The sequence below is a fragment of the Rhizobium sp. AAP116 genome (assembly GCF_001295785.1).
Lineage (GTDB): Bacteria > Pseudomonadota > Alphaproteobacteria > Rhizobiales > Rhizobiaceae > Allorhizobium.
Genome location: NZ_LJIB01000002.1, coordinates 342,652 through 436,692 on the forward strand (window position 1 = coordinate 342,652; position 94,041 = coordinate 436,692).

The window sequence follows — 94,041 nt, forward strand, 5'->3', positions numbered from 1 at the left end:
GCTGTTGATCTCGACATGGCGACGGTGCGCGCCTTTGCCGCCCGGCATAATATTCCTAATACCTTCACCTCGCTCGACGAGGCGATTGCCTGGGGTGAGTTCGATGCCGTCACGAATGTCACGCCGGACAAGGTCCATTACCCGACGACGTTGAAGCTTCTCGCTGCCGGCAAACATGTCATGTGCGAAAAGCCCCTGGCGGAAAACTATGCCAAGGCCGACGAGATGGCGACGGCTGCGGAAATGTCCGGCCTCGTCAACATGGTCAACCTCACCTACCGGAATGTCGCCCAGGTGCAGAAGGCACGACAGATGGTCATCGGTGGCGAGATCGGCAAGGTCCGCCATATCGAGGCCTCCTACCTGCAGAGCTGGCTCGTCTCCAAGGCCTGGGGCGACTGGTCGACAGAGAGCCAGTGGCTGTGGCGGCTTTCCACCAAGCACGGCTCGAATGGCGTGCTCGGAGATGTCGGCATCCATATCCTGGACTTTGCCGGCTATGGTGCGGCGACCGATATCGATCATGTCTTCGCGCGTCTGAAGACCTTCGAGAAGGCGCCCGGCAACAGGATCGGCGAATACGATCTCGACGCCAATGACAGCTTCACCATGACCGCCGAGTTTACGAACGGCGCGATGGGCGTGGTTCACGCCAGTCGCTGGGCGACAGGTCATCTCAACGAGTTGCGCCTTCGTGTCCATGGCGACAAGGGCGCGCTCGAAGTCATCCACCGCCTCGACGGGTCTAGTCTGAGGGCCTGCCTGCAGGAGGATGTCGAAAAGGCCGTCTGGCGGGAGATCGAGGTCGATCCGGTCGAGACAAACTATCAGAAGTTCATCACGGCGATCCGCTCAGGTTATGGGCAGGAGCCGAGCTTCCGGCATGCCGCAAACCTGCAGAAGATCCTCGATCTGGCGATGTTGACCGAGATCGAGCGGCGCGAGCTGGCGGTCTGAGCCGGTTTTGCTGAACCCATGTCAAAACGGAAAACGCCGCCCGAGGAGGTTCGGGCGGCGTTTCCATTCTGCGCGACCTTTCGGTCCCGCGGGAGCTCTTGATTGTCAGTAGGTAACGGTAACCGCCGACTTGTCCTTGGCGGACTTGACGGCAGCGTCGGCCAGCGCCAGAGCGATCAGGCCGTCTTCGGCCGAGGGCGCCATCGGCGTGCCGTTGTCGAGCGCGTCGATGAAGGCGGAGATTTCGGCTGCATAGGCTGCCGTATAGCGGGTCATGAAGAAGTCGTGCAGCGGCGGGCGGGTATAACCGTCCTTGTTGGCGACTTCGATCGAGACCGGGCGCTGGTTTTCAGCCGAAACCGAGCCGAGCGAGCCGTGCACTTCGATGCGCTGGTCGTAGCCGTAGGACGCGCGGCGCGAGTTGGAGATGATCGCCTGGCGGCCGCTCTTGGTCGTCAGGATCAGCGAGGCGCTGTCGTAATCGCCGAGTTCGCCGATGACAGGATCAACCAAAACCGAAGCCGAGGCCTGGACCGTTTCGATCTCTTCGCCGAGCAGGAAGCGCGCCATGTCGAAGTCATGGATGGTCATGTCGCGGAAGATGCCACCGGAGACCTTGATATATTCGGCCGGCGGCGCGCCCGGATCGCGGCTGGTGATCGTCACCATCTCGACCTTGCCGATCGAGCCCTTGTCGATCTCCTTGCGGACTGCCTGGAAATGCGGGTCGAAGCGGCGGTTGAAGCCGAGCATGACCTTGCCGCCGACGGCGCGCACGGTCTCGAGGCAGGCCTTGGCTCTCGCAACATCCAGATCGATCGGCTTTTCGCAGAAGATCGCCTTGCCGGCCTTGGCGAAGCGCTCGATCAGGTCTGCATGGGTGTTGGTCGGCGTGCAGATGATGACGGCGTCGATATCCTTGTCGGCCTCGATCTCCTCGATCGTCTTGACCGCGCAGCCGGTCTGGGCCGCGATGGCGTTTGCGGCGTCCGCGAAGGCGTCCGCAACGGCGACCAGTTTCGCGCGCTTGTCTTCGGCGATTGCCTTGGCATGCACCTTGCCGATGCGGCCGGCGCCCAGAAGTGCTAGTCTCGTGACCATGTTCGTTTCCTCCCTATGCGCCTTGGTCCCTCGTCAAAGGGCGGCGATTGTGATGTGCTTTTGGGTGCTCCTGACGGAGGCGCCTGATTGATGTTCCATTTCACGCTGGCCAAGGCCATGTTTTGGAATATATGTTCTATTTTGCTAGATCTTGATACGGTTTCTGTCAAGCGGGACAGTGTCACGGGGTAAGGGTAGGAAAACGAATGAACGAAATCGGCGGACCGCAGACGATCAAGGACTTTGAAGATCGGCTGCTGGAAGTTTCCGGCAGCCTGCCCAAGCGGCTCAAGCAATGCGCCGACTATGTCGCCGCCAACAAGGATCGCATTGCGGTCTCTACCGTCGCCGAGATGGCGGAAGGGGCGGGCGTGCAGCCTTCGGCCTTCATGCGCTTCTGCCAGATCATGGGCTTCACAGGCTTTTCGGAGATGCAGAAGCTGTTTCGCGAAAGCTTCGTCGGCGGCTGGCCGGATTATTCGACGCGCCTGCAGCACTTAAGGGAAAAGGCCGAGGGATCGCCCTCCGCCCTTCTCGCCGAATTTGTCGAGGCGGGGCGGCTTTCTCTCGAAAATCTCGTCAAAACCGTTGATCCGCAGGCAATGGAGGTGGCGGTCAGGCAGCTTTCCGAAGCGCGCATGATCCACATCATCGGTCTGCGCCGCTCCTTTCCGGTGGCAAGTTACATGGCCTATGCCTTCGAGAAGATGGGTGTACCGGCGATGCTGCACAGTGTGGTCGGTCGGCTCGACAACCATCATGCGATCCAGGCGGGTGATGCGCTGCTCGCCGTCACCTTTTCTCCCTATTCCGCCGAAACGCTTGAGCTGGTCGAGCAGGTGCGCGCGCGCGGCGTTCCGGTCATTGCGGTCACCGATACGGTGGTCAGTCCACTGCGCCGCATGGGGGCTACTCTGCTCTCCGTTTCGGAAGTCGACTTTGGTGCGTTCCGGTCGCTGTCGGCCACGCTCTGTCTGGCGATCACGCTTTCCGTCGCCGTCGGGACTGCGCGACAGGAAGCCTGAATGTCCGTATTGAAATTCTGAAAAATAGAATTTATAGTCCATTTTTAGACATGGCCGTTCCAAATCGTGGAGTGGTTTCGAGGCGGGGCGCTAGATCCCGCATCACAGGGAGGACATCGCTTGGCTTCGCTCGATCTGATCACGATCGGCCGCTCTTCCGTGGACCTTTATGGGGCCCAGGTCGGCGGTCGGCTGGAGGACATGGCCTCCTTCAACAAGTATATCGGCGGATCGCCGACCAATATTGCAGCCGGTACGGCCCGTCTTGGCCTCAAGTCGGCGCTGATCACGCGCGTCGGCGACGAGCATATGGGCCGCTTCATCCGCGAACAGCTGGTGCGCGAGGGCGTCGATGTCCGGGGCGTCAAGACGGACAAGGAGCGGCTGACCGCGCTTGTCTTGCTCGGTATTCGCGACGAACACCAGTTCCCGCTGATCTTCTACCGCGAGAACTGTGCCGACATGGCGCTGTCGGAAGAGGATATCGATCCGGATTTCATCGCCGAGGCGCGCTGCGTCTGTGCGACCGGCACGCATCTGTCGCATCCGCGCACGGAAGCTGCCGTGCTCAAGGCGCTGAAGATCGCCCGCGAAAAGGGCGGTCTGACGGCGCTTGACATCGACTACCGCCCGAACCTCTGGGGTCTTGCCGGCCATGGCGATGGCGAAAGCCGCTTTGTCGAGTCCGCTCAGGTCACCGCGAAGCTGCAGTCGACGCTGCATCTCTTCAACCTGATCGTCGGCACCGAAGAGGAATTCCACATTGCCGGCGGCTCGACCGATACGATCGAGGCGCTGAAGGCTGTCCGCAAGGTCTCCTCGGCAACGCTCGTCTGCAAACGTGGCCCGATGGGCGCCGTGGTCTTTGACGGTGCGATCCCTGATAGTCTCGATGCCGGCCAGACCGGCCAGGGTTTTCCGATCGAGGTTTTCAATGTGCTGGGCGCCGGCGATGGCTTCATGTCGGGGCTGCTGAAGGGCTGGCTCACCGGCCAGGACTGGCCGACCAGCCTGAAGTTCGCCAATGCCTGCGGCGCCTTTGCCGTCTCGCGCCACGGCTGCACGCCGGCCTATCCGAGCTGGGATGAGCTGCAGTATTTCTTCCGCACTGGCATCCAGAACAAGGCGCTGCGCAAGGACGAGGCCCTGGAGCAGGTGCACTGGTCGACCAACCGCAAGAATGACTGGTCGACGATGCGGGTCTTTGCCTTCGATCATCGCATGCAGCTCGAAGCCATGGCGAAGGAAACAGGCGTCTCGGACGAGAAGATCGGCGCCTTCAAGAACCTTTGCCTCGATGCGGCGCTGAAGGTCTCCGACGGCAATTCCGGTTACGGCCTGCTCTGCGACAGCCGTCTCGGTCGCGATGCGCTCTACCGCGCTGCCGGCACGGGGTTGTGGATCGGTCGTCCCGTCGAATGGCCGGGTTCGCGTCCGCTGACGCTGGAGCCGGAAATCGGTCCGGATTTCGGTGGTCTGGTCGAATGGCCTGTCGATCATGTGGTGAAGGTGCTCGCCTTCTATCACCCCGATGATACGCCCGAAATGAAGGCGGAGCAGGAGCAGACGGTGCTCAGGCTCTTCCATGCCGCCCGCCGCAATCGGCTCGAATTTCTGCTCGAGGTCATCCCCTCCAAGGTCGGCGCCTGCGATGACGAGACGGTGGCCAAGATCATCGAGCGTTTCTACGAAATCGGCGTCTATCCCGACTGGTGGAAGCTGGAGCCGATGAAGACCACGGCGTCCTGGGCCAATGCCTGCGACGCCATCGAACGCAATGACCCGAACACGCGCGGCATCGTGGTGCTCGGCCTTGATGCGCCGCAGGCGGAGCTTGAGGAGAGCTTCCAGCTTGCTGCCGGCTTCGATCTGGTCAAAGGTTTCGCCGTCGGCCGCACCATCTTCGGTGACGCCGCCCGCAAGTGGCTCGCCGGCAGCATCAATGACGCCCAGGCCGTGGAGGACATGGCGGCCCGTTACCAGAGCCTCTGCGCGATCTGGGATGCGGCACGCCAAAAGGCGGTTTCCGCCAAGGGAGGAAAAGCATGAAGACGATCCGGCTGACCGCCGCCCAGGCGATGGTGCGCTACCTCGCCAACCAGATGAACGAGGATGGTGTCCCTTACATTGCCGGCATGTGGGCGATCTTCGGTCATGGCAATGTCGCCGGTCTCGGCGAAGCGCTCTATGGCATCCGCGAGGAACTGCCGACCTATCGCGGCCAGAACGAGCAGTCGATGGCGCATGCGGCGATCGCCTATGCCAAGCAGCTCGGCCGTCGCCGCGCCATGGCGGTGACCTCCTCCATCGGCCCTGGCGCGCTCAACATGGTGACGGCTGCGGCACTCGCGCATGTCAACCGCCTGCCGGTGCTCTTCATCCCCGGCGATGTCTTTGCCAATCGCGGCCCGGATCCGGTTCTGCAGCAGATCGAGGATTTCGGCGACGGCACGATGTCGGCGAATGACTGCTTCCGCCCTGTCAGCCGCTATTTCGACCGGATCATGCGGCCGGAACAACTCCTGACCGCGCTGCCGCGCGCCATGCGCACGCTGACTGATCCCGCCGATTGCGGTCCTGTGACGCTTGCCTTCTGCCAGGATGTCCAGGCCGAGGCCTATGACTATCCGGAGAGCTTCTTTGCAAGCAAGACCTGGCGCTTCCGTCGTCCGGAGCCGGATGTCGTGGAATTCGAAGCGGCGGTTGCAGCACTCAAGGCTGCGAAAAACCCTGTCATCGTCGCGGGTGGCGGCGTGCATTTTGCAGGCGCCACCGACACGCTGAAGGCCTTTGTCGAAAAGCACCAGATCCCAGTGGTCGAGACGCAGGCCGGCAAGTCGGCGCTTGCCTGGGATCATGGTCTGAACTTCGGCCCTGTCGGTGTCACCGGTGCCGAAAGCGCCAATGTCGTTTCCGAAAAGGCCGACCTCGTCATCGGTGTCGGCACCCGCTTCCAGGATTTCACCACGGGCTCCTGGGCGCTGTTCAAGAACCCTGACCGTAAGATCCTGGCGCTCAACGTGCAGGCTTACGACAGCGCCAAGCATGATGCGATCCCGCTGGTGGCGGATGCCAAGATCGGCCTCGAAAAGCTCTCGGCGGCGCTCGGCGATCACACGTATGCCGCACCCGATGCCGGTCTCAAGGCCTCCTGGTTCGCCAAGGCGGATGCCGTGACGGCAGCACCCACGGACAGCAATTCGCTGCCGACCGACATGCAGGTGATCGGTGCCGTGCAGCGTGCCTCGCGCGACAATACGGTCGTCATGTGCGCCGCCGGCACAATGCCGGGCGAATTGCATCAGCTGTGGAAGTCGAAGCTGCCGCTCTCCTATCACATGGAATACGGCTTCTCCTGCATGGGCTACGAGATCGCTGGCGGCCTCGGCATCAAGATGGCCGAACCCGATCGCGACGTCATCGTCATGGTCGGCGACGGCTCCTACATGATGATGAATTCGGAACTGGCAACCGCTGTCGGCATGGGCGTGAAGATCACGCTCGTGATCACCGACAACAGGGGCTACGGCTGCATCAACCGGCTGCAGATGGGCACCGGCGGCGCGCAGTTCAACAATCTCTACGCTCATACGAATGTCAGCCCGATCGGCATCGATTTTGCTGCCCACGCCGCGTCGATGGGCGCGCGCTCCCAGAAGGTGTCGTCGATCTCAGAGCTGGAAACAGCCCTCGATGCCGCCCGCGAGGCGACCGAGACGACGGTCATCGTCATCGATACCGATCCTTATCCGACCACCGGGGCCGGCGGCTACTGGTGGGATGTCGCGGTGCCGGAAGTCTCGGCCCGCGCCGAAGTCAATCAAGCCCGCGTTGCCTATGAAGCGGCTCTGAAGGAAAGAACCTGATCATGATCCTTTTCGGAACCAACCCGATCGCCTGGTCGAACGACGACGACCGCCGCCTCGGCGCCCATATCAGCCTCGAACAGTGCCTGGACGAAACCGCCAAGATCGGCTTCGACGGCATCGAGAAGGGCCACAAGCTGCCGACCGATCCGGCCGGACTGAAGTCGGTTCTCGAGCCGCGCGGCCTGAAATTCGTGTCCGGCTGGCATTCGCTGAACCTGCTCACCAACACGATCGAGGAAGAAAAGGCCGCCATGCAGCCCTTCCTCGATGTGCTGAAGGCCATGGGCTGCAAGGTCATCATCGTCTGCGAAACCTCGAACGCCATCCATGGCGCCGACGACACGGCCCTTGCCGACCGTCCGGTTCTGTCCGATGCCGAATGGCCCAAGTTCGGCGCCGGCGTCGAGGCGCTGGCCGAATTCTCGGCGAGCCAAGGCATCTCGCTCGTCTACCACCACCACATGGGCACGGTGGTCGAGACCGAAGCCGAGATCGACAAGCTCATGGAGCATACGGGCCCGCATGCCAAGCTGCTGCTCGACACCGGCCATTGCTATTTCGGCGGCGGCAATCCGGAAGCGATTGCGAAAAAATACATGCAACGCGTCGGGCATATCCACGCGAAGAATGTCCGCCCCGTCATCGCCGATCAGGTGCGTAACGAAAAACTCTCCTTCCTCGAAGGCGTGCGTCGCGGCGTGTTCACCGTTCCCGGCGATAGCGAAGGCGGCGTGAACTTCCCGCCGGTGCTGAAGATCGCGGCCGAGCATGGTTATGAGGGCTGGATCGTCATCGAGGCCGAGCAGGATCCGGATGTGCGCAATCCCCTAGAGTATCAGAGCCTCGGCCTGAAATCGCTCAAGGGCTTCGCCAAGGATGCCGGCCTGATCTGAATTGAACACGGGGCGGGGGCTTAATCTTCGCCCCGTGTTTTGACAGCAGGCGGATTTGGGCTCTATTGCATGCGACCCACTCACAAGACTGCCGGGAGCAAAGCCTTGAAGTTCCAGATCCTCGATCCGACTCATCCCTTCTTCAAGCCGCTTTATCGCCGCATCCTCTGCGTCGTGCTGCCGCTGGCCTGGTCCGGGGTGGAGTATTCGAACGGTGCGACCGGCTGGGCGATGGTCTTTATCGTGGCCGGGCTTTATGCCGGCTACGAACTGCTGTTCATGTATGATCACACGATGAAAAAGGCCGAAGCCAAGGCAGAGGCCGAACGGGCGCGGATTGCAGCCGAAGCCGAACGGGCTGACGCCGACTGAGCATAAAATCACGGGAGACGAGGAATGGCCGATCTGTTGCGCAAGCCTTCGGGCACATCCGGCAAAGTGCATGACATTACCCCCGCCAGTGCCGGCTGGGGCTATGTCGGCTTCGGGCTCTACCATCTAAAGGCGGGCGAAAGCGCTGGCGAGCAGACGGGTGAGACGGAGGTCATTCTCGTGCTCGTCGAAGGCAAGGCTGAGATCTCTGGTGGAGGCAAGGCGTTCGGTGAACTCGGCCAGCGCATGTCGGTGTTCGAGAAGACCCCGCCGCATTGTGCCTACGTGCCTGCCGGCAGCGATTGGTCGGCCAAGGCCACCACTGACTGCGTGCTCGCCATCTGCACGGCACCTGCCATGCCCGGCCGCGAGGCACAGCAGATCGGGCCTGAGGGCATTTCGCTGGTCGATCGCGGCAAGGGCGCCAACACGCGCCATATCTACCCGATCGCCATGGAAGATCGCGATGTGGCCGACAGCTTGCTGGTGACCGAAGTCTTCACGCCGTCCGGCAACTGGTCGTCCTATCCGCCGCACCGGCATGACGAGGACAATTTCCCGGAGATGACCTATCTCGAGGAGACCTATTACCACCGCCTCAACCCGGCTCAAGGCTTCGGTTTCCAGCGTGTCTTCACAGAGGACGGCTCGCTGGACGAAACCATGGCGGTGTCTGATGGGGATGTGGTGCTGGTGCCTAGGGGGCATCACCCCTGCGGCGTGCCGCATGGCTACGAGATGTATTATCTCAACGTCATGGCCGGCCCCTTGCGCAAATGGCGTTTCCAGAATCATCCTGACCACGACTGGATCTATCAGCGCGATAACGGCTGAATTCGTTTGAGGCGGTGCCTGGGCTGCCTTCACGAATATGTTTGCCGTGCCGGGCAAAATCCGGCCGTCCATCCGGTGCGTAGTGGTTTGCACAACGCCAATGATGGAGACGCCAATCATGCCGAAGCTCACTTTCGCCCTTGTCGGGCTCGCCATGAGCCTGCTGCCCACCGCTGGTCAGGCGGCGGACAAGTTCACGTTCGAGGACTACTTCGTCGGTCGCACGGAAGCGGTCGGTTCCTTCCGCGCGATCAATGGCGTCAAACGGACTTTTACGGTGGATCTGACCGGAAACTGGGACGGCAAGACGCTGACGTTGCGCGAAGACTTCGTCTTCGACGACGGCACCAAGGACCGCAAGACCTGGCGCTTCACCAAGACCAGCCCCAACACCTATAGCGGCACCCGCGAGGACGTGATCGGCGAGACCAAAGTGACGCTCAACGGGGCAGTCGCTCGGTTCAACTATCTCGTCTATCTGAGCCCGGAAACCCAGGGCAACAAGGTCCGCTTCTGGGACAAGATGGTGCTGCGCGAGGATGGAACGGTGCTGAACACGGCGCTGGTCACAAAATTCGGCATCCCGGTCGCCAAGACCACTGTCGAGTTCAGGAAGCCGGGTTCCTCGCACAAGACGGCAAGCCGCTGAGGGTCAGTCGTTTGGTGTCTCCAGCCAGCGGTTGATGCCATCTGCCGCAGCAATCCCTGTCGCGAAACAGGCGGTTAGCAGGTAGCCGCCCGTCGGCGCCTCCCAGTCGAGCATTTCGCCGGCAACGAAAGTGCCGGGGCGTGATGTCAGCATGAAGTGCGCGTCGATTGCGTTAAATGAGACGCCCCCTGCCGTCGAGATTGCCTCGGCAATCGGACGCGGGCGCTTGACGGCGAGCGGCAGGGCCTTGATGCGTTTTGCCAGTTCGGTGAGGTCGAGCCGGTTGGCCTCAGGGGTGACCTCTCTGATCAGCGCGATCTTCACGCCGTCGAGATTGGCGGCCTTCTTCAGGCGGGTAGAGAAACTTGCCTTGCGGTCCTGACGCGCGAAGTCCGTCGCCAGCTTCTCGGTCGTGCGCCCCGGCGTGAGATCGAGGATAAGCTCGGCATGGCCATCCCGGTCGAGCGCGTCCCTCAGCGCTGCCGAATGGGCATAGATCAGGCTGCCTTCGATGCCGCCCTTGCTGATGACGAATTCACCCTGGGTGGTGCCCGTTGCCGAGGTGGCCTTCACCGATTTCACCGGTTGGCCAGAGAAGCGCGTGTTGAAGCTTTCCGAGAAATCGCAATCAAAACCGCAATTGGCCGGGCGGAGCTGTGTGATATCGACACCTTCTGCTTCCAGCAGTGGTACCCAGGCCGCATCTGAACCGAGCTTCGGCCAGCTCGCGCCACCAAGGGCGAGGAGTGTGGCGTCGGCGATCACGTGCTTCTGACCCTCTGGTGTTTCGAAAAGCAGGGCATCTCCGTCGAAACCCGTCCAGCGGTGACGGGTGAGGATGGTCACGCCCGTCGCTTCCAGTCGCTTCAGCCAGGCGCGCAACAGGGGCGAGGCCTTCATCACTTTCGGGAAGACGCGGCCGGAAGAGCCGACGAAGGTTTCCGTGCCGAGATCGTCTGCCCAGACCCGGATGGCTTCCGGCGTCATCAGGTCGAGCACGGAGCGTAAGCGGTCATTCGCCGCACCATAGCGGGTGACGAAGCGCGCATAGTCTTCGGCATGGGTGATGTTCAGTCCTGATTTTCCGGCAAGCAGGAACTTGCGGCCGACCGTCGGCATGGCGTCGTAGACGGTGACGACATGGCCGTTGCCGGCGAGATGTTCCGCCGCCATCAGGCCCGCCGGGCCACCGCCGATGATCGCCACACTCTTCTTCATCCGTGATCAGTCCAGCTTGAAGGTCGAAAGACGGGAGACCAGACCTTCGATCGTTGCGCTGTCGGCATTGGCGAAGGCGAAGCGCAGGTAGTCCTGGCAATCGTCGCCGAAATAGGCTCCGGGAATGCAGAGCACGCCGGCCTTCTTCGCCAGCCTTTCCGCCACATAAGCAGAGTCCTGGCCCGCAAAGGGATGGCGGATGAAGGCGAAATAGGCGCCGAGCGAGTCCATCTTCCAGACGGGAAGTTTGGCCATCACGCCCTTCAGCGTTTCGGCGCGGTGCAAGATCTCGATGCGGTTGTCGTCACGCCAGGCCTTCAGCGCCGGGATCGCCTTTGCGACGGCCGCCTGCGGTGCACGAGGCGCGCAGATCTGCAGGTTGTCCATGACCTTGGCGATTTCCGAGACGGCACGCGCGCCGGCGGTGATCGCGCCAAGCCGATGGCCGGGAATGCAGAAGGATTTGGAGAAGGAGTAAAGGAGAATGAGGTTTTCTTCCCAGCCTTCGACCGAGAACAGATCATGCGGGCGGCCTTCGCCGGGGAGGAAGTCGCGATAGGTCTCGTCGAGAATGAGGAAAGCACCGGCCTTGCGGCAGGCCTCGAAGGCCTGGCGCAGCAGGTCCGCCGGATAGATGGCGCCCGTCGGGTTGTTCGGTGACACCAGTGCCACGGCTTTGACGCCCTTCGCCAGGACCGCTTCGATGCCTTCGATGGTGGGCACGAAGCCGGTGGCCGGATCGAGCGGAATGAGCTCGCGGCGAATGCCCATCATCGCCAGCGTGGTTTCCTGGTTGAAGTAGAAGGGATCCGTCAGCGCCACCGCATCGCCGCTTCCCGCAATCGCTGAGACTGTTGCCATGAAGGCCTGGTTGCAGCCTGCCGTGATGTGGATGTTCTCGGCCGTAACCGGCGCACCATAAACGGCCGAAACCTCTGCCGCATAGGCCTCGCGCAGCGGCCCTTCGCCTTCGATCGGGCCGTAGCCGGCGTTCGCCCGGGCGGAAGCGGCCTCGGCCAGCCAGGCGAAGAGATCGGGATGCGGCGGATAGCCGGGCACGGCCTGGCTCAAGTCGATCATCGGGCCGCTCGCGCCGTCATAGGCGCGCGCCCAGGCAAAGACCGAGGGAACGGGCGGGGCCGAGAGATCTGCAACGAGCGGATTGAAGGGGGCGGCGGGCATGTCTCTGTCCTCGGTGTTATCAGCTCTCTTCCGAGAGCACGGCAGTGGTGTTGGTGTTGCGCTTACGGGTCGAGGGCAGACCTCGTCCCGAAGGGCGGCTTGCCGGGCGCGGCTGGGCGGCGCGCTCGGTCTCGATCATGTCGAAGATCCAGTCGATGAAGACCTTGGCGATGGGGGCCGCGCGCACATCATTGCGAGCCGCGACATAGAAGGCATCCGGTGCTGGCACTGCGAGATCGAAGGGGATCACGAGTTCGCCGGCTGCAATCAGGCTGGACGCCGTGATGCTGTCACCGAGCGCCACGCCTTGGCCGAAACGGGCAGCCTCGGTCGAGAGCCGCGCATCGCCCATGAAGTGTTCTCTAGCCTTTGGCATATCGAGTTCGTCGGCGGCTGCAAGCCAGCTTCGCCATTCGCGGCCGTCATCGCCATGCAGCAGCACGTGGTCGCGCAGATCGCGGGTCGAGCGCAGCGGCCGCGTGTTGAGCAGGGTTGGGCTGACGACGGGGAAGAGCTCGAAGGTGCTCCAGAGCCTTGTCCAGCAATCCTTCCAGCCGCCCGCGCCATAAAGGATCGCGATGTCGATGTCTGGCGAATAGATCAGGCTGGAATCATTGCTGGAGGTCAGCGTCAGGCTGATTTCCGGATAGCGATCGACGAAGGAGCCGAGGCGGGGCACCAGCCAGAGCGAGAGTAGCGCTGGCACGCAGGAGATGCGCAGGCTGCCGCTGGTCGAGGGGCGGTTCATCAAGGCGGTGGCCGCGGCAATGCCGTCGAAGGCCTGGGTGACGGCCGGCAGCAACAGGGCGCCCTGGGGCGTCAGTTTCAGCCGCTTGCCGCCGCGCTCGAAAAGAGCCGTTTTGAGCGTTTCTTCCAGGCTACGGATCTGATGCGATATCGCGCCATGTGTCACACTCAGCTCCCGCGCAGCAGCCGAGATAGAGCCGCGGCGAGCGGCGGCCTCGAAGGCGCGAAGGGGGTTAAGCGGGGGCAGGCGGCTTGCCATGACGGGTTCAGCATCCGTGAATTTTTCTCACATCGATTGCTATAACATCGTGAATTGATTTTCCAAGTCTGTTGCGGGCTAATGCTCACAATAAAGGCATGCCAAGATCGTGCCGCAAAAATGGACGATGAACTGCTCATCGTTCACTAACAGGGAACGCCAGATGACTTTCGATGAAAAGCGCCTTGCGGCGCTGCGCGAGAAATACGGAAACGACAAAGCCGGCGAGATCTTCGATCCGAAGTTTGCCAAGGTAGGCGAGAAGATCTTCTCGAACGGTACGCGTGCTGCCCCTTATGCCGGCGTGCCGACTTTCGTGTCCGCACCCTATCGCCAGGTTGACCAGCGCAATCCGGATGTCAGCGATCTCGATGTCGCGATCGTCGGCGTGCCCATGGATCTTGGCGTCACCAACCGTCCGGGATCGCGCTTCGGGCCCCGAGCTCTGCGGGCGATCGACCGTATAGGCCCCTACAACCATGTTCTCGAATGCGCCCCGGTCTTCGATCTCAAGGTCGCCGATATCGGTGACGTGCCCTTTTCCAGCCGCTATCGCCTGGAGATGAGCCATGACGATATCGAGGCCTATCATACCAAGCTGGTCAGCCAAGGCGTGCTGCCGCTTTCCGTCGGCGGTGACCATTCGATTACCCATCCAATCATGAAGGCGATTGCCAAGAAGCATGGCCCCGTCGGCATGATCCACATCGATGCCCATTGCGACACGGGTGGCGCTTTCGACCAGACGAAATTCCACCATGGTGGCCCGTTCCGCAACGCGGTGCTGGACGGCGTGCTCGATCCTGTCAGAACGATCCAGATCGGCATTCGAGGACCTGCGGAATATCTCTGGGAGTTCTCCTACGAGTCCGGCATGACCGTTATTCATGCTGAGGAGATCAATGGTCTGGGCATTCCCGCGATCATCGAAAAGGCCAAGGCCGTTATCGGCGATGGCCCAACCTACCTCTCTTTCGATATCGATAGCCTCGATCCGAGCGTGGCACCCGGCACCGGTACGCCGGAAGTGGGCGGCCTGACATCGCGCGAAGCGCTGGAGCTGATCCGCGGCTTCAAGGGTGTGAACCTTGTTGGCGGCGATGTGGTGGAAGTCGCGCCGCAATATGACGCAAACCACAATACCGCGCATGTCGGCGCACAAATCCTCTTCGAAATCCTCAGCCTGATGGTCTACAGTCCGGCCATCAAGGGGCACTGAGGGTCGATATCCCGGACGGCTCCTGCCGTCCGGCAACGGATGCAGACGAACGGGCGAACACGCCTCAACCACAACAAGGGAACAGGACCATGAAAGACATTCTCTCCACTTCCGTCAGCCGCCGCGGCGTGCTCGCCGGCTCGGCCGCCGTTGCCGGCGCTCTCGCCATGCCGTCGATCCTGCGCGCCCAGGACAAGTCGATCAAGATCGGCGTCTATGGCGGCTACTTCAAGGATTCGTTCGACAAGAACATCTTCCCTGAATTCACCAAGGCGACCGGCATTGCCGTCGAATCCATCGCGGAGCCGACGGGTGAAGCCTGGCTCGTGCAGCTGGAACAGGCCGCCAAGGCTGGCCAGGCACCGGCTGACCTTTCGATGATGTCGCAGGTTGCCATGCTCAAGGGCCAGGCGACCGAGCTCTGGGCGCCGATCGACATGGCGAAGATCAGCAATGCCTCGGGCCTGATCGACCGCTTCGTCAACAAGTATCCGGATGGACGCGTGGCCGGCGTCGGCGCTGTCGCCTGGTACATCACGCTCGTCACCAACACCGATGTCTATAAGGACGCTCCGACCTCCTGGGAAGCGCTGTGGGATCCGGCAAATGCCGACAAGCTCGGTCTGCTCGCGCTCGTCTCCAACTCCTTCCTGCTGGAAGTGACCGCCAAGACCTATCTCGGCGGCACCAATGCCCTCGACACCGAGGAAGGCATCCTGAAGGCGTTGGAGAAGCTTGCGGAAGTGAAGCCGAACGTGCGCCTCTGGTACCGTGACGAAGCCCAGTTCGAGCAGTCGCTGAAGTCGGGCGAAATCCCGATGGGTCAGTATTACCACGATGTCACGGGCCTTGCCGCTGCCGACGGCCAGCCGGTTCGCTCGACCTTCCCGAAGGAAGGTGGCATTCAGGACTCAGGCTGCTGGGCCCTGTCGCGCGCTTCGGCCAAGACCGAGGAAGCACATGTCTTCATCGATTACATGTGCCAGCCGTCCATCCAGGCGACCCTGTCGCGCAAGGTCGGCACGGCCCCGACGGTCAAGCGCGAACTGCTCGACCTGACCGATGCCGAATTCGCCTCGGTCTCCTCGGATATCGAGCCGATCACGCCGCGCTACGACCTCTACCAGACCAAGTCGGACTGGCTGAACCAGAAGTGGACAGAACTGATCGTCGGTTGATTTTGCAGGGCGGTTGCCCCTCACGCGCCCTGAGCCTGTCGAAGGGCCGTCTCCTTCTCCCCGCAGGCGGGGAGAAGGAGACGGCGGCTCGCTCAGCGCCAACATTTCCTCTCCCCCGCTTGCGGGGAGAGGGTAAGGTGAGGTGCGTTTGCGTTAGGATTTTGATGCATCTCCACGCCCGTGATAGGAATACGGTATGCATCTTAGCGGAGACAACCTCATGGCAACGGTCAGCGTGCGCGATGTGAATACCGATCTTTCCGAACTGGTGGATGAGGTGATCAAGGGCGGCAGCGTGACGATCACGCGCGACGGCAAGCCGGTGGCGACGCTGGTGGCGGTGGAGAGTGCTGCTGAACAGGAACCAAAGCACAACTTCCTGGAGCACCTGATGGCCTTTCCAGAGCCGGGTATGGTTTTTGAACGCAATCCCTCCCGTGGACGAGACGTCGATCTTTGACCGGGTATCTCATCGACACCAACGCGTTGTCGCTGCTTTCCAACAGCAAGGCATCGCCGCAATTCATTGACTGGCTTCAGGCGCAACAGCGAAAGAACGCTTTGTATGCCTCGACGATCACGCTTCAGGAGATCGAAAAGGGTATCGTGAAGCTTGAGCGTGTGAAGGGTGGCAGCCTTGATAAAGCACGGCGTCTCCGCGATTGGATCGACATCGTGATGGCAGATTTCCAGGATCGGTTTCTGCCTGTTGATGTTGAGGTCGCGCTCGTGGCTGGAAAGCTTGAAGGCGCAATGCTAGCGCGAGGGCTGAATATCGAACTCGCCGACATTCTCATCGCCGCAACGGCGCAAACCCACGGCCTCACAGTCGTAACCGCCAATATCCGAGACTTCGAGCCCCTGGGCGTCGACTGTCTCGCACCGTTTTGAACAACATTCGTCTGATTGGAAGTCCATGTCCGGCCTCGCTCTCAATTCCATCACCAAGCAGTTCGGTCCCTTCACGGCGGTCGATCAGGTCCAGCTCTCGGTCCCGCACGGCACCTTCGTTTGCCTGCTCGGTCCCTCCGGCTGCGGCAAGACCACGCTGCTCCGGATGATCGCCGGTCTCGACAGCCCGACCGATGGTGCGATTGTTCTCGATGGCCAGGACATTACCCAGGTGCCGACGCATAAGCGGGATCTCGGCATGGTCTTTCAGTCGCTGGCGCTTTTCCCGCATCTGACTGTCGGCGAGAACATCGCCTATCCCTTGCGCATCCGTGGCATCGGTCGTGAGGAGCAGGTGAAGCGCGTCGAGGAGTTGCTCGCGATGATTCACCTCACCGGTTATGCCGACCGCCCGGTGCACAAACTCTCCGGTGGCCAGCGGCAGCGCGTGGCGATTGCCCGGGCGCTCGCCATCTCGCCGAAACTCTTTTTGCTCGACGAGCCGCTGTCGGCGCTCGATGCCAAGCTGCGCGAAGCGATGCAGGTGGAGCTGCGCAAGCTGCAGCAGCAGCTGGGCATCACCACCATTGTGGTCACACATGACCAGCGCGAGGCGATGACCATGGCGGATACCGTCGTCGTCATGAATGGCGGCAAGATCCGTCAGGCGGCGAGCCCGATCGAGATCTATCGCAAGCCGGCCGATCGCTTCGTCGCCGATTTCATTGGGTCCACCAATCTCCTGCCGCTGGCGGCGCAGGGCGGTTCCACGCTGGTGCTCGGCCAGAGCGTCGCCGGAATTTCTGCACCGTCGGGACATGGGCAGGCCAGCCTCTCGGTTCGCCCCGAGGACGTGAAGCTCGCGGCCCCCGGCGAGGGTCGCATCACCGGCAAGGTCACCTTCATCCGCGATCTCGGGGGTACGATCGAGACCTTCCTCGATGTCGCAGGGACCGAAGTCGTCGCCGTCTCGACCCCGCGCGAACGGCCGGTCGTGACCGTCGGTCAGGATGTCGGCATCGTCATCGATCCCGAAACCGCCGTGGTGCTCTCAGCATGAGACGCGAGCCCCCGAAAACCGCGCTCGATTATGCGCCGCTGGCATTTCCCGCGGGCATGCTGATCCTGTTCTTCGTCGTGCCCTTCGCGACGATGATCGCCGTATCCTTCTTCAAGCGGGATCCGACCGGCTTCTATTCGCCCGATTTTGTCTTCGACAACTACGCCCGCTTTCTGTCGTTCTTCTTCGGGGGCGTGCTGAGCTTCTCGCTGATGCTGGCGATTGCCGTTGCCGTCGTCTGCGTGACGCTGGCGCTACCCTTCACCTATCTGCTCGCCCGCATGTCGCGCAAAGCACAGGTGCTGTGGCTCGTGGCGCTCCTCTCCATCCTGTCGCTTTCGGAGGTGATCATCGGTTTTGCGTGGTCGACACTGCTTTCGCGCACGGCCGGCATCACCAATCTGCTTGTGATGATCGGCTTGATGGAAAGCCCCGTGGCATTGATGCCGAATTTCGGCGCGGTGCTGACGGGCATGACCTATCAGGCGCTGCCCTATACGGTCCTCGTGCTCTATCCCGCTCTCGTCAGGCTGGACCCCACACTGACGGAAGCGGCGCGCACGCTTGGTGCCTCGCCGCTCCGCGCCTTCTTCACGGTGGTCGTGCCGGCATTGCGCAACACGCTGATTGCAACGCTGATCATGGTCTTCATCTTCGCGCTCGGCTCCTATCTCCTGCCGCAGATCCTCGGCCGGCCCTCGCATTGGACGCTGTCGGTGCTGATTACCGATCAGGCGATCTACCAGTCCAACATGCCGTTTGCGGCGGCGATGGCGGTGTTCCTCGTGCTGGTCACGCTTGGGATGGTCGCGCTGACGCTGCTCATCGGTCGAAAGGGAGAGGCGGCATGAACAAGGCACTGACCCGTCTCTACTTCACGCTCATCGGCATCTTCCTTGCTGCGCCCATCGTCGTGGTTGCTGGCGTTTCGGTGAATGCCAAGCAGAGCCTCAACTTCCCGCCGCAGGGATTTTCGCTCTCGTGGTATGGCGCGATCTTTACCGATCCCGGCTGGCGTGCGGCCCTCTTCGCCTCGGTCATCCTGGCGCTTTGCGCGGCTGCTCTCGCCGTCGCCATCGCGCTGCCGCTCGCCTGGTTCCTATGGCGGCGCCTCGCCCCTTGGGCGCAGGTGTTCCAGTTGCTCGGCATTGCCCCCTTCACGCTGCCGCCCGTCATCACGGCGCTGGGGCTTCTCACCTTCTGGGCGGCAACCGGTTTCTATGGCCAGCCCTGGACGGCCGTCATCAGCCACGCGATCTTTTTCGTGACGCTGCCCCTGGTGACGCTGTCGCTCGGGTTCTCGGCGATCGATCGCTCACTGGTCGAGGCAGCCGCCACCATGGGCGCCGACGACCGGACCATCTTCCGCACCGTCGTGCTGCCGCTGATCGCGCCCTATCTCGTCTCCGGCTATGCCTTTGCCTTCGTGCTCTCGCTCAACGAATACATCGTCGCCTATATGACGGTCGGTTTCGTGATGGAGACGCTGCCGATCAAGATTTTTAACGCGCTGCGCTACGGCTACACGCCGGTCATGGCTTCGGTAACGATCCTGTTCGTGGCGGTCGCGGCCATCATCTTCGGCCTCGTCGCCCGCTTCGGCGACCTGCCGAAACTGCTCGGGGCGAATGCGGACGATCGCAGCTGATGGACTGGTGTCAGCGGTGATCCTCCAGGATCATCGCAGCCGCCTTTTCGGCGATCATTAGGGTCGGAGAACTGGTATTGCCCGAGGTGATCGTCGGCATGACCGAGGCGTCGGCAATGCGCAGGCCCTTCAGTGCGCGTAGCCTCAGGCGCGGGTCCACCACGCTGTCAGGGTCCGCACCCATGCGGCAGGTGCCTACAGGGTGGAAGATCGTCGTGCCGATATCGCCCGCAGCCTTTTCCAGATCTGCATCACTTTCGAGCGCCGGTCCTGGGCGGTACTCCTCGGGACGATAGCGGGCGAAGGCTGGTTGAGCGGCGATCTGACGGGTAAGCCGGATCGAGCGGACTGCGACATCCCGGTCACCTGCCGTGGACAGATAGTTCGGCGCGATCTTCGGCTGGGCGGCGAAGTCGGGACCAGCAATATGAACCGAGCCGCGGCTTTCGGGTCTGAGATTGCAGACACTCGCCGTCATCGCCGGGAAGGGGTGGACGGGATCGCCGAACTTGTCGAGCGACACCGGCTGGACATGGTATTCTAAGTCCGCGGTCTCCTTGTCCGGGCCGGAACGGGTGAAGATGCCGAGCTGGCTCGGGGCCATCGACATCGGCCCTGAACGGCGCAGCGCATATTCCAGGCCGATCATCGCCTTGCCGTAGAGGCTGGAGGCGCGTTCGTTGAGGGTCGGCACGCCGGTTACCTTGAAGACGAGGCGGAGCTGCAGATGGTCTTGCAAATTTTCGCCGACCGTGGGCACCTCGCGAACAGTTTCGATCCCGGCATTCTGCAAGACCTCACCGCGGCCGATGCCGGAGAGTTCCAGGATCTGCGGAGAGCCGATGGCGCCGGCGGACAGTACCACCTCGCGGCGGGCGGCAAAGCGCTTCAACTCGCCGTCGTGATGCACCTCGGCGCCGGTCACGCGGTCGCCCTCGATCGTCAGCCGCTTCACATGAGCGCGGGTGAGGATCGTCAGGTTCTTGCGGTGCCGGATCGGTTTCAGAAAAGCCTTTGCCGTGTTCCAGCGAATGCCGGAGCGCTGGTTCACCTCGAAGAAGCCGGAGCCTTCGTTGTCGCCACGGTTGAAATCGTCGGTTTCCGGAATGCCCGCCTGCTTGGCTGCCTCGCGAAACGCTTCCAGTACGTCCCAGCGGAGACGGGCCTTCTCCACGCGCCATTCGCCGCCGGCGCCATGTTTGTCGTCGGCACCCTTGTGAAAGTCCTCGGTCTTTTTAAACAGGGGCAGGACGTCATCCCAGCCCCAGCCTTCACAGCCCATCTGGCGCCACTGGTCGTAGTCGCGGGCCTGGCCGCGCATATAGATCATACCGTTGATCGAGGAGCAGCCGCCCAGCACCTTACCACGAGGATAGCCGATCGCGCGACCGTTCAGCCCTGGCTCGGCTTGCGTCTTGAAGCACCAGTCGGTGCGCGGATTGTTGATGCAGTAGAGATAACCGACCGGGATGTGGATCCAGTGATAGTTGTCGCTGCCGCCGGCTTCGAGCAACAATACGCGCCTGGACGGATCGGCGGAGAGCCGGTTGGCCAGCAGGCAGCCGGCAGTACCGGCCCCGATGATGATGTAATCGTAGCTTTCCATGTTCCTCCCCGAGCGCTGCCTGCGTCTCAACTGTTTCGCAGGCGACCCTCCAGCAGGTCAAGCACGGAGCGGGCGGCATCCATGACATTCGTGCCCGGACCGAAGACGGCGGAGACACCATGCTCCAGCAGGAAGTCGTAGTCCTGGCGCGGAATGACTCCGCCGACGACCACGATCACGTCGTTCGCCCCCTTGGCCTTCAATGCCTCGACCAGCTGCGGCGCGAGCGTCTTGTGGCCGGCGGCTAGCGAGGACAGTCCAACCACGTGCACCCTGTTGGCGACGGCCAAGTCTGCTGCCTCGTCCGGCGTCTGGAAGAGTGGTCCTGCCACGACATCGAAGCCGATATCGCCAAAGGCGGATGCAATCACCTTGGCTCCTCGGTCATGGCCATCCTGGCCGAGCTTGGCGATCAAGATACGCGGCTTGGAGGCGGCCTTGCCGTAATCCTTGAGGCGGCTCGACAGCGTCTCCATTTCCGGATCGCCTTCGTAGGCCTTGCCGTAGATGTCATGCACGACTTCGGGAACGGCGACGTGATCGCCGAAAACGGCGCGCATGGCATCCGAAATTTCGCCGACCGTGGCGCGGGCGCGGGCGGCGTCGACGGCGGCTTCGAGGATATTGCCGTTCCCGCTCTTGGCGACGTCCGTCAGCCTCGCGAGCGTTTCGCTGACCCGCTTCGGATCGCGCTGCCGGCGTGTCTGCTCGATACGCTTGATCTGCGACAGGCGGACAGCCGAGTTGTCGATCTGCAGAATGTCGATCGGTTCCTCATTTTCGAGGCGGTATTTGTTGACGCCGACGATGACCTCCTCGGCACGGTCCACGGCGGCCTGGCGACGAGTCGCCGCCTCCTCGATCAGGCGCTTCGGCAAGCCGTCATCGACGGCCTTGGTCATGCCGCCCAGCCGCTCGATCTCCTCGATCAGGGCCCAGGCTTTTTCCGCCATGTCGTTGGTCAGGCTCTCGACATAATAGGAGCCGGCGAGGGGATCGACGACCTTGGTCACGCCCGTCTCGTGCTGCAGGATCAGCTGCGTGTTGCGGGCTATGCGGGCGGAAAATTCCGTCGGCAGTGCAATCGCCTCATCAAACGAGTTGGTGTGCAGCGATTGCGTACCGCCGAGCACGGCAGACATGGCCTCAAACGCTGTGCGGACGATGTTGTTATAGGGGTCCTGTTCGGCCAGCGACACGCCCGAGGTCTGGCAATGGGTGCGCAGCATCAGGCTGGATGCTTTCTTCGGCTCGAATTCCTGCATGATGCGGGTCCAGAGCAGGCGGGCGGCGCGGAGTTTCGCGGCCTCCATGAAGAAGTTCATGCCGATGGCAAAGAAGAAGGAGAGGCGGCCGGCGAATTCGTCGACATTCAGGCCCTTGGCGATGGCGGCGCGGACATATTCGCGACCATCGGCCAGCGTGAAGGCGAGCTCCTGCACCAGCGTCGCGCCCGCCTCCTGCATGTGGTAGCCGGAAATCGAGATCGAGTTGAACTTCGGCATCTCCTTCGCCGTGTATTCGATGATGTCGGCGATGATCCGCATCGAGGGTTCGGGCGGATAGATATAGGTGTTGCGGACCATGAACTCCTTGAGGATGTCGTTCTGGATGGTGCCCGAGAGCTTGTCGCGCGAGACACCCTGTTCCTCGCCGGTGACAATGAAATTGGCGAGGATCGGGATGACGGCGCCATTCATGGTCATCGAGACGGAGATGGCTTCGAGCGGGATGCCGTCGAACAGGATCTTCATGTCCTCGACGCTGTCGATCGCCACACCCGCCTTGCCGACATCGCCCTCGACGCGGGGATGATCCGAATCGTAACCGCGATGGGTGGCAAGATCGAAGGCGACGGAGACGCCCTGCTGACCGGCGAGAAGCGCCTTGCGGTAGAAGGCATTGCTCTCCTCCGCTGTCGAAAAACCGGCATATTGCCGGATCGTCCATGGACGGCCGGCATACATGGTCGCGCGCGGACCACGAGTGAAGGGGGCAAAGCCCGGCAGGCTGTCGAGATGGTCGATGCCGGCGATATCGTCTGCCGTGTAGAGCGGCTTGACATCGATACCCTCGGGCGTGTGCCAGGTGAGCGCGTCCGCCGGACGCTTCAATTCCTTCTCGGCAAGCGTCTGCCAGTCGGCGATGGTTTTCTTGGTCATCCGGTCTTCTCCCTGCTCCGCTTGGACTGCGGGCCGACGACTAGTATTCCTGTTTGCCCCTCACCCTGCCCTCTCCCCGCAAGCGGGGAGAGTTAGGTGCCAAGGGGTGCCATCTCGGCCTTCTCCCCGTTCACGGGGAGAAGGTGCCGGCAGGCGGATGAGGGGGCTTTCCCTTCGAAGGAAAACGTTACCCCTCGAACTCCATGATCAGCTCATCGACCGCCAGGCTTTGGCCCGGCTTGACGACGATCTTTTTGACCGTACCCCGGCGTTCGGCCTTGAGGATGTTCTCCATCTTCATCGCCTCGACGGTGGCGAGCGCCTGACCGGCCTCGACGGTCTCGCCTTCCTTGACAGCGACACCGGTGATGACACCCGGCATGGGGCAGAGCAGCATCTTGGACGTATCCGGCGGCAGCTTTTCCGGCATCAGCTTGGCGAGGGCTGCCACACGTGGCGAGCGGACGCGGGCGGTGACATCCATGCCGCGCCAGCGCAGCCGAATGGCGGGGCCTTTGAGGTCGACCTTCACCGCGAGCGTTTCGCCGCCGATGTCGACATGGGCGAGTGTCTGACCTGGCTGCCAGTCGGTGGCTACAACAAGCTCGTTGCCGGCTTCGAATGCGACGCGCGTGTTGCCGGTGCCTTCGGTGACGGCAAGGGCATGGTCGCCACCCGCCAGATTGACGACCCAGTCCTTGCCGAGCTTGCGGGTATGGTTGCCGATGGTGCCGGAGATCTGGATCGCGCGCGCCTGTAGGCGGTGGTTGATGACGGCGGCTATGGCGGCTAGCTTTTCCGCCGAGGTGGCATCCGGGGTCACGCCGGTGAAGCCGTCCTTGAACTCCTCGGCGATATAGGCCGTGGTGATCTTGCCGGAGCGGAAGCGATCCTGGTTCATCACTGCCGAGAGGAAGGGCAGGTTGTGGCCGATGCCTTCGACCTCGAAGCTGTCGAGCGCCTCACTCATGGCGTCAATCGCGGTCAGGCGATCAGGAGCCCAGGTGCAGAGCTTGGCGATCATCGGGTCGTAATACATCGAGATCTCGCCGCCCTCGAACACGCCGGTGTCGTTGCGAACAACCGTGCCTTCAGCGCTCGTTCCCTCTGCCGGCGGGCGGTAGCGGGAGAGGCGACCGATCGAGGGCAGGAAGTTGCGATAGGGGTCTTCGGCGTAAAGCCGGCTTTCGATCGCCCAGCCGTTCAGCTTCACGTCGTCCTGGCCGAAGCTGAGTTTCTCGCCCGCCGCGACACGGATCATCTGCTCGACGAGATCAAGGCCGGTCACCAGTTCAGTGACGGGATGCTCGACCTGGAGGCGGGTGTTCATCTCGAGGAAGTAGAACTTGTTCTGCTTGCCATCAACGATGAATTCGACAGTGCCGGCGGAGTGATAGCCAACAGCCTTGGCGAGCGCGACTGCCTGTTCGCCCATGGCCTTGCGGGTGGCGGCATCAAGGAAGGGCGAGGGGGCCTCTTCAATGACCTTCTGGTTTCGCCGCTGGATCGAGCATTCCCGTTCGCCAAGATAAAGCACGGTGCCGTGTTTGTCGCCGAGCACCTGGATCTCGATATGGCGCGGTTCGGTGACGAACTTCTCGATGAAGATGCGGTCGTCGCCGAACGAGTTCTTCGCCTCGTTCTTCGATGACTGGAAACCTTCGCGGGCTTCCTCGGCATTCCAGGCGATGCGCATACCCTTGCCGCCGCCGCCGGCAGAGGCCTTGATCATGACGGGATAACCGATCTGATCGGAGATCTTCACTGCCTCGTCGGCATCGGCAATCAGGCCCATATGGCCCGGCACCGTCGAGACGCCGGCTTCGGCGGCCAGCTTCTTCGAGGTGATCTTGTCGCCCATCGCCTGGATCGCGCCGACCGGCGGCCCGATGAAGGTCACGCCTGCCTTTTCCAGCGCCTCGGCAAAACCGGCGTTTTCCGAGAGGAATCCGTAGCCCGGATGCACCGCGTCGGCACCGGTCTGCCTGATCGCATCGAGGATCTTGTCGAGGACGATATAGGACTGGTTCGACGGTGCCGGACCGATATGCACCGCCTCATCGGCCATCTCGACATGCAGCGCATTGCGGTCGGCATCGGAATAGACGGCGACCGTCTTGATGCCGAGCTTCTTCGCGGTCTTGATGACCCGGCAGGCAATTTCGCCACGGTTGGCGATGAGGATTTTCTGGATCATTTATGTTCTCTCCCTGCCGTTTATCATCCGGACACAGCCGCCAGACGCTCAAGCGCCATATCTGCCGACTATTCCTGCACCTTCTTCTTCAAGCCCTTGGCCACGCTCTGCTCGTTCTTCACCTCGCCGAAGGCTTCCGGAAAATTCTTCCGGGCTAGCGCTTCGTTGATCTTCAGTTTGGCGAAATAGGATTGTGGATCAAAGCCGCGTTCGGCGGCGATGACTTCGCGGCCGAAGAGGCGGCAGAGGCGTTCGCCGTCGAGATTACCGCGCTCGAAGGGTTCGGTGCCGAAAAACTGCCAGAGCGCCTGCATGAAGCCGAGGTCGGCGAGTGCCACCGTCTGGTCCATGGTGCGGTGGCGCGGCCAGTTGGTGACGGGCGTCACCTTCGGGTTTGGCCGGCGGATCGTGTATTGCCATTGCGTTCCGGGCAATCCCAAGGGAAAGCCCTGGTGTTTCGGCATGAGCGGATCTTTTGCCATTGTCTTAAACCTCGAACACTTCTTCGAAGGATTCCGGGAAGCTCTTGCGCGCCACCCTCTCGTTTATGACAAGCATTTCGTCATAGGAATGAGGGTCGAAGTCCCTGTTGACGGCCACGACCTCGCGACCAAACAACAGGCTGAGGCGGGCTGCATCGAGATTGCCGCGGACGAATGGTTCTGCCCCGAACTGGTGCCAGAGCGCATGCAGAAAGGCAGCGTCGATCCGGTGCTCCTTCGTCCCTGGCCGCGCCTTGCGCGGCAGGGTCTTGATCGGGGTGACACCCTTGTCATTGGCGCGGCGAATGGTGAACTGCACACCGGTCCCCGGCATGCCGGATGGAAAACCCCGATGTTTGATCATGTCGGGCGCTTTGCTCATGGTTTTCTCCTCACGCCTGACCGGCCAGTTTGTCCTGCGTCTTCGTGTCGAAGTCGGAGGCGTCGTGGCGTTCATGCAGCTGTTCGGAGAGCGGGCCGGAGGTCTTGTTGACGATCGCGCCACGCTTCACACCCGGGCGGGCTGCGAGCTGTTTCGTCCAGCGCTGGACATGTTCGTATTCGTCGACCGACAGAAAAGTGCCGGCATCGTCATAGGCGCCGTGCAGGGCCAGACGTCCATACCAGGGCCAGATGGCCATATCGGCGATCGTGTAATCCTTGCCGGCCATGAACTCGTTGTTGGCGAGGTGGCGGTTCAGCACATCCATCTGGCGCTTGACCTCCATGGCGTAGCGGTCGATGGCATATTGGATCTTCATCGGCGCATAGGTGTAGAAATGGCCAAAGCCGCCGCCGAGGAAGGGGGCGGAGCCCATCTGCCAGAAGAGCCAGTTCAGCGATTCTGCGCGCGCGCGGGTTTCGGTCGGCAGGAAGGCGCCGAATTTCTCCGCGAGGTAGGTCATGATCGAGGCTGACTCGAACAGTCGGATCGGCTCTCCGCCGTCTTTCGGGGCGTGATCCATCAGCGCCGGGATCTTGGAATTCGGGTTGACCTCGACAAAGCCCGAACCGAACTGGTCGCCCTTGCCGATATTGATCAGCCAGGCATCGTATTCAGCACCTTCATGGCCTGATGCCAGCAGCTCCTCGAGCAGAATCGTCACCTTCTGGCCGTTCGGCGTGCCGAGCGAATAGAGCTGCAGCGGATGCTTGCCGACCGGGCGTTCCTTGTCATGCGTCGCGCCTGAAATCGGGCGGTTGATGCTGGCAAAGGCGCCGCCATTGCCGGGCTCCCAGGTCCAGACCTTCGGCGGCACATAGCCGGCGGGCAGGTTCTTCTCGGGCGGGAATTTTTCGTCGGTCATGAAATCGGATCCTTTCTCGGTCAAGCGCCTCGGGCGCGCCGAGAGGTATATAGGCCTTCGGTGTCGTCCTTGCCCACTCTCAATCGGTCGTCACAACGGGATCGTGTCGTGCTTTTTCCAATGCGTGCCGACCTGCTTGTTGCGGAGGCTAGCAAAAGCCTTGGCAATGCGGCGGCGCGACGAATGCGGCATGATCACCTCGTCGATGAAGCCGCGCTCCGCCGCCTTGAAGGGGTTGGCGAAGTTGACTTCGTACTCCCTAGTCCGCGCCGCTATCTTCTCGGCGTCGCCGAGTTCCGAGCGGTAGAGGATCTCGGTTGCCCCCTTGGCGCCCATCACGGCGATTTCGGCGGTCGGCCAGGCATAGTTGATATCGGCGCCGATATGTTTGGAGGCCATGACGTCATAGGCGCCGCCATAGGCCTTGCGGGTGATGAGGGTCACCATCGGCACGGTCGCCTGGCTATAGGCGAAGAGGAGCTTGGCGCCGTGCTTGATGACGCCGCCATATTCCTGGGCGGTGCCGGGCAGGAAGCCGGGCACGTCGACCAGCGTCAGGATCGGGATCGAGAAGGCATCGCAGAAGCGGACGAAGCGGGCGGCCTTGCGCGATGAATCGATGTCGAGGCAGCCGGCGAGCACCATTGGCTGGTTGGCGACGACGCCGACCGTCTGGCCTTCCATGCGGATAAAGCCGGTGATGATGTTCTTCGCAAAGGCTTCCTGGATCTCGAAGAAATCGCCCTCGTCGGCCAGCGCGTAGATCAGCTCCTTCATGTCATAGGGCTTGTTGGAACTGTCGGGGATCAGCGTGTCCAGCCGCATCTCGATGCGGGCGGGGTCGTCATGGAAGGGGCGGACCGGCGGCTTTTCGCGGTTGTTCAAGGGCAGGAAGTCGAAGAGCAGGCGGACCTGTTCCAATGCCTCCACGTCGTTCTCATAGGCGCCATCGGCGACGGAGGATTTTTTCGTGTGCGTCGAGGCGCCGCCCAGTTCTTCCGCCGTGACGATCTCGTTGGTGACGGTCTTCACCACGTCGGGGCCGGTGACGAACATGTAGGAACTGTCGCGCACCATGAAGATGAAATCGGTCATAGCAGGCGAATAGACCGCACCGCCGGCGCAGGGGCCCATGATCACGGAGATCTGCGGGATGACGCCTGACGCATCGACATTGCGCTTGAAGACGTCGGCATAGCCGGCGAGCGAAGCGACACCTTCCTGGATGCGGGCGCCGCCGGAATCGTTCAGGCCGATCACGGGCGCGCCCACCTTCATCGCCATATCCATGATCTTGCAGATCTTCTGGGCATGGGTTTCCGACAGCGAGCCGCCGAGCACGGTGAAATCCTGGGAGAAGACATAGACCTGGCGACCGTTGATCGTGCCCCAGCCGGTCACCACGCCATCGCCCGGCACCTTCTGTTCGGCCATGCCGAAATCCACGCAGCGGTGGGTGACATACATGTCGTATTCTTCGAAGGAGCCTTCGTCGAGCAGGACCTCGATGCGCTCGCGGGCGGTCAGCTTGCCCTTGCCGTGCTGGGCGGCGATGCGCTTTTCGCCGCCGCCGAGGCGGGCCTCGTCACGACGGGCTTCGAGCTGGTCCAGGATCGTCAGCATATGTCCTCCCGAATGATCTGTTTGGCTTTAAAGCCTTGTGTGACACCTATTCCACTGTGCCGCAGAAGAAAACGGTTGAACAGGTGCATCTGTGGATTTATGAATTTGCAAAGTGAAAATTGCGAATTTGCGAAATGGCCATCGGGAAACTCTTCATCGGCCGCAAGGTCCGCGACATCCGCCAGGCAAACGGGGCCACCCAGGCGCAGTTTGCCGATATGGTCGGCATTTCCACCAGCTATCTCAACCAGATCGAAAACAACCAGCGCCCGGTTTCGGCCTCGGTGCTGCTGTCGTTGGCAGAAAAGTTCGGCATCGATATCACCGAGCTCTCCTCCGGTCAGAACGACCGGCTCCTTTCGGCGCTGACGGAGGCGCTCTCCGACCCGCTGTTCGAGACCTATTCGCCAAGCCTGCAGGAACTGAAGCTCGTTACCCAGAATGCGCCTGGCTTCGCCCATGCGCTGATTGCCGCGCACCAGGCCTACCGGCGCGGCAATGAGCAGCTGGCCAGCCTCGACGACCGGCTGGGTGCGGCCCCCAGCCAGGAAGTGACGCCTTACGACGAGGTGCGCGACTTCTTCCATTTCGTCGACAATTACATCCACGATCTCGACCTCGCCGCCGAGCAGCTGGCGACAGAGCTGAAGCTCGGGGAGGGGGAGAATTACGCGGCCCTTTCAGGCCATCTCGAAGCGAAACACGGCGTGCGCGTGGTGCGCGGCGAGGCGGGCGACGAGGCGATCCGCCGCTTCGATCCGGTGGGGCGCATCCTGACCGTCAGCCGTTATGCCTCGGCGCCAACCCGCGATTTCCAGATCGCCATCCAGATTGCCCAGCTGGCGGCTGCCACCAAGATCGACCAGGTGCTGAAACAGGCGAATTTCCGCAGCGAAGAGGCGGTCGAGATCTGTCGCATGGGGCTCTACAACTATTTCGCCGGCGCCCTGATCCTGCCCTATCGCAGCTTCCTCACCGCGGCGCGGGATCTCCGCCACGACATCGAACTGCTCGCCGCCCGTTTCGAGGCCTCGCTCGAACAGGTCTGCCATCGGCTTTCGACCCTGCAGCGGCCGGGCCTCAAGGGCGTGCCGATCTTCTTTGCCCGCATCGACCGGGCCGGTAACATCACCAAGCGGCACAGTGCTGCCCGCCTGCAATTCGCCCGTTTCGGGGCGGCCTGTCCGCTGTGGAATGCGCATCAGGCCTTCGAGACGCCGGGCCGGATCATCCGTCAGACAGCGGAGACGCCCGATGGCGTGCGCTATCTCTGCATCGCGACGCAAGTGTCAAAAGGCTCCGCCGGCTTCCGCGCCGCCAATCCGCGCTACGCGCTCGCGCTCGGCTGCGAGATCTCCTATGCCGGCGCCTTCGTCTATGCCGACGACCTCGACCTCTCCAACCGCGGCGCCTTCGACCCGATCGGCATTTCCTGCCGCATCTGCGAGCGCGTCAAATGCACCAGCCGCGCCGTGCCGCCGCTGAAAAGGAAGCTGGTGGTGGATCATCGGGTGCGGAACCCGATGCCGTATGAGATTGAGTAGGGTGATTTCGCCAACTGGAACGATTTGGCCTTTGGGTTGGGCGAATCGTCGCCTGCAATCGATCCTAAGCTGCCATTTGGTGCAGCTGTGCGTGGATTTTCAGAAGGCCCAACTGGTGAAATCGCAAAGCTCGTCATCAGGGTAGGCGCCCTGATTTATTCATCGGCCTATTTTGTGATGTCGTAAGTGTTGTGCACGCTGTGGATAAGCCGTTTCCGTGTTCATGTGATAGGGTGCGTAACCTAAATTACCTTCATCAAGCAGCTATCGCTTCAGATGGAGAAAGATGCAACATGGGTGAATACATAAATCAGATCGTAGTCGACGCGTCACCGTATGTGGCGTTGATCAGCCTTTACATTCAACTGCACGTTATTTTCTATTTTCACGATCGGCGCTAGGATTGATTCAATGAGTCGAGGGCTAGGGAATGTGGAAAGGCTTGTTCAAGATTATTTGCTGTCAAACTCGTTTATGGCGAGGACGGACAGGATAGCATATTCCATATTTTATGCTGAAAAAAATAATAACCGTTATTTTGACTATGATGATTATTACTATCACGGCGAAAGTTTTTTGACGCGGCTGAGTGCCAGTCAAATTTCAAGTGTACGCCGAGCTCTATCTAGTCTTCACAGGAAGGGGCTAGCTTTTAAGACACTCAAGGACAGTCGATGCTATGTCTTGTGGGGGTCCAAAGCAACATTCATGTATTATCTGAATGAATATGGATGGATGTACAAATGCCATACTGCCGACAAGCATCCTCTAATCCGAATAAATTATCACATCCGTCAAGAAGCGTTGGGTGAATAAATGCGACATGTTCCATGCTACAAAGTTGCCTGATTGGTGTGACCGTAAATGACGTAGAGCGATTGCCGCTCAGGTCCCTTGCGGCACACGGTCGCCGTTATCGGTTGCGTTCTTGATGCAGCGGCCATTTTCAAGACTGCGAGCTCGAGTTGCCGCAAATGGAGAGTGTCGTGTCGTTCAAGAGAAAGATCCGCAGACAAGGCAACTCCGCTATTCTCTGCATTCCGACCGCACTCCTGCGGCGCTTGAATGTGGAGCAACACGACCTTCTTACGCTCGATGTCGAGGATGGTGTCTTGGTCGGTCGGCCGGTTGCCCGCCCAATCCGACGTTATACCCTGGCCGAACTCTTGGTCGGCGCGGATCAATTGGCCCAGCTCAACGCTTCTGTCCGCGAGCATATGGACTCACCGCTCGTCGGTCGCGAACTCTAGCCATCCCCAACCCTACCCAAACAACCGCTCATCCCTCGCAACAAAAAACGCCTCGACGCTCTCCGGCGCCACATTTTCAAGCGTCGCCGGGGACCATTTCGGGTTCCTGTCCTTGTCGATGATCGCAGCCCGGATGCCTTCGTAGAAGTCGGGGACCTTGACCACTTGGCAGGTGCCGGCGAATTCGCGTTCGAGGCAGGTTTCAAGATCGACTGAATGGCGCGCTTCGCGCAGCAGGCGGAGCGTCACCTTGAGGCTGGTCGGCGATTTCGCGCGCATGGCGGTGAGGGTGCGCGTCGCGAGGTCTCCGCCTTCCTCCTCTAGGGCTGCGACGATCTCCTCCACCGTGTCGAAGGCGAAGCAGCGGTCGATCATGTCGCGGCCTTCGGAGAAGATGCCTTTCGGGCCGTCCACCGTGTAGTCGCGGATCGTCGAGGCGATCGATTGGCCAAGTGCGGGTGCAGGTAGGGCGGCGATCCGCTCCAGCAGTTCCGCTACGCGGTCCTGCGGAACATACCAGTCGGCAAAGCCCGCGGTGATGGCATCCGCGCCGTTCACCGCCTCGCCGGTTAGGCCCATCCAGGTGCCGAGTTCGCCGGGTGCGCGGGAGAGCAGCCAGGTGGCGCCGATATCGGGGAAGAAGCCGATACCGGTTTCGGGCATGGCGAGTTTCGTCGTTTCGGTGACGATGCGGTGGCTGCCATGGCTGGAGACCCCGACGCCGCCGCCCATGGTGATGCCGTCCATCACGACGATGTAAGGTTTCTTGAAGCCAGCGATGCGGGCATTCAGGCGGTATTCGGCCTTGAGGAAGTGGGAGGCCTTGCCATCGCCGGCCTTGCCGCTTTCATAGAACATCCTGATGTCGCCGCCGGCGCAAAGCCCGCGCTCGCCCTCGCCGGTGACGAGCACGGCTGCGACTTGCGGGTCGGCCTCGAAGGCATCGAGTGCCTTGCCGAAATCCAGGATCATGTCGTGGGAGAGACTGTTCAGCACACGTGGTCGGTTGAGTGCCACAAGGCCGAGCGCGCCCTTTTTCGCCGTCAGAATTTCCCCGCCCTGATAGTCCGCCTCCAGATAACGCATGCCGTCCTCCCTTGTCTTTTGAGAGAGTTAGATATGCGTCGCGGCCAAAGGGCAAGGGCTGCCTTGGTTGGATCAGGTCACGAGATTGCGCGGGGTCCCTGCGAGAAAGAGCTCGATGTTCTCGATCAACTGGTCGGCCAGCGCCTGGATCGCCTCGCGACTTGCCCAGGCAACGTGCGGCGTGAGGATGACGTTTTCTCTGTTGGCAATGCGCATCATTGGGCTGTTTTGTGCGGGCGGTTCGCCGTCGGTGACGTCGAAGCCGGCGCCTGATATCTGGCCGGCATCGAGGGCCTTTTCCAGCGCCAGTTCATCGACCAGACCGCCACGGCCGGTGTTGATGAGCAATGGGCGGCGCTCCATCAGCGCGAATTCCCGCTCACCGATCACGCCGCGGGTTTCCCGTGTCAGCGGGCAGTGGAGGGTGATGACGTCAGAGCGCTTCAGGACCTCGTCGAAGGCTGTCTGGCCCGGCTTCAGTTCTGTTGCGCCGCGACGACCGGCGGCCAGCACCGTCATGCCGAAGGCCTCGGCGATCTTTCCCACCGACTGGCCAAGAGTGCCATGGCCGATGATCCCGAGCGTCGAGCCACCGAGGTCGGCGATGGGATAATCGAAATAACAGAATTGGGCGGCCTGCTGCCAGCGTCCCTCGATCACCGACTGGCGATAGGGCAGGATCGACCGACGCAGCGCGAGCATCAGGGCGAAGGTGTGTTCGGGCACCGTGTGCTTGGCGTAGTTCCTGATGTTGCAGACGGCTATGCCACGCGCCTTGGCCTCGGTGAGATCGACAATGTCGGTGCCGGTGGCGGAGACGGCGATCAGCTTCAGCTTCGCGGCGCCGGCCAGCGCCTCGGCACGGACAGGGGCCTTGTTGGTGATCACGACATCCGCGTCGCGGATGCGCTCAGCCACTTCATGCGGGGCGGTGCGGGCATGGACCACCATCTCATGCGGCATGGAGGGCGCGCGGACCACGGTTTCCGGCGAAAGCGTGTCGCGGTCGAGAAAGACGATGCGGATCATGGCGAACCTCCCTGCTGGTCCTCCGACCTAGCCGAGGCGTTTTCGGCCAGCAAGGCAGGTCAGTGGTAATCCGGTACGCCCGGCATGGTGATGAAGCGTGGAAGCGCGCGGAAGCGGCGCAGCCAGCGGCGAAGGGCCGGGTATTCGTCGTGGTCGGTGCCGCAGTCGCGCGACAAAGCGAAGCTCGGAAGGAGTGCCAGATCGGCCAGCGTTGGGGTGTTGCCGACGAACCAGTCCGAACCTTCGACCTGCCGCAGCGTCATGTGGTCTTCCATGATGCGGAAGGCTTTGCGGGCTGCCTTGAGATCCGCCTCGCTTGCGCCCTCTGAGGTGAAGAGAGCTGCCTCGCGGGCGTCCACGGCGTGCTTCAGTTCGCGGTCTGAGAAGCCCAGCCATTGCTGGACGCGGCCGAAGTCTGCGGCATCGGCCGGCAGCCAACCACTGTCGGGCGCATGAGCGCGGACGAGATAGGCGAGGATCGCAGCCGTGCCGAAAAGCCTGACGTCGCCGTCCTCAAGAATGGGCAGCGTGCCGGTCGGGTTGAGCGCCAGCATATGCGGCATTTCCTGCTCGCGGCCGGGTGCCTTGTCGATGGCAACCGTTTCGAAGGAGAGGCCGAGCATGGAGAGGAGAAGGCGAACGCGAAAGCCGTTTTCGTCGAGATGGTAATCGTAGAGCCTGATCATCAAGCTGCCTCCACCATCTGGGCTTCAACGCGGTTGCGCAGCTCCGTGGCCCAGAGGATCAGGTCGCGGCGAAGGGCTGCGGCGGTGTGTCCGGTCACCGTGATGTGCAAGGCGGTCCGGCCGGCGTTGCGGGGTTGGGCTGCGATCAGGACGGTCACGTCGTTCCCTTGCAATGTCACTGTGCCGGTCTCGCTCTCGACCGGCCGGTACCCCTCGGGTGGGGCTGCCGTCACCGCCAGCAAAGCCGCGTTCGTCGACAGGTCGAGGAAGAGGCTGCGAACTGGTTCGGCGGTCTCGGGTATTGTCGAGAGCTCAGCCGCATCTGCCCCATCCGGCGCCATCCAGACGATGCCGGCGCGTTCGGTTGCGGCAAAGGTCGGGACCTTGATGGTCTGGGGTACCTCGAGATCGGGATGGGCCGGGATGTAGCGACATTGGCCTGACGTATCGTAGCGCCAGCCGTGATAGAGGCAGGCGATGTGGTCGCCGCGCACGAAGCCGAAGCTCATGCGCATGCCGCGATGCGGACAGCGGTCCTCCCAGACGTGGATTTCGCCCTCGTCGTCACGCCAGACGACGCGCTCCTCGCCATTGACGAGTGTTCCGGCAGAGGTGCCGGTTTCGATGTCGGCGGAGAGGGCAACGGGGATCCAGGGAGAGGCTGATGTCATGATGCGGCCTTTGCGGGCAGGTCTTCGTCGGTTTGAAATCTTGATACGTCAAGCACGATGCTGTCATAGGGGCCGAGGCTGACCGCCATTTCGAAGGCGTCGATCAGGGCTTCCGGTCCCGACAGCGTCAAGCGACAGCGATCGTGGTCGCAGGCCGCAATCGTCAGCCCGAGCGACAGGCGTGCCGCGCGATGTTCGGCAAACGCAATGAAGCCCTGCGGCTCCAGCCTCCCGGAAAAGGTGAAGCCGACGGTTTTATGGTCGGCTTTCGCCGTCATCGGATGGGGATCAGTGTTGCCTTGCAATTGTGCGCGCTCTAATTTTTGGGCAATCTAGCGGCGGGCGAGATCGGGTTTCAAGCGGTTTCTCCCGTGCTCCAGAGGAAAGACAGATTATGCAGAACGGTATCGACAAGGCGTCGCTTGATCAGTGGTATGTGCTCGATACCGAGGCGGTGATCCCGGTTGGTCGATCGCAGAACCGGCTGCTCGGGACGGATCTCACCGTCGTCAAGCAGGCGGATGGGGCGATCGAGGTCTTTGCCCAGGGGCGGGCGGAGCCGCTTCCGCTACGCCATCGCTTCGGCTTTCTCTGGGCGACACTGGGCCAGCCCGAGCGCGAGATCTTTCCGCTGCCGGAGGCCGACGAGCCTGATAGACGCTACGTGCCCTGCGGTGTCGTCACCGTGAAGGCATCAGGTCTTCGCATCGTCGAGAACTTTCTCGACATGGCGCATTTCCCCTTCGTCCATACCGACGTTCTGGGGGCAGAGCCGCATACGGAAGTGCAGAGCTACGATGTCGAGATCCGGCGCGAGGAAGACGAGGTCTGGGCGACCAACTGCACCTTCTTCCAGCCGCAGGCCGCTCTGTCTGCGTCTGACGGCATTACCACACAATACATGTACCGGGTGATGACGCCGTTCACCACGATCCTCTACAAGACATGTCCCAACGCCACCAATCGCTGGGATGTCATCGGGCTCTTCGTCCAGCCGCTCGATCCGGGCCGCTGCCGCGCGCATCCGATCATGTATCTGATCGACGATGTCTCCACGACGACGGAGCTTATCCATTTCCAGCAGATGATCTTCCTGCAGGATCGCATCATTCTGGAAAACCAGCGGCCGGTGCTTCTTCCGCTGGAGCCGCGCAAGGAGATCCCGACTAGGGCAGATGCCTCGTCCATCGCCTATCGCCGCTGGCTGAAAGAAAAGGGTGTGACCTACGGCGCAAGCACGGTGGCTGCCTGAGGCACAACAAAAAACCCGGAAGCAGGTGCTTCCGGGTTCCGGGCATTCTAAAACCTGTCAGTCTCAGCTGCGGCTCATCCAGTCGTCGATCTCGCGATCGGCTTCTTCCTGGGTCTTGCCATAGGCAGCCTGGATCTTGCCGGAGAGTTCCGTGCGCTTGCCGGCGATGACGTCGAGATCGTCACCCGTAAGCTTGCCCCACTGGCTCTGGGCCTTGCCCTTGAACTGTTCCCAATTGCCTTCGATCTGATTCCAATTCATCGGATTTCTCCCGTGTTGGTGAAATGTCGAGGCGTGATGTCCTCGGCGCTGAAAACGTCGGCGGCCGGACGGAAGTTCCACTGTCCAGTAAGGGGCGCGTCAAGATTCGGGTCGGCCTTGCCATGGCTAAGAAAAGCCCGGGTACATGATGGAACACTCGCCCTGTCTCGGCGTTCTTGTTGTGAACTGCATTTCATGAACAAGCGAAGGAGAATTCCATGGCCCAGGTACCGAGCGCCTCCAAGAGCAAGATCGAAGCGACGGCAAACGATTTCGCGGACCGCATCGAAGACACGGCGAATACGGCGGGTACCGCAACCAGCGGTGACGTCCAGGCCGACCTCGAGGCCCTGCGCCGCGATATCGCTGCGCTGACCCAGACCGTTGCCTCCTTCGGTGGCGGCAAGATCCGTCAGGCCGGTGAAACCTCGCAGGAGTACATTGACAGCGCGCGCGAGCGCTTCATGAATGCCGAAGAAGACATCGAGGCCTATGTTCGCGCCAAGCCGCTTCAGTCGCTCGCCATGGCAGCCGGCGTCGGCTACGTCCTTGCGCTTCTCAGCCGGCGCTGATCATGCTGCCACTCCTTAGACAACTAGGCATCGTCGCCTTTGGCAAGGTGCGGCCGACCGCCAACAAGGTCGGGCGCTCAGTGATGGCGGGTGCGATCGCCGGTGTGTTGGGGCTGACGACCTATGTCGCGCTGCTTCTGGCGCTCGGATTCTATCTGAGCGGCGTGATCGGTCCAGTCTATGCGGCTCTGGTCATTGCTGGCGTGACGGCGCTTTGCGCCATCATCGTCATTGTCGTGGTTCAGGCGATCAACCGTCGCGCCGAGCGGCGCATGGAAGCCCGTCAAAGGGCTGCAAGGGCACGGCTGCCTGATCCGATGACGCTGCAGCTATTGGCCGGTGTGCCGGCGCTGATGAAGGGACGGTCCCTGCTGACTGCCGCGGCGATTGCAGCGGTCGCCTACGGGGTCGCCAAATCGCAAGGTATCGGCAGCGATCGTGATTAACGAACGCTTTTGATTGCAGGCTGGGCTTTTCGAAGCCCGGCCGTCGACATGTCAGGGTTTCCTGGACCTGGCTTCTGCTTCCGCGTCGTGAAGCCTTTCAAGCAGGTCGAGAAGATGTGAGGGAGTGCCTTCTTCGACGATGCTGTCGTAGTATCCACGAAGCTTTGAAGCTATGAGCGCGTTCGTGTTTTGCCGCTTTGCCTCGGACAGTTTCTTCGATTTTTTTCCATCCGGAGGGCCTTCAGCCATGTCTGTCCAGTTCCGTCAGTTTGCCAAGCGAGACGACAATTAACGTGATAAGCCCGAAGAGGCAAAAAAGTTCCAAAGACGATGGAACATTTTTTTCCGAGCCGCGTTTTCTGGCGAGTCCGCACCTTTATCCATTTCGATTGGAGAACTGCATGTCCCTTACTGCCCGCGTCGCTGTCCATCTTCCCTACCTGCGGCGTTATGCTCGCGCCGTCACCGGTTCGCAGACTTCCGGAGATGCCTATGTCGCAGCGGTCCTGGAAGCGCTGATCGCCGACATCTCCATTTTTCCCGACACTGGTGATGACCGTGTCGCTCTCTACAAGCTGTTCGTGACGATCTACGATTCAACCAAGGTCGAGCTTCCGACGATCACCTCGCCCTTTGCCTGGGAAAAGCGGGCCGCCGCCAACCTTGCATCGGTGCCGACGCGCGCGCGCCACGCCTTCCTTCTGATCACGGTCGAAGGCTTCACCACCTCTGAAGCGGCCAGTGTGCTGAGCGTCGGCGAAGCCGAATTCAACGCGCTCTTCAACGAGGCCTCGATGGAAATCTCCCGCCAGGTGGCCACCGATATCATGATCATCGAAGACGAGCCTCTGATCGCGCTCGACATCGAGCAGATGGTCGAAGACCTCGGTCACCGCGTGACCGGCATCGCCCGTACCCATGCCGAAGCCGTCGATCTCTACAAGCGTACCAGCCCGAAAATGGTCCTCGCCGACATCCAGCTTGCGGATGGAAGCTCGGGCATCGATGCCGTGAACGACATCCTCAAGGTCGATAGTATCCCGGTCATCTTCATCACGGCATTCCCGGAACGTCTGTTGACCGGCGAGCGTCCGGAGCCTGCCTTCCTGGTCACCAAGCCGTTCAACCCCGACATGGTCAAGGCTTTGATCAGCCAAGCGCTTTTCTTCAACGAGCGCGTGACCGAGCAGGCTTGATATAGCTCTTTTGGGGCATAGGTTAGAGCGAGGAATGGACCGGCAGACGGAGCCGGTCCCAGATGCCGATAATGGCGGAGCAGGCAATTGGTACATCGGTTGACATGGTTTGAACCTCAGCGCGGCGACGAACAGCTGCGGGAGTTCTTCATAACCGCGCTCATCGATATGGGCGCCAGCCTCACCCTTCAGGATAAAGATGGTACCTATGTCTGCATCACCTCGCTGCCGGCTCGCTGGCGGCTGGCGGCGGGCGCAACTCCGTCCGACGACACGATCTTCGGGCCGGAGATCGGGCAAAAGCTCGCTGAGCTGAAGTCCGGGCTCGATAAGGCCGGGGATCATGCGGAGCTCGAGATCGAAGCTGGAGACGATACTTTCTTCGAATTCCGCTGCCGCATGGTCGAGATGGCGGATCACGACTTGCATCTGATCACCGTCGTCATCGATCGCACCGAAGACCGGCGTCGTGAAAGGCTTTTGCGCGCACTGCTGCGGGAAGTCAGCCACCGGTCGAAGAACCTTCTCGCCATCATCCAGAGTATCGCATCTCAGACGGCCCGTTATTCCGGGACGCTGGACATGTTCCTCGGAAAATTCCGGGGCCGGCTGCATGCCCTGTCCCAGTCGCAAGACCTGATCACCGACTCCAGCTGGCGGGGGGCCTATTTCCGCGATCTCCTCAAGCAGCAGGTCGATCGCTACGTTCAGGAAAACGCCGATCTGGTCCATGTGTCCGGCGACGACGTTCTTCTGACACCCAATGCTTCGCTGCATATCGGGCTTGCCCTGCATGAGCTGGTTGTCAATGCCGTCAGCCATGGCGATTTCCTGCAGCGGCGTCAGCCGATCGAGGTCTCGTGCCGGAAGCTCGAAACGCCCGCGGGTCCGGTGGTGGTGATCGTCTGGTCCGAACCATTCACCGCGCGCGAAAACGAAGAAGTCAAGGCGGCCCGCTTCGGCAGCACCGTGCTGGAACGCGTTGTTCCATCTTCGGTGAACGGCGAGGCGCATCACGAACTGACGGACGGACAGGTGCGGTACGAGCTGCGCTTTCCGCTCGAGATCTTCGACTGATCCTTTGGCGCCCCCGCGGGTGTCCTTTCATGGAAAGATACGGTCATGCGCCTGTTCAGTTGCAGCAACTGTTCGAACGTCGTGCATTTCGAAAATGACGGCTGCGTCACATGCGGCGCGCGTCTGGCCTTCCGTCCGACAAGTCTCGACATGGTGGCGCTGGATGCTTCTGGCACGCATGCACTGAACCAGGGTATGACGGCAACTGGTAGCACTCGGCCTTGCGCCAATGCAGCCCTCGGTGGGTGCAACTGGCTCGTTGAAGATGAGGACGACAGCGGCTTTTGTGTCGCCTGCCGGCACAATGTGACGATCCCGGATCTGTCGGTGCCGGAAAACCTGCAAAACTGGCAGAGGATCGAGCTTGCGAAACGCGGGCTGTTCTATTCGCTACTGCGGTTCAGGCTGCCGCTGGTGACGCGTAAAGCCAATCCCGAGCAAGGTCTGGGGTTTGAATTCCTCGCAGACGATCCGGCAGACGGCAGTGACGGACCAGTGCTGACCGGTCATGCCGAGGGCCTGATCACGCTGAACATCGCCGAGGGTTCCGACGCAGAACGTGAGGCACGGCGTGTGGCGCTCGGAGAGCCCTTCCGCACTCTGCTTGGCCATTTCCGCCATGAGGTGGCCCATTATTACTGGAATGTCCTCGTGCGGGACAGGAATGCCTTCGAGGCCTTCCGGAGTGTGTTCGGCGACGAGCGGGCCGATTACGGCGAGGCTCTGAAACGCCACTATGCCGAGGGGCCTCCGCTAGGTTGGGAGAACAGCTTCATCTCGGCCTATGCCGCGAGCCATCCTTGGGAGGATTTCGCCGAGACCTTTGCCCATTACTTCCACATCGTCGATGCACTCGACACGGCGGATGCCTTCGGCCTCAGAACCAATCCCGATGTCGAGGCCGATCTGCCGGCGATCGAGTTGACGCGAACCTTCGACAGCTATGGCATGGGCAGTGCAGGCGCCCTGATCCGCGCCTGGGTGCCGCTGACGCTGGCGATCAATAGTATCAATCGCAGCATGGGGCAGCAGGATCTCTATCCCTTCGTGCTGTCCGAGCCGGTGATTGGCAAACTCCACTACATTCATGGCCTGATTCGCTCATAAACCCCGGCAGAACAGGCGTCTCACGCCGTTGTTCCCGGAACTGTCGTGCAGTCTTCGCGTTAACCTTCAGGTAACACGGAGAACGATCATGAACAGTATGGCTGCCCTAATGGTCATTGTGGCCTGCCATCCGCAAGACACCACCTGTCTGCAGGACCCGGTCGCTGTTATCTCCTATGATACGGACGAGGCTTGCTATGGCGCGCTGCCGAAAGAACTTAAGCGCGCTCGGGCCATGGCCGAGATCATCTATGGGGATTGTTTCCCCGTGAGTGCCGATCTGATTGCTGGTCGAAACATCCGTCAGACGATCGACCCGAACAAGCTCGCGGTGCTCGGCGCACCTGTTTCAACCGCGGGCCCTGCCGAAGCGCAGGCCTTGGTGCCGCCCGTCCCAGCCGAACGTTATGGAGAATGAAGATGAAGCCCGAAGCCTCGGCGGAACCTAAGTCCGTCAATATCGACTCGCAGAACCGCCATGTCGCACAGCAGGCTGGCCTCGACCAGGACCTCGAATCTCAGGTGCCGCCCCGCTACGGCCCCTTCACCGTCACGACGCTCGGCGTCATTCTCGTCCTGCTATTCGCCGCTGTCGTCTGGATCATGCTCTGAGCTTTGATCCGAATTTGTCCCATGAAAAAAGGCCGCTTCTTCGGAAGCGACCTTTTTTGCTACGTTAGCTTCCCGTTCACGCCTGACGGAAGAGCCGCATGGCGAGCGAAATGAGGAAGAGAATGATGAAGATACCGAAGAGGATCTTGGCGATACCAGCCGATGCGCCAGCGATTCCACCGAAGCCGAGGACGCCAGCGATCAAGGCGACGACCAGAAATACGAGTGCGTAATAAAGCATATTGGGTTCTCCTGTTTCGATGCCGGTTGAACGTTGGCTACCGGGCTTTGTTCCATCGGGATCACGGTTTCGAGAGCGGCGCAGCGTTGAAATAAAAAAATTGCATGTTCGGGAACCTTCTGCGCCCTTTGGCGTTGTCAGGCGACACTGTTTCAAACCCGTTGGACCAAATGACAGAACATTCGAAGAAAGCGCCGGCTACGAACGGGCTGCCTGGAATGGCCGCCTTTCATCCCGGCGTGTCCGCGCAATTGCGCGAATACTATCAGTCGGTACAGGAAGAAGGGATTCCGGATCGGTTCCTCCAGCTCCTGGAGCAACTGGATGTGGCCGAACGCCAGGCCAGTGAGTCCACTCGCATCAAGGACAATGCTCGATGACCGTTGACGAGAAGTCGATCGCCCGCTCCTTCAAGCGCGACCTCTTGGCAGCGCTGCCAAACCTGCGTGCCTTCGCCGTATCGCTGACCGGCCGCCATCACGTCGCCGACGATCTGGTGCAGGACACGATCATGAAGGCATGGGCGAAGCAGGATCATTTCGAGCCCGGCACCAACATGAAGGCCTGGCTCTTCACCATTCTTCGCAACGAATTCTATTCGCAGATGCGCAAGCGTGGGCGCGAGGTCTCCGACACCGACGGCATCTTCACGTCGCAGCTCTCCACCCATCCGCAACAGTATGGTTCACTCGACCTGCAGGACTTCAAGCGTGCACTTGATCAGTTGCCGAGCGACCAGCGCGAGGCGATCATTCTCGTGGGCGCTTCCGGCTTCGCCTATGAAGAAGCCGCCGAAATCTGCGGTTGTGCCGTGGGTACCATCAAGAGCCGCATCAATCGGGCGCGCAACAAGCTTCAGGAGATCCTGGGTGTGAGCGGCGAGGGCGATTACGGCCCCGATGCGCACAGTTCAGCGGTCATCAAGAAGGCCTTCGCCGTCTGAGGGCCCGTGACCATGCGCCGCTTTCAAAACCGCCGCAGCCAGTTCATGGGCCTGCGGCGGCTTTGTGACCAGCGGATGAGCGGTCACGATGCTTGGGATGTCGGTGAAATGGCCGTAGGACGACAGAAAGACCGGCTTCGCGCCGGCTTTCATGATCAGGTCTGCACGTTCCACATTCAAGGACTCGTGCAAGACTGCGTCGATGATCACCACATCGAATGCGGTCGTCTGTACGGCCTCCGCCAGGCGGGCCAGCGGGGCGATGGTCACATCGCAAGGCAGATCGTCGAGAAGAATGCGCTCCACCTCCATGGCAATCAGATACTGGTTCTCGGCAACGAGAACGCGGAGCGGCGCAGTCATCATGGAACTTCCTTTTGTCAGGAGCGCGTTATGGGACGTGCCCCGACGAGCGTCATTTAAAAAAGACATGTGCAGCCTTCATTGTTCCAGCCTGGAACAGCATGACGGACAAACGAGGTTATCCCGTGGCAATTGAACCGCGTCACTCTCCCATTCGCATCAGCTGTTTCGAATGTCCCTTGCGGCAGATGAAACGGTTCCGCCCCTTCACTGAAGCGGAACTGGAGTTTGTGTCCACCTTCAAGCGCGGCGAGCTCGCTGCCGATCCCGGGACCACGGTCCTCGTCGAAGGCGCGCGCAGCGCACATCTCTACACCGTGCTTTCCGGTTGGGGCTTTCGCTACAAGATTCTCGAAGACGGCCGACGGCAGATCCTGAACTATATCGTACCCGGTGACATGATCGGCTTGCAGGGCGCAGTGATGGCCGAGATGCAGCATTCGGTGGAAGCATTGACACCCATGACGCTCTGCGTCTTCGAAAGAAGTCGCCTGTTTTCCCTGTTCGAGTTGCATCCGGGGCTGGGCTTTGATCTCACCTGGCTTGCCGCGCGCGAAGAGTCCATTCTCGACGAACATCTGCTCAGCATCGGACGCCGGTCTGCGCTGGAAAGGGCTTCCTACCTCCTCGCTTTCCTGTTCGACCGTGGGATGAATTCCGGCATTCTCGGCGACAATCACCGCCACATTCCCGTGACGCAGATGCATTTTGCCGACACGCTCGGGCTCTCGATTGTCCATACTAACAAGACGCTGAAGAAGCTCGCCGACCGGGGGCTCATTCGCTGGCGCGAGCGGGGCTGCGACATCGTCGACCCGCTCGGCCTGCAGGAGATCTCCGGCTGGACCCCGGACGAGCAAAGAGTAAGGCCCCTGATCTGATCGGGGCGTACAAAAAGGCCCGCATCGCCTGGGTAGCGTGCGGGCCTTTTCACGTCTGGGTAAACTCTCGTCAGGCGACGATGAGGACGCCGGTGAAAAGCGCGATGATCATGACGATCAAGACGATGAAAATCAGGATCTTGGCGACGCCAGCCGAGGCGCCGGCCACGCCCCGAAAACCGAGCAGGCTTGCGACGGCGGCGATCAGAAGAAGGATGAGGATCCATTGCAGCATGTGGGTCTCCTTGGTGCGTTGTTCCCTTGGGAAACAGGGCCAGCGGTCAATTGTTCCATTGGGTGTCGGCGGGAGCCGCGCGTGTGCGCTGCAACAAAAATCGGTTTAAGCGGATAAGCCTAGGGACAAAACCGTCATTTGTTCTCGGAGCTGGACTAGACAGGGGGCCTTAGTTCTGGTCGTGTCCGCGATCGGAGAGTCCTTCGACTTTGGGCGAAGGACAGTAGGTAGAACCCGTTCGAACGGAGTTTGGGAGATGGGATTGAAGATCGGATCGCCAAGGGAGATTTATGCCGGTGAGGCCCGCGTCGCGATGACGCCGGACAGCGCCACACAGTTGCAGAAGCTCGGCTATGAATGCGTGATCGAAAGCGGTGCAGGCAAGGCTGCGGGCTTGTCCGACGACGCCTATCGCGCCGCCGGCGTGACAGTGGTCGAGACGGCCGCCGCGCTTTACGAAACGGCCGACATCATCGCCAAGGTGCGTCCCCCGGAAACGGCTGAAGTCGATCGTCTCGGACCTGGCAAGACCCTGATCTCCTTCTTCTATCCGGCCCAGAACACGGCTCTGCTCGAGCAGGCCAAAGACAAGGGCGCGACCGTCGTTGCCATGGACATGGTGCCGCGCATCAGCCGCGCCCAGAAGATGGACGCCCTATCGTCGATGGCCAATATCGCCGGCTATCGCGCCGTGATCGAGGCCGGCAACAATTTCGGCCGCTTCTTCACCGGTCAGGTGACGGCGGCTGGCAAGGTGCCGCCGGCCAAGGTTCTGGTGATCGGTGCAGGCGTCGCCGGTCTGGCCGCGATCGGCACCGCGACTTCGCTCGGCGCCATTACTTATGCCTTCGACGTCCGCCCTGAGGTCGCCGAGCAGATCGAAAGCATGGGCGCGCAGTTCGTCTATCTCGAATTCGAAGCCACACAGGACGGCGCGGCAACGGGCGGCTATGCAGCCCCTTCTTCGCCGGAATTTCGCGAAAAGCAGCTTGCCAAGTTCCGCGAACTGGCGCCCGAGATCGACATCGTCATCACCACGGCCCTGATCCCGGGCCGGGATGCTCCGAAGCTCTGGCTGGCTGACATGGTCGCCGCAATGAAGCCCGGCTCCGTCGTCGTTGACCTCGCGGCAGAACGCGGCGGCAATTGCGACCTGACCGTGCCGGATCAGAAGATCGTTTCCGAGAACGGTGTCACCATCGTCGGCTATACCGACTTCCCGAGCCGCATGGCCGCGCAGTCGTCGACGCTCTACTCGACCAATATCCGCCACATGATGACCGATCTGACGCCGGCCAAGGACGGCGTTGTCGCGCACAACATGGAAGACGATGTCATCCGCGGCGCCACCGTCACCAAGGACGGCGAGATCACCTATCCGCCACCGCCGCCAAAGATCCAGGCGATCGCGGCTGCGAAGCCCAAGGAAAAGGTGAAGGAGCTCACGCCCGAGGAGAAGCGGGCGCAGGAAATCTTGGCCTTCAAGACCCAGACCCGCAATCAGGTGGCGCTGCTCGCCGGTGGCGGTGCGCTGATCCTGCTTGCCGGTCTTTATGCGCCCGCCAGCTTCATGAGCCACTTCATCGTCTTCGTGCTCGCCTGCTTCGTCGGTTTCCAGGTGATCTGGAATGTCAGCCACTCGCTGCACACGCCGCTGATGGCGATCACCAATGCCATCTCCTCGATCATCATTCTGGGTGCCCTGATGCAGATCGGGTCCGGTAACTTCCTGGTTATCATCCTCGGTGCGCTGTCGGTCCTGATGGCCGGCATCAACATCTTCGGCGGCTTCATGGTGACACGGCGCATGCTTGCCATGTTCCAGAAGTCTTGAGTTAGGGGAGGGGACACACACATGGAATACGGATTCACCACAGCGGCCTATGTCGTCGCAGCCGTTCTCTTCATCCTGTCGCTCGGCGGTCTGTCCGGCCAGGAAAGCGCCAAGCGCGCTGTCTGGTACGGCATCGTCGGCATGGGGCTTGCCGTCGTCGCAACGCTTTATGGTCCTGGTGCGGGCAACTGGTTCGTCTCAGTCGTCATGATTGCCATTGGCGGTGGTATCGGCTGGGTCGTTGCCCAGCGCGTGCAGATGACGGAAATGCCGCAGCTCGTGGCCGCCATGCATTCGCTGGTCGGTCTCGCCGCCGTCTTCATCGGTTTCAATGCCGAGATCGAGATGTGGCGCATCGCCAGCACACTAGCCGACGCCGGGCTCACCGGCTGCGATCCGCTGAGCGCTGCGGCCTGTGCGGCCCAGGCCGGTCAGGCGACGGTGTTTGGCGATTTCGGCGGCTTCGCCCTGAAGATTGCCGAGAAGACCAGTGCCGAGATCGCCGTTCTGAAGATCGAGGTCTTCCTCGGCGTCTTCATCGGTGCCATCACTTTTACTGGCTCTGTGGTCGCTTATGGAAAGTTGGCGGGTAAGGTCAACACGACGGCCAAGCAGCTGCCGGGCGGTCATATGCTCAACGCGGCTGCCGCCCTTGGCTCCCTGATCCTGCTGGTCCTCTACTTCCAGGGCGCCGGCAGCTGGACGCTGATCCTGATGACGCTTCTGGCGCTCTTCATCGGTTACCACCTGATCATGGGCATCGGCGGCGCCGACATGCCGGTCGTCGTCTCCATGCTGAACAGCTATTCCGGCTGGGCGGCAGCGGCCATCGGCTTCTCGCTGTCGAACGATCTCCTGATCGTCGTCGGCGCGCTGGTCGGTTCGTCCGGTGCCATCCTCTCCTACATCATGTGCAAGGCGATGAACCGCAGCTTCGTCTCGGTCATCCTCGGCGGCTTCGGCGGAACCACGGGACCGCAGATGGAAGTCGTGGGCGAGCAGATCGCGATTGACGGCGATGGCGTGGCCAATGCGCTCAATGATGCGGACTCGGTCATCATCATCCCGGGTTACGGCATGGCAGTCGCCCAGGCACAGCAGTCGGTGTCGGAACTGACCCGCAAGCTGCGTGCTTCCGGCAAGACGGTGCGCTTTGCGATCCATCCGGTTGCCGGCCGTCTGCCAGGCCACATGAACGTGCTGCTCGCCGAAGCCAAGGTTCCCTATGACATCGTGCTGGAAATGGACGAGATCAACGAAGACTTCCCCGAAACGGATGTCGCCATCGTCATTGGCTCGAACGACATCGTCAACCCGGCCGCCCAGGAAGACCCGAACTCGCCGATCGCCGGCATGCCGGTTCTGGAAGTCTGGAAGGCAAAGCAGGTGTTTGTCTCCAAACGCGGCCAGGGCACCGGCTATTCCGGCATCGAGAACCCGCTGTTCTACAAGGAGAACACGCGCATGTTCTACGGTGACGCGAAGAAGTCGATCGACAGCATCCTGCCGTTGATCAAGTAAGCTTCGGATCAGATCGTAACTGTAAAGCCGGGTGGTGACGCCCGGCTTTTTTCTTCCATGGGTTGCTAGGAAAACCGGACGTTAACCATAAGCCACTTAGATTGTGGCCAGTGTGATCGCAGGAGTTTTCGTGAGCATCAGGTTGTTTCTTGCCGGTATTTCTGCCGGGTTTATCACAACGGCAGCGACGGCAGCCGACCTTAATTCATCTAATGCACCACTACCGCTGCCGCCACAGGGCGATGTCGCTGATATCATTCACGACTGGGGCGGCGGCTATATCGGTGTTGTCGGCGGTGGCGCCGTCGGCGAAGTGGAAACGCAGACCGGCTCGGGCACGCTGTTTTCCGAAACGCCCTTGCGCGGCGGCCTCGCCGGCGTGACTGCGGGCTATAACATCCAAAACGGCAACATGGTCTATGGTGTCGAGGCGGATGTTTCCTGGGCGAAGATTAAGGGCGACAAGGCCTGTGCAGGCTTCCCCTCCCAGAACTGCTACTACGAGCTGGGCTGGCAAGGTACGGCGCGCGCGCGCGTCGGTGTGGCCATGGACCGCACGCTTCTATATGTGACCGGTGGTCTCGCCGTGGCCGGTGGCAAGGGCGGCGTCGATCCGGTGGTCGGCGCGATCAACGGGCAAGACCAGCAGACCTATTTCGGTTACGTCGCCGGCGTGGGAGCTGAATATGCCATGACCGATGCGCTGAGCTTCAAGGCTGAGTATCTTTATACCGATTACCGTCAGCGCACCTCGCCGCTCGGGACTGTCAGCCCGACGGATAGCTACAAGTCCGACCCGTCGAGTCACCTGATCCGGGTTGGCGTCAATTACAGGTTCTGATTGCGCATCGCCTGAAAACAAAAAGACCCCCGCCACGTTGGCGGGGGTCTTTGTTTTAGAGGTTGAACTCAAACATCAGCCTTGAAGGTCTGCTTTTGCGTGCCGAGACCCTCTATGCCGAGCTCGACCACATCGCTGGCCTTCAGGAACTGCGGCGGCTTCATGCCGAGGCCGACGCCCGGAGGCGTGCCGGTGGAGATGATGTCGCCAGGGTGTAGGCTCATGAACTGGCTGAGGTAGGAAACGACATGGGCGACGCCGTAGACCATGGTCTTCGACGAGCCGTCCTGCATCATCTTGCCGTTGACGGAGAGCCACATCTTGAGGTCGTGCGGGTTGGCGATCTCGTCCTTCGTGACTAGCCAGGGGCCGATCGGGCCGAAGGTGTCGCAAGACTTGCCCTTGGTCCACTGGCCTGCACGCTCCGTCTGGAAGGCGCGTTCGGAGACGTCGTGGGAGACGCAGTAGCCGGCGACATAATCCATCGCGTCCGCTTCCGAGACATATTTTGCGGTCTTGCCGATGACGACGCCAAGCTCGACTTCCCAGTCGGTCTTCTCCGAACCGCGGGGGATGAGCACGTCGTCGTTCGGACCGCAGATGGCCGAGGTCGCCTTCATGAAGATCACCGGCTCCGGCGGCACGGCAGCGCCCGTCTCAGCGGCGTGGTCGGAATAGTTGAGGCCAATGCAGATGAACTTGCCAGTGCCAGCGACGCAGGCGCCGATGCGATCAACGGCAATCTCCGGCAGCGAGGCTGGGTCGATGGCGGCGATCTTCGCCAGACCCTCCGGCGAGATGGCGGTGCCGCCGATGTCTGCGACATGGCCCGAGAGGTCTCGGACCTTGCCGTCCTTGTCGAGGATTGCAGGCTTTTCCTGACCCAACGGGCCGACGCGCATCAGTTTCATGGTCTTCTTCCTTCCTGAAGGTGGCGGCTCAGCCGCTGAGTGTCTTGCTGTTTGCAATGCCGTATGGGCATTGCTCAGATCGTCCAGCCGCCATCAATGGCAAAGGCCTGGCCCGAGGTATAGGTGGCGCCGGCGATGTAGACGGCGAGGTCGGCGATTTCTTCCGGCGTGCCCAGCCTGCCCATGGGTTGACGGGCGATGAAGGCCGCGCGCGCGGCGTCATAGTCCCCCTGTGCACGCATGCGGTCCTGCAGGGACGGACTTTCGACCGTACCGGGGCAGATGGCGTTGCAGCGGATGCCCTGCGTCACATAGTCGGCGGCGACCGACTTGGTGAGGCCGATGACGGCCGCCTTGGTGACGGTATAGGCGAAACGGTTCGGCACGCCTTTGATTGAACTCGCGACCGAAGCCATGTTGATGATCGAGCCGTCGCCTCGCTCGAGCATGGCCGGCAAAACGGCGCGGATGGTGCGGATCATCGCGCGGACATTGAGATCGAAGGCAAAGTCGAGATCCTTGTCGGCCATGTCCAGGACCGTTCCGCCATGCACGACACCTGCGCAGTTGAACAGCACGTCGAAGGGCCCGGTCTCGGCCACCACGGCCGTCACCGCCTGCTCATTCAGGACGTCGAGCTGGCGCGTCGTGATCCCAGCCTCGCCTTCGAGCGTCGCCAGGGCTTCCGTGTTGATGTCCGTCGCGACGACGGTCGCACCGGCGCGGGCAAAGGCGATGGCGCTCGCGCGGCCGATGCCCTGGCCGGCGGCCGTCACCAAAACATGCTTGTTCTTCAGGGGCAGGTTCATCCTCGTGGCTCCTCCAGCCGATCCCTCGTCACGCGACCCTTGCATATTCCGGCCGGCGATGCGAGCATCATTCATATGCAAAACATTTATTCATAAAGGTCAAGAGTGGTTCGGGGCTGCGAGGAGAGACATGCGTGAATGATGTGGATCAGGACCGTTACCGGGCGCCTGCGCTCGACAAGGGGCTCGACATTCTTGAACTGCTTGCGGGTGTCGATGGCGGCTTGGGCCAGGCAGATATCGCCAAGAAGCTCGACCGTAGCCCAAATGAATTCTACCGGATGCTCGATCGGCTGGTGAAGCGCGGTTACGTTGCGCGGCTCGATGGCGATCGCTACGTTCTGACGCTTAAACTGTTTGGCCTTGCGCAGTTGCATGCACCAACGCGGCGGCTCGCTTCGCTCGCCATGCCGCTGATGCGGGAACTGGCGGAGGTGACCCGGCAGGAGAACCATATCGTCGTCTACGACCGCGGCCATCCGGTCGTCATCGCCCAGCTGGAGGCGCCGGGCTATTGGGGCATTTCGATGCGGGTCGGCTCGCGCATGGGCCTTTTCGACACCGGATCCGGCCATGTGCTTCTTGCCTATCGAAGCCCGGAGGTCCGCGCGATGATGGTGGCGGAGCATGTGGCCAGCGGCGGACCGGAGGGGCGCATGACCGAGGCCTTTGCTCGCCACCTCGACGAAATCCGTGCGCGCGGCTACGAGATGATGCCGAGCGCCCAGACCGCCGGCGTCACCAACCTGTCGGCCCCGATCCTCGGCGCGGACGGCGAGGCACTGGGCGCGCTGACCGTGCCGTATATCGGCATCATCAATGCGCCCGAGGCGCCCGATATCCCCCATACGCTTGAAGCACTGCGGGAAACGGCACGTCGGATTTCCGCACTGGCGGGCGCCGGTCTTGGTGTGGATGCCCCAGATATAACCTGAATCTCTTAAGGCCTTGGGAGGGGCCACACATGATCATCGATACCCATCTGCATCTCATCTACCGCGACAAGCTCAGCTATCTCTGGCTGAAGGATGTCGCCGCGCTCGATGCCGATTTCACCTGGGAGACCTATGCGCGGGAGGCGAAGAGGCTCGGGATTTCCTCGGTGCTGCATATGGAGGTGGATGTCGCGCCTGAGGACATCCCCGGTGAAACAGCCATGGTCCAGGAGCTGTCGCAGGCACCTGATAGCTTCATCCAGGGTGTGATCGCCTCCTGCCGCCCGGAAGATCCTGATTTTTCTGCCTATCTCGAAGCGCAATGCGCCAATCCCTTCGTCAAGGGTTTCCGGCGCGTGCTGCATGTCGTGCCCGACGATGTCTCCGAGGGCGCACTGTTCCGGGAGAACGTGAAGCGTTTGTCCGGGACAGGGCTCACCTTCGATCTCTGCATGCTGCCGCATCAGATCGACAAGGCAAAGGCGCTTGTCGATCTCGCGCCCGATGTCACTTTCATCCTCGACCATTGCGGCGTGCCCGATATCAAGGGGCATGGCTACGAGACCTGGAAGACCGGGGTCACCGACATTGCCAGGCGCGAGAATGTCCGCGTGAAGATCTCCGGCATCCCGGCCTATGGCGATCTGGAGAATTGGACGCTGGAGGATCTCAAGCCCTATTTCGATCAAACGATCGCATGCTTCGGTTTCGATCGCGCGATCTGGGGTTCGGACTGGCCGGTCTGCACGCTCGGAGGCGGGCTCTCGACCTGGGTCGCGACGACGCAAGCGCTGCTGCATGGTTGTACGAGGGAAGAGAAGGACAAGCTTTTCGCCGGCAACGCCAGACGCATCTGGAACCTTGCCTAGCGCGCCTTGCCGCGCTCGGCCATGAGTCTGCGAAGATAGCCGCGCATGGCGATGATCAAAGCTTCGATATCGTCATTCGAGGCGGAGAGGTCCTGCAGCGCGTAGCTTTGCAGGATGATCCCGTCGATACCGATCAGCATCTGACGGGCGACGGCGCGGCCGATCCGGCGCAGTTCCTCGTCGCTGTCATCCTCGAAAACGAGATGGCCGTAGAAATCGATATAGGCATTGTATTGCCGCGTCGCGAGCCATTCGGAGCCTTTGGTCCGAAGGGCATAAAGTGTAAGCTCCGCCTGGGCGATCTGCTTGTTGCGGGTGCGCTGGATGTAGCGCCAGCTTGCCCGGATCAGTGCCTCCACCCGGTCCTCTGGCGCCTCCGGCAGCGCAACGTCCTGGCGATACGCGACTTCCATATCGGCAATCAGATCTTCCAGTACGGCGAGCAGCAGACTTTCCTTGCTGTCGAAATAGTAGTGCAGGGTGGCGAGCTTGACGCCTGCGGAGGCGGCGATGCGGCGTGTGGTCAACGCCTCCATGCCGCCCTCTTCGAGCGCTTCGCGGGCACCCTTGATGATGCGGACGCGGGTTTCGAGGCCTTTGCGGGTCGCGCCCGGCGGGCGCCCGCGTGCCGATCCGCCGGTCGATCTGTTGGTGGACGCCTCCGCGATCTCGCTCATCGGCCCCCTCCGTCTTCGAAGGTGACGCGGCCGTCGCAGATCGTGAGAACAGGAGAAAGCGAGGCGATGTTGTCCGGGGATGTCGCTTCGATATCGCCGGAGAGGACGACGACATCCGCAAGGTAGCCGGGCTTCAATACCCCCTTGCGGTCTTCCATATATTCGACCCAGGCGCTGGTGCGGGTATAGGCGGCCAGCGTCTCGTGCAGGCCAAGACGGTGGTCCGGCATGTCGTCAGCCCAAGGTTGTCTTGTCATCGCATCACCGATGCAACTGAGCGGGGGAAGTGGCGAGACCGGCCAGTCGGTGGCAAAGACGATCGTCGCACCGGCATCGACCAGCGTCTTCCAGGCGAAGGCATAAGGCCAGCGTTCGCGGCCGATATAGGTGAGATAGGGTTCAAGCGGCAGGCCTGCCGAGCCCGGCGGATGTGTGGGCTGCATCGAGGCGATGGTGCCCGTTTCGGCAAAGCGCTTGATGTCGTCGGGATGAACCACCTCGATATGTTCGATGCGGTTGCGCATGTCCTTTCGGCCATTGGCGTTGATCGAGGCCTCGTAGCCGTCGAGTACCAAACGCACCGCGCCGTCACCGATCGCATGAACCGCGACGGGCAGGCCGAGGCGATTGGCTTCGATCGCGACCGCATTGAAGGATTCGCCGGTGAATAGCGGCTCGCCCCTCCAGCCGGGCTTGTGGGCGTAGTCGTCGACGAAGACGGCCGTCTCTCCCTCGGTTACGCCGTCCATGAACAGCTTGACGAAGTTGCAGCGTAGCTTGTCCGTGTCGAAGCGGGCCTTCCAGGAGGCGGCCTTCTCTTCGAGATCCGAGAGCGGCATGAAATTCTTCATGTGGTAGGGCATGCGCACGCGCAACGGCAGACCTTCGGTCCTATCGATCTCGGCCAGCATTTCAAGCTGATAGAGATTGCCGTCCATATTCTGGAACGAGGTGATGCCGAGCGAGGCGCAATAGGCGAGGCCCTTCTTCAGCACCTCGATGTCTGCAGCGCGCTCTTCCGGAGTGACATGCTCTGGATCACCGCCGGTGCCGACGCCGAGACCTTCGCGACCGCCGGTCACGCTCATCGACGCGACAGGGCGGATGGCGTTGCTTTCGCGCAGCTCGCCATTGGCGAGACCGTCCTCGCCCATGACGATCTCGTTGCCGACGCCGACATCTCGGCCATGGAGGATACCGGCCTTCTCCAATGCCATCGTGTTGGCCCAGGCCGTATGCCGGTCGGGCGCGACCATCATGAAGGGGCGGTCTGCGATGATACGGTCGAGATGGTGCCGGGTGACGCGCTCAGTTTCCGAGAGGATGGTGTAGTCTGCCGTCTGGGCGACGAGCAGCGGCAGATCGGGGTTGGCGGCGGCGTAGTCCTTAACGGCTTTCGAAAGGGCATCGAAGCCCTTCACGCCGAAGAGCGACAGTTCGCCGAGCGCGACCGAGCCGCCGAAGATATGCATATGGGCTTCGTTGAAACCGGGAAGCACCGTGGCGCCGCCTGCATCCACGACGCGTGTTTGTGGTCCCGCGAGCTCAAGGATCTCGGCATTGCCGCCCACTGCCATGATGCGGTTCCCGGTGAGCGCGATCGCTTCCGCGCGCGGATGCGCGTCATCCATGGTCAGGATGCGGGCATTGTGAATGACGAGATCGGCGCTCATGGGTTTCGTCTTTCTTCAGGCCTGGAAGGTGACCCGGCCGTCGCAGATGGTGACGGCCGGGCGGACGGTGTCCATGATCGCTTCGGGTGACACGGCTTCGATGTTTTTGGTCAGGACCACAACATCGGCGAGGTAGCCTCTCTTCAGCATTCCCTTGCGATCTTCCATGAATTCCACCCAGGCGCCGATCGAAGTGTAGGCTTCGAGTGCTTCCATCAGCGAGAAGCGCTGATCTTTTAGACCCTCCTTCCAGGGTTTGCGGGTCAAGGCATCCTGGATGCACTGGAAAGGTGAAACCGGAGAAACCGGCCAGTCCGAGGCAAAGACGACAGGGGCGCCGGCTTCTTTCATCGTCCGCCATGCATAGGCCTGGTCCCAGCGATCCTCGCCGATCTTGGCCGTTGTCGGTTCTGCCGGGAAGCATGTGCCACCCGGGTAATGCACCGGCTGCATGGAGGCGACGATGCCAAGGGTGGCAAAGCGCGGGATGTCGTCCGGATGGATGATCTCGATATGCTCGATGCGGTGTCGGTTGCCGCGTGGGCCGTTCGCCTGCACAGCTGCCTCGTAGCCGTCGAGCGTCTGGCGGATGGCGGCACTGCCGATCGCGTGGACTGCGACCTGCAGGCCGAGCGCATCGGCCTTGGTGGCGATCGCATCGAAGGCTGCCGGCGTGAAGAGCGGCTCATAGGTATAGCCCGGCCGGTCGCCGTAACCGTCGAGCATATAGGCCGTCTTGCTGTCGAGCACGCCGTCCATGAAGACCTTGACGAAATCGCCGCGCAGCATGTCGGTGGCGAATTCCTTCTTCCATGCGGCCGCCTTGTCGAGATCCTCCAGCGCCATGAAATTTTTCATGTGATAGGGGATGCGGATGCGGCAGGAGAGCTCGCCTGAAAGCTCCAGATCGCGCATCAGCCGCAACTGGTAATGATTGCCGTCGAAATTCTGGATCGAGGTAACGCCCCATGAGGCGCAGTAGTCGAGGCCGGCCTTCAGGATGGCGCGGTCGAGGGCGAACTGCTCCGGCGTGACATTTTCCGGGTCCATACCGGTGACCATGCCGAGTTCTTCGCGCCCCCCCGTTGAAGCGAGCGCGGAGACTGGGCCGAAGGCATTGCCCTCGCGCAGCTCGCCATTGGCCAGCCCGTCGGGCCCCATGACGATCTCGTTGCCGATGCCGACATCCTTGCCCTGCAGAATGCCCGCCTTCTCCAGTGCTGCCGTGTTCGCCCAGGCGGTGTGATGGTCGGGCGCGAACATCATGAAGGGGCGGTCGGGCAGGATCGCATCCAGGTGGTGGCGGGTGCAGGGTTCGGTCAGCGAGATGATCGAATAATCGGCGGAAAAGCCCATCAGCAGAGGCTCATCCGGGTTTTTCTCTGCATAGTCGAGGATGGCTGCCTTGAGCGCCTCGAAGCCCTGGACCCCATGCAGGTTCAGCTGGCGCAGCGACACGGAGCCGGGGAAGATGTGCATATGGGCTTCGTTGAAGCCCGGCATGATGGTCGCGCCTTTGGCGTCGATGGTCTGCGTCTCGGGTCCTGCCAGCGCCTCGATCTCTGATCGCGTGCCGACTGCGAGGATCCGGTTGCCGGCGAGCGCGACCGCTTCGGCGCGGGGGGCTGCCGGATCCATGGTGAGAACCAGGCCGTTGGTAATGATGATGTCTGCGGTGGTTGCCATCTCAGGCTCCTCTGAAGTCATGCGGTCCACGTGCTGAGCGCGCGGAAGAAGGCGAAGTTGTCGTGTTTCAGCTCGTCATCCAGCGGGTTGGGCTGCGAGGAGAGTTTGACGATAGTGGTCTCAGTTGATGGGTCGACGTAAAGCCACTGGCCATGAATGCCGATGGCGCAGAAGGCACCGTCCGGTTCTCCGGACTGGTACCACTGGCTGCGATAACGACCCTTGGGGAAGAAGTTGGATTTGCCGTCGACCCAGGCCTGGTGATCGCCTGCCGTCAGCATGTCGGTGAGCCAGGCTTCGGGGATGAGGCGCTTTCCGTCGACCATGCCGCCGTTGCGCAGCATTTCGCCGACGCGGGAGAGATCGCGGGCGGTGACCGAGATGCCGCCGGCGGCCCGCGCCGTGCCTTCGACATCGACAGTGACGCTGGCATGGTTCTTCGCGCCGAGCGGCTTCCAGAGGCGCGTCGACAGGACATCGGCGTAGCGTTCGCCGGTTGCGCGCTCGATCAGGATGCCGAGCAGGTCGGAGTTCGGCGACGCATAGAAATGCGCGCCGCCATGCGGATGGGCATCCTTCTTCAGCGTGAGTAGGAAGGCCAGCAAGGTTTCATCCGGCTGGGACGGATCGGCCGGGTTCCAGAGCGTGGCGCGGCGGTAGCGGGCATAGGCGCCGTCGGTGTTCAGATAGGCCTCGTCGAAGGCGAGGCTGACGCGCATGTCGAGTACTTCACGGATGCTGCAGTCGCCATAGGCGGAGCCAGCTGCTTCGGGCAGGAGGCTGGTGACGGGCGCATCGGGGTCCATGAGCCCGTCGGCTTCCAGCGAGGCGATGACAAGTGCGGTCAGCGACTTGCTGATCGAAAACACAATATGGCGCTGGTCGATGCCGGCATGCGGGGCATAGTGTTCGGCGACGATCGTGCCCGCCTTCATCAGCACGAAGGCGTCGGTATGGGCATAGTCGAGATAAGCGCGGACGTCCGGCTGCCCGGCCAGTCCCTGCGGCAGCGCCAGCGACAGAAGACCGGACGCAACGGGTTCGCCTTCACTCACCTCGGCCCTTGCCGCGATCATGGCGCTCGGCACCACTTCCTCGGCATGGCCAAAGCTGAAGCGGCTAAACGGGGTCGCGCGCCAGTTGGCAAGCGTCACGTTCCGTCTTTCAAAACCATAGGCCTTGGCAAACTGCGTCGTCATCAGGGCATGCTCCTCCTGCGGGAGGGCAATCAAGCCCTCCCGTATCCGTCTTTTCATTTGTGGTTCAGCGTTACTTCTGCACTTCGGTCCAGATCCGGGTGTAAAGCTGCTGCACGTCGGGTTCGCAGCTCAGCAGGAACTCGCCGGCACTCTCCAGTTCAGCGGGGATCACCAGTTCCGGCGCGCCCTGCATGTCCTTATCCATGAATGCTTCCGAACCCGTGATGCCGTTGGCATACTTGGCAAAGTTCGACAGCATGGCGGCGTTTTCCGGAGCCATGATGAAGTTCATGAAGGCCTTGGCGTTGTCGACGTTCTTGGCATCCTTCAGGATGACGACGCTGTCCATGAAGACAGGATAGCCTTCCTTCGGATAGCCGAACTTGACGTCCGGGTTCTGCAGGCGGGAGCGCATGATGGCGCCGTTCCAGTAGTAGACGCCGGCATAGTCGCCGGTCGGCAGCTTGTCGGTGACGCTATAGTCCATGGCGAGCCACTTGGCCTTGGCTTCGACCAGCTTGTCGCGGACCTTCATCAGCACTTCCTTGTCGGTCGTGCACCAGGCGCCGCCAAAATACTTGATGGTGGCAAAGAGAACGTCGTTCATTTCGGGCGTGACGTTCAGCTTGCCGACTAGCTCTTCCGGCGGATCGAGGAAGATGGCCGAGGTGTTGATGTCACCCTTGTAGAATTTGGTGTTGACGCCGATGCCCGTCACGCCCCACTGCCACGGAACCGAGTAGCGGCGGCCCGGATCCCACTCGACATCGGCCCAGCGCGGATCGACGTTCTTGAAGTTTTCCATCTGGTCAGGACGGGCTTCGAGCAGCAGGCCTTCGTTGATCCAGATCGGCATGTAGTTGGCCGAGGGCACGACGATGTCGAAGCCATGGCCGCCGGCGCGAACCTTGGCAAGAGCGGTGTCGTTGGAGTCATAGTCGGTGATTGTCACCTTGACGTCGAACTGCTCCTCGAACTTCTTGATCATCTCGGGGCTGGTATAGTCGCCCCAGTTGTAGATGTTGAGCTCGCCAGCGGCCGAGGCCGCGCCTGCGAAACCCAGCACCGAGATGGCGGCAATTGCCGTGGTCGTCATCCATTTCATTGTCATTCTCCGTTCCTCTCTGTTGGTTGCTTTTATGCTTGCGGCTTGCGCCGGTTGATGAAGAAGAAGATCACGATCAGCACCGTTGAGGCGGCGAGGAAAATCGTCGCAATCGCGTTGATTTCCGGCGTCGTCTCACGGCGGATCTGGCCGAGCATGTAGGTGGGTAGCGTGTCCTGCCCGCCGGATTTGACGAATTCGGTGATGACGACGTCATCCAGCGAAATCACGAAGGCGAGCATGAAGCCGGCGATGATGGCAGGCCTCAGCAGCGGAAATGTCACGAAGCGGAAGGCCTGCCAGGGCGTGGCATAGAGATCGGCGGCGGCCCGCTCTAGCGTCAGATCCATGCTTTCCAGCCGTGCCCGGATGGGCAGATAGGCGAAGGGTATGCAGAAGGCCGTATGGGCAAGGATCAGGTAGCCGAGGCCGGAATAGCCGGTCCACACCTTGATGCGCGAAAAGACGATCAGAAGCGCCACGGCCGTAACAATTTCCGGGATCATCAGTGGCTGGTTGATAACAGCGTATTTCGCCGTCAGGCCGCGATAGGGCTCGGTGCGGGTGGTGGCGAGTGCTGCCATGGTTGCGGCGATCGTCGCCAGTCCCGCGGCCCAGAGCGCGATGATGACCGAGCGCATTGCAGCGGCCTGCACCGTGCTGTTCTCCAGCGCCGAGGCGAACCAGCGCAGAGAAAATCCGCCCCATGATGAGAGCGAGTCGCTGGCGTTGAAGGAATAGGCGACCAGCGTCGCGATCGGCAAATAGAGCGCGAAGAAGGTAAAGAGCGCAATCAGCCCGAAGCCGGGTTGCGAGCGGATATCGAAGCGACGTTCAGCCATGACGCACCCCCGACTTTGCCGCGTTGCGGACATAGAAGAGCAGGGCGATCATGACGAGCGCCATGAGCGTGATCGACATGGCAGCGCCCAGCGGCCAATTGCGACCGGCGCCGAATTGCAGCTCGATCAGGTTGCCCAGCATCAGGTTCTTGCCACCGCCGAGCACGCGCGGAATGACATAGGCCCCGAGCGAGGGAATGAAGACCAGGATGGAGCCGGCAATCAGGCCGGGCTTCACCAGCGGAATGACAATGCGCCAGAGCACCTGCAGACGGTTGGCGTAGAGGTCGTATCCGGCCTCGACCAGCCGGAAATCCAGCTTCTCGATCGAGGCATAAAGTGGCAGCACCATCAGCGGCAGATAGACATAGGTCATGCCGAGCAGGGTGGCGGTGTCGGTGTAGATGATCTGCAGCGGCGTATCGATGATGCCGAGCCAGATCAGCAGGTTGTTGAGAATGCCCTCGTTGCGGATGACCTGCTGCATGGCGAAGGTGCGGATCAGGAGGTTGGTCCAGAAGGGAATGGTGATGAGGAAAACCCAGATTTCTCGGGTGCGGGCCGGGCGGGTCGCGATGAAATAGGCGGTCGGGAAGCCCAGGATCAGGGTGAAGAGCGTCGTGTAGAGCGAGAGCTTGATGGAGCGCCAGAAGATCGCCAGATGCGCGTCGGCGATGCCCAGCGTGTCGTCGAAGATATCGCGCTGCATGAAGACCGAGGTCCAGCCTTCGAGCGAAAAGACGCCGAATTTCACATCGCCGTAGTCGCCCTTTTCGAGGAAGGAATAGAGCACCATCACCAGCAGCGGGCCGAGGGCTGCGACGAAGATGATGACAAGCGCCGGGAGGCTCAGGAACCAGCGGTTTCGGATGTCGCGCGATTTGGCATTTTCAGGGGCCGTCTTGATCGCGCTCATGGTCAATCCCTCAGGATTTGCGCGACATCATGGCTGACCATGATGCCGACATGTTGGCCCTCGACCAGCCCGCAACTGCCGCTGCGGCTGTTTTGCTGGCGAACCGTGAAGAGCGAGCCACCTTCGAGGCGGACATTGATATTGGTGTCCGTTCCCAGATAGACGACGCTTTCGATCGAACCCTGCAGGGTCGCCTCATCTATCGTGTCGACGATGGCGGCGTGTTCGGGTCGGATGACGATCGTCACCTTGCCTGTCGGCGTTGTGTTGTCCGGGAAGGTCGCAGGGATCTCGCGACCGGAGCGCAGCCTGACGCTTGCCCGGTCGCCCTGGACCGAGGCGACTTCAACCTCAAGGAAGTTTGTCTCGCCGATGAAGTCGGCGACGAAGCGTTCGGCGGGGCGATCATAGATGTCCCAGGGCGAGCCGACCTGGCGAAGGCTCCCCATCGACATGACCGCGATGCGGTCCGACATGGTGAGCGCTTCTTCCTGGTCGTGGGTGACGAAGATGAAGGTGATGCCGGTTTCGGCCTGCACGCGCTTCAGCTCGATCTGCATTTCCTTGCGCAGCTTGTAGTCCAGCGCCGAGAGCGGCTCGTCGAGTAGCAGCACCTTCGGCTTCGGAGCGAGCGCCCGGGCGAGCGCCACACGCTGCTGCTGGCCGCCGGAGATCTGGCTGACCTGCCGGTCGCGCATCTGGGTCATGTGCACCAGCTCCAGCATCTCGTCGACGCGTGCCTTGATCTCGGCTGCCGGCTTGCCCAGCATCTTCAGACCGAAGCCGATGTTTTCGGCGACTGTCATGTGCGGGAAGAGGGCGTAGGACTGGAACACCGTGTTGACCGGTCGGCGGAAGGGCGGCAGTGGCGCGATGTCCTCGCCGTGCAGCAGGATTTCGCCCGTGGTCGGGAAATCGAAGCCGGCGATCAGGCGCAGGAGGGTGGTCTTGCCGCAGCCGGATGGCCCCAGCAGTGTGAAGAACTCGTTTTCCCTGATTTTGAGAAAGATCCCGTCCAGGGCTTTGACCTTGTCGGGTCCGGTTCCGTAGATGCGGCTGACGCCGCGGATTTCGATGGCTGCCTTGTCAGATGCGGAACTCAAGCCGTGCCCCCTGGCGTTCGGGTTATGCGCGTAGTGCTTTGTTCGACCCTGTGCCCGGCGATCGCAGGTGGCAGGGTGGCGCAGAGGGTATCACGCAAGTCACGTGCCAGCTTCTGGGCATGCTGATCTCTCCCCTTATGGCTTGGTCCAGACCGCTGCCGCTTACGTGCAATACGCCGGATTTCGCCTGATTTCGTCGATGTTCCCGTGTTTCGGAAAAGCAGTTCGACGAGGCCTGCTTCTTCCTCTTTTGTGGCATGTTGCCTCTAATTTGGTCGTTTGACCATTTTTATTTTGGGCAGCTTGAAAGTTTTCCCGATGCGCATGGCTGGCCTGCGTCGGGCGCTCGGCCCGGCGCTTGACAGTGTCGTGTCGGGAAGCCCATCGTCTCTTTCTGCCCGACCAGAGAGCCCATTTGAACGGAGCCCCGCGTGTCCGACCTGACGTCCCTGTCCCTTGCCGACCTCCGGAAAACCCTCGATGCCGGAGGTCTCTCGGCCGAGGAGGTGATGGAAGCCTATCTCGAGCGGATCGAGAGGCTCAATCCTCAGATCAATGCGCTTGTCAGTCTTAGTTCGCGCGAGGCGCTACGTGCCGAGGCCCGGGCGAAGGATGCCGAGCACAAGCATGGCAGATCCCTCGGGGTCCTGCATGGCGTGCCCGTTGCCATCAAGGATCTTAGCGAGGCGAAGGGCATTCTCTGTACCTATGGCTCGCCTCTCTTCCACGATTATGTGCCCGATTTCGACGACATCCAGGTCGAGCGCATCCGGGCCGCCGGTGCGATCATCATCGGCAAGACAAACACGCCGGAATGGGGCTTCGGCTCGCATAGCTACAATCCGGTCTTTGGCGTGACGCGGAACCCGTGGGACCTCAGCCGCTCTGCCGGCGGATCGAGCGGCGGGGCAGGCGCCGCGCTTGCTGCGCGTCTTGTGCCGGTCGCGGATGGCAGCGACATGATGGGCTCTCTGCGCAATCCAGCCGCCTTCAACAATGTCGTCGGCTTCCGCCCGAGCTTCGGGCGTATCCCCACGCTTCCCGGGCGCGATGCCTATCTCAATCAGCTTGCGACTCTGGGGCCGATGGGCCGCTCTGTCCAGGACGTTGTGACGCTTCTCAACGTGCAATCCGGTTTTGATGCGCGCGATCCGTCTTCTTTCGAGAGCCCGCCGATTTCCCTCGATCCGACGATCCCTGGAAAGGGCGGTCGCATCGGCTGGCTCGGGAACTTCGGTGGACATCTCTCCTTCGAAGCCGGCGTGCTCGAGCTGAACGAAAAAGCGCTCGGTGTCTTTGAAGGACTGGGTTTTGCCGTCGAACCGGTGAAGGTCGATTTCGACATGAACAGGCTCTGGTGGGCCTGGACGACTTTACGCAGTTATTTCACCGCCGGCAGCATGCGGGACTTCTATGAAGATCCCGGCCGACGTGGCTCGCTGAAGGCCGAGATCCTCTACGAGGTCCGCTCCGGCTTGCGCATCCAGGCGGCTGATGTCTACGAGGCCTCGGCCGTTCGCACGGCCTGGTATCAGGCGATCATGAAGGTTTTCGAGACTTGCGATTATCTCGTGGCGCCGGCTGCGCAGGTCTTTCCCTTCGATGCGGATATTCCGTGGCCGCGCGAAATCGCCGGCAAGCACATGGACACCTATCATCGCTGGATGGAGGTCGTTATCGGCCCCAGCATGGCCGGGCTTCCGGTTGCGGCACTGCCCGCCGGTTTCTCGGCGACTGGCCTGCCCAATGGCTTCCAGCTGATCGGGCGACCGAGGGCGGATCAGGCCGTGCTGTCCGTTGCTGCCGCTTACGAGGCGGCGACCGATTGGCTCGCGCGTGTGCCGCCGCTTGTTTCCGGGACCGCGGGATAAATCGCCGTGCCGCTTGAAGCGCGACATGATTTGGTCCAACGATTCCGAAACAGTCGCAGTGTTTGACCTCTTTCCCCGCCCGGGTTTTCTGCCTGGACGCTACTTCTGGATCCTTCTTCATGAACCTAGTTTTTGACGGCCACAACGATGTTCTCCTGCGCCTCTGGCGCAGTCGCAGCGAGGGCCGCAATCCCGTGGCCGAATTCCGCAACGGAACGAGCGCCGGGCATATCGATGCGCCGCGCGCGCGGAAAGGCGGGCTCGCCGGCGGCCTCTGCGCCATCTACATCCCGTCGCCGCATGACTTCAATCTGCGCGAACCGGATGCAAACGGGCATTATTCCACGCCACTCGATCCGCCGCTCGATCGGGCCTCGTCCCTCGACATCGCGCTGCAGATGGCGGCAATTGCCCATCGGCTCGATCAGGACGGCAGCTGGCGGCTGTGCCGGACGACGGCCGAAATCCGCCAGGCCATGGCGGACAACGTCTTTGCCGCTGTCCTGCACATGGAGGGCTGTGAGGCGATCGATGCGGATCTCGAGACGCTCGAAGTCTTCTATGCCGCGGGGCTTCGTTCGCTTGGACCGGTCTGGAGCCGCCACAACATCTTCGGGCACGGCGTGCCCTTTGCCTATCCGAGTTCGCCCGATACCGGACCCGGCCTGACCCGCGCTGGTGAAGATCTGATCCGGGCCTGCAACCGGCTCGGCATCCTGATCGATCTCGCCCATATCACCGAGAAGGGTTTCTGGGATGTCGAGCGTTTGAGTGATCAGCCGTTGATCGCCAGCCATTCCAATGTCCATGCGTTGACGCCCGTTGCCCGCAATCTGACCGACCGTCAGATGGACGCGATCAAGGCAAGCCAAGGTCTCGTCGGTCTCAACTATGCCGTCACCATGCTCCGGCCTGATGGCCGCGACGATGCGGAGACCTCGCTTGCGACCATGGTCAGCCATATCGACTATCTCGTCGACCGCATGGGTATCGACTGCGTGGCGCTGGGGTCCGATTTCGACGGCGCGACGATCCCGAATGTGATCGGCGACGCTACCGGCAACCAGCGGCTCGTGACGGCGCTTAAGGAGCGCGGCTACGGTCCTTCAGACCTCGACAAGATCTGCCGAGAGAACTGGCTTCGGGTGCTGGCATCTGCCTGGCACGAGTAAGCCAGGTCGTTTCCCTGGTCAGGCGACCCGGTTGCCGGAGCGCCAGGCCGACTTGACGAAGGGCTGCCCGTCCTGCAGGTCGACGCGGATCAGATCGGCCTTCAGCCCGGTTTCGATCGCGCCGCGATCGGGGAGGTTGCCGGCGAGCGCCGGGCTGCGCGTCACCATGGCAACGGCGCTCGGCAGGTCGTAGTCGAGGCCGGGATCAGCCGAAATCATGAAGGCGGCGTCGAGCATCGAGCGCGGCACATAATCCGAGGCTAGGATGTCGACAAGCCGCGCCGCGAGGAGGTCGCGGACCGCTACATTGCCCGACTGCGAGCCGCCGCGCACGAGGTTCGGAGCGCCAGCTACGATCATCATGCCGGCGGACCGTGCCGCTTCGGCCGCTTCCATCGAGCAGGGGAATTCGGAGATCGACACGCCCTCGGCGATGCCCTCCTCGATATGCGCCACATCGGTGTCGTCATGGCTCATCAGCGGCATGGCGCGCGACCGGGCGAGCGCGACGACCTCTGGACGGGTGCTCGCGGCAAACTGGCTTTTCTCGGCAACGAGCACCTTGATCTTCTCGCGCACCAGTTCCGGGCTCTCGCCTGTTGATTTGCAGGCTCGGTGGACATAGGCCTCGATGTCACGGCTCTGGCGAATTCCGGGCAGGTGCTCCATGACCGAGATGACACGAACGATCTCGCGGTCGATGTTGTCGGCCGTCAGTTGCGGGGTCACGGGGTCGGTCAGTTCGCAGCGCAGGTGAACGAGATGTTCGGCCCGAAACATGCCGGCGCTTTGCGCCTGCTCCAGCGCTTCGATCATGGGTTTCAGGATCTCGGCCCGTTCCGGATTGTCGGTGGTCGCCCCGACGCAAAGGCTGTCGAAGACGGTCGTCACGCCGCCGCCGATAATCTGGGCGTCGTGGGCGAGCGCTGCGCGCATGAAATCCCAGCGTACATGGGCGCGGGGATAGAGGTGTTTCTCGAAATGGTCGGTGTGGATGTCGACAAGGCCGGGCAGGAGATAGTCGCCGGCGAAGTCGAGCGCATCGGCATGGCGCGACGGTCCCTCATGGATTTCGACAATCAGGCCGTTTTCGATGACCACCGAACCATGCAGCACATGGCTTGGGGTCACAACGCGGGCATTGGAGAGGATCAGGGCCTCGCCGCGGGCCGCTTCATGGGTTTCACCCGTCGCATCCGTCTGTCGCAGCATGAGCGTCATCTCCATCCGCTTTCAATCGAAGCGTCTCTAGGCGCGTTTCATGACGCTTTGGTGTCAGCGGCGGCGGATCGTCCTATCCGATGAGCCTGAGGCAGTCGTCGGCAATCACCTGTTCCTCGTCGGTCGCGATGACCCGGATCGTTACCCGGCTTTCCTCGCGCGAGATGACGGCCTCGTTGCGGTCGTTCGCCTCACTGTCCAGGAGCAGGCCGAGGAAGCGCAGGCGCTCGACCACCGAACGGCGGATCGTCGGCTGGTTCTCGCCGATGCCGGCGGTGAAGACCAGCGTATCCAGGCCACCGAGCGAAGCAGCGAGCCTTGCCACCTCCCCTGCGATGCGGAAGGTGAAGACATCGAGTGCCTCGCAGGCTTCCTTCGAAGGGGTCTCCAGCAACACCCGGCTGTCGGCGCTGATGCCGGAGAGACCGAGCAGGCCCGACTGTTTGTAGATCATCTCCTCGACCTGTTTGACGCTCAGCCCATGGGCGTCCATCAGATGGAAGAGCACGCCCGGATCGATCGCGCCGGAGCGGGTCGCCATGGGCACGCCGTCAATGGTGGAAAAGCCCATGGAGGTGTCGCGGCTGATCCCGTGGTCCAGCGCGCAGAGGCTGGCGCCGGAGCCGAGATGTGCAACGACGGCACGGCCGCCGACGGTCTCCGGTTCGAGCGTTTTCAGGGCGCCTGCGATAAAGGCATAGGATAGGCCGTGAAAGCCGTAGCGCTTGACGCCCTTGTCGAACCATTCCCGCGGAATGGCGAAGCGCCTGACGGTGTCGGACTGCGTGCGGTGGAACGCGGTGTCGAAGGAGGCGGTCTGGGGGAGGCCGGGCTTCAGTTCAGCGATGGCGCGGATAAGGCGCAGGTTCTGCGGCTGGTGGAGAGGTGCCAGCGTCACCAGGCTCTCGATTGCGGTGAGGCCCTCCTCGTCGACGATTGCAGCATCTGCGAATCGATCGCCACCATGGACAACGCGGTGACCGACGGCCGAGACGGCGTCGAGATCGTAGTGTTCTCCGAGCCAGTCAAAGACCTCTTCCAACACGTCGTGCAGCAGGTCATCGGTCTTTGCCACGAGCGGTACGTCGAAGACTTGTGGCCCCTCGACAAGATGGAAGGTCAGCGGCTCTGCGCGGAAGTCGATCACGCCCTTGCCGATGCGTCTGGCGCCTTGGGCCTCGCGGGCGAATATGCCGATCTTCACCGTCGAAGAGCCGGCATTGAAGCTCAGCAGCAGTTTCTGCCTCATGCCTTGTCACCGAGCGCTGCCGCTCGCTTGGCAGCGACGAGTTTTGCCAGAGCTGCCGACGCAATGCGGACCCTGAGGCTGTCGGACCGGCTTGTCAGAATGATTGGCACGCGCGCGCCGAGCACCAGACCAGCTGCATCGGCATTGGCGAAATAGAGGAGCTGTTTGGCCAGCATGTTGCCGGCTTCGAGATCGGGCACCAGCAGGATGTCGGCGTCGCCGGCGACGGGCGAGATGATGCCCTTGGTGCGGGCTGCCTCCATGCTGATCGCATTGTCGAAGGCGAGCGGACCGTCGACCTTGGCACCCTTGATCTGGCCGCGGGCGGCCATGACGGTCAAGGCTGCGGCCTCCAGTGTCGCCGGCATCTTGTCGTTGACCGTCTCGACGGCAGCGAGCACGGCGACCTTGGGCTCCGCCACGCCCAGCATATGTATGAGATCGACTGCGTTCTGGCAGATGTCGCGCTTGTGTTCGAGGGTGGGGGCGATGTTGATCGCGGCGTCCGTGACGATCAGCAGCTTGGAATAGGCCGGCACATCCATGACATAGACATGGCTGACGCGGCGCTCGGTCCTGAGGCCCGAACCGCCACCGACGACGGCGGCCAGAAGCTCGTCGGAATGCAGGCTGCCTTTCATCACGGAGCCGACCTTGCCGGCAACGGCGAGTTCGACGGCAAGGGCCGCTGCCGCATGGCTGTGTTCGGTCGACATGATCTCGAAACCGTCGATCGAGATGCCGGCCTTTTCGGCGGCAGCGCGGATCTTGGCCTCCGGGCCGATCAGGATCGGCTCCAGCAGGCCTTCGTCGCGGATCTCGACGGCCGCCTCGATCGCTTCCGGCGAGCAGGGATGCACAAGGGCGGTTCGCACCATCGGCAGGCTGCGGGCCTCGGCCACGATCGCATCGAAGCGGTCGTGGCGCTGCAGCGAGACATCCGGCGGAAGGTTCTCCGACCAACTGATGCGCTCGACCGGCGCCCGCACACGGGCCTTGCCGGCCAAAATGGGCTCGCCGTTCTGGTTGACGCAGCGGGTGTCGAAGATCAGGGTCCGGCCATCGCTCTCCTTGGTCATCAGGGTCACCGTCGCGGTGATCCGGTCGCCGGTCGCGATGTCCCTCCAGAACTCCAGATCCTGGCCGAGATACACTGTTCCGGGGCCGGGAAGGCGGGTGTCGAGGACAGCCGAGATCATGCCGGCCGGGATCAGTGACTGGCCGAGCGGCACTGGGTTGTTGTCGCCGGAGAGTGCGGCAAAGAGTTCGATATCATCGGGGCCAATCACGCGTGTGATGCTGGCGGCATCGCCGAGCTTCAGCTCGTCGAACATGCGGTTGGTGAGGACTGGTCTTTCCATGTCGCTTTCATCTTCCATTGTCGAACCGTCCTCCCCCGATCCGTTTATCTTGCGGATGATCTGCGTCATGCGCGTGACCAACCTTGGCGGGCAATCTCTGCGGCGAAGGGTGCACTGTCCTTGACTTGGGTCAAGGGCGGGTTCGACGAAGGTGGTGGGAGGGAGATCAGGTCACCTTGTGCTGCGCGGTACCCCTTCTGTCGGCTCTGTCGACATCTCCCCCACACAGGGGAGAGTGGCCGCTGACCGCTCTGCCAGCCACACTGCTGTCCGCAGGGAGCCGAGATCACCCCCATCTGTCCCGCCAGGCCGGCTGCGCATCCGCGTAAGGCAGGGCGACGGCCTCGAACACGCCGCGCGCAATCGCCCGGGCCGTCACCAGCGTTGCCAGATGGCAGAGTTCCATGAGGTCGGCTGCCCCATTGCTATCCCGTCTGCCCGTCGAGGCTGTAAACATCGTGTCGCCGTCGGAGGGCAGATGGGCCGGAAGCACGGCGCGGACGAGGCCATCATGGGCGGCGATCGACAGGCGATGAAGCTCGGGCTTCGAGAGCGCGCAATCGGTCACGACGGCGCCGATGGTGGTTGCCGTCAGTCGCAGCCCCTTGATGCGCATCGCCCGATCTTCAACGGTCACATGAGCGGGCTGGCCAAGACCACCGAATTCTTCTCCCTCCTCAAAAGGGGCAGCCCAGAAATGCGGACTGTCACCAACCGTGACTGAACCCATGGCGTTGACGGCCACCAGCGCTGCGATTGTGTGGCCCGAGGACGAAATGGCGCTGGCAGAGCCCAGGCCACCCTTGAAATTGGCCGTCGTGGCACCCGTTCCGGCGCCAATAGTGCCGAGCGCGAAGGCCCCTTTCGCCGCGTTCTCAAAGGCCTTATAGCCGAGATCGCGATAGGGAGCATGCAGGCCCCAGTCCTTAGCTCCACCATTCAGCAGATCCATCAGGATCGCCTGCGGCACGATCGGCACCCGCACGGAGCCCACGGCAAAGCCACGACCCGCCGCGCGCAGACCCGACTGCACGCCGCCCGCCGCATCCAGCCCGAAGGCCGAGCCGCCTGAGAGCACGAAGGCATCGACCTGTTGCACTGTCATGGAGGGATCGAGCAGCGTCACGTCGCGTCCACCGGGCGCGCCGCCGAGCACGATTCCAGACGCTGTTGCCGGTTCGTCGAAGACAATCACGGTGACGCCGGAGCCGAGGGTGAGGTCTGTCGCATGGCCGACGGCCAGGCCGTCGATGTCGGTCAGGAGGTTGGACGGGCCTTGGGGCATGGGGCATGTCTCCGGATGTGCGGGCGGAGAGTGGCGGGGGTGGGCGACAAGATCAAGGCGGTTTTGGTGAGTAAGCTGATCGGCTCAAAGCCTGTGCCGTGCGGCTATGGCCTCTCATCCGCCTCCTGAACCTGTCGAAGGGCGGCACCCTCTCCCCGCAGGCGGGAGAGAAGACCGAGACGGTAACCGCGCCTGCCTCCCTCTCCCCGCCTGCGGGAAGAGGGTGGGGTGAGGGGCAAAGCCTGGCCCTCGGCGCGAGCGAACCGCCGCTGTCCGGAAAGGGAAGTATGGAACAACCGCGACCCGTCCACATTTGCTTCCCGCGACCCGGTTGACGCACGCGCCTTGCAACGCGATGTAGCCTCAACACCAACGATCAGGATCTTGCCCATGCAGCGCATCAAGCGCCATCTCACCCGCATCGTCTCGGTCGCCGAAGCCCGCGTCTGGCTGACCGCGCTGGTGGCGGCGCTTGTTGCCTATCTGCTGTTCGAACTGACGGGGGAAGTGCTGGAAGGCGAGACGCGTGCCTTCGACGAGAGCGTGCTGCTGATGTTGCGTGATACATCTGATCTCAGCATGCCGGTCGGTCCCGCCTGGCTCACCAAGGTGATGGTCGACATCACGGCGCTTGGCGGCGTGACCGTGCTGACATTGCTCGTGACCCTGGTCGTCACCTATCTGGCTCTGCGTCGCAAATTCCGCACGGCCGCTTTCGTCACCGTTTCGATCCTCGGCGGCTGGGCCTTGAGCAGCGCCATGAAGCTTGGCATCGCAAGACCACGGCCTGAAGTCGTGCAGCATCTGGTCGAGGTGTCGGACATGAGCTTTCCGAGCGGCCACGCCATGCTGTCGGCGATTACCTACCTGACGCTCGGCGCCATGCTGTCGCGCATCGAAGAGCAGCCGTCGCTGCGCTACTTCTTCCCGCTCGTTGCGGTGTTCCTCACCCTGATCATCGGCCTCAGCCGCATCTATCTCGGGGTGCATTACCCCACTGACGTGCTCGGTGGCTGGGCGGCGGGAACGGTCTGGGCATGTGCCAGCTGGTTTGCGGCGAGAAGGGTGTTGGGAAGGCCAAGTGGGCGCTAATGCGCCCACTTGGGGTTACCCTCAATGCTTAAGCGCCTTCGGATCGAGCGCATCGCGGATCGCGTCGCCGATATAGTTGACGCTCAGCACCGTCAGCGAGATCGCAAGGCCCGGCCACAAGACGCGGGACGGGTTGATCTGCAGGAAGTTGGCGCCGTCGAACAGTAGACGGCCCCAGGTGGGGAAGTCCGGCGGGAAGCCGAGCCCCAGGAATGAGAGCGCGGACTCGGTGATGATGGCGGTGGCGATGCCGAGCGTCGCCGAGACCATGATCGAAGACATCACGTTGGGCAGGATGTGCTTGATGATGATGCGGTGTTCGCGCATGCCGCTCGATTTCGCCGCCAGGATGAATTCCTGGCTCTTGATCGCCAATACGTCGCCGCGCACGATGCGGGCCGTGTGCATCCAGCTGGTGATGCCGATGACGAAGACGATCAGGATGAAGATGCCGGTTTCCGGGCCGAAGGCGGTGCGCAACGTGTCGCGGAACAACATGATGATCACCAGCAGCAGCGGCAGGAGCGGCAGCGCCAGGAAGAGGTCGGTCAGACGCATCAGAGGGCCGTCGAGCTTGCGGAAGTAGCCTGACAAGACCCCGACCAGCGTGCCGACGACCAGGGCCAGCAACATGGCCGCCATGCCGACGGCGAGCGAGATCTGGCCACCGGCGAGAACCTGGGCCAGCATGTCGCGGCCAAGGTTGTCTGTGCCGAAGGGATGCTCCCAGGACGGCCCCTGGTTCTTGGCACGGATGTCGAGTTTCGCCGGATCGATCGTGTGGATGTAAGGGCCGATGAAGACGGCGGCGACGATGAAGACGAAGACGATCAGGCCGGCAACGCCACCCTTGTGGGCGCGGAACTGGCGCCAGAGCATGGGCCAGAAGCTGCCGCTCTGAGGTCTTGTCTGTGGAGCCGGTGCACCGGTCGTCGCGATTGCGGCATCACTCATAGCGGATCCTCGGATCGAGTATGCCGTAGAGAACGTCGGCAATCAGGTTGAAGAGCACGATCAGGATCGCGAAGATGAAGGTCAGGGTCTGCACGAGCGGGATGTCGGCGCCCTGGATCGCAGTGATCAGCAACTGCCCCAGACCATTCACGCGGAAGACCTGCTCGGTGATGATGGCCCCGGAGAAGATCGTGGGAACGCCGAGCGCGATCACAGTCACGACCGGGATCAGGCTGTTGCGCAGGACATGCACGAGCAGCACGATCTTTTCCTTGACGCCCTTGGCACGGGCGGTGCGGACATAATCCATGTTCAGGTTGTCGAGCATGGAGGCGCGCACGAAGCGGCTGATCTGCGAGACGTTGAACAGCGTCAGCACAAGGACGGGCAAGAACATCTGCTTCACCTGGAGCACGAAGCTGTCCCAGCTGTTGACCACCAGTGTGGTATCATAGATCGACGGGAACCACTGGAGCCAGGAGGAGAAGACGACGATCAGCAGGACGCCGGTGAAGAAGGTCGGCACGGAGTAGCCGACCATCGAGACGAAGGTGCCGATCTGGTCGAACCAGGAATACTGGCGATAGGCGGAGATGACGCCGATCGGGATCGCGATCAAAACGCCGAAGAGGTAGGAGAGACCGACGACCCAGAGCGTCTGTGGCAGACGCTGGACGATCAGGTCAACCACGGGGCTGCGGGTCGCCCAGGAAAGCACGCGCATGCGCTCGCCGGAGCCGACGGTGATGCCGGTGATCTGTTCGAAGATGTTCAACGGTTCATTGATGAAGAACTGCTGCAGCCATTTGAAATAGCGAATTATGAAGGGCTGATCGAGGCCCATGGCCAGCCGGATCTGCTCGCGCACTTCGGGCGGAATGGTGAGCGGCAGGTCGCCCAACGGGTCGCTCGGTGCAAGGTCGAGCAGGGCAAAAATTATGAAACTGATGGCCAGTAGCGTCGGGACTGCGAACAGCAGTCGCCGTACGGTGAAGGTAAACATCGGCTGGGCTCCAGACTGTCGGCAAAAATGCGAACGCCGGGCCCGCCCGTGAAGGCAGGCCCGGCGCGAAGGGCATTACTTAGCGCGCGACCAGTCGGCGACGTTCCAGAGTTCCGAATCCCAGGCGTTCATCTTCACGCCAAGCAGCGTGTTGTTGACAGCCGACGGCTGACCGCGATGGATAAGCGGGATCTGGGCGACATCGTTGGAGAGCATGTCGTTCAGCTTTTTGGCGATTTCGGCACGCTTTTCGAGCTCGCCGGTCTGGCCGAGTTCCTTCACAAGCGCATCGTATTCCGGGTTGCAGTAGCGGACGATGTTTTCACCCTGCCAGCCATTGGCCGGGTTCGGGATCTTGTCGCACATCCAGCCCGCCATGTACTTCTCCGGATCCGTGCCGTCGAAGTTGTTGGTGTACATCTGTATGTCGGCCATGAACTTCTGGAAGGTGTCCGGAGAGGCCGGGTCACCGCCGAAGAAGACGGAAGCCGAGATGTTGCGCAGTTCGACGGAAACGCCGATCTGGCTCCACATGTCCTTGACCAATGCCTGGGTGCCCTGACGGACGGAGTTGGTCGAGGTCTGGTAGAGGAAGGAGAGCTTGACGCCGTCCTTCTCGCGGACGCCATCCGAGCCCATCTTCCAGCCGGCATCTTCGAGCAGCTTGTTGGCGCCTTCGATGTCCTGCTTCAGGCACCAGTCGACGGCGGTCGAGACATAGATATCCGGAGCGGGCAGGATGTTGCAGGTCGGCTGGCCGTTCGGGCCGTAGCCGGCTTCATCGATGATCTCGCGGTCGATAGCGATCGAGAGCGCGCGGCGCACGGCCGGGTCGGACAGTGCCGGGTGCGGGCCGGCTTCCTTGGTCGAGCGCTTGTCGCCGAGCGAGGGATCGACGCCGTAAGGGTTGATGTCGATACGTTCAACCTGGGTGCCGAAGGCGACTTCGATCTTGCCCTTGCCGGCAGCCATCATCTGGTCGAGGATTTCGGGCTCGACCTGCATGTTCCAGGCATAGTCGAATTCGCCGGTCTCGAGAACCGAGCGCGCTGCGGAAGCGGCGTCACCGCCACCCTTCAGGGTGACCGAGGCGAAAGCCGGCTTGGCGGCGTCGCGGTAGTTCGGGTTGGCGGTGAAGGTCACGACGTCATTCGGCTTGAATTCGTTGACGACGAAGGGGCCGGTTCCAATCGGGCCAAAGTTGGCGGCCGTGCATTCCGGCGCCTTGGCGCCAAGGCAATCCTTGAACTGGGCTGCCTGGATGAGCGGAGCCTGTGCGCCGACAAAGGCGCTGTAGGGATAGGGCTTGGCATCGGCGAAGGATACCTTGATGGTGGAGGCGTCAACGGCTTCCACGTTGGTCACGCCTTCGAAATAGGCACCCTGGGCGCAGCCGCCGTCCGGTGCCGTGCAGTATTTCCAGGTGAAGATTGCGTCTTCGGCCGTGACGGCCGAGCCGTCGGACCATTTCAGGTCAGGCTTCAGCTTCCAGGTGATGCTCTTGAAATCGGCTGCTACGCCGCCGTTTTCAACAGTCGGGATTTCCGTGGCCAACATCGGCACCAGTGCGCCGGTCTCGTCGTAGCGGGCGAGCGGCTCGATGACCATCGAGGCTGCGTAAACTTCCTTGGTTCCCCCCGACAGATACGGGTTCATCGTCGAGACGGCCTGCCAGAAGATGATCTTCAGGTCGCCGTCCGTGCCGCGTTCGGCCATTGCCGGCGCTGCCGTCAGCGCGAAAGCGGCAGCCGACGCCGCCAGCATCATTTTGCGAGTGTTCATGTGCTCATTCCCCATTATTTTTGTTTGCAGGCATGATGGAAGACCGATCTGCCGGCCAGCGATGTGGCCAGCCCATTCGCGAAATGTCAACCACCTATCTTCTTGGTATTGCAGGAAAGTTTTCCAATCTGAGGCGCTCCGCGGAGTCGCGCAATGCGTTCCCGAACAGCCCAGTATCTGTCGGGTTGGCTAAAATTTAGGCCATGTAATCACAAGCCTATTTTCCATGCAAGACGGAATTTTGCGGCTTGCCAAAGCTGCGCATCGCGGCACAGTATGCGCGAAATCCTGCGGGGAACAACGACAAAAAGAGGTTACTTCATGCCAGTGCTCAACCGCGCCAGCGAACTCCAGCCCGAAGTCGCTGAGTGGCGCCGCCATCTGCACCAGAATCCCGAACTCCTGTTCGACGTGCATGGCACAGCGGCCTTCGTGGCCGAGAAGCTCGAGGAATTCGGCTGCGACGTAATCGAAACGGGGATCGGTCGGACCGGCGTGGTCGCGATCATCAAGGGCAATCGCGGCGATGGGCCGGTCGTCGGCTTCCGTGCCGACATGGATGCACTGCCGATCCACGAAATGTCCGGCAAGGCCTGGGCCTCCAAGACGCCCGGCAAGATGCATGCCTGCGGCCATGATGGCCACACGGCCATGCTGCTCGGTGCGGCCAAATATCTCGCCGAGACCCGCAATTTCCGCGGATCGATCGCCGTGATCTTCCAGCCGGCCGAAGAGGGCGGCGGTGGCGCGCGCGAGATGGTCGCCGATGGCATGATGGAGAAATTCGGCATCCGCCAGGTCTATGGGATGCATAACCATCCCGGCATGGCGGTCGGCACATTTGCCACCAAGAAGGGACCTGTCATGGCCGCTGCCGACCAGTTTGACATCGTGGTGGAAGGCCGAAGCGGTCATGCCGCCCAGCCGCACAAGAGCATCGATCCGGTGTTGGCAGCTTCACAGGTGGTTGTGGCACTGCAGTCGATTGCCGCCCGCGAGACAGATCCGCTTGGCTCAGTGGTTGTCACCGTGACGAAGATCCACGGGGGCGATGCCTATAACGTCATTCCCGATGCCGTAACATTGTCCGGTACCGTTCGCACGCTGATGCCGGACATGCGCGACATGGCCGAGGCCCGAATCGGCGAGATTGCGTCCGGCGTCGCGATGGCCATGGGGGGCAAGGCGACGCTGCGCTATCACCGCGGTTATCCGGTCACCGTCAACCATGAACCGGAGACCGAGTTCGCGCTCGATATCATGCGCAAGGTGGCCGGGGACCATGCCGTCAGCGATGCCTTCCCGCCGGCGATGGGTGCTGAGGATTTTTCCTACATGCTCGAAGCGCGGCCCGGCTCGTTCGTCTTTATCGGCAATGGCGATACGGCCAACCTGCACAACTCCGCCTATGACTTTAACGACGAGGTGATTCCCTATGGCATCAGCTACTGGGTGACGCTTGCCGAAACGGCACTCGCCGCCTGATTACACGACCACATCTCGACACAGATAAAAACAGGGGAACGGGATATGGCTGTGGTGGAACAGGCAACAGAAGCAAGCAGGGCGCCGGTGCTGTCGGTGCGGGGTCTGACGACCTCGTTCAGGGTCGGCACCGAGTGGCGGTCTGTGGTGCGAAACATGGATCTCGACGTCGCCTCGGGAGAGACCGTGGCGATCGTCGGCGAATCGGGGTCGGGCAAGAGCGTGACCTCGCTGTCGATCATGCGGCTTCTGCCGGAATTGACGAGCCGCATCGCGGGGAGTGTCAAACTGGAGGGGCGCGAGCTTCTGACGCTCGATGCCGAGCAGATGCGCCAGGTGCGCGGCAACCAGATCTCGATGATCTTCCAGGAGCCGATGACCTCGCTCAATCCGATCTTTCCGATCGGCAAGCAGATAGCCGAGGCCATCACGTGCCATCGCGACATCTCCAATGCAGAGGCAAAGACCGAGGTCTTGCGGCTGCTCGACCGCGTCCGTATCCCGAACGCCAAGAACCGCTTCGATGAATATCCGCACCAGTTCTCCGGCGGCATGCGTCAGCGCGTGATGATCGCCATGGCGCTCGCATCCCGGCCGAAGCTGCTGATCGCCGACGAGCCGACCACCGCGCTCGATGTCACCATCCAGGGCCAGATCCTCGACCTGATCAAGACGCTTCAGGACGAGGAGGGCATGGCGGTGCTCTTCATCACCCATGACATGGGTGTGGTGGCCGAAGTGTCGGACCGGACCATCGTCATGTTCCGCGGCGAGGCCGTGGAAACGGGGACGACGGACGACATCTTCAATCGTGGCCAACATCCCTATACGCGCGCATTGCTGTCCGCCGTTCCGAAGCTCGGATCCATGGGCGGGCGGGAGCGGCCGATGCGTTTCCCGGTCATCGATATCAAGACCGGGGCCACGCTGGTGCCGGAGGCGGAAGCCGGAGTTCCGGAAAAAGCGAGCCAACCACTGCTGGAGGTGAAAAACCTCACCACCCGCTTCGACATCCGGTCCGGCCTGTTCGGGCGCAAGAGCGGCGCTGTGCATGCGGTCGAAAACGTCTCCTTCACCCTCAAGCCGGGTGAAACCTTGTCCCTGGTCGGCGAATCGGGTTGCGGCAAGTCCACAACGGGCCGCTCGATCACCCGGCTGGTTGAGCCGACTTCGGGTCAGATCACGGTCGACGGTTACAATGTTGGCGGCCTCGACGAGGCTTCGCTCCGGCGCATGCGTCGCAGCATCCAGATGGTCTTCCAGGATCCCTTCGCCAGTCTCGATCCGCGCATGAGCGTAGGGCAGGCGGTGATGGAGCCTTTCGTTGAACACAAGCTCGGTTCGAAAGCCGAAGCGCGCGACAAGGCCGCAGACCTCCTGGAGCGGGTGGGGCTCTCGGCCGACATGATGCCGCGTTATCCACATGAGTTCTCGGGCGGTCAGCGCCAGCGCATCGCGATTGCCCGCTCGCTGATGCTCGATCCGAAGATCATCGTCGCCGACGAAGCGGTCTCGGCGCTGGACGTGTCGATCAAGGCGCAGGTCTGCAATTTGCTGCTCGATCTGCAGCAGAGCTTCAACCTCGCCTATCTCTTCATCAGCCACGACATGGCAGTCGTGGAGCGGGTCAGCCACCGGGTCGCCGTGATGTATCTCGGCGAGATCGTCGAGATCGGTCCGCGTCAGGCTGTCTTCGACAATCCGCAGCATCCCTACACGAAAAAGCTGATGGCGGCGGTGCCGGTGCCGGATCCGGCGCGACGCAAGCTCAAGCGCAATCTGTCGACCGACGAGATCAAGAGCCCCATTCGGCCCGCGGGCTACCAACCGCCTGCGCGCCAGTACCGGGAAGTGAGCGAGGGGCATCTCGTCCAAGTGTGAGAGATTGTTGCTGCCGGCCTTTTTCCCGTGTTCTGAGGCGGTTGCTTACGGGGCGGGCGCGTCGCCGAAGCCGACAAGGGTCACGTGTGCCGTCCAGTCATATTTCGTCGCATCGATGATCTGTGGACGCGGATGGGAAAAGCCGTGGTAGAGCAGGGGGAAGCACCGCGTGATGCTTTCGCCCGGCGCCAGAACCTGATTATGACGGAGAGTACCGCGATAGGCGGTGCCGGCTCTTTCCGCCTGTTCTCCGATCAGGTCAAAGGCAATGCGGTTGACCATGTCGCCGGAAGAATTGGTGAGTGTTGCAGCCAGCGGCAGGGCCGGATCAAGGCAAGTCTCGCCGTCGGCTCCGACATCCACTGTGACGGCCGAGACAGCGCCTCTCTGGCTTCTCGACTGATTGTCGCTGAAGATCCAGATCACGGTGCCGACGACAGCGATCACGCCGGTCAGCGCGATCGCCCAGGGGCGGCGCCTGAGATAAAGCTCTATCAGCAGCAAGGCTACGGCGGCCGTAACGACAAAAGCCATCAGGACAAGCCTGCTTCGATCACATGTTCCATTTCCTAAAGATAAGGTCCGAGACAAGAAAGGCAACCTGGTGCGGCTTGCCTTGGAGTTGCCGCTTGCCTCCGCTAGGCATGCAGCACTAACGTTCCAACCCAGACTCTGACGCAGACAGGTGCATCATGCTGATTTCGCTCTATCAAATGCAGCCGCTTTCCGGCGATGTTCCGGGCAATATCGGCAAGATTGCCCAAGCTGCCATGGCGGCGGCAGAAATGGGCGCGGAGCTTCTTGTCACGCCCGAACTCGGCACCAGTGGATACGCACTCGGTTCGCAGTTCAAGGAAGTGGCGGAAGGGCGCGATGGTTTGATCATTGGCGCCTTGATGGAAATTTCGGCCGATTGCGGGCTTTCGATCTGCGCAGGTTTTCCCGAGCGCGACGGCAATCATGTCTTCAATTCCTCTGTGCTTGTCCGGCCGGACGGCAGCACGGAGTTCTACCGCAAGAGCCATCTCTATGGCGAGGGTGAGCGCGCGGCTTTCGTGCCAGGCTCGGAGGCTCCGCATGTCTTCGATCTCAACGGTATCAAGACCGGAATGCTGATCTGCTACGACGTCGAGTTCCCGGAGAATGTGAGAACGCTGGCGCTGGCCGGTGCCGAATTGATCCTCGTGCCGACCGCGTTGCCGGAAGGCATCATAAGCCGACGCGTTGCCGATACGGTTGTACCGACACGCGCGTTTGAGAATGGCGTCTTCGTCGTCTATGCCGATCTCTGCGGAGAAGAAAATGGGCTCACCTATGGCGGTCGGTCGGTGATCCTCGGGCCAGATGGCGACGAGCTGGCGCGGGCCGGCATGCGGGAGACGCTACTTGTCGCCGAGATCGATCCCGCCGCCTATGACGATGCCCGGGCGCAAAACCCCTATCTCACCGACCGTCGGCCGGGCCTTTATCGCCTCGGCTGAGATTGCGCATTGCAGCGGCAGCTTCGGCCTCCTACATCACGGCTGTTGATGAAGGAGGCCACCGATGATCTTTGACGCTGCCGTGCTGTCGCTGCGCAATCTTTTTGCCCCGGAGACCCGCACCGTCTTCTGGAAGACGCTCGGCCTGACGATCCTCGTTTTGATCGGCCTGTGGTTCGGGCTGCGCGAGACTTTCATCGCCTTCATCATGCCTCTGGTCCAGGGCGTCGTCCCGGAACTGCCGGACTGGGCGGGCTGGCTCACCTTCATCTTCGGCATTCTGGCCAGCATCGGGCTGGCGCTCGGATTGGCACTCTTGCTGTCACCGGTCACGGCGATCATTGCCGGTCTGTTTCTCGATGATGTCGCCGAAGTCGTGGAGAAGCGCGATTATCCCAGCGACCCGCCGGGCAAGGCCATGCCGATGGGACAGGCGATCGTCGCCTCGATCAAGTTCTTCGGCGTGGTCGTCGTCGGCAACCTGATCGCGCTGATGCTGCTCTTCATCCCCGGCATCAACATTCTCGCCTTCTTCCTGGTGAACGGCTATCTGCTCGGCCGGGAATTCTTCGAGTTCGCGGCCATGCGGTTCCGCAGTGTCGAAGAGGCGAAACTTCTGCGTTCCCGCCATTCGGGCACCGTATTCATGGCGGGCCTGGTGATTGCGCTTTTCCTCGCGGTGCCGATCGTCAACCTGCTGACGCCGCTCTTTGCCGCGGGCCTGATGGTGCATCTGCACAAGGCGCTCGCCGCGCGGGACGTGGCTCTCGCCCGTTGAGCCTTATTCGACGGCGCTGATTTCCTGCGGCGGCAGTTCGACCAGCGGGGCCGGTACAACGCAGGTCTTTTCCGGCGATTTGCAGATGTCAGCGATGACGCATTTCTCGCATTCGGGGCGCCTTGCCTTGCAACAGTAGCGCCCGTGCAGGATCAGCCAGTGATGGGCGTGGAAGAGATATTCTTCGGGGATGATCCGCATCAGGATCTCCTCGATCTCATCAGGCGTCTTGCCGGGCGCGAGCTTGATGCGGTTGCCAATTCTCAGGATATGCGTGTCGACGGCCATTGTGGGTATGCCGAAGGCCATGGACATCACGACGTTTGCGGTCTTGCGGCCCACACCCGGCAGCGTCACCAGTTCCTCGCGGGTGCGCGGCACGACGCTTCCGAAATCGTCGACCAGCTTTTGGCTGAGCGCGATGACGTTCTTCGCCTTGTTGCGGTAAAGCCCGATGGTCTTGATGTAATCGCGGACCTTTTCCTCGCCGAGATCAAGCATCTTTTCCGGTGTGTCGGCCACCTTGAACAGCGCCCGCGTCGCCCTATTTACGCCAGCGTCCGTTGCCTGGGCGGAGAGCGCCACGGCAACGACAAGCGTGAACGGGTTGACGTGTTCCAGCTCGCCCTTGGGCTCCGGCCTCTGGATCGAGAAGCGGCGGAAGATCTCTTCCAATTCGGCCTTTGAATAAGCCGTGCGACGGCGTGTCGCCGGCTTGCGTCGGGTCGCAGGATTTGACTTTTTCAAAGTTTGGGTGCTGGATTTCGGCTTCGCTTCAGTCATGTAAAACCTATAGTCGGGCGTGGTGATGGAAGGCAATCTCGAGCAGGCGGCGGACCAGCCGATTTTCGCAGCTGAACTGACACCCTACCGGTCGCTCGGTCGCAAGGGGTATCGTATCCTCTTTGCCATCACCGGGACCGTGTGTCTCGTCCATGCTATCTTCTTCATGGCGACCGGTGCCTGGCCGATCGGTATCTTCTTCGGCATAGATTTTCTCCTGCTCTACGGTGCCTTCTGGCTGAATTATCGGGCTGCCCGTGCGCGAGAAGAGGTGACGGTGTCTCGGACCAACCTCTCTATCCGAAAATTCACACCCGCCGGCCGGATGACCGAGCACAGCTTCAAGACGCTTTGGGCGCGGTTTTTCGTGCACCGCCATGATGAGTTTGGCATCACATCGATGGTGGTCAGCGGCGAGGGCCGCGGCACCGATGTCGGCTCCTTCCTCAACCCCGATGATCGCGAGAGTTTCGCCAAGGCCCTCACGGGGGCACTCGCGATGGCCAAGCAGCGGATCTGAGTGCCAGACATTACTGCAAGAAACGGGTGGCGTCGAAGGATTGCCCGTGGTGAAGTCCTGTTCAGATTGAGGATTTCGCCATGACGCTTGCGCAACAAATCAACCTTTCCGGCTCCACCGACATCACGCCGTCAGGTTCGGACTATGAGACCGTGCGGCAGGTAATCGAGATGCTGACGCTCGACTACCAGAGCCAACCATCGCTGGAGGTGATCGCCGAGCGGCTGGGCCAGTCGCCGACGCAGTTGCAGAAGACGTTCACCCGCTGGGCGGGCCTTAGTCCCAAGGCCTTCCTGCAGGCCGTCACCCTCGATCATGCCAAGCGGCTGCTGGGTCGCGAGGAATTGCCGCTGCTCGAGACATCTTTCGAGCTCGGCCTCTCCGGCCCGGGACGCCTGCATGATCTCTTCGTCACGCATGAGGCGATGAGCCCCGGGGAATGGAAGGCGCGCGGCGCCGGCCTCACTATTCGTTATGGCTACCACCCTTCGCCGTTCGGGCTGGCGCTTGTCATGATCACCGAGCGCGGGCTGGCGGGGCTCGCCTTTGCCGATGCGGGCGGCGAGGTTGCCTGTTTCGACGACATGGCGCAGCGCTGGCCGAATGCGCGTTATGTCGAGGACGTGGATGCGACCGCACCCTATGCGGCGCGCGTCTTTCACCCTGAGCGGTGGTCGTCGGAGGAACCCTTGCGCGTCGTGCTGATCGGCTCTGACTTCCAGATCCGCGTCTGGGAGAGCCTTCTCCAGATCCCGCTTGGCAAGGCGGTCACCTATTCCGACATTGCCCAAAAGATCGGTCAGCCGACCGCGAGCCGTGCCGTGGGGGCTGCCGTCGGACGCAACCCGATCTCGTTTGTCGTGCCCTGCCACCGGGCACTCGGCAAGAGCGGCGCGCTGACCGGCTATCACTGGGGGCTGACGCGCAAGCGGGCGATGCTGGGCTGGGAGGCGGGGAAGGGGTGAAGCGCGATGCTTTTCTGATGGCTGCTTCTGTGAGAGACTGAGCCATGCGCAACACGGTTCAAATCCCTGAAGACATTAGCCGACGGATCGACAGTTTGGTCGAGCGGAGCAATCTGTCCCGCGATCAGATCGTAGAGGATGCGCTGTCTCAGGGGCGCTCGCTTGCCTGGCAGGAGCAGTGGGTGTCTGGTGTGACGGAAGGGCTGGCGGAAGCCGAGCGCGGCGAATTCGCCAGCGACGCGGAGATCGAGGCCGTCCTGAACAAGTACGGCTCCCCTTAAGGCTATGCGTATCGTCTGGACGCGGCGTTATCTTCGAGAGCTCGCGGCCATCGGCGACTACCTCGGCGAGCGCAACCCTGCTGCCGCCGCGCGCATTGTGCGGTCAATTCACGGGCGGACGCTGGGCCTTTTGACGCAAAATGCTTTCCTGGGACGGCGCGGCGAGATTGAGGCACGCGCGAACTGGTGCTAGCCGATCTTGGATACATCGTCGCTTACCGCGTGCGGGACGATCATGTCGAAGTTCTCTTCGTTCAGTATGGCACCCGCGCCTGGCCGGAACAGCTCTAGCCTCCCAGCCCCAACAACTCCCGCGCCGCCGCCTCGTCCGTAATTAGCGTATTACACCCGATCCGCCGAATCGTCGCTCTGATCGCCTTTGCGCGATGCGCGCCGCCTGAAGACAGCACGATGTGCTTGGCCTTCTTCAGCGTGTCCAAATCAACCGACATTACCCGCTCGTTGATGGGGTGGGCGACGGAGTTTCCTTCGGCGTCGAGGAAGTTGAACATGGTGTCGCAAACGCAGCCCGCGTCGACCAGTTCTGTTAGCGTCCGATGGCTGATGAAGCCTTCGGAGAGCGAAGTGGAATGCGGGCCGATGTCGCCGCAGGAGACGATGGCGAGGTCGAGGTTCTCGGCGAGGTCGTAGATCGCCTTCAGTCCGCATTCCTCGATCAGTGCCCGCTTCGTCGTAACCGAATCGACGAGCAGGGGTGCGAGGAACATGTAGCATTCGGCGCCGAGCTGGCTTGCCAGCCGCCAAGTATAGTCGATCGGGTTGGTCTGGCGGACTGCCACGATCCCGCCGAGCAGCGAGACGACCTTACAGTTCTCCCGGCCGGGCGACCGGAAACCGGCGAGCGAAGCCGTCATGGTGCGGCCCCAGCCGACGCCGATCGTCATGTCGTTGGTGATGGCTTCGGTCAGGAACTGGCCGAGGGCGAGACCGACGGCTTTGGCGATCGAGGTGGCATCCTGGCTGTCCGACGAGGGCACGACGACGGCCTCGTCGAGGCCGTAGGCCTTTTCCAGCCGCACGGCGAGATCAACGCAGTCGGCGACGCCATCGCTGATCCAGATCTGGACCTCTGCTCGCTTTCGGGCTTCCTCCAGCATGCGGATGACCGTCGAACGACTGATGCCGAGACGGTCGGCCACATCCTTCTGAGTCAGACCCTCGTTATAATAGAGCCAGGCGGCACGGATGCGCAGCGCGGCTGCGTCCGAAAGGGTGGTGTGGGTCTCGCGTCGGAGCTTGGCCAAGATCTCTCTCGAATGGGGAACTTCCAGCGGGCACTATCCGTTCTTGTGGTACTTATGTCAAATTCAAAGGACATATGTCTTGACTTTGCCGTCTGCGGATGGCGATAGTCCGGGCAACGAGACCGGCGTGCAAATGCCGGTCCCCAACTCTTTTCGCGCAGCCGAAGGATAACCCGATGACCTCGAAACTCGAACAGCTTCGTTCCATGACGACCGTCGTCGCCGATACCGGTGACATCGAGGCCGTCCGCCGTCTGAAGCCTGTCGATTGCACAACCAATCCGTCGATCGTTCTGAAGGCGCTCGGCACCGACGCGTTCCAGGATGCGTTTCAGGAAGCCATCACCTGGGGCAAGGCCAAGGGTGGCCAGGATCATGCCGTGATCGGCGCGATTGCCGATCGCATGGCGATCTCTGTCGGTGCTGCCTTGGCCGAACTGGTTCCGGGCCGCGTATCGACCGAAGTCGACGCCGATCTCTCCTTCGACACCAAGGCTTCGATCGACAAGGCGCATCAGATTGTCGCCGGCTACAAGGAGCGTGGCATCGAGAAGGACCGCATCCTGATCAAGCTCGCCTCCACCTGGGAAGGTATTCGCGCTGCCGAAGTGCTGCAGAAGGAAGGCATCGACTGCAATCTGACGCTGCTCTTCTCCAAGGCCCAGGCGATTGCCTGCGCCGAAGCCAAGGTCTTCCTGATCTCGCCTTTCGTCGGCCGTATCCTTGACTGGTACAAGAAGTCGACCGGCGAGGACTACACGTCCGAGACAGATCCCGGCGTTGTCTCGGTGCGCTCGATCTATAATTACTACAAGGCGAACGGCATCGGCACGATCGTCATGGGCGCCTCCTTCCGCAATGCCGGCGAAATCGAAGCGCTGGCCGGTTGCGACCGCCTGACCATCAGCCCGCAGTTGCTCGACGAGCTGAACGCGGACCAGGGCGCGCTTGCCCGTGCGCTGTCGCCGGATACGGTCAAGGCCGAGCCGCTGGTTTCACTCGATGAAAAGGCCTTCCGCTGGGCGATGAACCAGGATGCGATGGCGACTGAGAAGCTCGCCGAAGGCATTCGCGGGTTTGCCAAGGATATGGATACGCTGCGTGGCCAGATCGCCAAGGCACTGACTGCCTGATCAGGTAGCCGATCCGATACTCCGGAGTTGGGAAATGGCCGTGGCGCAAGCTGCGGCCATTTTTCATGTGTTGCAGACTGCTGGTACGCATCCAGGGAGGAAGACCATGGCGATCATGACGGGCGGTTGCGCCTGCGGCAAAGTGCGGTTCGAAGCGGAGGGCGAGCCGGGTCGCGTCGGCATCTGCCACTGTCTCGACTGCCGCAAATACCATGGAGCCCCGTTCCACGCTTCAGCTATCTATCGCGATCATCAGGTGACGATCACCCGTGAGGCGCAGCTGTATGACGGCCGCTATTTCTCCGACCTGCGGCTCGCGGGTCTTCAATCAGAGCGGCGAGGAGGTGGAAGTGAATCTCGGATCGTTCGACGACATCAATGAGTTTCAGCCGAGCTACGAGCTTTGGACGATCCGGCATGAGGACTGGCTGCCGGCATTTCCGGTGGCGCACCGATACGAGCGGGACCGGCCGGAAGAGTGGCGCGGGGAAGAGTGAAGCACGGGTCTCCTCGCGATCAAGATGAGGGAAAGTTGTGCGGTTCGCCTGCTGCGGCAGCATCGCATCAATCGCGGGTAAAGCATGTTTGATCCGACTCTGGGCTGCAGAAAATTCTGCCTTAATGATTGACGAAGGGTTAATTTCTGCGCCATATCACACGAATGACGCGCCTCCGAATCCGCATCGGATTCGCCGGGGCGAGGGGCGGGATTTTCCGGCTGGGGTCATTTTGATGGCGAGGGAAGCAGAGATCAGCTCTGCTGCATGATGCCCAATCCAACGCCAGGCTCTGCAGAGCCATGTTTTCACTGAGATTGCGTCCGCAACAGTACTGCCAGATGTCGCCCGTTCTTCTACGCGCGCCTCGCAGGAACCGCGGGGCCATCGAGTCACCCTAAGGGGAGGCACGAGCCCTTTGTTTGGCCGCATTGCGTTTTTTTGAACAACAAGTCATTAGGGCGGGCGTTGATGGCTACGATTATTCCTTCGGTGAGTATCAGTCAGATCAGGACGCTGGCGACCTCGGCCATAGCGGCATTTACCAGCGAAGACGTCAATGCGCTCAGCTCCGCGCAGATCGCCGCATTGTCGTCGAAGCAGATATCTGCCTTCCAGACAGACGATTTTGACGGGCTTTCATCCAGTCAGCTGCGTGCGGTCTCGGTCGCTGCGGTGCGCGGCTTGACCATCGATCAGCTCGCTGTCATCGACAGTGCCAAGATCATCGGGCTCCAGAGCCGTCAGCTGGGTGCGCTTTCTTCCGCCCAGATTAGAGCGCTTTCGCCCGAACAGTTCGATGCCCTGTCGACGTCCCAGCTGGCAGCGCTGACCAGCGTGGCGCTTGCCAGTCTCGAAACGGAGGATATCGCGACCCTTACCTCCACAGAGCTTTCTGCTCTGTCCACGCGCGCTCTATCCGGTCTGTCCTCAGCCAATTTCGCTGTGCTCACAAGCAGTCAGCTCTCCGGGCTGACCACAGCTCAGATCGCGTCTCTGTCCACCACTGTGATTGCTGGCCTGACCAGTGGCCAGATCGACGGTCTCTCCGCGCTGCAGGTCTCGGGTCTGACCTCGCGCCAGATTCCGGTGCTGACCACGGATGTAATCGCCTCCTTCGATACTGACCAGATTGCCGCCCTGAAGAGCAGTGCGGTGGCGGCTCTGTCGTCGGGACAGGTGGCAGCACTTTCGACGCAGCAGGTCGAGGTGTTGACGACCGGCCAGCTTGCCGCGCTCACGTCCGCCGGGATCAAAGGCCTCGGTTCTGATGATATGGATGTGCTGTCTGCGGATGATGTCGCCGCTATCGCGACGCGAAGCCTGGCTGGCCTTTCGGTCGACGTCTTTGCGTCACTCGGTTCCGAACAACTTACAAGCCTGGCCTCAGGCAAAATCGCTGCCTTGACCACGGCGCAGATCGCATCCCTGACTTCGGACCAGGTCAATGGTCTGACCCCCGCCCAGCTTTCCGGTCTGTCGAGCGCTCAAGTGAACGCGCTCAACTCTGGTACACTGCTTTCGTTCAGCACACTGCAGATCAGCGGCCTGTCCACTCGCGTGATCGCCATGCTGGGGTCAGCCAAGATCGCTGCGCTCGACAGCGCGCAGGTCGCTGCTCTCTCGACCTTGCAGATTGCCGCCCTGTCCTCGGCGGGCGTGGCCGGGCTCGGTATCGATGATCTCGCGACCTTTTCCTCGACCGAATTTGCTGCCCTGAATTCCCGTGCGCTGCAGGGGCTGTCCGCAGTCCAGATCGCAAGCCTGCTATCGGCTCAGCTGAGTGCTTTTTCCACCGGTCAGATCGCGAGCCTGAAGACCGCTCAAGTGGCTGCGCTCGACAGCAATCAGATCGGCGCTTTGAGTACCGGCCAGATCGCGGCGCTTAACCCCGCTCAGGTTGTTGCACTCGGCAGCGTCAATATCACCACGCTTTCGACAGAGCAGGTGGCAGCACTGAACAGCCGCGCCGTCGGTGCGCTTACCAGCGCACAACTCGATGCGATGACGAGCGACCAGATCGAGGCGCTGACGTCCGCACAGATTGCAGCCCTGTCGTCGAGTGACGTCGCGGCTCTGTCGTCCGGCGACCTGGAAACGTTCTCCACCATCGAGTTTGCCGCACTCAGTTCCACCGCCATCACTGGCATCTCCACGGCTGTCATTGGTAACCTCTCGACCACGCTGATTGCCGCGATGAACACGCGCGCCGTTGCAGCACTCAGTTCAGCGCAGATTGCCGCCATGACCTCGGCGCAGATCGCCGTCCTGTCGAGCGCCCAGATTGCAGCATTGTCCTCGACTTCGGTCGCCGCGCTCGGGGCCGATGACCTCTCGACCTTCGAGTCTGTCGACATTGCCGCCCTGCAGCCCCGTTCGCTCGCGGGACTGACGACCAGCGCGTTCGCCGCATTGACCTCAAGCCAGCTCATTGCACTTACCTCGGCCCAGATTGCAGCCCTTTCGGCCGCCATTGTCGGGTCGCTGAGCACTAGTCAGCTGGATTCCTTCACCACGGACCAGATCGCGATCATGTCTTCTGGCCAGATCGCGGCGCTTTCGAATGATGCCCTTGCGTCGCTCGACACGGCGCAGATCAGGTCGATTAGTACCCGTGGCATCGCAGCTCTGACGTCACAACAGGTGGCTGCCCTGAGCACGGCGACGTTCGATGCCCTGACATCCGCGCAATTGGGTGCGCTGAGTTCCTCGGCTATCCGCGCCCTGACGGTCGGCGCTGTCGGGACCCTGACGTCTTCCGAGATCGCCGACCTGCCCTCCCGTGTTATCGGGGCGCTTTCGACCAGCGGCATAGCGGCTCTCACATCTGACCAGATTTCCAGCCTGACCGGCGTCCAGGTTGCTGCCCTGACAACGGCGCAAATCGATGTCCTGACCAGCGATCAGATCGACGCCCTTTCCACGGAAGCCGTCGCCGGCCTCACCAGCACCCAGCTTCGGTCGCTGACGCCCGAGCAGTTCGGTTCTCTGTCCACCGACCAGATGCAATCCTTAAGCACGCGTGCACTCGCTGACCTTGGCAGCACTCTCTGGGCTGCGGTCGCCACTGCGGAATTTGCGGCCCTTTCGACCTCGCAGCTGGCAGCGCTCGGCAGCGCGGCGCTCGGTAGTGCCCAGCTCGATACGCTAACCTCTTCGGAACTCGCTGTACTGAGCACCCGGACCATTGCCTCCATCACACCAACATCTTTCACGACACTTGATACCGCCCAGCTCGCGGGGCTCACATCCGCGCAGGCCGCAGCGCTGACCACGGCGCAGATCGCCGGCCTGACCAGCGCGCATTTTGACGGTATGACGGCTGCCGCAATCGGTGCTCTGACCAGTACGCAACTGCGGGCACTCACGACGGATACATTCGGCTCGCTCTCCACAAGCCAGGTGGCCGCGATCAACACCCGCGCCTTTGCTGGCCTCGAGTCCGCGCAGATAACGGCGTTGTCCTCCGAGCAGATCGGTTCTCTGACCACAGCCCTGTTGGCATCGCTCTCCAGTGGGGCTATCGCCGGCCTCACGACAGAAGACCTTGATGTGCTCGAATCGACCGATATCGCCGCCATCAGTTCGCGAGCGATTGCGGGACTGTCGACGGCGAACGTCGCAGCCCTCGACAGCGCTCAGCTTGGTGGATTGACCACGGCGCAGGTGAGTTCGCTGACGACAGCTCAGGTCCGGGCCCTCACGTCGGACCAAATCGTCAGCTTCTCGAGCGGCCAGTTTTCAGCTCTGACGTCTGCGCAAATCCGCAACCTGTCGACTAACAGCATCGTCGCATTGGGCACTGATAAAGTCGCCGCGCTGAACTCGCGGATTATCGGTGCGCTGTCCACCGAGCAACTTGTTGCCATGACCACGGCACAGATCGAGGCTCTGACCCCTGCTCAGGTTGGCGCCCTCGGTTCGGCCGCGATCCGTGCCCTCGAAGGTGCAGACCTGCAGCTCTTCTCCACGGAAGACATAGCCGCCATTGGCACGTCGGCAATTTCCGGCCTGTCGACCGATGATATCGATGATCTCAGCACCGCCCAACTCCTTGCTTTGACGGCTCCGCAGGTTCAGGCAATGAACGACTCCCAGCTGGCGGCGGTGATCGCTGCTTATCAGGAGATCTGAGGCAGTAGATCAGGAATTGTCGCTCAGGGCCTTCTCGGCCTCGGGAAGGGATCGATGATGATCTCCGGTTCGAAGGACGGATTTCGCACGTCGTCCTGCGGCGCGAAGCCGCTTTCCTCGAGCAAAAACCGTCCATCGACCCAGCCTGAAATGCGGGGACGGTCGACGGTGGCTATGCGGCACCAGTAGCCGCCACGACTGTCCTTGCAAGAGAGGCGTTCGATCGGCTGGCCCTCGTCGAGCGCGTGGATGACCCGGAAATTCGGTCCGGCGCCGGAATAGACGGCAAGGCGCTGGCCAGGGGGCAGGCCACGGACATGCCAGAGATAGGTGTCCATCAGCGCTCCGCCGCCATCGAGGTTTGGAGCGGGGATGACTTGCGGTTCCTGAGCATGCGCGACCAAGTTGGCACCTACCATCCAGGCGAAAGCAGTCAGGATCATCATCGTGGCGCGGTGGTGCATGCGGGGCTCCCTGAAGTGCTCAGCACCATACCGGCGGCGGCGTGATGCCGCTACCGCTTTGCTGTGTCAGGGTAAATGCCAACAGCCAAAAGGGAAGGGGCCACCGAGATGACCCCTTCCCCTTATCGCCCGCAGGCCCCTGCAAAGCTCAATGCGCAATCATCACATGGCGGACGGTCGTGTAGTCTTCCAGCGCATAGACCGACATGTCCTTGCCATAACCCGACTGCTTCATGCCGCCATGGGGCATTTCGTTGCAGAGCATGAAGTGGGTGTTGATCCAGGTGCAGCCGTAACGCAGCTTGGCGGCAGTCTGCATGGCGCGAGAGATGTCCTTGGTCCAGACGGAGGAGGCAAGGCCGTAGTCGCTGTCGTTTGCCCAGGCGACGGCCTGTTCGGCTTCGGTGAAGCGGGTGACGGAGACGACCGGACCGAAGACTTCGCGGCGGACGATTTCGTCGTCTTGCGTCGCGCCGGCAATGACTGTTGGCGTGTAGAAGAAGCCCTTGTCCGAGCCCAGCTTGCCGCCTGTCACGACTTCCATGTGCTTGTGTTCGGCGGCGCGGGTGACGAAGCTTTCGACGCGGTCGCGCTGGCGCTTTGAGATCAGCGGGCCGATCTCGTTTTCAGCATCGTCGGCCTGGTTGAACTTGATCGTGGAGACGGCGCTCGCGAGATCGGCAACGAAGCGGTCGTAGATCTTGTCGGCGGCATAGATGCGGCAGGCGGCGGTGCAGTCCTGGCCGGCATTGTAGTAGCCGAAGGTGCGGATGGCGGAGACGGCGGCCTCGATATCGGCATCGTCATGGATGATGACCGGGGCCTTGCCGCCGAGTTCCAAATGCGTGCGCTTTACCGTCTTGGCGGCTGCCGTCATGATCTTCTTGCCGGTGGCGATATCGCCGGTGATCGACAGCATCTGGATTTTTGGATTGTTGATCAGAGCGTTGCCGACGCTCTCGCCGCGGCCGACAATGACATTGACCACGCCTTCGGGCAGGATGTCGGCCATGACCTTGGCGAGCTTGAGCGCCGTCAGCGGCGTCTGCTCGGAGGGCTTGAAGACGATGGTGTTGCCGCCGGCCAGCGCCGGTGCGAGCTTCCAGGCCATCATCATCAGCGGGTAATTCCAGGGCGCAATCGAGCCGATGACGCCCACGGCATCGCGGCGGATCATCGAGGTGAAGCCTGGCAGGTATTCGCCGGAGACCGGGGCCTGCAGCGTGCGGATTGCACCGGCAAAGAAGCGGTAGCAATCGACGATCGCCGGGATCTCATCGTTCAGAACGGCGTTGATCGGCTTGCCGCAGTTGAGGCTTTCCAACGCTGCGAAGGCGGCTGCGTCTTTTTCGATCGCGTCGGCGATCGCCAGCAGGTAGCCGGCGCGCTGGCCGGGCGTCGTCTGCGACCAGGAAACGAAGGCGCCTTCGGCAGCGTCGACGGCCGCCTCGACTTGGGCGAGCGAGGCTTCCGGGAGATCGACGATCAATTCGCCGGTCTTGGGGTTCAGGATCTTCTCGTCCGTCTCTGTGCCGGCTTCGAACTTGGCGCCGATCAGCATCTGGGTGTCCATGTCGTTCTCCCTTTTATCAGACTTCAATTGCGAGACCGGCGGCCAAGGCCGCACGGCTTAGGTGGTTCATCATTTGCCGCTGCCTGCGATCTGGTCGGTATCGCGGGTCAGATAATAGGCTGCCAGGATCGGCAGGAAAGTGACGATCACGACGATCATCGCGACCACATTGGTCACCGGGCGCTGGCGTGGGCGGATCAGTTCTTCCAGCATCCAGATCGGCAGGGTCGACTGCTGGCCGGCGGTAAACGTGGTGACGATGACCTCGTCGAAGGAGAGCGCAAAGGCAAGCATGCCACCGGCCAGAAGCGCCGTTGCGATGTTCGGCAGGATCACATGGCGGAAGGTTTGGAAACCATCGGCACCAAGATCCATCGAGGCCTCGATCAGCGAGCCGGAGGTGCGGCGGAAGCGGGCGACGGCGTTGTTGTAGACAACGACGACGCAGAAGGTGGCGTGGCCGAGAATGATCGTCCAGAAGGTGAAAGGGATGTCCGCCAGCGAGAAGGCCGAGCGGAGCGCAATGCCGGTGATGATGCCGGGTAGTGCGATCGGCAGGATGACGAGCAGCGAGATCACTTCTCGACCGAAGAATTTCGTCCGCGCGACGGCTGCGGCGGCGAGCGTGCCGAGTACCATGGCAATGACGGTTGCGATGCTCGCGACCTTGACCGAGAGCGTAAGCGCTTCCCAGATATCCGGGCGGTTCCAGGCGACGGCAAACCATTTGGTGGTGAAGCCCGGTGGCGGCCACTGGAAGCTCTTTTCCTCCGTCGTGAAGGCATAGACGAAGATCAAGAGGATCGGCAGGTGCAGGAAGGCGAGGCCGGCGCCGGCGGCGATCTTGAGCGACAGGCCTGCGGACTGAGAGCGGTCAGAGCGCATCGAAGGCCCCCATGCGTTTGGCGATGGTCAAGTAAATGCCCATGATGACGATCGGCACCACCGAGAAGGCGGCGGCAAGCGGAATGTTGCCGGCGGTGCCCTGCTGGGCATAGACGGCCTGGCCAATGAAGAGGCGCGAGGTGCCGACGATCTGCGGGATGATGTAATCGCCCATGGTCAGCGAGAAGGTGAAGATCGAGCCGGCGACAATGCCGGGCAGCGCCAGCGGAAAGAGCACATGGCGGAAGGTCTGGCGGCTATCGGCGCCGAGATCGCCCGAGGCTTCGATCAGGTTGCCGGGCACACGTTCAAGGGCCGCCTGGGTCGGCAGGATCATGAAGGGCAGCCAGACATAGACGAAGACGATGAAGGTACCGAGATAGCTGATGGAGAGCGAATTGCCGCCGATGACGGGGATGGCGAGCAGTCCATCGAGTAGCCAGGTCAGATGCAGCTTGGCGAAGATCCAGGTGAGGATGCCTTCCTTGGCGAGGATCAGCTTCCAGGCATAGACCTTGACGAGATAGCTCGACCAGAGCGGTAGCATGATGCCGAGATAGAAGACGGCCTTCCAGCGGCCTTTGGCATAACGTGCGGCGTAATAGGCGATCGGGAAGGCGATGACGGCGGAAGCGAGCGTAACAGCGGCCGACATCAGCAGCGTGCGCAGGATGATGTCGAAATTGGCCGGGCGCAGCAGTTCGCCATAGGTCGCCAGCGTGAATTCGTAATTGATCAGGCCGGAGAATTCATCGATCGAGAAGAAGCTCTGCAGGAGCAGCGCAAAGAGCGAGCCGACATAGATGATGCCGAGCCAGAGCAGGGGCGGCACCAGCATCAGAACCAGCAGCAGGTTGGGCCTCCGCCAGAACAGATCCGAGAGCCGCCCCATCAGGCCCTGACGGCCAGGGGTGATGGCAGATGTGGAGATCGCCGTCATGCGCCGGCCTCCATGTAATGTGGGTCGGCAGGCGACCAGACGATGCGGATGCTTTCGCCTGTTTGAGGCGCGGCTTGGCCGGCGGGTAGCGAGATGGTGAGTGCGGCCACTGCCGTTTCGACGAAGAGCTTGGTCGAGGCGCCGAGGAAGCTGGTCGAGCGCACCGTCGCCTCGATGCCGCCTTCCGAGACGATGCGGATGGCTTCGGGGCGCAGGCTTGTCCAGCAGGCCTCGCCGCCCAGCGCCTTCATCGCTTCGGGCGCAATCACATTCGAAGAGCCGACGAAATCGGCAACGAAGCGGGTGCGGGGGCGGTTGTAGATCTCGTACGGGGTGCCGGCCTGGACGATCTTGCCGTCATTGAAGACGGCGACCCGGTCGGCCATCGAGAGTGCTTCGCCCTGGTCATGGGTGACGAAGACGAAGGTGATGCCGAGCGAGCGCTGCAGGCTCTTCAGCTCTTCCTGCATCTGCTCGCGTAGCTTGAGATCCAGTGCGCCGAGCGGCTCGTCGAGAAGGAGGACCTTGGGTTTGTTGACCAGCGCACGGGCCAGCGCCACGCGCTGCCGCTGGCCGCCGGAGAGTTGGCCGGGCTTGCGGGCGCCGTAGCCGGGGAGCTTTACCATCTCCAAGGCTTTCTCTGCCTCGCGGTGGCGCTCGGCTTTGGCGACGCCCTTGACCATCAGGCCATAGGCGACGTTGTCGAGGATGTTGAGGTGGGGGAAGAGGGCATAGTCCTGGAAGACCGTGTTGACGTTGCGCCGATAGGGCGGCACGCCCTCGGCGGTTTCGCCGAAGATCTCGATATGGCCTGCGGTCGGCTGTTCGAAGCCGGCAATCAGGCGCAGGCAGGTCGTCTTGCCGGAACCTGAAGGGCCGAGCATGGCGAAGAATTCGCCTGGCTCGACGGTCAGGTCGACGGCATCGACGGCTTTCACGCTGCCGAAATGGCGCGAGACCTTCGAGAAGGAGACGGCTGCGGTCATGGGGACTCCAGAGGTATGTGAGGTGTGCCGCCGACAGGCGGCCTCTTCTCCCCAGCGGGGAGAAGTGCCGAGCATAGCGAGGCGATGAGGGGGGCCGAAGGCCAGGAGGCCCCACGAGAGGCTAGAGGCTTCGCCTCCCCCCCCCCCC

At 61.8% G+C, this 94,041-nt stretch carries 92 protein-coding genes and 1 pseudogene (1 of these 93 only partly in view); 47 read left to right on the forward strand and 46 right to left on the reverse strand.

Annotation, left to right across the window (positions count from 1 at the left end):
• Window positions 1-957, forward strand: the 3' portion of a protein-coding gene (locus tag IP85_RS01625) for a Gfo/Idh/MocA family oxidoreductase (protein WP_197277972.1). Its footprint begins 102 nt before the window's first position; the window shows 957 of its 1,059 coding nt (coding positions 103-1,059); its start codon lies off the left edge, out of view; it ends in the stop codon at window positions 955-957.
• Window positions 958-1,062: 105 nt separating this feature from the next.
• On the opposite strand, the gene iolG is transcribed toward IP85_RS01625, so the two are convergent.
• The gene (iolG, locus tag IP85_RS01630; RefSeq protein ID WP_054147905.1) at window positions 1,063-2,058 is read right to left on the reverse strand and encodes an inositol 2-dehydrogenase; all 996 of its coding nucleotides are present in this window, start codon (window positions 2,056-2,058) and stop codon (window positions 1,063-1,065) included.
• 206 nt (window positions 2,059-2,264) lie between these two features.
• Here iolG and IP85_RS01635 point away from each other — a divergent pair, with 206 nt between their 5' ends.
• The 7 genes from IP85_RS01635 (at window position 2,265) to IP85_RS01665 (ending at window position 9,700) form a co-directional block, all read left to right on the forward strand.
• A complete protein-coding gene (locus tag IP85_RS01635) occupies window positions 2,265-3,083 on the forward strand; it encodes a MurR/RpiR family transcriptional regulator (RefSeq protein WP_054147906.1) in 819 nt (272 codons plus the stop codon).
• A 120-nt stretch (window positions 3,084-3,203) separates the two neighbouring features.
• Window positions 3,204-5,132 (forward strand): 5-dehydro-2-deoxygluconokinase, encoded by a 1,929-nt coding sequence (gene iolC / locus IP85_RS01640; RefSeq protein ID WP_054147907.1) that lies wholly within the window; start codon window positions 3,204-3,206, stop codon window positions 5,130-5,132.
• Entirely contained in the window at window positions 5,129-6,949 is a 1,821-nt protein-coding gene (iolD, locus tag IP85_RS01645) for a 3D-(3,5/4)-trihydroxycyclohexane-1,2-dione acylhydrolase (decyclizing) (protein WP_054147908.1), read from the forward strand. The genes iolC and iolD overlap by 4 nt, the downstream gene beginning before the upstream one ends.
• A 2-nt stretch (window positions 6,950-6,951) precedes the next feature.
• Window positions 6,952-7,845 (forward strand): myo-inosose-2 dehydratase, encoded by an 894-nt coding sequence (iolE, locus tag IP85_RS01650; protein ID WP_054147909.1) that lies wholly within the window; start codon window positions 6,952-6,954, stop codon window positions 7,843-7,845.
• 105 nt (window positions 7,846-7,950) lie between these two features.
• Window positions 7,951-8,217, forward strand: coding sequence for a hypothetical protein (locus tag IP85_RS01655; protein ID WP_082347545.1), 267 nt, complete (start codon window positions 7,951-7,953; stop codon window positions 8,215-8,217).
• Window positions 8,218-8,241: 24 nt separating this feature from the next.
• On the forward strand, window positions 8,242-9,051 hold the full coding sequence (iolB, locus tag IP85_RS01660) for a 5-deoxy-glucuronate isomerase (RefSeq protein ID WP_054147911.1): 810 nt from the start codon (window positions 8,242-8,244) through the stop codon (window positions 9,049-9,051).
• Between the two features lie 118 nt (window positions 9,052-9,169).
• Window positions 9,170-9,700 carry a DUF3833 family protein gene (locus tag IP85_RS01665; RefSeq protein WP_197277973.1) on the forward strand — a complete coding sequence of 177 codons (531 nt, stop codon included), beginning with the start codon at window positions 9,170-9,172 and terminating at the stop codon, window positions 9,698-9,700.
• A 3-nt stretch (window positions 9,701-9,703) separates the two neighbouring features.
• Here IP85_RS01665 and IP85_RS01670 read toward each other — a convergent pair whose 3' ends face one another.
• Genes IP85_RS01670 through IP85_RS01680 form a run of 3 tightly spaced genes read right to left on the reverse strand, consistent with a single transcriptional unit; the run spans window position 9,704 to window position 13,106 of the window.
• Window positions 9,704-10,918, reverse strand: a complete 1,215-nt coding sequence (locus IP85_RS01670; protein ID WP_054147913.1) for a TIGR03862 family flavoprotein — start codon at window positions 10,916-10,918, stop codon at window positions 9,704-9,706.
• Window positions 10,919-10,924: 6 nt separating this feature from the next.
• Window positions 10,925-12,100 carry an aminotransferase gene (locus IP85_RS01675; RefSeq protein ID WP_054147914.1) on the reverse strand — a complete coding sequence of 392 codons (1,176 nt, stop codon included), beginning with the start codon at window positions 12,098-12,100 and terminating at the stop codon, window positions 10,925-10,927.
• 19 nt (window positions 12,101-12,119) lie between these two features.
• Window positions 12,120-13,106, reverse strand: coding sequence for a LysR substrate-binding domain-containing protein (locus tag IP85_RS01680; protein WP_054147915.1), 987 nt, complete (start codon window positions 13,104-13,106; stop codon window positions 12,120-12,122).
• A gap of 163 nt (window positions 13,107-13,269) precedes the next feature.
• Here IP85_RS01680 and speB point away from each other — a divergent pair, with 163 nt between their 5' ends.
• From speB to IP85_RS01715, 7 genes are all read left to right on the forward strand, one after another.
• On the forward strand, window positions 13,270-14,325 hold the full coding sequence (gene speB, locus IP85_RS01685) for an agmatinase (protein WP_054147916.1): 1,056 nt from the start codon (window positions 13,270-13,272) through the stop codon (window positions 14,323-14,325).
• 167 nt (window positions 14,326-14,492) lie between these two features.
• A complete protein-coding gene (locus tag IP85_RS01690) occupies window positions 14,493-15,503 on the forward strand; it encodes an ABC transporter substrate-binding protein (protein WP_245280791.1) in 1,011 nt (336 codons plus the stop codon).
• 220 nt (window positions 15,504-15,723) lie between these two features.
• On the forward strand, window positions 15,724-15,963 hold the full coding sequence (locus IP85_RS01695; RefSeq protein WP_054147918.1) for a type II toxin-antitoxin system prevent-host-death family antitoxin: 240 nt from the start codon (window positions 15,724-15,726) through the stop codon (window positions 15,961-15,963).
• Window positions 15,960-16,394, forward strand: a complete 435-nt coding sequence (locus IP85_RS01700) for a type II toxin-antitoxin system VapC family toxin (RefSeq protein WP_054147919.1) — start codon at window positions 15,960-15,962, stop codon at window positions 16,392-16,394. The genes IP85_RS01695 and IP85_RS01700 overlap by 4 nt, the downstream gene beginning before the upstream one ends.
• 25 nt (window positions 16,395-16,419) lie before the next feature.
• Window positions 16,420-17,454 (forward strand): ABC transporter ATP-binding protein, encoded by a 1,035-nt coding sequence (locus tag IP85_RS01705; RefSeq protein ID WP_054147920.1) that lies wholly within the window; start codon window positions 16,420-16,422, stop codon window positions 17,452-17,454.
• Window positions 17,451-18,305, forward strand: a complete 855-nt coding sequence (locus IP85_RS01710; RefSeq protein ID WP_054147921.1) for an ABC transporter permease — start codon at window positions 17,451-17,453, stop codon at window positions 18,303-18,305. The genes IP85_RS01705 and IP85_RS01710 overlap by 4 nt, the downstream gene beginning before the upstream one ends.
• Window positions 18,302-19,102, forward strand: a complete 801-nt coding sequence (locus IP85_RS01715; protein ID WP_054147922.1) for an ABC transporter permease — start codon at window positions 18,302-18,304, stop codon at window positions 19,100-19,102. The genes IP85_RS01710 and IP85_RS01715 overlap by 4 nt, the downstream gene beginning before the upstream one ends.
• Window positions 19,103-19,112: 10 nt before the next feature.
• Here IP85_RS01715 and IP85_RS01720 read toward each other — a convergent pair whose 3' ends face one another.
• The 7 genes from IP85_RS01720 to IP85_RS01750 form a co-directional block, all read right to left on the reverse strand.
• Complete coding sequence (locus IP85_RS01720; RefSeq protein ID WP_054147923.1) at window positions 19,113-20,708, reverse strand: GMC family oxidoreductase N-terminal domain-containing protein; 1,596 nt, start codon at window positions 20,706-20,708, stop codon at window positions 19,113-19,115.
• Window positions 20,709-20,734: 26 nt separating this feature from the next.
• Window positions 20,735-22,870 carry a methylmalonyl-CoA mutase gene (gene scpA, locus IP85_RS01725; protein WP_054147924.1) on the reverse strand — a complete coding sequence of 712 codons (2,136 nt, stop codon included), beginning with the start codon at window positions 22,868-22,870 and terminating at the stop codon, window positions 20,735-20,737.
• 187 nt (window positions 22,871-23,057) lie between these two features.
• Window positions 23,058-25,067, reverse strand: a complete 2,010-nt coding sequence (locus tag IP85_RS01730; protein WP_054147925.1) for an acetyl/propionyl/methylcrotonyl-CoA carboxylase subunit alpha — start codon at window positions 25,065-25,067, stop codon at window positions 23,058-23,060.
• 68 nt (window positions 25,068-25,135) lie between these two features.
• A complete protein-coding gene (locus tag IP85_RS01735; RefSeq protein ID WP_054147926.1) occupies window positions 25,136-25,549 on the reverse strand; it encodes a hypothetical protein in 414 nt (137 codons plus the stop codon).
• A gap of 4 nt (window positions 25,550-25,553) precedes the next feature.
• Window positions 25,554-25,931, reverse strand: coding sequence for a hypothetical protein (locus IP85_RS01740; protein ID WP_054147927.1), 378 nt, complete (start codon window positions 25,929-25,931; stop codon window positions 25,554-25,556).
• Between the two features lie 10 nt (window positions 25,932-25,941).
• Window positions 25,942-26,856 carry a glutathione-dependent disulfide-bond oxidoreductase gene (yghU, locus tag IP85_RS01745; RefSeq protein WP_054147928.1) on the reverse strand — a complete coding sequence of 305 codons (915 nt, stop codon included), beginning with the start codon at window positions 26,854-26,856 and terminating at the stop codon, window positions 25,942-25,944.
• A gap of 90 nt (window positions 26,857-26,946) precedes the next feature.
• Window positions 26,947-28,479, reverse strand: coding sequence for an acyl-CoA carboxylase subunit beta (locus IP85_RS01750; RefSeq protein ID WP_054147929.1), 1,533 nt, complete (start codon window positions 28,477-28,479; stop codon window positions 26,947-26,949).
• A gap of 134 nt (window positions 28,480-28,613) precedes the next feature.
• Here IP85_RS01750 and IP85_RS01755 point away from each other — a divergent pair, with 134 nt between their 5' ends.
• Window positions 28,614-30,023, forward strand: coding sequence for a helix-turn-helix transcriptional regulator (locus IP85_RS01755; protein WP_054147930.1), 1,410 nt, complete (start codon window positions 28,614-28,616; stop codon window positions 30,021-30,023).
• A gap of 986 nt (window positions 30,024-31,009) precedes the next feature.
• Complete coding sequence (locus tag IP85_RS22110) at window positions 31,010-31,273, forward strand: PbsX family transcriptional regulator (protein WP_245280783.1); 264 nt, start codon at window positions 31,010-31,012, stop codon at window positions 31,271-31,273.
• A 12-nt stretch (window positions 31,274-31,285) separates the two neighbouring features.
• On the opposite strand, the gene IP85_RS01765 is transcribed toward IP85_RS22110, so the two are convergent.
• From IP85_RS01765 to IP85_RS01785, 5 genes are all read right to left on the reverse strand, one after another.
• Window positions 31,286-32,359, reverse strand: coding sequence for an enoyl-CoA hydratase/isomerase family protein (locus IP85_RS01765; RefSeq protein ID WP_054147932.1), 1,074 nt, complete (start codon window positions 32,357-32,359; stop codon window positions 31,286-31,288).
• A 72-nt stretch (window positions 32,360-32,431) separates the two neighbouring features.
• A complete protein-coding gene (locus IP85_RS01770; RefSeq protein ID WP_054147933.1) occupies window positions 32,432-33,388 on the reverse strand; it encodes a D-2-hydroxyacid dehydrogenase in 957 nt (318 codons plus the stop codon).
• 59 nt (window positions 33,389-33,447) lie between these two features.
• Window positions 33,448-34,074 carry a glutathione S-transferase family protein gene (locus IP85_RS01775; protein WP_054147934.1) on the reverse strand — a complete coding sequence of 209 codons (627 nt, stop codon included), beginning with the start codon at window positions 34,072-34,074 and terminating at the stop codon, window positions 33,448-33,450.
• Window positions 34,074-34,745 (reverse strand): Rieske (2Fe-2S) protein, encoded by a 672-nt coding sequence (locus IP85_RS01780; RefSeq protein ID WP_054147935.1) that lies wholly within the window; start codon window positions 34,743-34,745, stop codon window positions 34,074-34,076. The genes IP85_RS01775 and IP85_RS01780 overlap by 1 nt, the downstream gene beginning before the upstream one ends.
• Window positions 34,742-35,023 (reverse strand): hypothetical protein, encoded by a 282-nt coding sequence (locus IP85_RS01785; RefSeq protein ID WP_197277974.1) that lies wholly within the window; start codon window positions 35,021-35,023, stop codon window positions 34,742-34,744. The genes IP85_RS01780 and IP85_RS01785 overlap by 4 nt, the downstream gene beginning before the upstream one ends.
• A 116-nt stretch (window positions 35,024-35,139) precedes the next feature.
• Here IP85_RS01785 and IP85_RS01790 point away from each other — a divergent pair, with 116 nt between their 5' ends.
• Window positions 35,140-35,997 (forward strand): aromatic ring-hydroxylating dioxygenase subunit alpha, encoded by an 858-nt coding sequence (locus IP85_RS01790; protein WP_054147936.1) that lies wholly within the window; start codon window positions 35,140-35,142, stop codon window positions 35,995-35,997.
• Between the two features lie 63 nt (window positions 35,998-36,060).
• On the opposite strand, the gene IP85_RS01795 is transcribed toward IP85_RS01790, so the two are convergent.
• A complete protein-coding gene (locus tag IP85_RS01795; RefSeq protein ID WP_054147937.1) occupies window positions 36,061-36,258 on the reverse strand; it encodes a CsbD family protein in 198 nt (65 codons plus the stop codon).
• 218 nt (window positions 36,259-36,476) lie between these two features.
• On the opposite strand from IP85_RS01795, the gene IP85_RS01800 reads away from it, so the two are divergent.
• The gene (locus IP85_RS01800; RefSeq protein ID WP_054147938.1) at window positions 36,477-36,830 is read left to right on the forward strand and encodes a DUF883 family protein; all 354 of its coding nucleotides are present in this window, start codon (window positions 36,477-36,479) and stop codon (window positions 36,828-36,830) included.
• A 2-nt stretch (window positions 36,831-36,832) separates the two neighbouring features.
• Window positions 36,833-37,276 carry a hypothetical protein gene (locus IP85_RS01805; protein WP_054147939.1) on the forward strand — a complete coding sequence of 148 codons (444 nt, stop codon included), beginning with the start codon at window positions 36,833-36,835 and terminating at the stop codon, window positions 37,274-37,276.
• 51 nt (window positions 37,277-37,327) lie between these two features.
• On the opposite strand, the gene IP85_RS22335 is transcribed toward IP85_RS01805, so the two are convergent.
• Window positions 37,328-37,525: a NepR family anti-sigma factor gene (locus IP85_RS22335; protein WP_082347546.1), complete on the reverse strand. Its 198-nt coding sequence runs from the start codon at window positions 37,523-37,525 to the stop codon at window positions 37,328-37,330.
• Between the two features lie 152 nt (window positions 37,526-37,677).
• Here IP85_RS22335 and IP85_RS01810 point away from each other — a divergent pair, with 152 nt between their 5' ends.
• From IP85_RS01810 to IP85_RS01830, 5 genes are all read left to right on the forward strand, one after another.
• Window positions 37,678-38,472, forward strand: a complete 795-nt coding sequence (locus IP85_RS01810; RefSeq protein ID WP_054147940.1) for a response regulator — start codon at window positions 37,678-37,680, stop codon at window positions 38,470-38,472.
• 99 nt (window positions 38,473-38,571) lie between these two features.
• Entirely contained in the window at window positions 38,572-39,549 is a 978-nt protein-coding gene (locus IP85_RS01815) for a sensor histidine kinase (RefSeq protein ID WP_082347547.1), read from the forward strand.
• 45 nt (window positions 39,550-39,594) lie between these two features.
• The gene (locus IP85_RS01820; RefSeq protein WP_054147942.1) at window positions 39,595-40,656 is read left to right on the forward strand and encodes a putative zinc-binding metallopeptidase; all 1,062 of its coding nucleotides are present in this window, start codon (window positions 39,595-39,597) and stop codon (window positions 40,654-40,656) included.
• Between the two features lie 88 nt (window positions 40,657-40,744).
• Window positions 40,745-41,074 carry a hypothetical protein gene (locus IP85_RS01825; protein WP_245280784.1) on the forward strand — a complete coding sequence of 110 codons (330 nt, stop codon included), beginning with the start codon at window positions 40,745-40,747 and terminating at the stop codon, window positions 41,072-41,074.
• 2 nt (window positions 41,075-41,076) lie between these two features.
• Window positions 41,077-41,268 carry a hypothetical protein gene (locus tag IP85_RS01830; RefSeq protein ID WP_054147943.1) on the forward strand — a complete coding sequence of 64 codons (192 nt, stop codon included), beginning with the start codon at window positions 41,077-41,079 and terminating at the stop codon, window positions 41,266-41,268.
• Between the two features lie 76 nt (window positions 41,269-41,344).
• On the opposite strand, the gene IP85_RS21820 is transcribed toward IP85_RS01830, so the two are convergent.
• The gene (locus IP85_RS21820) at window positions 41,345-41,509 is read right to left on the reverse strand and encodes a DUF1328 domain-containing protein (protein WP_069043330.1); all 165 of its coding nucleotides are present in this window, start codon (window positions 41,507-41,509) and stop codon (window positions 41,345-41,347) included.
• A gap of 104 nt (window positions 41,510-41,613) precedes the next feature.
• Here IP85_RS21820 and IP85_RS22600 point away from each other — a divergent pair, with 104 nt between their 5' ends.
• Window positions 41,614-41,889 carry a NepR family anti-sigma factor gene (locus IP85_RS22600; protein WP_054147944.1) on the forward strand — a complete coding sequence of 92 codons (276 nt, stop codon included), beginning with the start codon at window positions 41,614-41,616 and terminating at the stop codon, window positions 41,887-41,889.
• Window positions 41,886-42,452, forward strand: coding sequence for an RNA polymerase sigma factor (locus IP85_RS01840; RefSeq protein ID WP_054147945.1), 567 nt, complete (start codon window positions 41,886-41,888; stop codon window positions 42,450-42,452). The genes IP85_RS22600 and IP85_RS01840 overlap by 4 nt, the downstream gene beginning before the upstream one ends.
• On the opposite strand, the gene IP85_RS01845 is transcribed toward IP85_RS01840, so the two are convergent.
• Window positions 42,420-42,815, reverse strand: coding sequence for a hypothetical protein (locus IP85_RS01845; protein WP_156322697.1), 396 nt, complete (start codon window positions 42,813-42,815; stop codon window positions 42,420-42,422). The genes IP85_RS01840 and IP85_RS01845 overlap by 33 nt on opposite strands.
• A 101-nt stretch (window positions 42,816-42,916) precedes the next feature.
• Here IP85_RS01845 and IP85_RS01850 point away from each other — a divergent pair, with 101 nt between their 5' ends.
• Complete coding sequence (locus IP85_RS01850) at window positions 42,917-43,696, forward strand: Crp/Fnr family transcriptional regulator (RefSeq protein WP_069043332.1); 780 nt, start codon at window positions 42,917-42,919, stop codon at window positions 43,694-43,696.
• 70 nt (window positions 43,697-43,766) lie between these two features.
• On the opposite strand, the gene IP85_RS21825 is transcribed toward IP85_RS01850, so the two are convergent.
• On the reverse strand, window positions 43,767-43,931 hold the full coding sequence (locus tag IP85_RS21825; RefSeq protein WP_069043333.1) for a DUF1328 domain-containing protein: 165 nt from the start codon (window positions 43,929-43,931) through the stop codon (window positions 43,767-43,769).
• Window positions 43,932-44,193: 262 nt separating this feature from the next.
• On the opposite strand from IP85_RS21825, the gene IP85_RS01855 reads away from it, so the two are divergent.
• The 3 genes from IP85_RS01855 (at window position 44,194) to IP85_RS01865 (ending at window position 48,127) form a co-directional block, all read left to right on the forward strand.
• Complete coding sequence (locus IP85_RS01855; RefSeq protein WP_054147948.1) at window positions 44,194-45,765, forward strand: Re/Si-specific NAD(P)(+) transhydrogenase subunit alpha; 1,572 nt, start codon at window positions 44,194-44,196, stop codon at window positions 45,763-45,765.
• Window positions 45,766-45,786: 21 nt separating this feature from the next.
• Complete coding sequence (locus IP85_RS01860; protein WP_054147949.1) at window positions 45,787-47,286, forward strand: NAD(P)(+) transhydrogenase (Re/Si-specific) subunit beta; 1,500 nt, start codon at window positions 45,787-45,789, stop codon at window positions 47,284-47,286.
• 130 nt (window positions 47,287-47,416) lie between these two features.
• Window positions 47,417-48,127 (forward strand): outer membrane protein, encoded by a 711-nt coding sequence (locus IP85_RS01865; protein ID WP_171901598.1) that lies wholly within the window; start codon window positions 47,417-47,419, stop codon window positions 48,125-48,127.
• Window positions 48,128-48,195: 68 nt separating this feature from the next.
• On the opposite strand, the gene IP85_RS01870 is transcribed toward IP85_RS01865, so the two are convergent.
• Window positions 48,196-49,038 carry a fumarylacetoacetate hydrolase family protein gene (locus IP85_RS01870; protein WP_054147951.1) on the reverse strand — a complete coding sequence of 281 codons (843 nt, stop codon included), beginning with the start codon at window positions 49,036-49,038 and terminating at the stop codon, window positions 48,196-48,198.
• A 74-nt stretch (window positions 49,039-49,112) separates the two neighbouring features.
• Window positions 49,113-49,847 carry an SDR family oxidoreductase gene (locus IP85_RS01875; RefSeq protein WP_054147952.1) on the reverse strand — a complete coding sequence of 245 codons (735 nt, stop codon included), beginning with the start codon at window positions 49,845-49,847 and terminating at the stop codon, window positions 49,113-49,115.
• A gap of 134 nt (window positions 49,848-49,981) precedes the next feature.
• Here IP85_RS01875 and IP85_RS01880 point away from each other — a divergent pair, with 134 nt between their 5' ends.
• Both IP85_RS01880 and IP85_RS01885 read left to right on the forward strand, forming a co-directional pair.
• A complete protein-coding gene (locus tag IP85_RS01880) occupies window positions 49,982-50,782 on the forward strand; it encodes an IclR family transcriptional regulator (protein WP_054147953.1) in 801 nt (266 codons plus the stop codon).
• A 29-nt stretch (window positions 50,783-50,811) separates the two neighbouring features.
• Window positions 50,812-51,651 (forward strand): amidohydrolase, encoded by an 840-nt coding sequence (locus IP85_RS01885; RefSeq protein WP_054147954.1) that lies wholly within the window; start codon window positions 50,812-50,814, stop codon window positions 51,649-51,651.
• Here IP85_RS01885 and IP85_RS01890 read toward each other — a convergent pair.
• The 8 genes from IP85_RS01890 to IP85_RS01925 all read right to left on the reverse strand — a co-directional run bounded on the left by IP85_RS01890 (window position 51,648) and on the right by IP85_RS01925 (window position 60,852).
• Window positions 51,648-52,328 (reverse strand): TetR/AcrR family transcriptional regulator, encoded by a 681-nt coding sequence (locus IP85_RS01890; RefSeq protein ID WP_054147955.1) that lies wholly within the window; start codon window positions 52,326-52,328, stop codon window positions 51,648-51,650. The two genes, IP85_RS01885 and IP85_RS01890, sit on opposite strands and share 4 nt — an antisense overlap.
• A complete protein-coding gene (locus tag IP85_RS01895; protein ID WP_054147956.1) occupies window positions 52,325-54,001 on the reverse strand; it encodes an amidohydrolase in 1,677 nt (558 codons plus the stop codon). The genes IP85_RS01890 and IP85_RS01895 overlap by 4 nt, the downstream gene beginning before the upstream one ends.
• A gap of 15 nt (window positions 54,002-54,016) precedes the next feature.
• Window positions 54,017-55,687, reverse strand: coding sequence for an amidohydrolase (locus IP85_RS01900; RefSeq protein WP_054147957.1), 1,671 nt, complete (start codon window positions 55,685-55,687; stop codon window positions 54,017-54,019).
• Window positions 55,688-55,704: 17 nt separating this feature from the next.
• Window positions 55,705-56,886, reverse strand: coding sequence for a serine hydrolase (locus tag IP85_RS01905; protein WP_054148015.1), 1,182 nt, complete (start codon window positions 56,884-56,886; stop codon window positions 55,705-55,707).
• A gap of 70 nt (window positions 56,887-56,956) precedes the next feature.
• Window positions 56,957-57,991, reverse strand: coding sequence for an extracellular solute-binding protein (locus IP85_RS01910; protein WP_054147958.1), 1,035 nt, complete (start codon window positions 57,989-57,991; stop codon window positions 56,957-56,959).
• A gap of 32 nt (window positions 57,992-58,023) precedes the next feature.
• A complete protein-coding gene (locus tag IP85_RS01915) occupies window positions 58,024-58,833 on the reverse strand; it encodes an ABC transporter permease (protein ID WP_054147959.1) in 810 nt (269 codons plus the stop codon).
• Entirely contained in the window at window positions 58,826-59,749 is a 924-nt protein-coding gene (locus tag IP85_RS01920; protein ID WP_054147960.1) for an ABC transporter permease, read from the reverse strand. The genes IP85_RS01915 and IP85_RS01920 overlap by 8 nt, the downstream gene beginning before the upstream one ends.
• Window positions 59,750-59,751: 2 nt before the next feature.
• Window positions 59,752-60,852 (reverse strand): ABC transporter ATP-binding protein, encoded by a 1,101-nt coding sequence (locus IP85_RS01925; RefSeq protein WP_054147961.1) that lies wholly within the window; start codon window positions 60,850-60,852, stop codon window positions 59,752-59,754.
• A gap of 431 nt (window positions 60,853-61,283) precedes the next feature.
• Between IP85_RS01925 and IP85_RS01930 the strand changes: the two genes are divergently transcribed.
• Both IP85_RS01930 and IP85_RS01935 read left to right on the forward strand, forming a co-directional pair.
• Window positions 61,284-62,723 carry an amidase gene (locus IP85_RS01930; RefSeq protein WP_054147962.1) on the forward strand — a complete coding sequence of 480 codons (1,440 nt, stop codon included), beginning with the start codon at window positions 61,284-61,286 and terminating at the stop codon, window positions 62,721-62,723.
• A 119-nt stretch (window positions 62,724-62,842) separates the two neighbouring features.
• Window positions 62,843-63,895 (forward strand): dipeptidase, encoded by a 1,053-nt coding sequence (locus IP85_RS01935; protein ID WP_054147963.1) that lies wholly within the window; start codon window positions 62,843-62,845, stop codon window positions 63,893-63,895.
• An 18-nt stretch (window positions 63,896-63,913) separates the two neighbouring features.
• On the opposite strand, the gene IP85_RS01940 is transcribed toward IP85_RS01935, so the two are convergent.
• From IP85_RS01940 to IP85_RS01955, 4 genes are all read right to left on the reverse strand, one after another.
• On the reverse strand, window positions 63,914-65,107 hold the full coding sequence (locus IP85_RS01940) for an alpha-D-ribose 1-methylphosphonate 5-triphosphate diphosphatase (RefSeq protein ID WP_054148016.1): 1,194 nt from the start codon (window positions 65,105-65,107) through the stop codon (window positions 63,914-63,916).
• 82 nt (window positions 65,108-65,189) lie between these two features.
• Complete coding sequence (locus tag IP85_RS01945; RefSeq protein ID WP_054147964.1) at window positions 65,190-66,365, reverse strand: acetate/propionate family kinase; 1,176 nt, start codon at window positions 66,363-66,365, stop codon at window positions 65,190-65,192.
• Window positions 66,362-67,726 carry a bifunctional enoyl-CoA hydratase/phosphate acetyltransferase gene (locus IP85_RS01950; RefSeq protein ID WP_054148017.1) on the reverse strand — a complete coding sequence of 455 codons (1,365 nt, stop codon included), beginning with the start codon at window positions 67,724-67,726 and terminating at the stop codon, window positions 66,362-66,364. The genes IP85_RS01945 and IP85_RS01950 overlap by 4 nt, the downstream gene beginning before the upstream one ends.
• 286 nt (window positions 67,727-68,012) lie before the next feature.
• Entirely contained in the window at window positions 68,013-69,011 is a 999-nt protein-coding gene (locus IP85_RS01955) for a P1 family peptidase (protein ID WP_054147965.1), read from the reverse strand.
• 390 nt (window positions 69,012-69,401) lie between these two features.
• Between IP85_RS01955 and IP85_RS01960 the strand changes: the two genes are divergently transcribed.
• Window positions 69,402-70,103, forward strand: a complete 702-nt coding sequence (locus IP85_RS01960; protein ID WP_054147966.1) for a phosphatase PAP2 family protein — start codon at window positions 69,402-69,404, stop codon at window positions 70,101-70,103.
• A 21-nt stretch (window positions 70,104-70,124) separates the two neighbouring features.
• Here IP85_RS01960 and IP85_RS01965 read toward each other — a convergent pair whose 3' ends face one another.
• From IP85_RS01965 to IP85_RS01975, 3 genes are all read right to left on the reverse strand, one after another.
• Entirely contained in the window at window positions 70,125-71,057 is a 933-nt protein-coding gene (locus IP85_RS01965; protein ID WP_054147967.1) for an ABC transporter permease, read from the reverse strand.
• The gene (locus tag IP85_RS01970) at window positions 71,050-72,060 is read right to left on the reverse strand and encodes an ABC transporter permease (RefSeq protein WP_054147968.1); all 1,011 of its coding nucleotides are present in this window, start codon (window positions 72,058-72,060) and stop codon (window positions 71,050-71,052) included. Before IP85_RS01970 ends, IP85_RS01965 begins: the two co-directional genes overlap by 8 nt.
• Before the next feature lie 75 nt (window positions 72,061-72,135).
• Window positions 72,136-73,842, reverse strand: coding sequence for a peptide ABC transporter substrate-binding protein (locus tag IP85_RS01975; protein ID WP_054147969.1), 1,707 nt, complete (start codon window positions 73,840-73,842; stop codon window positions 72,136-72,138).
• 321 nt (window positions 73,843-74,163) lie between these two features.
• On the opposite strand from IP85_RS01975, the gene IP85_RS01980 reads away from it, so the two are divergent.
• On the forward strand, window positions 74,164-75,327 hold the full coding sequence (locus IP85_RS01980; RefSeq protein WP_054147970.1) for a M20 aminoacylase family protein: 1,164 nt from the start codon (window positions 74,164-74,166) through the stop codon (window positions 75,325-75,327).
• 45 nt (window positions 75,328-75,372) lie between these two features.
• Complete coding sequence (locus IP85_RS01985; RefSeq protein ID WP_054147971.1) at window positions 75,373-77,208, forward strand: ABC transporter ATP-binding protein; 1,836 nt, start codon at window positions 75,373-75,375, stop codon at window positions 77,206-77,208.
• Window positions 77,209-77,253: 45 nt separating this feature from the next.
• On the opposite strand, the gene IP85_RS01990 is transcribed toward IP85_RS01985, so the two are convergent.
• Window positions 77,254-77,742 carry a hypothetical protein gene (locus IP85_RS01990; RefSeq protein WP_054147972.1) on the reverse strand — a complete coding sequence of 163 codons (489 nt, stop codon included), beginning with the start codon at window positions 77,740-77,742 and terminating at the stop codon, window positions 77,254-77,256.
• A 158-nt stretch (window positions 77,743-77,900) separates the two neighbouring features.
• On the opposite strand from IP85_RS01990, the gene IP85_RS01995 reads away from it, so the two are divergent.
• Together IP85_RS01995 and IP85_RS02000 are read left to right on the forward strand one after the other, a co-directional pair.
• Entirely contained in the window at window positions 77,901-78,689 is a 789-nt protein-coding gene (locus IP85_RS01995; protein WP_054147973.1) for a carbon-nitrogen hydrolase family protein, read from the forward strand.
• Window positions 78,690-78,753: 64 nt separating this feature from the next.
• Window positions 78,754-79,467 carry a sulfate transporter family protein gene (locus IP85_RS02000; RefSeq protein ID WP_054147974.1) on the forward strand — a complete coding sequence of 238 codons (714 nt, stop codon included), beginning with the start codon at window positions 78,754-78,756 and terminating at the stop codon, window positions 79,465-79,467.
• Window positions 79,468-79,470: 3 nt separating this feature from the next.
• On the opposite strand, the gene nth is transcribed toward IP85_RS02000, so the two are convergent.
• Entirely contained in the window at window positions 79,471-80,250 is a 780-nt protein-coding gene (gene nth, locus IP85_RS02005; protein WP_054147975.1) for an endonuclease III, read from the reverse strand.
• A 25-nt stretch (window positions 80,251-80,275) separates the two neighbouring features.
• On the opposite strand from nth, the gene IP85_RS02010 reads away from it, so the two are divergent.
• The 4 genes from IP85_RS02010 to IP85_RS02025 all read left to right on the forward strand — a co-directional run bounded on the left by IP85_RS02010 (window position 80,276) and on the right by IP85_RS02025 (window position 82,209).
• Window positions 80,276-80,770 (forward strand): DUF2244 domain-containing protein, encoded by a 495-nt coding sequence (locus IP85_RS02010; protein WP_054147976.1) that lies wholly within the window; start codon window positions 80,276-80,278, stop codon window positions 80,768-80,770.
• Between the two features lie 80 nt (window positions 80,771-80,850).
• Window positions 80,851-81,735, forward strand: a complete 885-nt coding sequence (locus tag IP85_RS02015; protein ID WP_054147977.1) for a bifunctional helix-turn-helix domain-containing protein/methylated-DNA--[protein]-cysteine S-methyltransferase — start codon at window positions 80,851-80,853, stop codon at window positions 81,733-81,735.
• Window positions 81,736-81,779: 44 nt separating this feature from the next.
• Window positions 81,780-82,016, forward strand: a complete 237-nt coding sequence (locus IP85_RS02020; RefSeq protein ID WP_054147978.1) for a ribbon-helix-helix protein, CopG family — start codon at window positions 81,780-81,782, stop codon at window positions 82,014-82,016.
• Between the two features lie 4 nt (window positions 82,017-82,020).
• A complete protein-coding gene (locus IP85_RS02025) occupies window positions 82,021-82,209 on the forward strand; it encodes a type II toxin-antitoxin system RelE/ParE family toxin (protein WP_245280785.1) in 189 nt (62 codons plus the stop codon).
• A 94-nt stretch (window positions 82,210-82,303) separates the two neighbouring features.
• Here IP85_RS02025 and IP85_RS02030 read toward each other — a convergent pair whose 3' ends face one another.
• Entirely contained in the window at window positions 82,304-83,281 is a 978-nt protein-coding gene (locus tag IP85_RS02030) for a sugar-binding transcriptional regulator (RefSeq protein ID WP_054147979.1), read from the reverse strand.
• 176 nt (window positions 83,282-83,457) lie between these two features.
• Here IP85_RS02030 and tal point away from each other — a divergent pair, with 176 nt between their 5' ends.
• The 3 genes and pseudogenes from tal to IP85_RS02045 all read left to right on the forward strand — a co-directional run bounded on the left by tal (window position 83,458) and on the right by IP85_RS02045 (window position 89,045).
• The gene (gene tal / locus IP85_RS02035; protein ID WP_054147980.1) at window positions 83,458-84,414 is read left to right on the forward strand and encodes a transaldolase; all 957 of its coding nucleotides are present in this window, start codon (window positions 83,458-83,460) and stop codon (window positions 84,412-84,414) included.
• Window positions 84,415-84,520: 106 nt separating this feature from the next.
• Window positions 84,521-84,911, forward strand: a pseudogene (locus tag IP85_RS02040) (GFA family protein).
• A gap of 471 nt (window positions 84,912-85,382) precedes the next feature.
• Entirely contained in the window at window positions 85,383-89,045 is a 3,663-nt protein-coding gene (locus IP85_RS02045; protein ID WP_054147981.1) for a hypothetical protein, read from the forward strand.
• Window positions 89,046-89,068: 23 nt separating this feature from the next.
• Here IP85_RS02045 and IP85_RS02050 read toward each other — a convergent pair whose 3' ends face one another.
• From IP85_RS02050 to IP85_RS02070, 5 genes are all read right to left on the reverse strand, one after another.
• Complete coding sequence (locus tag IP85_RS02050) at window positions 89,069-89,509, reverse strand: SH3 domain-containing protein (RefSeq protein WP_054147982.1); 441 nt, start codon at window positions 89,507-89,509, stop codon at window positions 89,069-89,071.
• Window positions 89,510-89,657: 148 nt separating this feature from the next.
• Window positions 89,658-91,082 (reverse strand): gamma-aminobutyraldehyde dehydrogenase, encoded by a 1,425-nt coding sequence (locus IP85_RS02055; protein ID WP_054147983.1) that lies wholly within the window; start codon window positions 91,080-91,082, stop codon window positions 89,658-89,660.
• Window positions 91,083-91,151: 69 nt separating this feature from the next.
• Window positions 91,152-91,967 carry an ABC transporter permease gene (locus IP85_RS02060; protein ID WP_054147984.1) on the reverse strand — a complete coding sequence of 272 codons (816 nt, stop codon included), beginning with the start codon at window positions 91,965-91,967 and terminating at the stop codon, window positions 91,152-91,154.
• On the reverse strand, window positions 91,957-92,907 hold the full coding sequence (locus IP85_RS02065) for an ABC transporter permease (RefSeq protein WP_054147985.1): 951 nt from the start codon (window positions 92,905-92,907) through the stop codon (window positions 91,957-91,959). Before IP85_RS02065 ends, IP85_RS02060 begins: the two co-directional genes overlap by 11 nt.
• Entirely contained in the window at window positions 92,904-93,893 is a 990-nt protein-coding gene (locus IP85_RS02070) for an ABC transporter ATP-binding protein (RefSeq protein ID WP_054147986.1), read from the reverse strand. The genes IP85_RS02065 and IP85_RS02070 overlap by 4 nt, the downstream gene beginning before the upstream one ends.
• Window positions 93,894-94,041: the final 148 nt, after the last annotated feature.

Excerpts from the sequence above, each read along its gene's own strand:
- IP85_RS01765 (WP_054147932.1), bottom strand. The coding sequence starts at position 32,359 with ATGCGTTATCTGGAGGCGGACTATCAGGGCGGGGAAATTCTGACGGCG.
- IP85_RS01970 (WP_054147968.1), bottom strand. The coding sequence starts at position 72,060 with ATGTTTACCTTCACCGTACGGCGACTGCTGTTCGCAGTCCCGACGCTA.
- IP85_RS02020 (WP_054147978.1), top strand. The coding sequence starts at position 81,780 with ATGCGCAACACGGTTCAAATCCCTGAAGACATTAGCCGACGGATCGAC.
- IP85_RS01840 (WP_054147945.1), top strand. The coding sequence starts at position 41,886 with ATGACCGTTGACGAGAAGTCGATCGCCCGCTCCTTCAAGCGCGACCTC.
- IP85_RS01915 (WP_054147959.1), bottom strand. The coding sequence starts at position 58,833 with ATGGCTGAACGTCGCTTCGATATCCGCTCGCAACCCGGCTTCGGGCTG.
- IP85_RS02070 (WP_054147986.1), bottom strand. The coding sequence starts at position 93,893 with ATGACCGCAGCCGTCTCCTTCTCGAAGGTCTCGCGCCATTTCGGCAGC.
- IP85_RS02025 (WP_245280785.1), top strand. The coding sequence starts at position 82,021 with ATGCGTATCGTCTGGACGCGGCGTTATCTTCGAGAGCTCGCGGCCATC.
- IP85_RS01995 (WP_054147973.1), top strand. The coding sequence starts at position 77,901 with ATGCTGATTTCGCTCTATCAAATGCAGCCGCTTTCCGGCGATGTTCCG.
- IP85_RS01770 (WP_054147933.1), bottom strand. The coding sequence starts at position 33,388 with ATGATCCGCATCGTCTTTCTCGACCGCGACACGCTTTCGCCGGAAACC.
- IP85_RS02015 (WP_054147977.1), top strand. The coding sequence starts at position 80,851 with ATGACGCTTGCGCAACAAATCAACCTTTCCGGCTCCACCGACATCACG.
- IP85_RS01675 (WP_054147914.1), bottom strand. The coding sequence starts at position 12,100 with ATGCCCGCCGCCCCCTTCAATCCGCTCGTTGCAGATCTCTCGGCCCCG.
- IP85_RS01950 (WP_054148017.1), bottom strand. The coding sequence starts at position 67,726 with ATGGAAAGACCAGTCCTCACCAACCGCATGTTCGACGAGCTGAAGCTC.
- IP85_RS01670 (WP_054147913.1), bottom strand. The coding sequence starts at position 10,918 with ATGAAGAAGAGTGTGGCGATCATCGGCGGTGGCCCGGCGGGCCTGATG.
- IP85_RS01800 (WP_054147938.1), top strand. The coding sequence starts at position 36,477 with ATGGCCCAGGTACCGAGCGCCTCCAAGAGCAAGATCGAAGCGACGGCA.
- IP85_RS01805 (WP_054147939.1), top strand. The coding sequence starts at position 36,833 with ATGCTGCCACTCCTTAGACAACTAGGCATCGTCGCCTTTGGCAAGGTG.
- IP85_RS01890 (WP_054147955.1), bottom strand. The coding sequence starts at position 52,328 with ATGAGCGAGATCGCGGAGGCGTCCACCAACAGATCGACCGGCGGATCG.
- IP85_RS02045 (WP_054147981.1), top strand. The coding sequence starts at position 85,383 with ATGGCTACGATTATTCCTTCGGTGAGTATCAGTCAGATCAGGACGCTG.
- IP85_RS02010 (WP_054147976.1), top strand. The coding sequence starts at position 80,276 with ATGGAAGGCAATCTCGAGCAGGCGGCGGACCAGCCGATTTTCGCAGCT.
- IP85_RS01755 (WP_054147930.1), top strand. The coding sequence starts at position 28,614 with ATGGCCATCGGGAAACTCTTCATCGGCCGCAAGGTCCGCGACATCCGC.
- IP85_RS21825 (WP_069043333.1), bottom strand. The coding sequence starts at position 43,931 with ATGCTGCAATGGATCCTCATCCTTCTTCTGATCGCCGCCGTCGCAAGC.
- IP85_RS02055 (WP_054147983.1), bottom strand. The coding sequence starts at position 91,082 with ATGGACACCCAGATGCTGATCGGCGCCAAGTTCGAAGCCGGCACAGAG.
- IP85_RS01680 (WP_054147915.1), bottom strand. The coding sequence starts at position 13,106 with ATGGCAAGCCGCCTGCCCCCGCTTAACCCCCTTCGCGCCTTCGAGGCC.
- IP85_RS01825 (WP_245280784.1), top strand. The coding sequence starts at position 40,745 with ATGAACAGTATGGCTGCCCTAATGGTCATTGTGGCCTGCCATCCGCAA.
- IP85_RS02000 (WP_054147974.1), top strand. The coding sequence starts at position 78,754 with ATGATCTTTGACGCTGCCGTGCTGTCGCTGCGCAATCTTTTTGCCCCG.
- IP85_RS01715 (WP_054147922.1), top strand. The coding sequence starts at position 18,302 with ATGAACAAGGCACTGACCCGTCTCTACTTCACGCTCATCGGCATCTTC.
- IP85_RS01705 (WP_054147920.1), top strand. The coding sequence starts at position 16,420 with ATGTCCGGCCTCGCTCTCAATTCCATCACCAAGCAGTTCGGTCCCTTC.
- IP85_RS01895 (WP_054147956.1), bottom strand. The coding sequence starts at position 54,001 with ATGAGCGCCGATCTCGTCATTCACAATGCCCGCATCCTGACCATGGAT.
- speB (WP_054147916.1), top strand. The coding sequence starts at position 13,270 with ATGACTTTCGATGAAAAGCGCCTTGCGGCGCTGCGCGAGAAATACGGA.
- IP85_RS22335 (WP_082347546.1), bottom strand. The coding sequence starts at position 37,525 with ATGGCTGAAGGCCCTCCGGATGGAAAAAAATCGAAGAAACTGTCCGAG.
- yghU (WP_054147928.1), bottom strand. The coding sequence starts at position 26,856 with ATGACCGACGAAAAATTCCCGCCCGAGAAGAACCTGCCCGCCGGCTAT.
- IP85_RS01695 (WP_054147918.1), top strand. The coding sequence starts at position 15,724 with ATGGCAACGGTCAGCGTGCGCGATGTGAATACCGATCTTTCCGAACTG.
- IP85_RS01900 (WP_054147957.1), bottom strand. The coding sequence starts at position 55,687 with ATGGCAACCACCGCAGACATCATCATTACCAACGGCCTGGTTCTCACC.
- iolD (WP_054147908.1), top strand. The coding sequence starts at position 5,129 with ATGAAGACGATCCGGCTGACCGCCGCCCAGGCGATGGTGCGCTACCTC.
- IP85_RS01940 (WP_054148016.1), bottom strand. The coding sequence starts at position 65,107 with ATGCTGCGACAGACGGATGCGACGGGTGAAACCCATGAAGCGGCCCGC.
- iolE (WP_054147909.1), top strand. The coding sequence starts at position 6,952 with ATGATCCTTTTCGGAACCAACCCGATCGCCTGGTCGAACGACGACGAC.
- IP85_RS01845 (WP_156322697.1), bottom strand. The coding sequence starts at position 42,815 with ATGACTGCGCCGCTCCGCGTTCTCGTTGCCGAGAACCAGTATCTGATT.
- iolG (WP_054147905.1), bottom strand. The coding sequence starts at position 2,058 with ATGGTCACGAGACTAGCACTTCTGGGCGCCGGCCGCATCGGCAAGGTG.
- scpA (WP_054147924.1), bottom strand. The coding sequence starts at position 22,870 with ATGACCAAGAAAACCATCGCCGACTGGCAGACGCTTGCCGAGAAGGAA.
- IP85_RS01850 (WP_069043332.1), top strand. The coding sequence starts at position 42,917 with ATGACGGACAAACGAGGTTATCCCGTGGCAATTGAACCGCGTCACTCT.
- IP85_RS02065 (WP_054147985.1), bottom strand. The coding sequence starts at position 92,907 with ATGACGGCGATCTCCACATCTGCCATCACCCCTGGCCGTCAGGGCCTG.
- IP85_RS01910 (WP_054147958.1), bottom strand. The coding sequence starts at position 57,991 with ATGAAATGGATGACGACCACGGCAATTGCCGCCATCTCGGTGCTGGGT.
- IP85_RS01860 (WP_054147949.1), top strand. The coding sequence starts at position 45,787 with ATGGAATACGGATTCACCACAGCGGCCTATGTCGTCGCAGCCGTTCTC.
- IP85_RS01870 (WP_054147951.1), bottom strand. The coding sequence starts at position 49,038 with ATGAAACTGATGCGCGTCGGCCCGTTGGGTCAGGAAAAGCCTGCAATC.
- IP85_RS01905 (WP_054148015.1), bottom strand. The coding sequence starts at position 56,886 with ATGACGACGCAGTTTGCCAAGGCCTATGGTTTTGAAAGACGGAACGTG.
- IP85_RS01665 (WP_197277973.1), top strand. The coding sequence starts at position 9,170 with ATGCCGAAGCTCACTTTCGCCCTTGTCGGGCTCGCCATGAGCCTGCTG.
- IP85_RS01945 (WP_054147964.1), bottom strand. The coding sequence starts at position 66,365 with ATGAGGCAGAAACTGCTGCTGAGCTTCAATGCCGGCTCTTCGACGGTG.
- IP85_RS01935 (WP_054147963.1), top strand. The coding sequence starts at position 62,843 with ATGAACCTAGTTTTTGACGGCCACAACGATGTTCTCCTGCGCCTCTGG.
- IP85_RS01795 (WP_054147937.1), bottom strand. The coding sequence starts at position 36,258 with ATGAATTGGAATCAGATCGAAGGCAATTGGGAACAGTTCAAGGGCAAG.
- IP85_RS01790 (WP_054147936.1), top strand. The coding sequence starts at position 35,140 with ATGCAGAACGGTATCGACAAGGCGTCGCTTGATCAGTGGTATGTGCTC.
- IP85_RS01820 (WP_054147942.1), top strand. The coding sequence starts at position 39,595 with ATGCGCCTGTTCAGTTGCAGCAACTGTTCGAACGTCGTGCATTTCGAA.
- IP85_RS01975 (WP_054147969.1), bottom strand. The coding sequence starts at position 73,842 with ATGAACACTCGCAAAATGATGCTGGCGGCGTCGGCTGCCGCTTTCGCG.
- IP85_RS01735 (WP_054147926.1), bottom strand. The coding sequence starts at position 25,549 with ATGGCAAAAGATCCGCTCATGCCGAAACACCAGGGCTTTCCCTTGGGA.
- IP85_RS01920 (WP_054147960.1), bottom strand. The coding sequence starts at position 59,749 with ATGAGCGCGATCAAGACGGCCCCTGAAAATGCCAAATCGCGCGACATC.
- IP85_RS02060 (WP_054147984.1), bottom strand. The coding sequence starts at position 91,967 with ATGCGCTCTGACCGCTCTCAGTCCGCAGGCCTGTCGCTCAAGATCGCC.
- IP85_RS01980 (WP_054147970.1), top strand. The coding sequence starts at position 74,164 with ATGCCAGTGCTCAACCGCGCCAGCGAACTCCAGCCCGAAGTCGCTGAG.
- IP85_RS01830 (WP_054147943.1), top strand. The coding sequence starts at position 41,077 with ATGAAGCCCGAAGCCTCGGCGGAACCTAAGTCCGTCAATATCGACTCG.
- IP85_RS01780 (WP_054147935.1), bottom strand. The coding sequence starts at position 34,745 with ATGACATCAGCCTCTCCCTGGATCCCCGTTGCCCTCTCCGCCGACATC.
- tal (WP_054147980.1), top strand. The coding sequence starts at position 83,458 with ATGACCTCGAAACTCGAACAGCTTCGTTCCATGACGACCGTCGTCGCC.
- IP85_RS01720 (WP_054147923.1), bottom strand. The coding sequence starts at position 20,708 with ATGGAAAGCTACGATTACATCATCATCGGGGCCGGTACTGCCGGCTGC.
- IP85_RS01730 (WP_054147925.1), bottom strand. The coding sequence starts at position 25,067 with ATGATCCAGAAAATCCTCATCGCCAACCGTGGCGAAATTGCCTGCCGG.
- IP85_RS01885 (WP_054147954.1), top strand. The coding sequence starts at position 50,812 with ATGATCATCGATACCCATCTGCATCTCATCTACCGCGACAAGCTCAGC.
- IP85_RS21820 (WP_069043330.1), bottom strand. The coding sequence starts at position 41,509 with ATGCTTTATTACGCACTCGTATTTCTGGTCGTCGCCTTGATCGCTGGC.
- IP85_RS01985 (WP_054147971.1), top strand. The coding sequence starts at position 75,373 with ATGGCTGTGGTGGAACAGGCAACAGAAGCAAGCAGGGCGCCGGTGCTG.
- IP85_RS22600 (WP_054147944.1), top strand. The coding sequence starts at position 41,614 with ATGTTCGGGAACCTTCTGCGCCCTTTGGCGTTGTCAGGCGACACTGTT.
- IP85_RS01635 (WP_054147906.1), top strand. The coding sequence starts at position 2,265 with ATGAACGAAATCGGCGGACCGCAGACGATCAAGGACTTTGAAGATCGG.
- iolB (WP_054147911.1), top strand. The coding sequence starts at position 8,242 with ATGGCCGATCTGTTGCGCAAGCCTTCGGGCACATCCGGCAAAGTGCAT.
- IP85_RS01690 (WP_245280791.1), top strand. The coding sequence starts at position 14,493 with ATGCCGTCGATCCTGCGCGCCCAGGACAAGTCGATCAAGATCGGCGTC.
- IP85_RS01750 (WP_054147929.1), bottom strand. The coding sequence starts at position 28,479 with ATGCTGACGATCCTGGACCAGCTCGAAGCCCGTCGTGACGAGGCCCGC.
- IP85_RS01740 (WP_054147927.1), bottom strand. The coding sequence starts at position 25,931 with ATGAGCAAAGCGCCCGACATGATCAAACATCGGGGTTTTCCATCCGGC.
- IP85_RS01990 (WP_054147972.1), bottom strand. The coding sequence starts at position 77,742 with ATGGCTTTTGTCGTTACGGCCGCCGTAGCCTTGCTGCTGATAGAGCTT.
- IP85_RS01710 (WP_054147921.1), top strand. The coding sequence starts at position 17,451 with ATGAGACGCGAGCCCCCGAAAACCGCGCTCGATTATGCGCCGCTGGCA.
- IP85_RS01965 (WP_054147967.1), bottom strand. The coding sequence starts at position 71,057 with ATGAGTGATGCCGCAATCGCGACGACCGGTGCACCGGCTCCACAGACA.
- IP85_RS01955 (WP_054147965.1), bottom strand. The coding sequence starts at position 69,011 with ATGCCCCAAGGCCCGTCCAACCTCCTGACCGACATCGACGGCCTGGCC.
- IP85_RS01960 (WP_054147966.1), top strand. The coding sequence starts at position 69,402 with ATGCAGCGCATCAAGCGCCATCTCACCCGCATCGTCTCGGTCGCCGAA.
- IP85_RS02050 (WP_054147982.1), bottom strand. The coding sequence starts at position 89,509 with ATGCACCACCGCGCCACGATGATGATCCTGACTGCTTTCGCCTGGATG.
- IP85_RS01875 (WP_054147952.1), bottom strand. The coding sequence starts at position 49,847 with ATGAACCTGCCCCTGAAGAACAAGCATGTTTTGGTGACGGCCGCCGGC.
- nth (WP_054147975.1), bottom strand. The coding sequence starts at position 80,250 with ATGACTGAAGCGAAGCCGAAATCCAGCACCCAAACTTTGAAAAAGTCA.
- IP85_RS01775 (WP_054147934.1), bottom strand. The coding sequence starts at position 34,074 with ATGATCAGGCTCTACGATTACCATCTCGACGAAAACGGCTTTCGCGTT.
- IP85_RS01810 (WP_054147940.1), top strand. The coding sequence starts at position 37,678 with ATGTCCCTTACTGCCCGCGTCGCTGTCCATCTTCCCTACCTGCGGCGT.
- IP85_RS01785 (WP_197277974.1), bottom strand. The coding sequence starts at position 35,023 with ATGACGGCGAAAGCCGACCATAAAACCGTCGGCTTCACCTTTTCCGGG.